The sequence below is a fragment of the Streptomyces sp. NBC_01591 genome (genome assembly GCF_035918155.1).
Taxonomy (GTDB): domain Bacteria; phylum Actinomycetota; class Actinomycetes; order Streptomycetales; family Streptomycetaceae; genus Streptomyces.
In genome coordinates, this window is sequence record NZ_CP109328.1 from 794,226 (window position 1) to 907,088 (window position 112,863).

Sequence of the window (112,863 nt, forward strand, 5' to 3'; positions counted from 1 at the left end):
GCCGGTGGCCACGACCAGTCGACCCTTGTCGTCCACTGCGCCGAAGGATGTACAGGGGGGTCGTCCGCGCGCACGACGCCCCTGACCGGTGGTCGGGCGAGCCTGGGAAGCACACGGGGTTGTCGATAGGAGTCGGCCCCACCGTCACCAGGAGCGCTATGACCGAGCTGCACATACGACAACCCACTCCCGCACCCTCACCCGCGCCCACGGCCGCCGGGGCCATGGGCCGCGCGTTGGCCGGCGGCCTGATCATGGCGGTGGCGCTCGGTGTCGGCAACGGCCTCGGACCCGTACTGGCGGACGCCACCGGAGCCAGTGGCCTGGCCGCCCGGCTGATCGCTGCGGCCCTCGTCACCGTCGTGGCCGTGCCGTTCGTCCTGCGCCTGTCACACCCCCGGACGGTCGGCTTCGGCAATCCGGGCGCGAGCCTACGGGCGTTCCTCACCGGCGTTGGGGTGACGGCCGCGGGAGCGGCGCTGGTCCTGGGCGCGGGTACGGCCATGGGGTTACTCGTCTGGCAGCAGTTGGACCTCGTCACTCTGGTCGGCTTTCTCGTCACCAACGCCGTCGTCGCGTTCCTGCTCGAAGCCCTGCCCGAGGAGACGACGCTGCGCGGCTACACGTGGACATCGCTGCGCAGACGGTTTGGGCCCGCACTGGCGGCGCTCGGCACCACGGCGGTCTTCCTGCTCGTACCGGGCACCTCGACGCTGGTGACGGTTGGCATCGCGCGGCTGGCCGGTGACGAGCCGGGCCACATCGGCATCGTCCCGGAGGGGCAGCCCCCGGTCGACTACCTCATCCTCCTGACGGTCTTCGGCCTGACCCTGATCGCCGCCCGTGCGGCCGTGGGTCACGCCCCGCTGTGGGCGGCGATCGGCACGCACCTGACCGTCCTGACCGTGAACCGCATCATGCTGCAGGGCGAGGACCGCGACGCGGGCGTGACGGTGGAGCAGGCGTCCGGTGACGCGGTGCTGCTCGTACCGCTGTACTTGGTGGTCGTCGCGATCGCATTCCTGACGTGCCGCCGGGTCACGCGTCGGCACACGCCCGGCGAAAAGCAGCAGCGGTGATGTCTTTTGTGCTGGACGCCCATGATCATTCGGGGCGACCGAGGATCGCAACGCGCCGCCGGTCGCGTGTCGTCTGCCACGAGAACGTCAGTGGATCCGGCGGCGTACCGCTGGGCCAATCCGCGCGACGTGAGGTCGCGCCGCCACGGTTCCAGGGTCCTGGCCAGCGCATCGAGGCTGCCAGCGTCGCGGAGTTCTCCGAGGACGGTGGAGATGGTACCCAGGGGCTGGCCTCCCCGGCGCAGCAGGTGCGCCAGTTCGGCGTCGCGCACGTCCTGCGCAAGGTACTGGCGGTGTGCGGGTCACGTGGTGGGGTGAGGGTTCCGGCGCGTTCCGAGGTGCGCAAGGGTGGCCGGGTTGAGCGCGAGGTGGCGGGCGAGTTCACCGATGCTGTACGGCGCCCGAGTGCCGGCCGCCGCATCCGGGGTGACGGCTCCGAGGTGTGAGAGCGCCGCTTCGACGGTTCGTAGTGTGCTGCGGTCGCGAGCCAGGAGTGAGTGCCCGTCGTCGACGTACTCCAGTGCTTCATCGAGCTGGCCGCCGGTGACGGCCTGCATGATGCGTCGGCTCGTCGAGTAGCCGAAGGCAGGGACGAGCGCCAGGTAGGCCGCGAGGCCGGCAGCATGCGTGGCGGTGTAGTCCCGGTACCCCGTCGGGCTGCGGTGGGCCGGCGGGATGATGCTGGCGCCCTCGTAGTTGCGGACCGCCTGTGTGGAGAGGCCATGGTGACGGGCCAGGTCCACGGGCCGCATGTGACCTCCGATTGAGGGTTCCGACGCAGGTGAGCGGAGGATTCGTCGCAAAGTCTCCATCGAGCGTTCAAGGATACGATTCAGAGGCATGACACAGAGCACGCACACCGTGTCCGGAGACTTCGATCTGACGATGGACGAGCTGCGCGTCGTGGCGCGTTACGTGGTTCGGCACGCAGAGGATGTCCTGTCGGTCTTTGAGCAGGCTGTTCCCGATGATCCGCGCCCCCGCGCGGCGATCGACGCCGCCTGGGCCTTCATCAACGGTGCCAACAGGACGAAATTGCAGCGCGTCACTTCCCTCGACGCTCATCGAGCCGCCCGGTCCGCGCCCTCCGAAGCCGCACGACTGGCCGCGCGATCCGCCGGTGACGCCGCATCGGCCGCATACCTGCACCCCATCGCCCAGGCCGGTCAGGTCGGCCACATCCTGCGGGCCTGCGCGAGCGCTGCGCACATCGGGGAGGTGGAGGCGGGCGGTGATACCGCGATCGGGGATGCCCTACTGGAACGGTCGCGGCAGCGTGCGACACCGTTGCTCATCGATGTGCTGCGCCGCTACCCGCTCGTGACAGGTGGCAGCAGTCGTGTCGCCCGGCTGATGAGCACTCTGGACCATTCCCTGCGTCGGGCGGCTGACCGGCCGCCAGGGCACACCGCAGCGAGCGGCGCCGAGGTGCGCAGGAGGGAGTGCACGTCGTGATCCTCCCGAAGGTCCGCGACCCTCGCCTCGTGACGATCCGCCGTGGTGGGACTCTCACTGATGCGGATCACCGTCTCCTTGCTCTATGGGCTGCCGCCTGTGCAGAGCACGTCCTTGGCCTCTTCGAGTCGGCCAAGCCCGCGGACCCGCGACCTCGCCAGGCGATCGAGCATGCCCGGGCCTGGGTGCGCGGCGAGGTCAAGATGATGCAGGCCCGCGCGGCGGGCGGTCATGCGATGGGGGCAGCCAGAGACCTGCGTGGGGCAGCACGGCATGCCGCGTACGCCGCCGGCCAGGCCGGAGCCGTCGCCCACGTCGCCGCGCACGAGCTCGGCGCGGCCGCCTACGCGATCAAGGCCGCACGTGCAGCGGCACCGGAAGGCGAGAGCGAGACCGCAGGACGACTCGAGTGCAAATGGCAGCGCAATCAGCTCCCGGAGGCGATCTGCGAGCTTGTACTTGATGACCAGCGCCTACGCAACGACATCTGCTGGTCGGTGTTCGACTGCTGAAGCCGAACCCCGTACAGGGCCCCTCATGGTTGGCCCAGCGGGGAGCACCGGGCACCTCCGTCCAGCTGTGTGGGAACGCGGAGACGCGGAGCTGTTTGAGGTCGGGGATGTGGTCAAGGGTGACTCCCGTGCCCCGACCTGCCCGAGGGGGCCCTCGGGCCCGCACGGCCGTGTCCGTGGTGGCACGAGGTCAACACCTACGCGTTCCACGGACACCGCTGGTACGCGTCCGTGCTCTGCAAGGTCACCACCGACCTGCCCGACAAACCGACCCACCATCAGCAGGCCCGCGGCACAGTCGGCGTCGACCTCGGCGTAAAACACCTCGTCGCCCTCTCCCAGCCCCTCACCCCCGACGACCCCACAACCTTCTTCCTCACCAACCCCCGCCACGTACGCCGAGCCGAGAAGCGACTGGCCAAAGCCCAGCGGGCACTGTCACGGACGCAGAAGGGCTCCGCACGCCGGGTCAAGGCGCGTCACCCGTGTGGCCCGCCTCCACCACGAAGTCTCCGTACGCCGCGACACCACACTCCTCACGAAACAGCTCACGACCCGGTTCGCCGTCGTCGCGATCGAGGACCTCAACGTCGCGGGCATGACCAGCTCCGCTCGTGGCACCACAGCGGCACCCGGGAAGAAAGTGAGGCAGAAGGCCGACCTCAACCGGTCCATCCTGGACACCGCCCCCCGGCGAGCTGCGCCGCCAGCTCACCTACAAGACGGCCTGGTACGGCTCCCAACTCGCGGTCCTGGACCGCTGGTGGCCGTCCAGCAAGACCTGCTCGGCCTGCTCATGGCAAAACCCACGCCTGACGCTGGTCGACAGGACGTTCCACTGCGACGCATGCGGACTGCGGATCGACCGCGACACCAACGCCGCCCACAACATCGCAGCCCACGCCGTCCTCAGCGGCACTCAACCAGCAGGAACGGTCGCCCCCGGTAGCGGGGAGACCCAAAACGCCCGCGGAGCATCCGTCAGACTTCCCGGACCTCGGGCCGGGAAGCAGGACGCGAAGAAACGGGGGAGACGCCAGGCCCACCAGCCCGGCGCCACCTCGGTGGAGCAATCCACCGACGTCCCCCAACCCACGCCAAGAACAGGCAAAGCTGTTCTGAACGATCAGGCAACGGCCCTGGGTACGCGTGGGAGCCAGGCGCAAGCAAGTTGGACGGACATTCCGGACGCGAGGGCGTCGCGCGGTGCTGCGGGCCAGGACGAGGCCGCCGAGTCCGGCGCCGATGATCGTGACAGGAGTGTGCATGAAGCTCCTTGCGTGTCGCACAGCTGCCGGGTGGGTCTGGGCAGGATCGCTGGAAGGAAGGCGGCTTGCCGGGCCGTGCCATCGGGCAGGAAACGGCTCAGGCGACGATGACCCGGCGCCCGCGCGTGTGACCGGCCTGGCTGTCGGTGTGCGCGGCCGCGGCCTCGGCGAGCGGGTACGACTTCTCGACCGGGATGTGGAGCTTTCCCCGCGCGATGAGGCCGACGGCCTCGGCGAGGGCTTCCGGTACGTTCCCGGTCACGCCGGAGTACCGGACACCGTGTTCCGGCGCGCCGAGATCGGCGATGGAGATCACCTTCTGCGGGTTCCCGGTCAGTTCGACGAGTTCGCGGATCACGCCGGAGCCGGCCAGATCGAGCGCTGCGTCGACATGGCCGAGCTGCCGCACCCGCTCGACCCAGCCCTCGCCGTACGTCGTGGCGAGGGCACCCAGGCTGCGCAGGTAGTCCTGGTTCGCGGCCCCGGCCGTGCCGATCGCTGTGATGCCGCGGTCGCGGGCGATCTGCAGCACCGCCGATCCGACTCCGCCGGACGCTCCGCTGACCAGCAGCGTCTGGCCGGGCTGCACACCGGCCTGGCGGATGATGCGCAGCGCGGTCTCCACCACGGAGGGGTATCCGGCCGCCTCTTCGAAGGTCGGCCCCTCGGGCATTCGGGCCCAGGCCGACAGCACGGCGAACTCGGCATAGGTGCTCGAGCCTCGCCCGAACACGTGGTCGCCGACCTCGACTCCTTCGACGCCCTCGCCGACCTCGTCCACCACTCCGGAGGCGTCCTGCCCGACTCCGGCGGGCAGGACGACCGGGCGGACCTTCTGGAACTGGCCTTCACGGATTCTCCAGTCGACGGGGTTCACGCCCGCCGCCCGCACGGCGATGCGTATCTGGCCGGGGCCTGCGTGGGGCTCCTCGGCGCCTTCGAGGTGGAGAACGTCGGGACCGCCGAACTCGGCGAAGCTCACTCTCTTCATGCAAGCGACCGTAACACTAACGGTTGTTGTTTAGAAACAGTTACTCCTTTGGATTTGATAGTGTCAGCGACATGACCGAGCCGCCCGGACGCCGTGAGCGCAAGAAGGCCGCGACCCGACAGAAGATCGCCGACACCGCCCTGCGGCTCTTCCTGGATCGCGGGTACGACGCGGTGGGCATCCGCGATGTGGCCGCCGAGGCCGACGTGGCCGTCACCACGCTCTTCTCCCACTTCGCCTCGAAAGAGGCCCTGGTATTCGAGCAGGACGACAACTTCGAGCAACGCCTCACGCAGGTGGTCACCAACCGCGCACCGCACGAACCGCTCATCCCCGCACTGCGCCGCGAGATCCAGGAGATGGTCCGGCACTGCACGGCGGACGGCACCGTCCCGATCTACCGCATGATCGACGAGTCACGTGCCCTGCGGGAGTACGAGGAGTCGATGCGGCTGCGTCATGCAGAGTCGCTGGCAACGGCCATCGCTGCCGATCCCGGCCTGTCACAGACCACAACGGCCTGCCGGACGATCGCGAGGTTCGTGATCGACGCCTATTCGCTGGCCCGTGAGACGGACGATCCGCAGGCCGCGGTGGACGAGATCTTCCAGATGATCGAGGCGGCCTGGGAAGTCACCTGACCTACCACTCTGCGAGCATCGCCCGCGAGGTCGGGCCCACCCTGGCGGCAGGCTCAAGGACGTCAGGATCTCCTGCAGAGCAACTACTTCGGCGGGGCTGGCGCAGGGTGCCCGGCCAGCTGCCTGGGGAACGGCACAGCCAAGGACCTACTGGCCGAAGGCCGGCAGCAGCCATCCGGTGAGGCTGCCAGCGAGCAGTGAATCCAGATCCGGACGGGGCCTCAGCACGAACGGTTCCGCACGAGCCAACTCGTCCGGGAATGACATCCGATCCCGTCTCCAAACCGCCTGGCAACCGCACAGGTTGGGAGCCCTGCCGACTGCTAACTCAGAAGGTGCGGGACAGCGGCTTGCACCTCGTGGCCGTTCCGAGGATTTGGACACGATCGTGAGACTGAGCGGCTGGACACGGCGTGAGACACCGCTAGAAGACGCAGGTCACAGCGCCGCAGTAGGACACGGGCTGCGAGACCTTACACGAGCCTGTCCCGACGCGATCAAGAGCCCCTCCAAGGCGCTTGGTCGCCCCCCTCGCCGCCTGTCTCCCGCTGCGGGCCCATCTTCCCTGGGCCGCACCGGGATCGCCCCGCAGTCGCCAATCTGGGCGATCAATGTCGATGACCACCACACGAAAGGGCCCCATGTACGACTGCTCTGTCTGCCTCGAACCCCTCGAACCGGACGCCAACGGGGCGATTGCCGCCGTCGGCTTCACCAAGGACCGCCCGGAGAACTGGGTTTGGGGCCCCTACCCCGTCCACGACGAACCCTGCCGGACATGGATCGCCGACCCCGCCTTCTCCAACCGAGTCGGCACCGACGGATACGAGAAGACCACGATACGACTGACCGTGCAGGCGCCGGAGACACGGCAACTGCTCGATCACTGGGCACAGATCATGAACTCGCCCTACGTCGCCCGTGACTCCGTGAAGTTCTGGTCGGACACGATCTCAGGCACCGACGAACCCGACGGCAAGGAGATGACGCCCTGGCCCGAGATGGATGAAGCCCTCGACCTGGCCAGCGCGCACTTCAGCTGCCTCGGCACCCGCTCACGCAGCAGGGAAGCCCAGGCCGGATACGACATTGCTGTCCACAACGCCGCCCAGGGCAGGCGGGTAGCGATGTTCGCCCCCGACCTCACCCCCCGCAACCCCGTCCCCAACCTGACGATCGACCGCGTCAGGCCGCTGACCACGGAGCACATCGAACACGTCCTGCGCGACATGACCGAACGCGGCGAACGCGCCCCCCCCTCGTCGTCATCGACCGCCTTCAGCTGATGAGCTGGCACGACGAGAACGGCCCCTCCCGAATTGCTTCCCGGGACGACATCGACATGGTGTCCAGGGAGCTCAAGTCCATCGCCATGACCGAATCCCTGGGCACACCCTCGATCCTGCTCATCGCCCGACTGGAACGTCCGCGCCGTGAGGGCCGGCCCCTGGACCTCGACGACCTCGGCGCGGCCGCCGAACTCGAATACCATGCCGACCTCGTCACACTCGTCGACCGCACCGCCCCAGCAACGGTCGACGTCCTGGTAGCCAAGGACCGCTCGGGCCCGGCGCCACGCCGCTTCACCGCCAGCTGGTAGCCGGGGCCCGACGACGAGGAAGCGAGGAAGGGACTCATGCCGGAGAGGACCATCGACTTCGGGAAGTTCGGGGCGCGGGGCATCAAGGGCAGCGACGCCGTCGCACGCAAGCTCGACGAGCTGGCGGACGGCATCGTCACCCCCGTCACCGTGAAGCGCGGCCTCATGGCCCGCCTGCACTACCTCACGAAGACGGACCACAGCCGCAGGGCGGCCAGGGACGCCGGACTCACGGTGACCGACCGGACGCTGAAGGCGTGGCTGGAGGAGCGGCGCCGGCCGTCGAACGCCAACCTGGAGCGCATCGATGCCGCCTACCGCCAGGTGCGCCGTCAGAACGTCGCCCGGCACCTCCTGCGACGCCTGAACGCCGACGGCGGGACACGGGTTGAGATCCACCCGCTCAACCAGTCGCAGATGCCGCGCCCGCTCCAGCGGCTGGTGGAGTACCGCACGATGAACGTCCGCCGCTGGGACCGCATCGTCGAGGCCTGGGCGTCCGGCGACCATCAGGGCCTGGACGATGCCTGGGAGGACGTCATCGTCGACCTGGGATCGCAGTGGGGCCAGCACGAGTACGTCACCAACATCGGCTTCGCCGCGTAGATCATCGCCGTAGACCGCCCTGCGCCCCCTGAGCGCCTGTCAGCCGCCCCGGGCCTCCTGGCCCAGGGCGACTGATCTTCGCGCTTCAGAGGGGCGCACAGTGAGCGGCTCGATTCGCGCCCACTGCGCGTCAGTCAACGGCACACACGAACAACGACCGGCGGGGCTGATTGGAACGGCGCTGCCCGTCAGGCGGTCGGCTCGGTGCGGAGCCGTCGTACGTCCCGCACGAGCGTGTACAAAGCCTGAGAAAGATCACAGCTCCAGCCCCGATCCAGAGGGCCGACGCCCCGGAGCGGTACTCACGAACGGCAAGAACGAGCAGCATCATGCTGGCAAGGACGCCGAAGGCCGAGATCAGAGCGCTGATGCGGTGAGTCACACGGACATCATCAACAACAACCTCGGCCAGCGGAAGTGATCCAAACGAACCGGCCTAGGGCGTGTATCGAGTCGTGATCACCGGATGGTCGGGGTGAGGTCTTTGATCCAGATCATCGAGGCGCGCAGGTGGAGTCCGGCGAGGTAGCTGTCCGGGGTCTTGTCGTATCGGGTGGCGATGCCACGCCAGGCCTTGAGCTTGTTGATCAGGCGTTCGACGGTGTTCCGTTCTTTGTAGAGGTCCGCGTCGTGACTGGCGGGCCGGCCGCCCCTGCTGCCCTTCTTCTTCCGATTGGCGGCTTGGTCCTTCTTCTCCGGGATGACTGCCTTGATGTGACGTTTCCGCAGGTGGGCCCGGTTACCGCGGGACGAGTAGGCCTTGTCCCCGGCGACCGCGTCCGGCCGGGTACGGGGGCGGCCGACGGGCCCGCGGACTCGTATCTTCCCCAGCACGGGGATGAACTGCGGGCTGTCGGCGGCCTGTCCCGCGGTCAGAACGAACGCCGGCGGGCGGCACTCGCGGTCGGCGGCAAGGTGGACCTTGCTGGTCTGCCCACCTCTGGAGCGTCCCAGGAGGGCGGCCTTCAGCCGGAGTTTTCGGCGACGCCGGATGCGTCGTCGCTCTTCCCGCTCGGGATCGTTTTCGGCGTCCTGCCCGGTTTGTTCTTCGAGGCCGCCCCCTTTGACCTGGCCTTCTCCTCCTCGGCGGCGGCCTCCTCCAGCGCGGCGACGACGCCCTGGTCCAGATGCATCCCGGCGGCGTCGTGGTGAGCCCGCGCGGTGGTGGAGTCGACGCCGACCAGGGACAGGTCCACCTCGCCCCGCTTCGCGGCCTCCGCGATCAGCCCCTCCAGCAGGGCCTCGAAGACGCCGGCGTCACGCCACTGCCGGAAGCGGTTGTGGACGGTCGACCAGGCACCGAACTCCTGCGGCATCTCCCGCCACTGCCCGCCCGTCTTGAACCGCCAGATCACCCCCTCGAACTGCTGCCGCAGCCGCTCGGGGTACGGGCCGTACTCGCCGATCGGCAGGTACGGTCGTCGCGTAGGTCCGTCCGCGTCGCACGGCGAACTCGTCGACGCCGAGAAGCGGGACCGGGCCCGAGGACGGGAGCGGCAGCGCGCGGATCAGCCGGAGCAGAGTGTCCTTGCAGGTGCCGATAGCCATGCGTTCGGAGAGGCGTGCTCCTGCCCGGCCGCCCAGGAACAGGGCCATGTCGGTGAGCTGGGCAGTGAGAGCGTCCGTGCGGCGTGCGTGGCGCCGGGTCAGGTTCGGTATCTGCTCGGCGAACGTCCGCCGGTCGCATTGATCGTTCCCGCACACGAGCCGGCGGGCCCGTAGTTCTAGTCGTACACGCTTGCCTGCGACCGGACGATCCGCCAGAGCCCGCGGGTAGTAGCAGTGCACTTTTGAGGATCTTCGTCCGCAGTCGGGACATGCGGCCGACGCGGCTTGCGACCGCACAGCCAGTCGAACCTCCGTATCCGTGAGTGCCACTTCCTCGACCTGAACCCCGACACCTGGCAACAGAACGTCCGCGACGCGAACCCCACCCATCACACAAGATCGATGCCCAACTACCCCCAAAATAGCGACAGAGCCAAGTTCTGTGACTGTGGGTCACCGGCTTAGATGTCGAAGAGGGCTTCCTCTTGTGGCGGGATCGGAGGGTCAAGGACATCGCGGAGGCGGGTGATGTCCTGGCGCCATTTCGGGCCGTCTGCGGCTTCGCCCCACAGCTCGGCGAGTTCAGACAGCTCGGCGACCACTTGGTCCAGTGCGTCGACGGCGAGCGTTCGGAGGTCTGCGGGGAACTCCGGTAGCGGCTCCGATGGACCGTAGATCGAACACGCCGGCTCGCCGTCAGGGTGCTGTGCGACAACCAGGGCTGCCGCGGCCACGGCTCGCTCGGCGTCGGGGGCGTCCAAGTAGTCCGCAGGGTCGGCGGCGCGTTTGAGTACGCTGCGGATCACGGACTCGCGTTCTTCCGCGGCTGCCTCGTCCAGGTCGCCGGCGAAATCGGCGGCGGTGTCGTTGTCGAAGGGGCTGATGTCCCAGGTGCCCATATGATCTCCTCGCGTGGCCGTCCGGGGATCCTCGCATTGGCCACCGACAGTGAGGTCACGAGGCAAGCAGTACCCGCTTGCGCAGGAGCTTGAAGCCAGAGCGTCCATACATCTGCCGCTTGATCATTTTGATGCGGTTGACGTGGCCTTCCACGACACCTGAGCTCCAGGGAAGGGTCAGGCCGGCAGTGACGGCTGCGAGGTAGCGTTCGAGGCCGTTGGTGAAGGTGTGCAGGCTGGGCAGGTCGTCGGCTCGGACCGCCTCTATCCACTCGGAGAGCCGTTCTCCCTGGAGCTGGGTGAGCATCTGCCCGAAGGAGCGGACGTGCCCGGGCCGCCGCGAACCTCGACCAGCTCGCCGCCGCCGTGAAACGCAGTCTCAAGAAGACCCAGTACCGACCGCGCCTCATCGATGGCTGCCTCATGGGCACCGGCCTGACCCTGACCAGCTGACACGATCAGGCCGAAATCACACATTCAAGTTCAGTAGTCCCCGTGATTTCCCGCACTGTCGGGCATGCGAGGGGCACACAACGACCTCGTTGGTGGGGCGTGGGCGCACCCGACGGACAAGGACACGGCAGACTGCCGCTAGGTGGATACCAGTGGCAGTGACAACGCTGCTCTTCGTGCTCGCGTCGGTCTCTGCGATCTTCCAAGCTCGCAAGGGCCAGTGGTGGACCGCGGCCGCGGTCTTTCTGCCTTCCCTCGGCGTGGCCGCGCTGCCAGCCGACCCTCTCCAGCAGCCCGAGTGCCCCGCGCGCTTGTCGGGCGAGCGCACTTCGGTGCCGGGCCACCGGTGTCAGGGTTCGGTCGTCGGTGACGCCCCAGTGAGGAATAGCCTCGATCGGATCGCCCGGATAGCGGTTGCGGAGCGCGCCTGCGGGTGCGCTGGTACGCGCCGCGTGTTTCGATCGGGTCGATGGGGGTCCCGTTCGTCAGAAAGGCTGGAATCCCATGTCAAAGTCGACCGACCGCATGGCGGCGCTCTCGGAAAAGGCGCACGAAGCGCAGGAGAAGGTGCAGCACGCGATCTCCGAGGACAGGAAGCAACTGTCGGACTCGGTCACCAAGGCCAAGCAGGACTCGATACAGAGGGCGGACAAGCTCCAGCGCGAGGTGTCGGCGAAAAAGGCCGAGGCCTCTGCCTCGCTGGCGGATGTGGGCACCAAGTGGCAGGAGCACGTCCAGTCCGTGAAGTCCCGCATCGATGACCGGAAGGCGGAAGTCGATATGAAGCGTGCCGACCGTGCGGCGGACGATGCGGAGTCCTACGCGTTGGACGCGATCGGCTTCGCCACCGCCGCGGTCGAGGAGGCCGAGTACGCCACGCTCGACGCGACGCTGGCCCGTACGGATGCCGATGCCAAACACACGAGGTAATCCGAAACATCAAGAACGCCCCCTCCAAGAATTGGCGAATTCCAGGGGTCGTTGCAACACAGGTGATCAACTGGCTGTTGCCAGGAGCTTTCGAGTTCCCCCGCGATTGATCGGGGCGGGGCCGTGACATGACGAGGGCCGCGCGGGTTCTTCGAGTGTGGTCAGAGCCGCCAGCCCCGTCGATAGCACGAGGCCCTGGGAGTCAGCGACATCCCCGGGGTCTCTGTGCACTTCGCTTGACCTAGGCCCAACGAACGACCACAGCCTGCGTCACGCCCACTCCATGCCCACCTCGCGCAGCGCGTCCAAGTTGCTCTGCCGGTGTCCCACCTCGCGCGTGCGTTCGAGCACCACACCCCCAGTTTCACGACCACCGGCTCCGTAGCGCCGTCGACCGCGATCTCCTCGGCGTGGCCGCGCGGTACAGGCCGGTGGGCGCCTTCCCGTTCCACCAGGGGCATTGCATGATCGCGATCTGTCCGGGTTGATCACGTGAGGCCGAGGGCTGACAGCGGGCGGTGGTAGTCGCGGCTGGTTTGGCGGAGGGCAGCGGCGATGTTGGTCTTGCCGTTCTGGCGGAAGACGCTGATGGCGAGGTTGCGCAGGCTGGCCATGGTGCGGGGCAGGTGGCCGGTGCGGACCTTGGAGTCGTCCTCGCGGAAGGTGCGGTCACGGACGTGGTGCAGGAGGTTCTCGATGCCCCAGTGACCTCTGATCCAGGCGGCGAGCTGGGGTGGCGTCGTAGATGTCCAGGCTGGTGATCACGTAGACCCGCTCGATGGTGAGCTTGCCCGTACTCAACTCCCGTCGCCATCGGACGACTTGGATGGCCTGGCGGGCGCCGGGATAGTCGAGGTGGCGGAAGGCTGCGACCTTGAGCCGGCGGATCTCGTCACGGTGATGGGCCTTGTCGCGGGTGCGGTGCTCCAGCGGGATGTCGGCCCACGGCAGCTTCCTGACCTGCGCATACAGACCGGGATGAAGGATGTGCCCGGTGCCGCGCACGAGGCGGAACATCTCGGAGATGTGCACGGTGTCGCCCGGCCGCGCGTACGAGACCAGTCGGACGCGTCGACGAACTTCCGGCAGGACGGGCACGCGTAGAACCGGTCGCCGGAGTACCAATCAGCCGTTGGAGCCGCCACGCGATACTCGGTGACGTCGTAGTACACAACGGCTCCTGGCCGACCGCAGAAATCGCACATCGGCGCCCTTGAGTTCTCCTGACACGAAACCGGCCACGGCAGCGCAATCCGGTCAACGGCCCCTGGTGCCCTGCGCGCGTGCCGCGCAGGCGCTGATAGCCGCCGGGGCCAGCATCCAAGACAACACGGGAGCCACCGTGCGCCTACGCACCGCTGTGACAGCACTGACCGGGGCCGCAGTCCTCACCGTTGCCCTGGCCGGATCCGCCCAGGCGGCTGACGGCTCGATCTTCGGAAGACATCAAGGTGGGGGACCTGAACGACGGCGACGGCTGGGGCTCCAGCCTCGTCGTGCACAGCGACCAGGGCGTTCTCCGGGAGTACCGCGTCCACGACAGTCAGTCCTATTCGTTCGGCGACGAACCCTTCTACCGCGTCAGCGGGGTGTGGTTCTCCATCTGCAACTGGAACGAGGCCACCGACGCCCTGAACTCCTGCGCGCGCCTGACCAAGGGCGGCTGACAGGAACGGCCATCGCGCCAACGGCCGCGCCCCCTTCACGCGGGCGCGGCCGTGCCCGGGGTGGCGAGCATCGGAGCGATCCGCGGCAGACCCACCATGACCATCCCGTTTCGCGCCCGCTCAGGACGCGCTGCGCTTCCTCGCGGCCGCGGTCTTCTTCGTGGTGGTCTTCTTCTCCGTGTTCTTCTTCGCGGCAATGGTCTTCTTCGCCGTGGTCTTCCTGGCCGGGGCGGCCTTCTTGGCCGTGGTCGTCTTGCGTGGCTGCATCGTGTGCACGGTGGCGTCCTGGCCGTGCTCGCCGCGTGATTCCCTGGCCGCCTTGACGGAGGCGTTCAGGGCGGCCATCAGGTCGACGACCTTCCCGGATTCCCGTTCCTCGCCCTCGGCCGGCTCCGGGAGCTCCTTGCCCTCGGTCTTCGCCTCGATCAGCTCCTCCAGGGCGTCGCGGTACTGGTCCCAGAAGCCGGAGATGTCGTCGAGGGCCATGGTGTCGGTGAGCTGGACGGCCCGCTCGATCTCGTCGTCGTCCAGGTCGACGTCCTTGGGTGCGAGGGACTCGGGGCTGCGGATCTCGTCGGGCCACCGCATCGCGTGCAGCACGATCGCGTCCTCCCGCACCCGGAGCAGCCCCAGCCGCTCGCGGTTGTGCCACGCGAACTTCGCGACGGCGACCTTGTCGGACCGCTCCAGCGCCTTGCGAAGCAACGTGTAGGGCCTGGCCGCGACCTGCCCGTCGATCGCGAGGAAGTAGCTGTCGCTGATCCGGATCGGGTCGATGCTGTCGGCGTCGACGAACGCCACGATCTCGATGGCCTTCACGGTGGGCAGCGGCATCTCGTCGAGCTCTTCATCAGTGACCGGGACGACCTCGTCCTTCGCGACCTCGTAGCCCTTGCCGATCTCCTCCTGCGGCACGACCTCGTCTTCGATCGAGCAGATCTTGCGGGTACGGACCCGGCCCATGTCCTCCAGATGCACCTGGTGGAAATGAACCGAACGGTCCTCAGTTGCACTGACCACCTTGATCGGGATGCTGACCAGGCCAAAACTCACCGCTCCGGTCCACAAGGGCCTCGGCATCCGTACCTCCAGGCCCCCCCTGGCGGGCATGGGCCGGGAAGCGGACCGGAGCGCCGGGAAGGGGGCCGTCCCCGCTCAAGGCGGGGGCAGTCGCGGCCGGGCCGCGTGGGGCGGGCGGACTGCGACTGGCCAGGACGATGGTGCTGCCGGTGCGGCGTCTGGGCGAGGAGGAGTTCCGCGGCGAAGGCGGCAGGCTCCTGCTCGCGGGCAACGCCCTGCACGCCGACCTCGCACCGGAGACAGCGGGCAGCGGCGGCTTCGGCTGGCTCATGTCCATGCTCGGCCAGACCTACGGTTTTCCCGTCCCCACCGGCGGCGCCGGGGCGCTCACCGCCGCTCTCGTCCGCCGACTGGCGCGGCGTGGCGGGGCCGTCCGCTGCGGGGAACGGGTCACCGAGGTCGTCGTCCGCGGCGGACGGGCCGTCGGCGTCCGCACCGCGGCGGCGAGGCGGTAGCGGCTCGCAGGGCAGTCCTGGCCGATGTGTTCGCGCCGGCTCTCTACAGCTCCCTGGTGGCTGAACGGCACCTCCCCGGCAGGCTCCTCGCCGACCTGAAGCGCTTCCAGTGGGACTTCGCCACGTTCAAGGTCGACTGGGCACTGAACGGCCCGGTCACCTGGACCTGCCCGGAGGCCGCGCGGGCGGGAACCGTCCACCTCGCAGAGGGCGTCGACGGACTCACCCGCTACGCCGCGCAGATCGCCAGGGGCCGCGTCCCCGACGAGCCTCGCCCTCTTCGGCCAGACGACCACCGCCGACCCCAGCCGCTCGCCCCGGGGCACCGAGTCCGCCTGGGCCTACACGCACGTACCGCACCGCGTGCGGGGCGACGCCGGTGACGACCGGCTGACCGGTTCGTGGGACGTCCGGGAGCAGAAGGCGATGGCGGACCGTGTCGAGGCACAGGTCGAGCGCTATGCCCCTGGTTTCCGCAGCCTCATCAGGGCCCGGCGTATCCTCGCCCCGCCCACGCTGGAGAGTATGGACGCCAACCTTCACGGCGGCGCGATCAACGGCGGCACCACGGCCATGCACCAGCAGCTGGTCTTCCGCCCCACCCCGGGCACCGGCCGCCCGGAGACACCCGTCCCCCGGCTCTACCTCGCTTCCGCCTCCGCCCACCCCGGCGGGGGAGTCCATGGCGCCCCCGGAGCCAACGCCGCCCGAGCTGCTCTGCGCGGGCAACGCATCGGCGTCCTCTCCCACCTCCAGAGCAGTTTGACCCACCGCGACCGCAAGGGGCAGCGCTGACGGCGGCGTCCCCGCCCACCCCGCGTTCTCCCGTCTGTGGCCGGGCGCAGGGGCAGGCGACAGCGAATGACTGCCCCCTTGACACACCGGCGCCCCGCGCCACGTCCCTCCGCCCATGGGGTGACATCCTGCACATGTCGGTCCGGGAGCCCGGAAGACGCGGCCCTTCCTGGTAACAGCAGGGAATGCCCAGGCCCTCGCACCCGCAGCCCGGCAACACGGACCCCGGCGTTCCGTCCGAAGGACGACGGCACCGGACCCGCGCCGCGTCACGTCGGGCGCTGCGCGGCGTGACCGGTCCCGCGGCCCGGAACCCAGGCGTGCGGCAGGCGCCGCCCCGCCCGCGGTACACGCCACGCGTGAACCCCACGCTCCAGACGGCCGCCGCCTACGCCTGGCGGATTCTCGCGGTGGGAGCCGCCGTGTACGTGGTCTTCTCGGCGCTGGGGCGATTCCACGAAATGGCGGTAGCCGTCTTCCTCGGCCTGGTCGTGACTGCGGTGCTGCGTCCGGTCGGGGATCTGCTGGTCCGCCTGATGCCGCGGCCGGTCGCCGTCGCCGTGGCACTGCTCGGCAGTATCGTCCTCGTCCTCGGTGTCCTAACGCTCGTCGGCGAGGCGGTCGCCGGAGAGCGCAACGGGCTGGAACGGAGTTCGGCGACGGGCTGGGCAGGATCGAGCACTGGCTGGAGGGGCCGCCGTTCCGGCTGAACCCGAGGACGCTCGACGGCCTCCAGTCCCGGATCGGGCAGTACCTGTCCAGTCATCGCTCCGCCCTCATCAGCACGGCCGTCAGCAGTGTGGGCCGACTGGTCGAGGTCGTGACGGTATTCGTCCTGGCGTTGTTCTGCTCAGTTTTCTTCATGCACTCGGGCGACCGGCAGTGGGACTGGTTCTGCGATCAACTCCTGCAGAAGGCCCGGGCCCGGGTGGCGATCGCAGGCCGGGCCGCCTGGCGCACGTTCACCGGATACACCCACGGCATCATCCTGGTGGCAGGGACCAACGCCGTATTCGTAGGACTGGCCCTGTTCGCACTCGGAGTACCACTGGCCCTGCCACTGGCGCTGCTCGAGTTCTTCGCCGCCTTCATCCCGTTGATCGGCTCACCGATCGCCCTCGCCGTCGCGGCCGTGGTGGCTCTGGCGGCCAAGGGCCCGATCGTGGCGGCCGTCGTCCTCACCCTGATCGTGGTCATCGGCCAGATCGAGGGCCATCTGCTGCACCCGCTGGTGATGGGCTGGGCCGTCCGCCTGCACCCAGTCGTGGTCGCGCTCTTGGTGATCGGCGGCGCCATCGCGGCGGGCGTGCTCGGAGCGGTGGTGGCGATGCCGCTGGTGTCAGTCCTCTGGTCGGTCCGTCAGACGCTGGCCCGCGCAAGTGAGTCCACGCCCGCGAAGGGTTGAGCGGTGTGCACCGGGAAGGGTGCGCCGAGGCGGAAGCGGGACCGGCCTCCTTGGCCGGCCTGCCCACGCGCTTGGGCCGGAAGCCGAACCGCTTGCCTCCGGGGACGTCGTCCTCGTCGGCCACGACCAGGGACGCGAGCAGCTCACGGGCCTTGACCGCGTCGGGAGGTTCGGGGAGTACTGGCCGGGAACCCCGCCCGGTAGGCCGCCGGAGTACCGGACGAATCCGTCCGCGCCCCGACTCGCCGCGGGGGAGGAGCAGGACCCCCGCCCCCGCCTCTTCCTCCGCGGCGACCTCACCAACGCGGAAGCGGGCCACCCACCGGTGCGCGCACTGTCGTGAGACTTCCCAGCTCCCTGGCCACATGCGCCACGGGACGCAGGCCCTGCACGACACGGCGCACCAGAAGGCATCTGCCGTGAAAGGTCAGCCGGGCATTAGCGTGGGCCATCAAGACCTCCGGTTGTGGTGAAGACAGGCGTCTCCACTACTCCCGGAAGTCTCCTCTTGATCAACTACCGACGCGAGTAACCAACCTCATGGCCGAGTACACCTAGCGGTCCCCCGTACGCTCCCCGCCGTAGACTTATCAGGGAGCTTGAGCCTTGCCAGACGTCCAGTTCAGGCGGGCCCCGCGAGATTGATCCCGCCAAGGGCGGCGGGATTGGAGTTTCCCACGGCTCTGGCCATCGCGGGCTCTCTCTCCAATGAGCGGAAGCCTCTGCCTCGCTTTGTGAGTGGTGGAATCCCCTCAGAAAGGACGTGGGCCAGATGAGCCACCTTGTGAGCCAGGCGCCCATCAGTGACATCACACTGGCCGCTTCGGCTGTGCGCTGGATTTTCCCCCTCGGTATAGCAGTGGTCGTAGTCGCTGTTCTGCTTGGCCTCGTCTGGTGGGACGCGCGCCGTCGGTCTCGGGCACGACAGCAGGGACCACGGGCCGAACGTTCCTCCCGAAGCAGCGAAAACTTGAGGGCTGCAGATGATTTCGGGGAAGGTCTCAGCCCATATGAGATCAACCGCCCCTCTTCGCCAAGGGACGTACCCAAGGATGACAACGGTGGGGCTTTTGGCAGTGGAGGACCCGGCGGCTGACGGGTCGGCGACATCGGCGGCACTTGCCAAGATCACCGCGGACCGGATGTGCGCGGAGACGGCCGGCTGAGAAGGAAGTCGCCGACGTTCAGGGTTCCGCCAACTGTCTGTGGAGACCGCCGGTTGTGCGAACGGAGTCATACCGTCGAGGGCGACGCGGCGACGCGCATCAGTCCTTGCGGCGGCGAGGCCCCGCATATCGCTCGCGGGGTGGGGCCGACGCACCCGCGCGGCGCCACCCGGCACGTCAGGGCCAGGTCGGCCGATCAGGTGCCGATACCGCGATTCTGCGTAGTCCCTTCGAGTAATGCGCTACCCATAAAGAGCGAACCGTAACAATAAGGGGCGGGGGGGTGGAAGGAAGATCGACGGGAGAGTGGTGCATGCCCCTGCGGAGGCGTAAGGCGCAGCTGAAGGCCCGGGCCGGGAAGACGGCGGTCAGTGGTTACGGTGCGGTGGATGGGCGCCTGCCCGTCAGCGAGCTGGCCCGGCAGTTGCTGCGCAAGGCCTTTCCCGACCATTGGTCCTTTCTCCTCGGTGAGATCGCCCTCTACTCCTTTGTGGTCCTGCTCCTCACCGGCGTGTACCTCACTCTGTTCTTCGACCCGAGCATGATGGAGAGCGTCTACACCGGTTCCTATGTGCCCCTTCAGGGGGTGAGGATGACGCAGGCCTACACCACCACCCTCGACATCAGCTTCGCCGTGCGCGGAGGCCTGCTGATCCGTCAGATCCACCACTGGGCGGCACTCGTGTTCGTCGCCGCGATCGCCGTCCATATGCTGCGGATCTTCTTCACCGGCGCCTTCCGTAAACCGCGGGAGGCCAACTGGATCGTGGGCGTGACACTGTTCGTACTCGCGCTTCTCGAAGGATTCGCGGGCTACTCGCTGCCCGACGACCTGCTGTCCGGTACGGGCCTGAGGACGGCGGCCACCATTGTGGGGTCGATCCCTGTCGTCGGAACGTACCTGGAGCTGTTTGTCTTCGACGGACAGTTCCCGGGCGATGCCGTGATCCCCCGTCTGTACCCCGTGCATGTCCTGCTCGTGCCCGGCCTGATCGTGGCGCTGATCACCGCTCATCTCATCCTGGTGGTCTATCTCAAACACACCCACTGGGCGGGTCAGGGGAAGACCAACGAAAACGCCGTCGGCTCACCGGCGTTTCCTCACTTCACCGCGAAGACCACAGGTTTTTTCCTCATGGTGTTCGGCGTACTGACGTTGCTGGGCGCGCTCGCCCAGATCAACCCCGTATGGAACTACGGCCCCTACCGCGCCAACCAGGTCTCGGGTAACGCACAGCCGGACTGGTATGTCGGGTTCCTGGAGGGCGCGCTCCGGCTGATGCCGCCATGGGAGACCGACATTGCGGGCCACACCGTCATGTGGAATGTGTTCATTCCGGCGATCGTGCTGCCAGGCGTGGTCTTCACAGTGCTGTTCCTCTATCCCTTTTTCGAGAAATGGGTGACGGGCGACCGCAGGGAACACCATCTGTGCGACCGGCCGCGCAATCGGCCGACCCGTACGGGGCTCGGCGTGGCGGCCATCGTCTTCTACGCCGTTCTCCTGGTCGCCGGCGGCAACGACGTCGTAGCCTTCTCGTTCAGGGTTTCGGTCGAGGCCATGACCTGGATCCTCAGAACCGCGCTGATCGCCGCCCCACTCCTGGCCTTCGCGCTGACCAAACGCCTCTGCCTCGCCCTTCAGATGCGGGACCTCCATCGGCTGACCGAAGGTGAGGAGACCGGCCAGGTGACACAGTCGGTGAACGGCGGTCTCTCGGAGAGCCGCCGTGGCCTGAGCCCGACAGCCCGCTACCGCATCCTGATGCGTGATGTCCCGACGCCCCTGGAGCTCCCCGCGGAGGGCCCGATCTCGAGTCGGCGACGGCTTCGGACCGTACTGAGCGGCTGGTACTACGGGGACCTCGTGGAACTGCCCGTCACGGAGGAGCAACGGTCCCGGATCGCGGAGCGGACGACACGGCCGGAGCCGGTCCGCGAACGCGAGGACTGAGAACCACCCTCAGTCCTGGACACGCACGTACTGGAAGACCATTCCGAACACCCCCGCCAGGACCAAGCCCAGCCCGATCAGGAACAGCCACAGACCGAACACCACACCGATGGCGAGCACGGCCATCCCCGCGGCTGTCAGTGACGGCCAGATGCTGTGCGGAGGAAAGAAGTCCACCGGACCGGACCGCTCGTGGATGTACCCGTCCCCGCGGTCCTCGGGGCGCAGGCCCTTCCTCCGGTAGTTGGTGGCGAAGAAGAACGTGACCAGCAACGCCATGAGGAACGAGACGGTGAGAGCCGCCGTGCCTGTCGGATCACGGGACCACACGGCGTAGAGAACATCGGTCACGAGGAAGAACCCCGCGACCCCGGCGAAGACAATGGCCTCGGTCTTCATTCGCCCGACTCCTCTTCAGCGCCCGATGCAGAGCGGGACCCGCCTCGGCCGAGGCCCGGCTTCTCCGGCGTGAGGGGATGGTGCAGGTCGAAGGCCGGCGAGTCGGAACGCACGCGGGGCAAAGCCCGGAAATTGTGCCTCGGGGGCGGACAGGAGGTCGCCCACTCCAGGGAACGACCGAACCCCCACGGGTCGTCCACCTCGACCTTGGGCGCGTAACGGCTGGTGCGCCACACGTTGTACAGGAACGGCAGTGTCGACAGGCCCAGCAGAAAGGAGCCGACGGACGAGATCGTATTGAGCAAGGTGAAGCCGTCCGCCGCGAGATAGTCGGCGTAACGCCGGGGCATTCCGGCCTCACCCAGCCAGTGCTGGACCAGGAAGGTCAGCTGAAAGCCGATGAACAAGGTCCAGAAATGGATACGTCCGATGCGTTCATCCAGCATGCGTCCGGTTAACTTGGGCCACCAGAAGTAGAAGCCGCCGAACATCGCGAAGACTACTGTTCCGAAGAGCACGTAATGGAGGTGGGCGACGATGAAGTACGAATCGGTGAGATGGAAGTCCAGCGGGGGTGAGGCGATCAGCACTCCACTGAGGCCGCCGAGGAGAAAAGTCACGAGGAAGCCGATCGCCCAGAGCATGGGTGCCTCGAACGAGATACTGCCGAGCCACATGGTGCCGATCCAGTTGAAGAACTTGACACCGGTGGGCACGGCGATGACGAACGACATGGCGGAGAAGAAGGGCAGGAGAACGGCTCCTGTCGCGAACATGTGGTGGGCCCAGACAACCGCCGAGAGCATGGTGATGCTGATCGTGGCCATCACCATTCCGAAATACCCGAACATCGGCTTCCGGCTGAACGCGGGAATGATCTCGCTCACCACTCCGAAGAAGGGCAGTGCGACAATGTAGACCTCGGGATGGCCGAAGAACCAGAACAGGTGCTGCCACAGCAGCGCCCCGCCGTTCGCGGCGTCGTAAACATGGGCCCCGAACTTCCGGTCGGCTTCTAGGGCGAGCAGGGTGGCGGCGAGCACCGGAAACGCGAGCAGCGCGAGGATCGAGGTGAACAGTACGTTCCAGGTGAAGATCGGCATCCGGAACATGGTCATACCCGGCGCACGCAGACAGACGATCGTAGTGATGAAATTGACGGATGCTAGGGTCGTACTGATCCCCGACAGCACGAGGCCCATAGTCCAGAGGTCTCCGCCGGCGCCGGGCGAGAAGACGGCACTGTTCAGCGGTGCGTAGGCGAACCAGCCGAAGTGGGCCGCGCCGCCGGGCACCACGAATCCGGACACCACGATGATTCCGCCGAAGAGGAAGAGCCAGTAGGTGAGCGCGTTGAGGCGGGGAAAGGCGACGTCGGGCGCGCCGATCTGAAGCGGCATGATGGCGTTCGCGAAGCCGCCGAACATCGGCGTGGCGAACAGCAGCATCATGATGGTGCCGTGGACAGTGAACAGCTGGTTGTACTGTTCCGCGCTGACGATCTGCAGCCCTGGCCGGGCCAGCTCCGCGCGCATGAGCATGGCCAGCACTCCGGCCAGCAGGAAGAACCCGAACGCGGTGACTATGTAGAGATTGCCGATGACCTTGTGGTCGGTGGTCGTCAGCCATCCCATGAGTCTCACACCGGCATTGATGCGCTTGTTGGCCACCGGCGCGGCCGACGCGGCTTCCTGCAGGTCCTGCGCCATCAGTTCTCCGTCCCTCCCGGTTGACTCGATGGTGGAGCCTGCCACCGTGGACGGCCCGTACGACTGGCGGTGACACCTCGAATTTCACCAATTCACCGGTGTTCCGATCGGGTGTCCCAGGAGCCCGCATCGTCCAGGATGCCGGGCGGTCATGAGCCGGACCGTCGTCACGTCCGGTGCGAGCGCCGGGGGTCGGCTGGTTGACGGCGCGTCTGTTCGGGCGGGCATGCGCGACTGTGCTCTGGCAGTGGACCAGCTGTTCCGGCCCCGCAGCCGCCCACCGGCTCAAACGCTCAGGACCTGAAGTGGGATGCCGAAGGCCACCTCGCGACCCTCACTGAGGCCGACAAGACCAGCAGCTACGTCTACGACGCCGACGGCAACCGACTCATCGCCAAGAACGCCGACGGCTCCAGCACACTTACCCTGCTCCAGGGCAACGTAACTCACCGTCGCCGCCAACGGCACCAAGACCGCCACCCGTTACTACACGCACAACGGCGAAACCGTGGCCGTCCGCACAGGTGCGACCACCTCGTACCTCATCAGCGACCACCAGGGCACGGCGATGACCGCCATCACGGTCGGAACTCTCGCCCTCACCCCCCGCGGCAAGCAACTCCCCTTCGGACAGCTCCGCACCACTCAGTCGACAGCCTTCGGAACCAACCGTGCCGGTGGCCGGTGCGCCCTGCTGGGTGAGCCTGATGGCACGGGACCTGCGCGCGGCACAGTTCTTCTACTCCGGTGTCATGGGCTGGACGTTCAGGCCCAGCATGCTTGGCAGCGAGTTCTCGGTGGCTCTGGCCCATGGTGAACCGGTTGCCGGGATCGGATGCTGCCCGGGCGGTGGCCATCTGGCCGTCTGGACCCCGTACTTCGCCGTCGGGGACGCGGACGAGACGGCGGCCCGGATCAGTGAGCGCGGCGCCACGCTTGCCGTCGGCCCTCTGGTCCTGGGTGAGGGCCGTGCCGGGATCGCCGCGGACCGGGACGGGGCCGTGTTCGGATTCTGGGAAGGCCCGGCCCTGACCTGGCCGGTGGGACGGGGCGGAGCCCCGGTCCGGCTGGACCTCCAGACCCGTGACGCGTTCGACGCCGCCATCTTCTACGCGGAGGTCTTCGGCTGGGCCCAGCCTCCCGGCGGCTGCACGGTCGACTACGCCCAGGACCACATCATCGTCCAGGCCGGGGGACGCACCGTCGCCACCCTGCGCGGCGGAGGCGACGAAACCGGCCCGGACCCAAGAGTTCGGCCCCGGTGGAACGCCCACTTCCGAGTGAGGGACGGCGAGCAGGCTGCGGCGGCCGCCGTCACGGCCGGAGGCGAATCCTCACCGGTTCCCACACCGGCCGGTACCCCGGACAGCGCGTTCATCATCCGCGACCCCGACGGCGCCCTCTTCACCCCGTCCGGCGCCTGACGATGGCCACCCCTGCCAGGTACTCACGCCGACCGAGTCGGCGCCCAACCCGGGCGTCGAACATCTGGGGAGCCAGAACAACCCGTTGACCGGGCGGACACCGGCGCTAGCCGTGCCGGGTGAAGACTTCGCGGACGCCGGGCAGGTCCGCTTCCTTCTCCTTCTCGGCCTCGTACCGACCGTTCTCGTCCCGGATCGCCACGACGGTCTCCGGGGTGAAGTCCTGGCCGAAGCGGTAGACGTCCAGGCAGTAGTCGAAGCCGGACTCGCCGAAGAGGTCCGCGTCCTCGCGGCGGCAGTACTCCGCCAGGCCGTTGGACACGTGCCAGCGCGTGCCGTCGTACCAGAAGACACCGCCTGCGTAGTGAATCGTCCGGCCCGTCGCGGAGTCCGTGAGGTTCAGCGACTCGTAGTTCTCGGGACGGTCGCGGATCAGGGCGACGAGGGATTCGGGGAGGCCCTCGTAGAAGGACTCCTGAAGGGCGAAATCCTCCTCGGCGTACAGATTCAGCGCCGACTCGTGGTCGAACGTCAGCAGCAGCACGCGGCCGTCCTCCGCGAAGTACCAGACCGCGGACTGGCCGCCGCGGTCGTTCCAGGCCAGACGGCGTGCGCCGGTCACCGTCACCGGTTCGACCTCGGCGAGGTCGTCCATGATGGCCGCGCGGCGCCGCACTTCCGGGAGGGGTGTCGCTGCCAGGGCATCCCACATCGCGTTACTCATTCCCGCAGGGTATCCACCGCCTACGACAAGGCCGTCACTAACTAGCTCGCCGCCCTCCACGTCGCCGCACCGATGCCACGCCAGGCCTTGAGCTTGTTGATCAGGCGTTCGACGGTGTTCCGTTCTTTGTAGAGGTCCGCGTCGTGACTGGCGGGCCGGCCGCCCCTGCTGCCCTTCTTCTTCCGATTGGCGGCTTGGTCCTTCTTCTCCGGGATGACTGCCTTGATGTGACGTTTCCGCAGGTGGGCCCGGTTACCGCGGGACGAGTGGGCCTTGTCCCCGGCGACCGCGTCCGGCCGGGTAGGGCGGCCGACGGGCCCGCGGACTCGTATCTTCCCCAGCACGGGGATGAACTGCGGGCTGTCGGCGGCCTGTCCCGCGGTCAGAACGAACGCCGGCGGGCGGCACTTGCGGTCGGCGGCAAGGTGGACCTTGCTGGTCTGCCCACCTCTGGAGCGTCCCAGGAGGGCGGCCTTCAGTCGGAGTTTTCGGCGACGCCGGATGCGTCGTCGCTCTTCCCGCTCGGGATCGTTTTCGGCGTCCTGCCCGGTTTGTTCTTCGAGGCCGCCCCCTTTGACCTGGCCTTCTCCTCCTTGGTGGCGGCCTCCTCCAGCGCGGCGACGACGTCCTGGTCCAGATGCATCCCGGCGGCGTCGTGGTGAGCCCGCGCGGTGGTGGAGTCGACGCCGACCAGGGACAAGTCCACCTCGCCCCGCTTCGCGGCCTCTTCGCCCCGGCGGCCTGCTCGCCGGCCAGGTTCCGGGGCGGGCCCCCGGTGCTGGCCCCCGGCAAGCCCTGGAGTCCGGGCGGACCGTGCCGACACGGTCGGTGACCTGCTGCGGGAGGAGGCATGGAAGACCGAACTCGCCGCTCTGGCCGCCGCGGCACATCGCCGCTCAGCGGCCAAAGCCGCCCTGCGCCGCCTTGGCCATCGCGTCCTGGCCCTGACCGAGGAGATCGACGGGCTGGAAGCCGAGCTCACGGCCTTGACCACCCAGGCCGCCCCCGAACTGCCGGCACTCAAAGGCGTCGGCTCGGATGTGGCCGGTCAGCTGCTGGCCACCGCCGGTGACAACCCTGGCCGGCTGAATTCCGAGGCGGCCTTCGCTCACCTCTGTGGCGTCGCTCTCATACCGGCCTCGTCCGACGCAGGGACCGCCACCGGCTCAACCGCGGCGGCGACATCGCCGCCAATCACGCTCTGCACACCATCGTGCTCAGCCGCATGCGCTGGGACGAACGCACCCGCGCCTACGTCGAGCGACGCACCACCGAAGGCCTCGCGAAGAAGGACATCAGGCGCTGCCTGAAACGACACGTCGCCCGCGAGGTCTACCGCGTCCTCATGCGCTCGATCCGCACCACAGACACCAACACACAAACCACTCAAAGCGACCTCACTGAAGCCGCTTGACATCCATAAGCGCATCCTGGGCGTTCTCGACCTGGCCGGTGACACCCGTGTACTGGCGGGCCGCCCCGGCGCTCTTGGTGCCCTTCTTGATGTCACCGGTCTCGTCCGCGATCAGCACCGCGTCCTCGGCCCGCAGCGAGTCCACCACGAAATCCCGTGCCCTACACGATCCCGCAGTTCATCCGCGTCCCAGCACCAGACCTCGTCCGCGGTCAACTCATCACGCCGGACCAGACCCGGCGGCAGCTTCAGCCCCATGCACCGCCAACGACTCCGATCACACCACGTCACGTGAACGACCGGCTGCAGTACCGGGATGAAACAGGCGCCGAGGAGCCGTGCACATGGGCGGCGTCGCTGTCGGACCCTCCACTGTCCTGCTCATGGCTGCGCGCTCGGCTGCTCCGTCTCGCGCAGCGTGAACGCCGCCTCCGTCGTACGGCACAGCGCCTGCACCGCATGACGCAGCGAGCGCCAGGAGGCCAGGCCGAGGAGGATACCGAAGGGGGCCGCGGGCCACCACCAGGCGCCGAGCACCGTGAACGCCGCGCTCCAGGCGAGGGCCTCGCAGGCCGCGTCATAGGCGTCGCGGGCCTCGGCCAGCGCGGCGCGGGGCTGGTCGGCCGCACCGAGCAAGAGGGTGGTCCAGCTGCTGACGACATCGCCGCCGGTCTCCCGTCCGACGTTCTCCTCGGTGAGGCGGAGGCGGTCGCCGGACCAGGTCGGTGACTGCGGCCGCCCGCCCGTTCTGGCCCGGGCGGCCCGCGCGTCGAGCCGGTCGGCGCGCAGCGCGTGGCCGTCGGCGCGGGCCCGCACGGACCGCCGGGCCAGCACGTCCGGTTCGACCCAGCGCCGTACCCGCCACTTGGTCACCCGTCGGCCCACCGACATCAGCCACCACGGCCAGGCCCCGGAGGCAAGAGAGCCGATCGCGGCCGCCGCGTAGGGGACCGCGAACGCGGTCCCCACCACCGGCACCGCGACGAGCACGAGCGAGGCGACGGCGTCCGCGGACAGGCCGCCGCTCGTCCGCAGCGCGTCGGCGATCCGCTCGCGCGCGAGGGCGATGTCGTTCCAGTGGGCATGGCCCAACTCCCCGCCGCCGACGACCGTGACGACGACGAACAGCGCGGCGGGCAGCAGCCGCCGCAGGAACCAGCCGTCGGGTATGCGCTTCTGCAGCTCGATGAGCAGGCCCACCGCGGTCAGCCGTCCACCAGCCGCATCGGCCCTCCGGCCAGCTCACAGGTCGGTGTGGCGGTCGCCGCCCCGTCGCGCAGTTCGACCCGGGCGCAGCGGCTCGTGGGGCAGACCCAGCCCACCGACTGCGGGGTGGGGGCGCCGGGCCAGTCGCCGACGCCCATGGTGGCGGGCAGTCCGAGCCCGTTTGGGACGCCGGCCGACTCGACCGCGTCGTGCAGCGCGCGTACGGCGTCCCGCCACTCGGCACCGGCCGGATCGGCGTCCCGTACGACCGGGAAAGCCGACTCCCAGACGGCGGAGGAGACGAGCGGGCGCAGTTCCTCGACGTTGCGGCACAGGTATTCCACGGCGTCCTCGTACACACCGCGCGCCTTCGCCCCGTCTCCCACCTCGGCCTCCCTCGAAGTCCTGATAACCACTGCTTCCTGACAACCGATCAGAGTAATGTAAGCGGCGATGTCAGAGCTTCGGGAACGAGTGGTCGAACGCCTGACCAGGGCTCACAGCACCGGCGACGCCGCGCCTCTGCGCGACCAGGAGGCGGTGACCGATGCGCTGGCTCTGCTGGGTGAGGCGGCACCGTCGCCCGAGGCTTCGATCGGTCTCGAAGCGGTGGCCGCCGTGTTCTGGACGTTCTGGGGCCGTCACCAGGGCGCCGAGGACCCGGAGGCCGCCCAGAACACGGGGGTCGGGGTCGCCGTCTTCGGCTTCCTATGCCCGCGCCTCCCCGAGGAGGCCGGACTCCCCGAGTCCTTGAAGGAGAACTTCGACCCCGCCGACCCGTCCCACGAGGCGCGGTTCGCGCACCTGGTGTGCTCGGTGCATGCCGACGTCGCGGTGAATGGAGCACCTCAGGAGCGGGCGGCGGCGCTCGATCGCGCGCTCGCCTGGTCGGACGCCGCTCTTGAATCCGTACGCGCCGACGACCACGTGGGTTTCGTCGAACTGGCCATCTATGCACACGACTTGTGGATGCATCGATTCCAGACGAAGGCCGACCCGGACGGGCTGGTCGCCGCCGCCCGTTACGGACGGGAGGTGTGCACGCGGCTGGCCGTCGAGCCGGGCCTGTTCGACCCCGACGGGGCGCGGGCCGCAGCTGCGGCCTGTTTGCGCACGGTGGTGGACTCCGCCCGGCTGCTCGGCACCCCCCGGCTTGCGCAGGTCGAACGGCTGGTCGCGGCCGTACCGGACGACGCCCTCACCCCGGAGACCGCGGACGGGCTGCGGTTCCTGCGGAGGCTGGACGCCCAGCCCGTCACCTGGCCCGGTGAACGCGACCTGCGCGTCGGCGCGGTGATCGCCGACGCGGGCGTCGCCGAGCAGGACGCGGGTCGTGTCGCGTGCGGCGTACGCCGGCTGCGGGCGGCCCTAGCCGACACCCCGGCCGGTCACCCCGAACGTACCGCGGTCACCGTCGCCCTCGGCCGGGCGCTCGCCGCGCTCACGCGGGCGTGCGACGACGCCGACGCGGCCCTGGAGGCGACCGAACTGCTCGCCTCGGCCGGAGCCTTGAGCGACGAGCACAGCGAGATGCTCGCCGCGTACCGGGAGTTCGAGTCGTTGAGCGAGAGCGACGACCCGGACGCCCTGGGACGGGCCGCACCGCTGCTCGGTCGCTTCGCTGCGTGGGACAGGGAGCGTGCCGCCCGTGAGGGCCGACAGATCGACCTCGACCTCGAGGTCCTCTCCCTGACCGCCGGATTCGAGCCCGACGACAGCGCCGACGAACGCATCGGCCGCTATCGCTCCGCCCTCGCCGTCCTCCCGGCCGATCACCCGAACCGGCATGCTCACGTCGCGGTCCTGGCAGCCCTCACCGGGCTGCGAGCCGAAGCCCTGCGCTCCAGCGCGCCCGCCCGCGCCGGACTGCTGGACGTCGAATCCCGCGAGCTGACCGAGGAGACGCTCACCGCAGCCCCGCCCGACTTCCCGGCGACGGACCTGCTGCGCCGCGGACTCTTCGAGGCCGCGCTGTCCGTCGCCGCCCTCGCCATCACGGCGGACGTCACGCGGGACGAGGACATGCCCGACGAACTCCGCCGGACACTCACCCAGTTGTCCCGGATGGCCGACGTCCGCCTCGACAGTCCCGAGCACCTCGACTCCGACATCGCGACCCTCCGGGAACTCCTCGACGCCACGGACGAGGACGACCCCCAGCTGCGCCGGCACCTGGCCGGAGTCCTCGGCAGCGCCCTGTCCGCCAGCGTTGCGGAACGGCCCGATCCCGCCGTCCTCGAAGAGGTCGTACAACTGCTGCGCTACGCCGGCGCCGACTCCGGCGACGCGCCCGGCAGGTTCGACCGGAATCTCGCCGACGCCCTCACCGCCCTGTCGGCGGGCTCCTTCGACGCGGAAGGCGCGCGTGAGGCGGCGGCCCTGCTCGCCTCGGCGCCCGGCCCCGCCCCGCTGACTCCCGAAGAGGCGACCCTTCACGACGGCGCGGCGGTGACCCGGACCGACCGGGAGGTGCTGGCAGCACGCACGGAGTTCCACAACGCCCTGCAGAACTACCTGTTCGGCCATGAGCCCGCGCAGTTGGAACGGGCCCGGCGGATCGCCCACCGGTTGCGGAAGATCACCCGTGCCTGGGCGGCCGACGGGGAGGACCCGCCCTGGTACGACCTGATGGGCGACGCCTACGTCGACCTGGTCGAAACCGTGGGGCCGGGCGGCCCGCGGCCCGACCTCGACGACACGGTCGTCGAACAGTGCCGCAGGACGTTCGAGGCATGCCCCGCCGGACATCCGATGCGGCCCATGGTGACGATGACGCTCGCCAGGGTCCTGATGCAGCGTGCCGCCACCCTGCGCACCAGCGAACCGGAGCGGTCCCGGGCGCTGCTTGCCGAGGCGCAGGGCCTGGAGGGCGTCCGGAGAGAGGCGAGGCCGGACGGGTCGCCGATCGACATGGCCGGCATGATCAGCTCGGTCGTCGACCTCATCGGCCGGGACCGCCTCCCGGAAGTGTCCACCACGGACGCCCTCGGTCCCGCACGCCGCCCGGAGGTCTCCGGGACGGACGACGCCCCCGGACCGGCACCGGCAAACAGCAGCTCGTTCCGTCCGCTCGCAGCCGTCCTCGACCTCCTCCGTTCCCGCCTCGCCGGCCACGCGGCCCCCGATGGCTGGAACAACCCCGCCCTTCCCGTGTGGATGCGCGCCCACGGCGAGATCGCCGCGGCGGCCGGCGTGCTCGGCCGCGGGGAGCCGCGGATCGACCTGGCACTGGCGCATCTCGAAGCGGCCGTCGAGGCGATGGCCGGGATCACCGACCGGGGCAGCGACCAGACGTCCGCCGAGCATGGTCTGTCGACCTTCGAGGGCGACATCAGGTCGATCGTCGAGCTGATCCTGTCCTCCCTCGAACTGCGCGAGTCCGCCGTACAGGTCGCCGAGCGGGTGCAGATCCTGGAACAGGGCGTGCGAGCGCTGGAGGCGGGACAGATGCCCGACCTCGATGGCCTCCCCGCCCTGGACCACACGGTCCGGGGCCCCGACGTGGTCCGTACCGCCGAACTGCTGGAACGCGGCCGGGGCCTGCTGCTGGCGCGCCGCATCGAGGCCCGCGCAGACATCGGCGATCTGCAGGGCGCGCACCCCGAACTGGCCGAAGAGTTCGAGCAGTTGACCGACCGAATCGACACGCGGCCCGAGTCAGCCGCCGCCGGAGCCGCCGAGTGGGCCCGGCTCGCAGGCCTGCGCGCGTCCAACGAACTGGACGATCTCGTACGGCGCATCCGCACGCGGCCGGGCTTCGAGGGCTTCCTGCGGCCGCTGACCGCAGAGGAGTCCAAGGCGCTCGCGGCCGAAGGCCCCGTCGTCGTCCTCAACCACGGCAAGCGCTACTGCCACGCCCTCGTCATCACCCAGCGGTCGGTCACCGCACTGCGCCTCGACCCCGAGGCCAACGAGATCACCGACGCGGCGCGCCGGCTGCGCGACGCCGTCGATGCCATCAACGCGCAGGGCACGTCCCGTCCTTCGCCGCTTCAACTCGTCGCCGCAGGCAAGGAGGTCCGCGAGACGCTGGCGTGGACCTGGCACAGGATCGTGCGCCCGGTCCTGGAGTCCGTCGGGGCGGTGGAACCCGTCCCGCGCCACGGCGCGTGGCCGTGCATCTGGTGGGTGCCGACCGGCCCATTCAGCGCCCTGCCACTGCACGCGGCCGAGTGCGCGGCGCCCGACTGCGCCGAGGACGGCTGCGGTGCCGCCCTCGACGCCGTGGTGTCGTCGTACGCGCCTGGCCTGCAGACCCTTGCGTACGCACGAGCACGCGCCCGGCAGCGCGACACGGCCGACCACGGCAGCGCCCTGCTGGTCGCCGCGCCCGAGGACGATCTCCCCGGTGTTGCGTCGGCAGCCGCCCACGCGGCCGAACTCCTAGGCGCACAGGCGCCGTTGATCGGCCCGGCCGCCACCCGCGAGGCCGTGCTCGCCGCGCTGCACGACGCCTCGTGGGCCCATTTCGGCTGCCACGCGACGACGGACCCGGCGGAGCCCTCCGGCGCCCTGCTGCATCTGCCCAGCGGCGAGCCGGTCTCGGTCCTGGAGATCTGCCGGGTCCGCCCGCGTTCGGCACGGCTCGCCTTCCTCGCGGCCTGCGGCACCGCACGCACCGCCGAACGCCTCGCGGACGAGGCCATTCACATCACGAGTTCGTTCCTGCTGGCGGGCTTCCCGACGGCAGTCGGCACGCTGTGGAAGATCGACAGCACGCACGCGGACCACATGACGCGCAACTTCTATCGCCGAACGACTGCTCCCGACAGCCCCGGTGTCGCGCACGCCCTGCACGACACCGTCCGCCAGTTGCGGCGCCGCATCCCGGAGAGGCCGCATATCTGGGCGGCGTACATCCACGCGGGGGCGTAGGAACCCCTGGCAGGAACAGGGTCAGGGCAGGGGAGAACAGTGCAGGTTCACCAGCAGACGCCAGACCCGCAGCACGATCTCGTCGGGAGTGGCCTCGATCAGTCCCAGCCCTGGTACTCGGTGCGTGACGCTGTCTGCGCGACGGAGACCGCGTGTTCCTCACCCACTCCACGACGGGCCGTGGCAACGAGCAGGCCGATGGACCCGTTGACCTGCTCGACATGACGCCGTACGGCCGCGGCGGGGCGGGGAAGGACAACCAGGGGCAGTTCACCGGTCCCCGAGCTGCCGGAGCACCCCGCCTACCATCGCTGAACTCCATCGCCGCTTCGCGATGCAGGCGCCCCTGAGAGACACCAGCCGCACATGGCTCAGCACCACCATTGAGACCACAGCCAGACAGATCGAAGCCCTCTTGCCTCCCAATGCCTCCGACGAGGCAGAACTGAGACTGGCTCTGTATGCGACACGGAGCAGCGTTTTGACAGCAGTTTCGGCAGCGCTGTGACTGTCGGGGCGCATCGAATGTTCACGACGGCGGGCAGCAGTACGGGGCACTTCATGGGGGCAGCGGAGTTCGAGGTGCCCTGCTGCTTGTGCAGGGACAAGACAAAAGCGCTGGCTACGGGGTAGGCCGCCGGTAGTGGCCGCGCCGTCGCCGTGTGACCGTCTTCGGACCGAGCTGCTGCCCATCGTCGTGAACATCGACCCCGCCGCGCTGCGAGCGCCTTCCGCAGCCGTGAACAATCGCTGCCGAGAATCGTGGACAAAGCCAGGCCTTCATTGTCGACACCAGAGGCGCCCCGCCCGGGCCTTTGACGAAGTGTCCCGTCAGAGAGGGCGGCGTCCGGTCAGGTCCTGCCACTCCTGCCGGGCATCGTCGAGAGCCTCTGGCGCTCGCGGGAGCTTGAGTATCTGCACTGTGGCGCGCGCGTGTCTTCTCCAGCCGCTCCTGTGCCACATCCACCAGCTCTGTCGCCTCCTGGGCCTTGCGCAACTCGGCTTCGAGCGTGCGGATGTCTCCGGCGCGCCTCTCACTCAGGCGCTGCGCCGCAACGGCCGCGTTCTGGATCTGCACGCTGAACCGGCGCACCGCATCCTCGGGAAACTCCTGGCCCTCGTAGCGTTCCATGTACTGGCGTCCGTCCGGCTGCGTCAGGTACACGTACGAGACGTGCGTGGGCTGGGCGAGATCGAACCGGACTTGCATTCCCGCCAGTTGCATTTCTTCGTCGCCGATGAGGACCGAGTTCTCGTGCAGGGCGATCTTGCCGAGCTGCTTGACGAGTGCTCCTCGATGCGGTGTGCGCAGTTGCTGCAGCTCGGACTCCACCTGCCGGATCCGGCGCCGGTAGGCCCACTCGGCCCGCTTCACCTCGGTCCGTGCCTGCCACGTCTCGCGACGGGCTGTGCCCCGCAGCTCGCGCACCGCGCCGCGGGCATCGGCCAGAGTCTGCCGGTGCTCCTGGTGCTCCTCGTGGAACGCGTACGCCCACCCACCCGGATACCGGATGAGCCGGCAGGCCGTCCACCACACGCCCAGGGAACCCAGTACGACCACCCACCAGATTGCCCAGTGAAAGGACCCGGCGCCCCGCGACGCCGGTCCCGCCGCCGCGCGACTCCGAGGACCTCGGCTGACCCGGCACAGGATCGCGAGCGGCTTCCGGCTGCCGGTGCGGGTCGCGGCCAAGAGCGGCAGCCTGGTCGGCGTGGTCCGCAACGAGATCGGTCTGATCTCCAATCCCGACGGCCGCCGATACGCCGCCGCCGTCTTCACCCGATCCCTGCCGGGCTCGGACGACGTCGCGATCAGCGGAGCCATCGGTACTGCCACCGCACTGGCCGTCACCGCGCTTCGGGAGGAAGGCTCGTGAGGAGCCTCCTGGCGCCGGATACCAACCCCCAGCACCTCACGAACTGAGCACGTTCACTCGTACGCAGCTGAGCATGTAGGAGTCAGCCGCCGTCGACAGGCTGGTGTCTTGAGGCGGGCGAGAACGTCGTCGGGCCTTCGGGTGATGACGAGTGCATTACTTCCTGCGCTGGTTTTCTAACCGTCCACATCGATTCTGAGTAGAGCGAGAGCCTTGTCCAGAGTCGCCTCGACCTCCCCCGGGTGGCCCCCGTGCGCGATCACCGATCCCAGTCGGTCGTACGCGCTCTGCGCGGGGCGCAGGCGTCTGCCAGGGGTTCCGGTGACCGTTACACGCTCCACGTCGGGCAGGGCGGCGGCCTGCGTGGTGCCCGTGATTCGGCGGAGGGTGCCCGTGGTCGTCGGGAGGAGGAAGGCGACTCCCGCGTGGCCGCGGCGGCGCGGTCGCAGGTCCGGTGTGCCGCCGCTGGCGGCGTGAATCTGCTGGTCCAGGAGGTCCACGCCCTCGGCGAGGCGGATCAGTTCCGGGATCATGCCGCCGGCCAAGCGCGGGTTGAGTTCGATCAGGGTGGCGTCGGCGTCGGTCAGTTTGACCTCGATGTGGCACGGGCCGTTCTGTATGTCGAGCACCCGGAGGGCGTCGATCGCGGCCCGGCGCAGCGCCGTCTGCTGCTCGTCGTCGAGCGGGGCCGGGTAGATGTGGCGTGTTTCCACGAAGTGCGGCCCGCTCGTCACCGACTTCTGGGTGATGCCCACGCAGGTGTGCTCGCCTGCCACGGAGAACGTCTCGACGCTGTACTCGGGCGCGTCGAGGAATTCCTCCAGCAGCACGGCGCCCGCCGCTTCCTGGCCACGCACGTTCGTGCGCACGGCCAGGACCCGGTCGGTGTGCTCGTTCAACTCGGCGCGGGTGAGGCACCGGCGTACGAGCTGCGAGCCGGAGTCGTCGACGGGCTTGACGACGCAGGGCAGGCCCACCCGGGAGACGGCGTCGTCCAGCTCGTCCGGCGTGCGTGCCACGGCGAACCGGGGCTGGGGCACCCCGGCGGCCACGAGCGCGGCCCGGACCTGTGCCTTGTCGCGGGCGCGGCGGACCGCGTCGGGCGGGTTGCCGGGGAGGTCGAGCTCGCGGGCCATCTGCGCGACGGCGGGCACGTAGAACTCGCTGGTGGTGGTGATGCCCGCGAGGCTGCCGGCCGGGAGGGAGTCCAGGGCGGCGCGCAGCGCGGCAGGGGTGTTGGTGTCGCAGAGGACGACCTCGGCGCCCGTCTCGTCGAGACCGGCGTAGCGGGTGGCGTCCGAGGTGAGGAAGACGGGGACGAAGCCGGCTTCGCGCGCCGTGCGCAGCGCGATCATTCCCGTACCGGTCGTGTTGGCCTCGACGAAGGCCGGGTGCTGGGGCATGGTGCTCGTTTCTGCCGGGCCGAGGGGGCGGGAGGGAGCGGGAGGGCGGACGGGGTCTGTCACCGGTCGTCGCCCCCTGTGAGCCCGAGCAGACGGTCGACCAGACGGACCGCCGCCTCCGGGGCCTCCTGCCGCCGCTGCCAGTCGGCCGTCAGGGCGGAGATGCGGTCGAACTGCTCGGCGAGCAGGGCCGCGCTGGCGGAGGGCGCGGCGGAACCGGTGCCGGCCCTGCGTTCGAGCTCGCCGTCCGCCGAGAGCAGCGACCCCAGGCCGACGGCGCTGTTTCCGGCCTGGTGGCCGTGCTCCGAGGCGATGCGGTGCAGTGCCTCCGGGTCCGGCTCGGTGGCCGGCCGCCAGGACTCCGCCGCGTCGAGGACGTACCGTCCGGCGATGACCTGGGCCTCCCGCCACGGGACCCCGTCCGCGAGGGTCAGTTCGTTCGCGAGCGAGAACGCACTGAGGTACTCGCGCTCGCACGCCACGCGCAGACGCCGGGTGTCGAACCGGAGATTGCGGAAGACGGCGGTCGCGATCCGCAGCATCGACCGCAGGTCGCCCAGCTGCCGCGTCATCTGGGCCGAGCCCTCCTTGGAGACCTCGACCGTGTTGCTGAAAGGCGTGCCGCGCTGGGTGGTCGCGGCGTCCACGTACCAGGACAGGGCGTGACTGCTCTTGCCCCGCAGGCGCTCCAGGACCGGGTAGTTCTTCTTCTGCGGCATCGCGGAGGAGATCGCGGCCATCTCGTCGGGCAGTTCGACGAAGGCGTACTGGCCGCCGGCCCAGTTCATGAGATCCGTGAAGAACCGGCTCATGCCGATGCCGAACGTGGCGCACTCCGCTGCGAGTTCGAGCTGCCAGCCGCGGGAGGCGACGGACACCAGCGCGTGCGGGTTCGGCTTGGCGAAGCCGAGGAGGTGCGCGAGCCGCTCGCGGTCCCAGTCGAGCTGCTGGCCGGCCATGGCTCCGGCACCGAGCGGCGAGGACTCCGTGCCGTCGTACCAGGCGAGCAGGCGCTCGGCGGTGTGCAGCAGGTGGTCGCAGAGAGCGGTGAGGAAGAAGGCGGGGGTGATCACCTGGCCCAGCTGGAGCTGTGCGCACGCCTGGAAGTCGTTCCGGCTGCGGTCGACGCGCCAGGCGGGGACGGGGGCGGACAGCCGGTGGCCGACGGAGACCTCGATGGCGAAGGAGAGGTCGGAGAAGTTGGCCTGGGGGTCGGCCGTGAGGGAGGCGGCGGTGAGCCCGTCGAGGGCCGTGGCGATGTCGTGGGCCTGCCGTTCGGTCAGCACGCCGAGCCGTGTGTACTGCCAGGAGCAGTGCCTTCTCCGTACGCAGGTAGAAGGGCAGCAGGTGGGCCACGTCGTACGCGAACTGAGGTTCGAGCACCTCGTCGTGGAGCAGGGCGGCAGGGGCCTGTGTGATCCGTCCGGTCAAGGACGGTGTTCCGGGAGCGGTCATGCCTGCCTCCTGAGGGGTCGTGGTCGCGTGGTGGGTCATGCCGGCGTCATCCGGTCCGGCGTCGGGATGTCCGCGGAGGCGGGGGCAGGGGCAGGGGACGACTCGCTTTCGGCGGCGATCCGGTGGCAGAGTGCGGCGAGGTGGGCCGCGTTGCCCGGCGCCACCATGGACATGTGGTCGTCGGCTGTCGTGGACCCGCATCGCGCCGTCGATCAGCCGCTCCCAGCCGCGCAGGCACCGCTCGGCCGAGTCGTGCAGCACCGGGGAGCGGTTCTCCGGGCCCGCGTTGCGGCCCTCCGCGGAGACGACCAGGTGGGCGTCGCCCTCGTACGGCTCCGGACGGTACTCCGTGAGGGGCGTCTGCGGGCCGCCGCGAGGGGTGGTGGCGACGAGGCAGGGACACGCCACCCAGCTCATGGCAGAGGCCGAGCGCCTGGAGAAGCAAGCAGTCTCCGAGATCGTCCCCGAACCGCTCGCCGATCGCCTTCGCCAACGCGCGGAAAACCTTCGCCACCTCGTAGTCCAGCACCACCACAACCGCATCGCCGACCAGGAGAAGACCACGGCATGAGTCCGGCCCCCGACGAACGCGACCGCATTCGAGCCGCCATGGAGCGCATCCTGGCTGGAGCCGCCGAGCGTTCGAATGGCGCTCTGACCGTCGTTGCCCTGGCCGCCGAGGCGGATGTCCCCCGCAACGCGCTTACCCAGCGCCACCGGGACCTGAAGAACAAGTTCTACGCCAAGGTCAAAGAGAGGGGCCAGCCGACCGACGCCGAAGTGCGGCTGAGGCAGATCGTGAAACTCAAGGAACTCCGCGCCGCGGACCATGAGGAACTCGCCGAACTACGCGCCGACCGCGAGACCCTGGTCCGCGTCGTCAACCAGCTGACCCTGGAAATCCGGCAGCTTCGCCAGCAGCTCGCGGCCCCCGATCCCGTCGTACGGGCGCTGCCCACCCAACCTCGTCCACCCGCAGGGTGAGGCAATCATCCGGCCGCCGCCTCAGTGAGGCGGCGGCAGGATGAGGTTCTCGCCTCTTGCGGGTGGCCTCAGCGGCGTTGGAACCACCACAGAGCTCCTGTGACGATCAGTCCCCCTGCGGTGGTTGCTGCACCACGCAGCATGGCAAACGTGATCATGCGGCGGATCCGGCGCTTGTCCCGTGAGCCCTTCATCTTCTACCTCCCCGGTTCGCCGGTCGGCGTGTCCGACCGGGTCGGATACCGAAGGTGCCTTCTGGTGTCGGCCATGGCCACGAAGTAGGGGAAGTCTGCAGGTCGCTCGCGGATAATGGGGGTTTTCCGCGGAAAATAGGAGGTCGCATTGGCGGGACGCCCGAGGCAGATGAAGGGCCCAGAGGAGTGCAAGCGACTGGCTCTCTTCGTAGGGCAGGTGACTGGTGAGCTGACGTCTCACGCCTTGGCGCAGCGATTCGGTGGCGGGCAGAAGACCACGTGGGCCAACTATCGCAACGGCAGTAAAGACATTCCGCTCGATCTGCTTAGAACGGCCATCAAGGAACTGCAGCCCGTCGGTGACCGGGGGAGACTGTTCAAGCGAGCCAAGGAGTTGGTACAGGCGGCTCGCAACGCCCGTGAGGGACGGGGCGTGGCGCTGGAACCGGAGCCGAACAGTGCGTACCCGGCAGCGGTGCACGCGCTTACGCAGGTCATCTGGGTAGCCGAGCAATCTGCATTCGTGCGGGATACGAGTAACGCGCTACGAACAGGCGAGCTGCGGCGCGAGGATCTCAGCTACGAGGAGCCCTTCCCGAAGGACTTCCCCAAACGACTCGCCGAACGCGGCACACTTATCGGGCATTTCGTCACGGACGAGAATGGAACGCGTTTTTCGCAACGCTACGGACAGGCCAATCCGTGGCCGCAACGCTTGCTGGACTACAAACCAGGACGCATTGTCGGAGCAACGGTGGTGGCGAACGCTCTTGGCGGCCTTCACCTGCAACTGGAGTCTGGCGGAATATCCTACATCGAACACGGAGACGGGAGCGCAGACCTGACCGTCGGCTCGCAACTGCAGGTGAGCATCACAGGAGTCCACCCGAGAGAACAGCGCATCAGCGTGGTCAGAGCCAGCCCACCCAGACCGCCGCTGCCTTGGGAGGCGTATCCCAGGATGGGGGAGCAACTGTGGGCCACGATGGCCGCCATCAATACAGAGAAGGGGTACGCCCTGGTGAGGTTGGACGACTACCCCGATCTTCAGGCCGGCCTCCTGCATCGGTCAGACATGACGGAGCACCTTGAACGCCGCTTGCAGTTGGGCGAAGTATCTGTGGCAGAAAAGGTTCTGGTCGAGCCAGCAACCATGCGCCGCAGCCCGAGGAATCCGGCGCACTTGGAATTCAGGGTTCGCGAGGTGCCAGCAGAACTGGCCTTCCGCCTTGAAGTGGACTGAACGGCTGGGGCCACGCCCGACCACTGCCCTGGCACCTGGCTGGTCTGTGGCGCGAGCCTCAACACGCTGAACTTGACAGAGAAGGCAGTTGGGAGGCGTACTGCGACGCGGAGTTCGGCATCTCCCGTGCGCAGGCGTACCGGTTGCTCGACGTCGCCCGTTCCCTGGCCGCGATCCACGAAGCGGTCACCGCCGGCACTGAGGTGTCTCGCACGTGGGAGACACCGGCCCGGCCGCCGCGGCCGCGCTCGACTACGGCCTGTCCCAGCGCGCCCTGATCGCCGTCTCCGGCCGTACGGACGGCGTCGCGGAGCTGATCACACGCCGCCCTGCCACTCTCGCCCACAGCGGCCTGAAGGCCCTCGACGCGGCCACGGTGCGCGCGGTGGTCCGCCAGGCCGTCCGTGACGTCCGCACCGGACCGCCGCCACCGCCCGCCGATCCGCCGACGGACCCGACAGCCGCCGCGCTGCGCCGCGTCGTCGACGACCTCGCCGCCAGCACCCACGCAATCGGCGAGCTGATGCTCGAAGTCGCCCCGGCCTACCTCTCCGACACCGACGCCGCCGACGTCCTCGCCCCACTGTGCGAGGAGATCGGCGAAACCCTCGACCACGGCCTCGCCGCCCGCCGCTACGCGATGTCCGGCGACCGCCGCGCCCTGCACGGCACCGTCCTGTAGGTCACCCCTCCCGGCTGCTCCTGTGTGGCACACAGCCCGTTTCCCCAGGCGGGCGGGGGTCCTGTGAGGTGTGAGGCGAGGGCCCGCGGCGCGGGGTGCTGCTGCTCCTGTGCGTCAGCCCGAACGGCAGGTCGTACGTGGTCGACTGGCACCGCACCAGCCTCCTCGCGGGCCTCACCACGGCCAAGGTCATCGCCCAGGACGGCCGGGAGTTCCCGCTGCCGAGACGCTCCGACGCGGACCTTCGCAGACGTCGCATGGGCGCGGTGGCGGGGGCGGTGATGGAAGTGGTGCGCGACAGGGGTCTGGCACCGACTGATCACCGTGCATAGGGTTCCCCCCCATGAACGACGAGATCACGACCATGGTCGGCAGAGAGTTCTACTCGTTCGACGGTCGGATACTGGAGATCTTCGGCGGCGACCCTATCCGCTTCCACATACGGCACATGCACCTACGCGTCACCGGCCCCGACCGGAAGGGGAAGCGGATTGTGGAGATCACGCATGGCCGGCCGGAATTCCCGGGCGGGAGCCACATCTGGCGCTACACGGCCGCGGAATGGGAGCAGGCCCATGGCCTGGCCGCGCTGCTGGAAGCGGTGCAGGCGGCCATCAACTCCACCTCGGGACACGGGCCCGTGTGACCCGCGCTGCCTACCGGAACGCCCCCGAGACCTGGGGACCCGGACGTTGCCGATGAACTGGAGGCGGACCAGTGCGGTGCCTTCGGGAGTGATCAGGGTGTACGAGGTCCGGCCGTGCTTGTCGGGTTCGACGTCGACGGCGCGGATGGTGGCCTGTTCGCTCGCCAGATCGCCTGAGACAGCGTCCGCCATCCGCAATCCTGGGGCCGGCTTGCTTGAGATTTCCGGCACCGCAGCGTCTCACTTGATCTGGTCGGCGCTGGTCACAGCCTCGACTTCGAACCAGATCATCTGAGACGGGACACCGCCTGACTCGGGCGGTCAAACTCACATGGCAAACGGTCAAGATCACTTGTCAGAGGTCAGTGGCCTGGCTGACCTCTGACACGAGATCTTGACCGTTTTGGATCCATCCGTGCTTCTGTGCGCCCCGGCATGTGGCGTCACTGCGCGCCCGTCCTGGGGAAGTGGTGGAGGCAGCGGGGCCGATCGGCCGGGTCGGCCCGACGGCGCCGGCCCACCTGGTGGGCCCCCGGAAGCAAGGAGTTGGACATGAGCAATCCATCGGCCCGGGAGGTCGGCGAATGGTACGACCGCTTCGGGGGCCTGTACGGCCTGACCATGGGCGACAGCATGCACCTGGGCATGTGGACCGACGGCGTGCGGACGGAGAGGGGGGAGCTGACGGCCGACGAGATGTGGGAGGAACTCACCCGGGCCCAGGACTCCTGGACCGGCACCCTCATCGACGTGGTCGGGCTGCTGCCGGGACAGCGGATGCTGGACGTCGGCTGCGGCACAGGCCGGCCCACCGTGCGGATCGGCACCGAGTCGGGCGCGAGCGTGCTCGGCGTGACGGTCAGCGCCGCGCAGGTCCGGGCCGGCCGCGACCGCGCCTTGAAGGCCGGACTGTCCGACCGCGTCACCTTCGAACAGGCGGACGCCATGGCCCTGCCCCAGGAGTCCGAGACCTTCGACGCCGCGTGGGCCATCGAGTCGTTCGCTCACGTCTCCGACCGCCCCGCCGCGATCCGCGAGGTTCGGCGGGTGCTGCGGTCCGGGGGCCGCTTCGTCCTCGCGGACTGCTACGAAGCCGTGCCCTTCACACCCGAGGAAGTCCAGCTCTTCCAGGCCGCGTTCGCCCTCTCCCGCCTCCCCGCCGGACCCGAGGACTACTCCCGCATGCTCGGCGAGGCCGGCTTCGCCATCCAAGGCACGCGCGACATGTCCCGGGAGTTCAAGCCCACCTACGAGCTGATCCCGCGCCTGTTCGCCGCAAGGCGCGCCCAGATCGCGGAGCTGGTGGGCACCGACGCGATGGCGCAGCTCGACACCGTCTACCCGCGCATCCTTGCCCTGTGCCGGGAGAAGATGGGATACACCGTGGTCAACGCCGTGAAGTCCCCCTGACGGCGGCCAGTCCCGCCCCGACTCCCGGGTTTCCGTCGCCCTGGCCGTCTTCGGTCCGGTCGTCGTAGCACGTGAGGCGTTCTCGCAGGACGGCGCGGTGTCGGCCCACGACGCGTTCGACTGCTTCGGTCAAATTGTGCAGCAGGTGCCAGGCGTCGGCCACCTGCCGGGCCTGCGGAGCACCCGCTTGGGCTCCGTCGCGGAAGGAGCCGGCGCGGTCGCGGCAGATCATCCGCACCTCGGGATGATCTCGCAGTCAGGACGCGAAGGTGCTCGCGGCGCGATCGGCAAGAACGTCGACCGGACGGTGGGTGGACATGTCGATGAGGATCGTCGCGTAGGTCCGTCCGCGTCGCACGGCGAACTCGTCGACGCCGAGAAGCGGGACCGGGCCCGAGGACGGGAGCGGCAGCGCGCGGATCAGCCGGAGCAGAGTGTCCTTGCAGGTGCCGATAGCCATGCGTTCGGAGAGGCGTGCTCCTGCCCGGCCGCCCAGGAACAGGGCCATGTCGGTGAGCTGGGCAGTGAGAGCGTCCGTGCGGCGTGCGTGGCGCCGGGTCAGGTTCGGTATCTGCTCGGCGAACGTCCGCCGGTCGCATTGATCGTTCCCGCACACGAGCCGGCGGGCCCGTAGTTCTAGTCGTACACGCTTGCCTGCGACCGGACGATCCGCCAGAGCCCGCGGGTAGTAGCAGTGCACTTTTGAGGATCTTCGTCCGCAGTCGGGACATGCGGCCGACGCGGCTTGCGACCGCACAGCCAGTCGAACCTCCGTATCCGTGAGTGCCACTTCCTCGACCTGAACCCCGACACCTGGCAACAGAACGTCCGCGACGCGAACCCCACCCATCACACAAGATCGATGCCCAACTACCCCCAAAATAGCGACAGAGCCCAGAAGTTGTGCCAGGACCCGCGAAATGACGGCGCTGTCGCTCCGCGGCAGTCAAATTGCCGTGCGGAGGTCTGGGCCAGGTCTCACACTGCGGGCATGGATGAAGTCAGCGTTCCCGCGGCCGTCGTGTCTTCGGAGCAGTCGAGTGAGTTACTGGGGTATCCGCCTGATGCTCGGCTGCTGATCGTCAACTGCGATGACTTCGGGATGTATCCAGCGATCAACGCCGCGGTGATCGAGTCGGTCGAAGAGGGGATCGCCAGCTCGTGCAGCCTGATGGTCCCGTGTCCTGGGGCGCCGCAGGCCATGAAACTGCTCAGCCGACGGCCGCAGATCCCGTTCGGAATCCACCTCACTCTGGTATGCGAGATGCCCGACATCCCGTGGGGGCCGCTGATCGCCAAAGAACGAGTTCCCTCGCTGCTGGACCCTGCAGGCGAGCTGTTCTCGCCGACACCTGTCGGACGGGCGGCTTTGCTCGGCCAGGCTCGGCTCGATGAGATCGAACTTGAGTTCCGCGCCCAGGTCGATGCTGTCGCCGACGCTGGGCTCACGCCGACCCATCTGGACTTCCATTGCCTGGCTGATGGCGGCCGCGACGACGTCCTCGACCTCACTGTAGTGCTGGCAGCGGAGTACGGCCTCGCGGTCCGGGTCTGGCTCGAACCCGGGCGCCAGGCGATGCGGAGACGCGGCCTGCCGGTCACCGACAACGAATTCCTGGACAGCTTCTCCCTCAACATTGAAGGCAAGGCGGCCCGATGTGCTCAGATGCTGCGTGACCTGCCTGCCGGGCTCAATGAATGGGCGATGCATCCCAGTCTGGGCGACAAGGAGTCGCAGGCCGTCGACGGTGGCTGGCCCGTGCGTCGGACGGACTACGAGTTCCTGACATCGCCGCAGGCCCGTGAGGTTCTCCAGCAGGAGGACATAGCCGTGATCGACTACCGAACGATACAGCGAGTCTGGTCCCAGAGCCTGAGCCCTCGATGACTGATCGGGACCGTCGTCCCTGCGGAAGACGGGCTGCTGAGCTGACTGTGGAGGTCAGCCTGCGACGGCCGGTTGTTCGGCCCGTGCGCGGGTGGTTGCCAGGCGGTAGGAGTCGGTGCCGGTCTCGATGAGACCTTCACCGACCCCCGACTTTGCGAGGCCATCGTCGACCGCCTCACCTTCAACGGGCCAGGCGTACTGTCACGTCGCCGAAGTCGTCCTGGACGACCTCGCCGACCCGGCCGACCTACGGGGCCCTTGTGGCCCCCCACCAGCCCCTCGGGCCGAACCCTCGTCACCACCCGCCGACGCGACGCCACCCTCACCGGTCCCGACCGGCGACCGGTCACCGTCGGCCTGTTCACCCCCGACCACGAGTTGATTAGAGCTGTCGTGGCCCACAACAGCCAGAAAGCCCCAGCCCGGTTCGGGCTGGGGCTCGAAGGGCTCACGGGAGCTCACCGGTGCGGGTTCCGGTTCGGTGGACACCGTCGTTTTCGGGCGGTGTCAGCAGCCGCTGCCGATGCGAAGAGAGGTCATCTTGTCGTTGAAGTGCGAGGCCACGGCCGCTTCGGACTTGCCCGGCCCGATCATGAACATGCACCCGACGTAGTTGGAGTGCTCGTAGACGCTGACCGTTTTACCAGTGCGGTTCCAATACGAGGTCATGCGGTCGTTCATGTAGTCGCCGACGTTGGGGTTCGACGAGGTGTAGTGCCGGAAGTCGCCCCGGTAGCTGGATTGCTCCCATACGCAGAAAGATCCGGACGGGCACTGGTCGGAGTCGGCTGCCGCCGGGTTCGCGGTCATGGAGGCGGTGCTCGCGGTGAACGCCAGGACGGCCGCGGCGGCCCACAGGTGTGAGGAGAAGATTCTGAATCGGACCATGTTTTTCTCCGTTTCGTTTTCCGTGGTCGACCGCATAAAGTCAACCGTGGGCAGCGTAGGAATGCCGTAGACCGGCTGGCAATACTCACTCGGGGCGGGCCATTCTACGGATAAAGGTTTCTCCTCTTGATTTCAGGGCTTCTCGGGATTTCAAGAGGTGGCGCCGGTCAACACGAACAGGTGATATTCCGGTGCCTCTTCAGGGGCGCCCCTGGTCCGTCCGGCGGACCGCCGCCGTCCTCGGCGGCGAGTTCACCGAGACCCGACAGACCGCGTTCACCGCTGCGGTGGGCGAGGTCCAGGTCCTCAACTAAGAAGTCATCTCAATTGGTTAGCCTCGCGCTTTCATGAGCGTGCTCGTCCATGCCTTGATCAAATAAGCAGAGAGTGCTTCTGACCTGCAACGATGGGACTTGTCTAGGGTCCTGTTGGCTGCACGGAAAGAAGCACTCTCCAGGTGAGTAAGCGTATCGGGTTGTACCCACGTGTCCGCGTCGAGGGCGGCGGCAGCGGGGCGGTCTCGCAGGCCGGGGCGGTGCTGCTGGTCGAGACGGTCCGCACGTTGGGCCTGGACGATGCGATATCGGCGGCGCTGGCGCCCTGGCGCAAGCCGCGGACGATGCATGATCCGGGCAAGGTCCTGCTGGATATCGCACTCGCGACGGCTCTGGGCGGGGACTGCCTCGCTGATGTCGCCATGCTGCGGGCCGAGGCCGACGTGTTCGGTCCAGTGGCATCGGACCCCACGGTCTCCCGGCTCATCGACGCGCTCGCCGCGGCCGGGCCGAAGGCGCTCACCGCGATCCGCGCGGCACGAGCCGAAGTGCGCACGCGAGTATGGGAGTTGGCCGGTGAAGACAATCCGGCCGCCGGTGGCAGCGTGATCGTGGACATCGACGGCGTGCTGGTGCTTGCGCACTCCGAGAAGCAGGACGCCACCGCGACCTGGAAGAAGACCTTCGGTCACCATCCGCTCGTTGCGTTCGTCGACCACGGCCAGGCCGGTTCCGGGGAACCGGTGGCCGCGCTGCTGCGGCCTGGCAACGCAGGCTCCAACACCGCGAGCGATCACATCGAAACCACCCGCCTCGCCCTGGCCCAACTGCCCAAACACCTGCGGCGGGGACGGCAGACGCTGGTCCGCACCGACTCCGCCGGCGGCACCCACGCCTTCCTCGACTGGCTCTCCCGCCGCGGCCGGTGGCTGTCCTACTCGGTCGGAATGACCATCACCGACGCCATCCACCAGGCTGTGCTGAAGATCCCGAAACGGGCCTGGACACCGGCCTACGACTCCGACGGCACCGAACGGCCCGGCGCCTGGGTCGCAGAGATCACCGACATGCCCGACCTGAGCACCTGGCCCAAGGGCATGCGGCTGATCGTCCGCAAGGAACGGCCACACCCCGGCGCCCAGTTGCGCTTCACCGACGTTGACGGGCTGCGACTGACCTGCTTCGCGACCAACACAAAGGGCGGCCAGCTCGCCGACCTCGAACTGCGTCACCGCAGGCGGGCCCGCTGCGAGGACCGCATCCGAAACGCCCGCGATACCGGCCTGCGCAACCTGCCCCTGCACGACACAGCCCAGAACCGGATCTGGCTGGAGATCGTCTCCATCGCGCTCGACCTCCTCGCCTGGATGCCGATGCTCGCCCTGACAGGCGAAACCCGCCGTTGGGAGCCGAAGCGCCTCCGCCTCCGCTTGTTTTCCGCCGCCGCCCAGCTCGTGAACACCGGCCGCCGCCGCTGGCTCCGCCTGGCCGCCCGATGGCCCTGGACATCCGTGATCACCAGCGCCATGGACCGGCTCCAGGCCCTACCGAACCCCGGCTGACCAGTAAATTCACCCGTCCCAACAACCTGCACGACCACCCCGGGAGTGGAACCCGGCGCCCACCCGACGCGACAACCGGGCCACCAACATGCCCTCGCACATCCGCAACAGCAAAACGGCCCGACGGAAGAACCGACGGACCGTCATGCAAGATCGAGGTTAGTGCGCCTCGACGAGTGAGAGCCAGGTGCTGTTCGGTCCAGGCGCAATGGCTTGACCGTGATGTGAGACTTGCAGCGTCTGGCAGCCGGTCATGATCTCACCTATTACCACGGCTTGGAGCTGGTCTTCGGTGATCCGGCGTTCGTTAGTTGCCCGGCGATGTTTCACGATCCGGTCTTCCGGGTGCCGACGAGCGAGGAGCTGATGCGAGTTGCTCGCCAGCTTGGTGAGGAACCACCGGTTCTCGTCGCTTTCGAAGCGGACGCGGGCGGTCGGGAGCCCGCCTCCTGTCTCATTGCCGCAGAACGGTTCGAGGTCGTGCACGAGACCGTTCTGAGGTACTGGTGGGACGACGCAGCCCCTGGTCAGCGCTTCGCTCCGTGGGTGCAGCCTCTGGTATAGCCAGTGAGGTGAGCTATGCGGCCACCACCCCGACAGAGGGGAACGGGAAGGCAACGGCCTCATCGAAGCGCTGGCCGTGCTGGAGGCAGTGGTAGAGCTGTCCGATCATGCGGTTGAAGAGGTTGCGTTGGGCGGCGGCGTGCCAATCGCCGTGCTCGTCGCGTCGGCGTCGGTAGTGGGTCTTGGCGCCAGGTGAGGCGGTGATTGCGGAGAAGGACCAGAGGTAGCCAGCGTGGTTGAGGCGGTCATTCTTTACCCAACGGCGGGTGACTGCGGACTTCTTGCCTGAAGCTCTGGTGATAGGCGAGGAGCCGGCGTATGCCTTCAGGCCGCGGGCGTCCGCGAATCGGTTGCGGTCGTCGCCGATCTCGGCAAGCACCCGGGCACCAAGCTGTATGCCGAGACCAGGGAAGCTGAGGATGGTCTCGGCGTCCGGGTGCTGAGGGAAAGCCTCCCCGACCGCCTCAGCCAGGTCATCGGCAGCCGCGCAGGCGGCTTCGAGCTGGACGAGGAGGGCGAGCATCTGTTTGCCGAGCGCGTCCTCGACGAGCAGCGGCTGATGAGCCCAGTCAGCCCGGAAGATGTCCCGGAGCTGTTCGGCGTCAGCCTTGATGCCGCGCTGTCGGCCGGCCCGCTTGAGTGCGGTCTGCAGCTGGGTGCGGGTCAGCTGGGCTGCGCGGGTCGGGGTTGGGGCCGCCCGGAGGATCTCGCGAACCTCAGGCCGGCACAGACCGTTCTTCCAGACGTCGGCCGCTGCCAGGGCGGAAGGGTAGTACTCGCGCAGCAGGGAGCGGAGCTGGTTGGCGATCTGCTGCCGGTTCCAGGTGGCGTCCTGCTGAGCGCGGGCGAGGACCGCGATGGCCCGGGCGAGGTCACTGTCGTCAGGGAGCGACCGGTGGGCGTGCATGTCGGTACGGAGAATATTCGCCAGAACCAGGGCGTCACCGGGATCGGACTTCTTGCGCGAGACCGAGTGCCGGTCTCGGTAGCGGGCGGCTGCCATCGGGTTGATCGCGAACACCTTTCGCTTCCCGGCGCGCAGCAGGCCGCGGGAGGTTTCGATCGCGACAGGGATGGGGGTCTCCTCGGTGTCGCCGTACTCGGCGAGCAGGTCCAGCAGGATCTTGTAGCCGGCGGCATCGTCAGTGATGTGCCGCTTGGCCAGGAGCTGGCCGGTGTCGTCGACCAGGGCCACGTCGTGCGTCTTTTCCGCCCAGTCGATTCCGCAGTAGATCAAGATTTCCCTCCCCATGGACTGTTTCCGCTGGTCACGAGCTCATGCGGAACCACGCAGCGACCTAATCCCAGGACTCGACACGGGGCCGGTCCGCCACCTCAGTAGCTGTTCGTGGCACCAGCTCACCCCACGGGCCCCGGTCTGCGTTGGAGCTGAAGCGGCTCGGGCATCACGAGGGGTCACCGTGCGGCGGGCTCGCACCACAGACACCAACGAGTGATCAAGCAGGAAGTGTTGACGATGGTGGCGATCGCGAGGGCGCCGGGCAGCGCCGCTCTGGATAGAGGCGTCAAGTGCCCGGACGGCTCAAGGCGTCAGCCCGGCACCCACGTGACCGCCACCGAAGCCATCATTCACTGCTCGAACAGCCCCGTTGAGGCGCACATCCCTCGTGACTGTGGCTAACACCGGATTAGGACGACTCCGACGCCGCGATCACACCAGCCACGCGAAGATCATCCCAGGACGGTTAGGGTGCGCTTCATCGAGCCGATGGACTGGAGACGGATGATGGAGCAGGACGAAGCCCTGCAACTTGCGGTGACGTTCAGGTTCAACGTCTGACTCGACCATGACGAGCCTGCTCGCTCCGGGCGGCGTGGGTGTACACGAAAGCGGCCGGTCAGATCGGTGCAGGCAGGACTCGCTAGTCTCGTCCGATGGGGAAGACTGAGTCCATGAGAGACATCGTTTTCACGCGCAAGAGCGGCTGGATCCCGAACGTGATCCGCGAGGACGGTGAGCTGAAGCTGATGCTCGGTGCCGGGGCCGACGCCAACCACGCGCCTCGCACGTTCGCGTTCTCGATCAGGGAAGCCCATCTTGCGGTGATCCGGGAGGACCTGGCCAGACACCTGCTGCTGTGGAGTGCGGTCCTTCCGCTGTGCGACGCCGCCGGAACCCGGGGCCGGCTCGACGAGAACGCTGCCGTCGCGCTCCTGGACCCGATCCTCCTCTCCGCGCCCGCGGACGTCGACGCGCTCTTCCAGCGCATCCGGTGGGACAGGGGCCGGCTCATCGCCCATGGGGCTGACATCGATCTCCTCGAGCGCGGTCAGGTCTGCGCGGCGATGCGCGCGGCGACAGAGACGTCCAACGGGAAACGAGCTCAGGAGTACCACGCGGACCGCCGTCGCGCCGAGCGCGGAGCAGTACTCGGTCCACTCGACGCCGCGATTCTGAGGTACACGGGCCAGTACCTGCACGGCGCGACGGTTCCGAGGCGGATGCCCGATGCCGTCGCCCCCGCGCTGCTGCCCGAGGTCATGCGTGTGATCGCCACCGCGGAGCAGGCGTGCGCCGGGATGCGGATCGGCCGCGATCCGCGACGGGGAAAGCGCGCCACGGACAAGCGCGACTGGGATCGGATGGCGACGACGGTCGACGCGGCCGTGCGCCGTGCACACCCTGAGCTCGCCGATGACGCGGTGCGTACCGTGAGCTTCCTGATGTGCTCGGAGGCCGCGGACCGCTCCAGGAGCACGCCCCTGGAGGATGACGAGGAGGCTGCCGGCGACCGCGCCGACTTCGGCGAGAGTGCGAGGAAGACGATCCTGTCGTTCACCGACGACAAGGGCGTCGAGAAGAAGTGGTTCCCGGACAATCCCCGCACTGCCACCGCGGAGTTCTGGGAGTTCGTCGGCGATCGCTCTTCCGCGGACAACGAAGTGTTCACCATCGAGGACGAGGAGATGGGCGAAGGGATCCAGCTCCACTTCTACGCGGACTCCATCGCCCGGATCACGACGGTGCACGAGGGTAAAGGCGGGTCGGATCCGCAGTACCGGGTCGAGTACAGCCTGGTCGACGGGATCGGCGGGTACCGGAACCTGGTGAGCGCCTTCGTCCGCGGCGGCTGCGCCGCACTCGAACAGCACGGCTCTTGGATGTCGGATGCCGCTGAGCTCGAGCGCGCGCGCCGGCGGCGCGACGCCGGGTAGTCCCAGCGGGAGCCCGCGCACGCGCCGTCGGAAGGACCTGCGAAAGAGCGGGTACAGGAGTCCGCGCACTGGCCGACGCAGCCAGCTGACTCGGCCGCATCGCTCGACTGAGCGGTTGGGGGTGCCGTCGCTTCACCTGCCCGTCGAGGAAGTCATGAGGCAGGTGGTGATCAGTTTCAACAACGGCGGTCGCCGCGGGCCCGGTACCGGGAAGAGGGCACGTCTTGGTCCGTCCGGGCAGTGCCACCAGGTGCGGGGTCGATGTCAGTGCCCAGTTCTACACTGACCGCATGATCACCTTCAGTGACTTCAACTTCAAGCTGCTTGTTATCGAAAAGCTCATGTACTGGGACGAGGTGCTGACGCCGCAGTTCAGCCTTGGGGGGCACATGCGCGAGCAGAGCGGGATCACCGACCTCTACCAGTACGTGGTCGACAACGACCTGGCCTACAAGGTCCTCCCCGAGGCGCGCGCCTACTTCGAGGGACTGGATATACCGGATGAACTGCTCCTCACGGTCGACGAACTGACCATCGACGGCGGTCACCAGGTGTACCAGGAGTGCGCGCCGGTCTGGGACGGCGAGGACGAGCTCTTCGATGTCCGCTCACTCGCAGATCTCGCCCTCGTACCGAATCTCCAACGCATCGTCGGCGCGGACGAGGCCCTGCTCGCGGTCCCGGACAAGTTGGACGTCCTCGCGGCCCGCGGCGTCACCGCCCACTGACCAAAATCAAAATCGGGCCTGTTTAGAGGTCGTTTTCTCTCGGTGTTTCATCCTGTTATGCGGGCTTTGTTGGGTAATGCTGGGTCGCGCCAGGAGATGGTGGTCTCTCCGGTGAGACGGCGGGCCATCAGGTCGGTCGTGGCTATCGATGACCTGCGGCTTCGTTGATGGGCGCGGACGGGAACCGGACCCGCGCCGGGTAAGGGTGCGGGTCCGGTTCCACTTGGGAGGCTGTGCCCCTTACCGGTTGAGGATCTGCTCGACCTTGTCGGCCACCTGCTCAGCCTGGATGTTGCGGCCCTTCTCGTTGGGGTGCGCGTACCAGGGGATCCACTGGTCGTTCTCGCCGATCTGGGAGTTCTCCAGCAGGCCGCCGATGCCCCGGTTGCGGCCGTCGCACGCCGTGTTGCTGCCGGTGTGGGCGTAGAGGTCGACGAAGTCGGCGCCGGCGTCCGCGACGGCCTTCTTCATCGTGTCGTCCAGCCGCTTCTGGATCTGGTCCAGGACCGGCAGGGCGTCCTTGGGGATGTCGGCGAGCGGCAGCTCGGTCTGGCCGGGCGCCGGGGTCAGGCACTTGTTCGTGTCCTCGGGCACGAGCCTGGGGTAGCCGTCCTTTCCTGAATGGTCGTACGCCGGCGTTGTCACGTTGTTGGGTGTGTGGGTGTCTGACGGTGCGTCGAGGCACAGCGCACTGCGGCTGACACCTGACGAGTGGATGATTCCGCTGTTCGGCGAGCCGGAGGCAGATGGGAAGCGCGATGTCCTGGAAGGACGGCTGCTCTCGCTTGCTCTGGAGGCACTGAGGCTCGGAACCAACGTGGTCCTGGATTTCGGATGCTGGTCTCGTGACGAGAGGTCCGCGATCCGCTGGTTGGTGAATTCTGTGGGCGCGTCCTGTCACCTCGTTTACGTGCCGGTGGACCATGAGACCCAACGCGCTCGGATCGCCCATCGCCGATCGACCACTCCGGATCAGACCTTCCCGATGAGCGAGGCGGACCTCTTGCACTGGAGGACACTGTTCGAGGAGCCCGACGCCGGAGAACTCGATGGTCATGAGGTTGGCGGCCCGCCTCCTGGGTGGTCGGGTTGGCTGGAGTGGGCCACCGAGCGGTGGCCGTCTTTCACGTGACTGTCCGGCTCACCCCTGGTGCGGTCCCACCGCGGCAGCTCGGATGCCTGGACTCAACAGAGACGGACACAAGCTGAACCGTCTCGCTGATCTCCGGGCACCACAGGTCATCGACTCGCACCACCCGGACTTACCTGAGACAGGACATCTGATGTCGTGGTCATCTCAGCCGCGTCGGCAAGCGCAAGTGCCCCTCTTGTACTTTGTGACCTGGTCGACGTCACTGACGTGGGTGCCTGTGGGGCTCGTAAAGTCATCGCTGCTGGTCAGCACCCACCTCTCGGTGGGGACTTGTCATGCTGCCCTGATGATCGTGTCCCTGCTCTACCGCACCGCCCGCGCGCTGCTGTCCGTCCCCGCGGTCCTACTGTGCCGAGACACCTGCTGCGGCACGAGAATGCCATCCTGCGCAGGCATGTGAAGGGCAGGGTGCGCTATGAGCCGGCCGACCGATTCTGGCTCGCAGCCCTCAGCTCGCTGATACCGTGTGGCCGCTGGGCCGCCGTCTTCCCCGTTACCCCCCGGCACTTTGCTGGCCTGGCACCGCAAACTGATCGCCAGAAGGCGGGACTACCGCGGCTCTCGCACCGGACGGCCGCCGACGGCGGCGCGCTCAAGAGTCCCGTGCTGCGCCTGGCCGATGAGAATCCCCGCTGGGGTCACCGCCGCATCCAGGGCGAACCGGCCCGACTCGGGCACCCCCTCGCGGCCTCCACGGCCTGGGAGATCCTGCACGCAGGCATCGACCCAGCCCCGCGCCGCTCCGGCCCCACCTGGCGCGACTGTCGACACGGCGCAGGCTCAGGGGATCCCTGCCGCGGACTTCTTCCACATCGACACGGCCCGGGGCAAGCGCCTGTACGCGATGGCGTTCAGCGAGCACGGCACCCGGAGACTGCACATCACCGCGGTGACCACGCACCCCACCGCGCAGTGGGCGGTACAACAGGCCCGGAACATCGCTGCCGACCTCGGCGAGCGGGGGCGCCGTGCCACGGTTCCTGCTACGCGACCGCGACAGCAAGTACACCGACGCCTTCGATGCCGTCATCACCGCCCAGGACACTCAGGTGCTGCTCAGCGCGCCCCGGGCACCGCGCATGAACGCGCATTGCGCACGCGTGACCGGCATCATCCGCCGCAAGGCCCTCGACCACGTCCTGATCCTGGGCGGGAACCACGCCAGGAAGGTCCTGACTGACCACCAGGACCACTACAACGGACACCGGCCGCACCGATCCCGGCAACAGCTACCGCCCAGCGCGACCGAGCAGCCCGCAATCGCGCACGACCTCCACGACCGAAGCCTGCTAAGCACCAGGGTCCTCGGCGGCATCAACAACGAGTATCGATATGCCGCGTGACCTGCAACGACGACTTTTCGAGCCCCACAAGCCCGGCAGGCGGCCGACACACGGCTTGCCGTCCTGATTCGCACTGTCCACCGAGCCTCGGACGCACCTGCGGTATCCCGAGGATCACTGCCGGGCTTCGCGATGGGGGTGAGGTGGTGAACCACAAACGCGTCGCCCGGGTCATGAAGGCCATCGACCCGGCCGGGCTCCGCCTGCGCCGCCGGCACCGCACCACCGTCCCCGACCTCGAGGCCGCGAAGGTCCCGGACCTGATCGGCCGCGACTTCACCGCCACCGAGGTCGACACCAAGTACGTCGGCGACATCACTTGTCTGCCGCTGAGCGGCGGGACGTTCCGCTACCTGGCGACCGTGACCGACCTCGCCTCGCGGCGCCTGGCGGAGCGGGCGATCGCCGACCGCATGCGGACCGACCTCGTCATCGACGCCCTGCATGCGGCCGAACGGACCCGCGGCAATCTCACCGGCGCCATTTTCCACAGCGATCGCGGGCCCAGTACTGCAGCCGGGCTTTCGCCGACGCCTGCCGTGAAGCCGGCGTCACCCAGTCCATGAGCGCGGTCCGCTCCAGCGCGGACAACGCACTCGCCGAGTCGTTCAACGCGACCTGCAAATGGGAGACCCTCCAAGGTCGCCGGGCCCGGGACACCGAGCGCGAGGCCCACCTGAACCTCTTCCACCGACTGCACCGCTCAACACCGTCCGACGCCACTCCCGCCTCGGACATCGCAGCCCCATCGCCTACGAGCGAACACCCCGAACAACAACAACCGCGCTGGCCGAAGCCGCATAACCCGTGTTCAGCGGGAGTTGTCAGCCGGGACGTCGAAGACTCCGTCGGGTTGGTTGGCCAGCGAGCGACGGGGGCGGGCCGAGCCGGTGGTGTGCCGACCCGCCTCCATTCGCTCGAACAGGCAGTAGAAGGTCGCCCGCGACGGCATCACCACCGGCGGACCCTCCAGTTTCCTGGCCTCCTGGCCGACGCGCGTGAAGTCGAGCCGTCCCTGGCCTGGCCCATCAGCGTCCGCAGGATCTGCACCACCCGCGCATCCACCTGGCCCTGGACGGGACGTCACGGTCCTTGAGACCGTCCGCACTGGTGAACCGCTGCCAGTTCGTTGAGGATCACCAGCGCCGTTTCGGCGTCAAGCGGCTCTGCGACATCGGGCCCTGACCCCTGATCTTGACGTCGCCTTGAGGCAGAGGGATGTGATGTTCCTGCCGATTCATCCGCGCTGAGCGCGGATGAGGTCGCGGTACCACGCGAAGGACGCCTTCGGGGTGCGGACCTGGGTGTCGTGGTCGACGTGGACGAGACCGAAGCGCTGGTGGAAGCCCTCGGCCCATTCGAAGTTGTCCATCAGGGTCCAGGTGAAGTAGCCGCGCACGTCCACGCCCTGGGCCACGGAGGCGTCGACGGCCTGGAGGTGGGTGTCCAGGTAGTCGATGCGGTCGAGGTCGAGGACGGCGCCGTCCGCGTTGACGACGTCCTCGACCGAGCAGCCGTTCTCCGTGATGTAAACCGGCGGGAGTGCCGGGTATCGCTCCTTGAGGTCGACGAGCAGTTCCCGTAGGCCGTCGGGGACGACGGGCCAGTCGAACGCGGTGCGGCGGTAGCCCTCGATGGGGGCCTCTTCGAACGGCAGCCCCTCGGATGCCGGCGCCTGGATCCGGGTCGGGTTGTAGTAGTTGATGCCGAGCGCGCTCAAGGGGGCCGAGATCAGTTCGAGATCGCCGTCCCGGACGGAGCCGCCGAGGGTCGCGTCCGCGCCGAAGGCCGACAGGTCCGGGTAGGTGCCCGTGAGGATCGGGTCGTTGAACAGGCGGTTGTGCAGGTTGTCGTAGGCTCGCGCGGCGGCGCGGTCGGCGGGGGAGTCCGAAGCGGGCCAGACCGGGGTGCAGTTGTTGGCGATCAGCACCTGGAGGCCGCGCGCCCGCAGCTCCCTCAGCGCCAGGCCATGGCCGAGCAGTTGATGGTGGGCGACCGGCAAGCAGTCCAGGAACAGGGTGCGGCCCGGCGCATGAGTGCCGAGACCGTAGCCCCAGACCATGTGGATGAACGGTTCGTTGAGTGTGATCCACTTCTGGACGCGGTCGCCCAGCCTGTCGGCCATGATAGCGGCGTACTCGGCGAAGCGGTGCGCGGTGTCGCGGTTCAGCCAGCCGCCGCTGTCCTCGAGGCCCTGCGGGAGGTCCCAGTGGAACAGGGTCGGGACAGGTTCGATGCCGCGGGCGAGCAGGCCGTCGACCAGCCGGTCATAGAAGTCCAGACCCCGAGTATTGACCTCACCTGTGCCGGTCGGCTGGATCCGGGGCCAGGCGATGGAGAAGCGGTAGCCGGTGAGGCCCGCCTCGGCCATCAGCGCGACGTCCTCCTCGTACCGGTGGTAGTGGTCGCAGGCCACGTCACCGGTGTGCCCGTCGCGGACTGTGCCGGGCCGGGCGGTGAAGGTGTCCCATACCGAGGGGCCGCGGCCGTCCTCCTTGGTGGCGCCCTCGATCTGATACGACGCCGTCGAGGCGCCCCAGATGAAGTCCGCGGGGAGATGGTTCAGTGTCACGCCTAACCTCCTGAAACATGAGCCGGGCTCACGTTAACCTGTTCGATGGGATGATGGAAGCGTGAATCAAGATCGCACCGCAGGGTCGCTGCGCCGAATGCCGGTCCAGAAGCGCAGCGCCGAACGCTTCGAACGGCTGCTGGACGCCTGCGCCGAACTCCTGGACGAGGTCGGCTATGCAGGGCTGACCACCAAGGAGGTGGCCCGCAGGGCCGAGGTGCCCATCGGCACCCTTTACCAGTTCTTCTCCGACAGGGAGGGGCTGATCGGTGCGCTCGCCGCCCGCAATCTGGAGTCCTTCTTGGGGCGGGTCGCGGACCGGCTGGAGCGAGAGGAGCCCGAAGGCATCTCGGGCATCGTGGATGTGACCGTCGACGAGTTCGTCACCATGCGCCGGACGATCGCCGGTTTCGGCGTGGTCGACTTCGGCGCGGCGGGACAGGACCACATCCTGGAGCCGACCCTGGACAACAACACCGCGGTCGCCGGAAGGCTGCGCTCACTGACCGCCTCTCTGACCGGGACCCAGGACAACGCCGAATTCGAGGTCGCGGTGCGGGTGGCTCTGGAGTGCGCGGACAGCGTGCTGAAACTCGCCTTCCGCATCGATCCGCAGGGCGACGCCCAGCTGATCGCTGAGTGCAAACGAGTCCTCAACAGCTATCTGAACGATCGACGCCGGTGACTGGCAACTAGTAGTGGTCAAGGGGTGCTTCGCGGCCGGAGGCGCGAATGGCTGGAGCCGCCCGGGTGCTGTTGCACGCCACGTCGGGTGATGCCCTGGATCTGCCGGAGGACGCCGCCGTCCTCCTGAGTGCTAGCGGACGGCCTTGACCTTCCAGACCAATACCGCGCCCAGCGCGGACATGGCCGCGGAGCAGAGGAACAGCGAGCGGTAGCCCCCCGGACTGCCGAGCACGACCGAGGCGATCGGGGGAACGAGAACGTAGGGCAGGGAGGTCATCAGGTTGGCCAGGGCCATGTCCTTGCCGCGGTCCGCCGAGGCGGGGAGCACCTCGGTGACCAGGGCGGTGTCGACGGCCAGGTACACGCCGTAGCCCAGGCCCAGGATGACGGCTGCGACCAGCGTCATGGTCCACGTGGGCGACAGCGCGAGTGGGATTGCGGCGACGGCCATCGTGACGCCGCCGAGGAAGACCAGCATGCGTCGCTTGCCCAGCATGTCGGAGAGCCAGCCGCTGAGGACGACCGTCGAGATCGTGGCCAGGCAGTTGACGCCGATCACGATGAGCAGGCCGTCCTCGGTCGACTGGCCGGGGAACAACTGCTCGTAGTGCAGTACGTCGTCCAGGAAGTACGGCAGGTAGAGCGTGCCCATCCCGTAGCCCAGCCCCATGATGAACCGGGAGCTCATCGCCCAGACGAAGTCGGGGTGTTCGCGCGGGTTGATTCGGTAGCCGTCCAGGAAAGTACGCAGAGAGAACGGATCGCGGTGCCGGCGGGGAAGCGGTGGATCCTTCATGGTGGCCGCGAACAGCAGTATCAGCAGCGGCAAAGCGGCCATCAGCATGTACTGCGCGGAGAAGCCCGTGACCAGCCCGAGCAGTAGCCCGCCCGCGATCATGCTGCCGGCCTGCGGGACCATGGCCCAGCCCAGCACCACACCGCGCTGGGCGACCGGGACCTGGTCGGGCACCACGGGGGAGAGTCCGGCACCGATGATCATGAAGCTGGCGGACAGCACGAGGGAGCCGAGCGCGACCCCGGCGACGGTCGTCTGGATGCCGATGCAGACCAGTGCCACCATGCAGACCAGCGAGCCCGCGATCATCCACGGCCGGCGGCGGCCGAACCGGCTGGTGGTGCGGTCGCTGAGGGCACCGGCCAGCGGCGCGAGGACGATTCCCGAGATTGCGCCCATCATGCTGACCCAGGCGTAGCTGCCGACCTTCCCCGCCGGGTCGATCTGGGCGATCTGCTCGGGCATCAGGAATGTGGTCGGCGCCTGAAGCGGGATGAACATCCCGATGTTGGCCAGGACGTACAGGGCGACCCAGCCGGAGCCGACCCTACGGGTCGGCTCGGCGAGGGCCTCGGGCCGCTCGGGGGCGAGGCTCATCGGGGCACCTTCTTGAGGTGGACGAGCTCGCTCGTCCAGTCGAAGGACAGCAGCGGCGGGAGACCGTGGCTGAGCAGGACGGCGCCCTCGTGGACGGCGTCGGTGGTCTCATCCCGGTAGCGGGCGTCGGGGTCGAGGCCCTTCAGCCGGGTGCGGGCGACCGGGCGGGCCGGCGCGGACGGCTGGAACTGGAAGACGACGACTTCGTCCTCGGTGAGGTACTGCACGGCGTCGTGCCCCAGGCGGTACTGGACGCCACCGTGTACCACGGGCCGGATCCGCTTGTACTGCTCGACCAGCATCCGGGCCCAGGCCAGATCCTCCTCGCTCCAGTTCCGCAGATTGCCGCCGATGCCCATCGCCCCGGCCATCGAGACATGGAAGCGGTACCGGACCGAGGTCGGGCGGGCGGTGAAGCTGTGCGGGCTGTCGGTGACCCAGGCGCCCATGGTCCGGGCGGGCAGCAGCTGGCAGTGGCCGTGCTGGATCGCGACCCGGTCGGCGGCGTCGGTGTTGTCCGACGTCCAGATCTGGTCGGCGCGGGCCAGCACGCCCAGGTCGGCCCGGCCGCCGCCGCCCGCGCACGATTCCAGGTACAGGCCGGGACGGGCGGCGCGCAGCCGGTCCATCACCTCGTAGACCCCGCGCGTGTGCTCGATCCAGACCCGGTCGGGGTCGGCGGCCCCAGGCTGCCCTGCCTCGCTGAAGGGCCGGTTCATGTCCCATTTGAGGAAGGCCACGTCCAGCTCGGTGACGGTCCTGACCAGCCAATCGACCGCCCATTCCCGGACGTCGCGGCGGGCGAAGTTCAGCACGTGCTGGTGGCGGCGCTGGGTGCGGTTACGGCCGTCCTGGCAGAGGATCCAGTCGGGGTGCGCACGGAAGAGGTCGCTGTCGGGGTTGACCGCCTCGGGCTCGACCCACAGGCCGAAGCCCATGCCCAGCGCGCGGACGTGGTCGGCGAGCGGGCCCAGACCGTTCGGGAAGCGGTCGGGGTTGGGCCACCAGTCGCCGAGCCCGGCCATGTCGCTGGTGCGGGCGCCGAACCAGGCGTCGTCCACGACGAAGACCTCGACGCCGAGACCCGCGGCCAGGTCGGCCAGCTCGGTCTGCTGCTTCTCGCTGATGTCGAACTCGGTCGCCTCCCACGAGTTGAAGATCAAAGGGCGTTCGGCAGGACGGGCGGGCAGCACCTCGCGTTCGACGTAGGCGTGCCAGCGGCGGCTGGTGCCGCCGAAGCCGTCGGGGGCATACAGCCCGGTGAAGACGGGGGTCTCCAGACGCTCGCCGGCGGCCAGCTTCCAGACCAGGCCCTCGTGGCCGAACCCCCCCGTCCAGGAGGTGCGGCCGTAGGCGTCGCGGCGCAGGGTGATCCGGCGACTGCCGCTCCAGGACAGGGCCGCGCTCCAGACCTCGCCGTGTTCCTCGGCGGCGTCCTGCGCGTCGAGCATCAGCCACGGCCCGGCGTGCTGTCCCGTGATGCCGAGGCGGCTGGTGAACACGGTCTCCCCGACGGGCACCCGGTCGCGCCGGAGTTGGAACTCCCGACCCCATTCCCCCACCACATGACTGACCTGGTAGTCGTCGCGGGCGGGCAGCGTCCAGGCGGCGGAGTCGAACCGCAGGACGTCAACCGGCTCGTCCGCGGTGAGGACGGCCCAGCGCTCGATCTGGTCATGGCCGTCCCGGAGCCGGTAGTGCAGGTCGAGACCGAGGGAGCGGACACGGTCGGTGAAGGAGAGCGTGAGCAGGTCGTCCTCGACCGTGTGCGAGAGGAACCGCCACTCGAAGCCGCGGACACCGTCGTCGAACCGTACGGTCAGCGACGGCGCCCCGAACCGCAGGCCGCCCTCGACCGCGTACTCCTCACCCCCCGGGTCGTCGCTGTCGGGGTCCTCGTCGGGCAGGTCGGCCGCGATCACGGCGGCCTGCTCCAGGGTCAGCGGCCGCCCCCAGTGCACGTGCCGGGGGACGTCGTCGGCGTCCAGCTGGAAGGCGTAAGAGGTGCCGGGAGTGCTCAGAAGCCAGAGGCGGGCTTTGGAGTGGTTAGTGATCACGCAAATCCTCAAACGTGAGTAGGGCTCATGTTCTGCCTCATACGTTAGGCACACGAGCCCGCAACGCCAAGCCCCTGACGGGGGCTGTCGAATTTCGCGGCGTGTGGGTCCGGCGGGCCGGGCCGCGCAGGGGCGTGGCGCGGCCGGGAGGAGGAGGGTGCGGGATGGTGCGGTGGCGGCTGCCCCCGCGCCGGTGGCCCGGGGGCGGGGCGGGGATCAGATGAAGGTGATGTCCCAGTGGACGCCGCCGCTGCGGGGGATTTCGTAGACGTACTCGGCGGAGATGCCGCGGGTTGGGAGGTACGGCGTGGGCGGGGTGTGGCGCACGGGCCAGGTCGTCGACGGGCGGTACGAGGTTGTCGAGGTACACGAGGACGGCGGCATGGGCCTGGTGTACCGGGTGCGTCACCTGGCATGGGGCACAGACCTCGCCGTCAAGTCTCCACGGCCGGAGCTGTTCCGGGCAGCGGCGGATCAGGACCGGTTTACCGCCGAGGCGGAGATCTGGGTGTCGCTCGGCCTGCATCCGAACGTGTGCGGCTGCCACTATGTTCGCGTTCTCGACGGGCTGCCACGGGTGTTCGCCGAGTACGTGACGGGAGGCAGCCTGCGTGACTGGATCGGCGATCGACGCCTGTACGCCGGCGGCCGTACGACTGCGCTGGGACGCATCCTGGATGTGGCGGTGCAGTGCGCCCGGGGGTTGCAGCACGCGCACGACCAGGGCGTCGTTCATCAGGACGTCAAGCCCGCCAACATACTGCTGGATGTCAGTGCGAACGATCTCGTTGCGAAGGTGACCGACTTCGGGCTCGCCCGTGCTTGCGCCACAGCCGCAGCCACGGACACTGTCCCGGTGACGGCGTTCGCGCACCCCGAGGCGAGTGCTCTGGTGTCCAACGCGGGACTGACGCCTGCCTACGCCTCGCCCGAGCAGATGACGGGGCAGCCGCTCGGTCGGCGTACCGACGTCTACAGCTTCGGGGCGTCCGTGCTGGAGATGTTCGCCGGCGGGATCACTTGGGTGTTCGGCGCGGTGGCCGGTGAGGCGCTGGCCGCCCTGCGCGAGCAGCCGACGCCGGGTCTGCCCGAGCTTCCACCGGCGCTCGCCGCCCTGCTGGAGCGTTGCCTGCGCCTGGATCCGGCGGCCCGGCCGGCGTCGATGGCCGAGGTCGCCGCTGAACTCACCGAGATCCACCGGCGCCTGACCGGAACGCCGTACCGGCGTGTGCTCCCGGCTCCGGCGGATCTGCGGGCCGACGAGCTGAACAACCGTGGCATCTCCATGCTCGACCTCGGCCGCCCGGCAGAGGCGGGCGAGATGTTCGCCGCAGCTCTGGGTGCCGATCCGCAGCATCTGAACGCCACCTACAACGCGGGCCTGCTGGCGTGGCGCCGTGGCGAGCGCACCGACGAGGACGTCCTCGTGACGCTGGACGCGGCGGCCTCGGCGGGCGCTGATGCCGGCGAGGCCCGTCGACTGCTCGCCGAGGTGCACCGGGAGCGCCGCGACCAGGACCAGGCGGACGCGCTGCTTCACCGGGAGATCACGTCCGGGACCGGGCAGCCGAGCGGTACGCGCCGCATTCCTTGGTACGACGTCCGACAGCGCGACGGCGAGTACGACCCGTCGTTCGGCATGTGGGTCAGGCCGGCTGATCCGTCGCTGCGGATCCGCTTCACTGAGGACGGCACCCGCGCGGTGTCCGTGTGCGACGGGTTGCTTCGGGTGTGGAACGTCCGCGAAGGACGGCTCCTGCGGGAGTCGGCGGTGCCCATCGGCCCGCACGACGGGATCGTCCAACTCGGCATCAGCGCCGACGGCCGGTTCGTGGTCACCGCCGCGTTCTGCACGGTGCGTTTCTGGGACCTGGAAGAAGGGCGCTGCCTCCGCGTGTTCGACGCGGTCTTCGGCCGTCACCACACGGGGCTGGACCGGATTCTGCACTGGCCGAATTCGGTCCACCTCAGCGGCGACGGACGGGTTGCCGTCGTTGCGTATCACGGCGGCGTCGTTCTCGTCTGGGACTTCCCCAGCGGTTCGCTCCGGCAGGTCATCGACGGGCACGACAACCATGCGACGGCGGCGGTCAGCAACGACGGGCGGCTGGTGCTCGCCGCGGACCGCTACGACGCAACGGCCCGTCTGTGGGACGTCGACAAAGGCCGCCTCGTCCAGGTCCTCGACGACTGCGGACGCTCCACCTCGGCCTTTCTCAGCGCCGACGCGGATCTAGCAGCCGTTGCTTCCAACGGCCGGATCCGGGTCTGGGAGTTGACCGAGGGCCGTGACCGGACGCTGGACGGCGTGGGTAGACTGCCCCAGGTATCGGTGACCGGCGGCTATGTGGTGTCCACCGACGTGGACGACACCGTCCGGCTGTGGCCGCTCGCCGAAGGACGGTGCCTGCGCACCCTGCGCGCGGACGGCGCCCGGGTACTCGCGGTCCACCTCGACGCGGAGTCGGGAGTCCTGCAAACCGCGTGGCAGGACGGCCTTTTGCGCTGGTGGACGATGACGACGCCGTACGCCGCCCCGTCCCGGCTGAGCAGGCCGCGTGAGCACGGGGAACTGGCCCTCCGGGCCGCCGAGGCGGCCGGCCTGCTCAACCGGGCCCTGCGGGCCGATCACCCCCGTGCAGCCCTGGACCTTCTCGCGGAGGCAAGGGCGGTGCCCGGACACGAGCGCGAGCCCCGGCTGCTCGCGGCGTGGCGGGAACTCGGGCAGTCCGTGGTACGGGTCGGGCTGCGTGCGGCCTGGGCCGCAACGGTCTACGACACCGGCACGCTGGTGGACTCGCTGGACATGAGCGCGGACGGCCGGTTCGCCGCGTCGAGCGTGCGCGATGGCACCGTCCGGGTGTGGGACCTGGACAAGGGGACCTGCCGGCAGGTGGCGGCCGCGCAGCCGCACCACGCTGTCGGCCCGGTCGGCATCAGTGACGACGGAGCACACGTGATGTACCGGACAAGCAAGGCCCTGACCACATGGTCGGTCGAAACCGGTGACCGCACCACACTGCTCGGCGGACCACCGGTTCTGGGGGCGTTGGCGTTCGACTGTGACCGGAGGCTGGCTCTGATCGCCCAGCACGACGCGATCAGGTTGTGGAACTTGGAGACGGGCGCCTGCGAGCGGCAGCTGCCGCTCCGCCAGGAAGCCAGGGCGGTCTGGCTGGGCCGGGACCTGGCCGTGTCCGCCGGGCGGGACGGCGTGGTGCGTCTGTGGGACCTCGAGACCGGGCGATGCCGGCACACGCTCCGCGGCCACACCCACTGGGTACTGTCGGTCTGCCTGAGCCCGGACGGCCGCCAGGCCCTGTCCTCGGGCGGATACTCCGACCGTACGATCCGCCTGTGGGACACCGCCACGGGCGAGTGCCTGCGCGTCTTCGGTGACGAACCCGACAGCCCGCGCGGCGTCAACTCGGTGCCCCAGGTGCAGTCCAAGCAGATCCGGTTCACCCCCGACGGCCGGTTCGTCGTCTCCGGCGGATCCGACACCACCGTAAGGATCTGGGATCCGGCTACCGGACGGTGCCTGCCAGTCCTGGAAGGCCATCGGGGTGCGGTGTCGGCTCTCGGGGGGTTGACGCAGAGTGGGACCTATGCGGGGCCTTGACCACATCTGAACGCCCACGGACAGACAGGGCGCCTACCGGGTATAGGTGTACGAGAAACCGGCCTCGGGATTGGGGGCCGGATCGGGCAGCGTGATACCCCGGCGGAAGGGTGCGTGACCCGCGAGTGTGACAGCGTTCAATCGCGTAGATATACACGGTTCATGCTGAGCCGAGCAGGCTTGCCCCGCTTGCCACGTCAGTGGCGCGGTCCGGTGCGACGAGCCGCGCCATCGTCGCGTCGACCTCCAGGCCAAGCCACTGCGGCAGGCTGGTGCCGAGCAGGTCCGCGTAGCCCTCGTAGTCGTCGCCGGCCCGGAAGATGAGCGACTCGCCGTGGTCGTCGCACCAGTCGCTGACAAGTTCGACCCACTCGCCGTGGTCGGAGGCGATCTGAATCAGGGAGCGGGCGACGGTCGGGTCGAGCATCACGCTGTCACCGACCCGAAAATTCCGCCAGGTGGTGGCCGTGGCGCGTTCGGCCTCTGCGGCGTCGTCGAACCACTCCACGTATTCGTAGTCCAAGGACTCGTGGACCGGGCGAATCGAGTTGTCCACCCGTGCCACCGACAGCCGGTACTCGGGGCCGTAGCCATGACCGTCGAGATAAGCGGATGGGGCGAATATCTCCGGGCTCATCAGCGTGTCGAACAGTGTGCGCCAGTGCAGGCTTCGCGCCCGTAGCTCCCAAAATCCGATCAGCGAGGGTGGGAGCGGGGCGCCGAGGCGCAGCTGCAACCTGGTCAGCAGCGTCGTAAAGTCCGCCGACGGCGCGTTGGGCTCCATGCTTGCCTGTAGTGCCGGTTCGACCAGCGTCAGGAGCGCCCCGAACCGCGGCGGTTCGTGGAAATGCATATCCACAGCCTCAAAGGCTTCATCGAAAGCCCGTTCCAGGCCCGAGGCGTCCACGGCTCGAAGCCATCGACAGACCCGGTCGGTCACCTCACCGAACGTCGGCTCCGGTGCACGCCGGCCATGATCTCGCGTCAGAGCCTCGAAACTAACGTCAGCCACCGGTGCACCCTATTGCAAGTCGGCTCCGGAAATCCTTCGGGGGGCTGATATCGGAGCGGTGCCGTGGGTGGCTTCTCTCAGATGTCGGGGAGGGTGAGGTAGAGGCCGAAGCCGCAGGTGCTGGCGGCTCCTCCGCGGCTCAGACGCATCAGCTTGTTGCTTTCGCCGTCGGCCAGTTCGCCGCCGACATGAGCGAACTGGCCGCGGCAGCGGACGTCCAGGCCGGCGAGCTGCCGCCAGGCGGCTCAGGCCGCGCGGGCAGCTTCTGAGCAGGGGAGGTCTTGGCCGACTCCGGCAGGATGGGCAAGGGGTCATCGTGTCTGGCCGCCTGCGTCAGGCGGTGCGGCAGGCTCCAGCCGGTAAGATCCACTTCTGCTGATCGGCCTGCCTGCCTTGCCCGTTGCCACCGCCCGCCCGATATCGCTGACCGCCTCGCAGAGGCACCGGCTGAAGAAGATGGCCTACGGGCACAGGACTCCCCACCAGGCCCGGGTCCGAGCGCACGTCGTGCTCCACGCGGCACGGGGCCGTTCCAACGCCTGCATCGCCCGCGAGACGGGCCTGCATGTGGACACCGTGCGGACCTGGCGAGGCCGCTTCGCCGACGAGGGCATGCCCGGGCCGGCCGACCGCCAGCGCCCCGGCCGGCCACCCTCGTTCACCGCCCTGCAGACCGCCCATGGCCTGCCAACTACCCGCCGAGACCGGCACGCCGCCGGCCCGCTGGTCGTGCCCGGAACTGGCCCGCGAGGCCACGGCACGAGGCATCGCCCCGGCCCTGTCGGACTCCACCGTGCGCCGCTGGCTGGCCCAGGACGTGCTCAAGCCCCGGCAGCACCGCTCCTGGCCAGAACCGGCATCGACCCGTTCATGAACCTGGTCACCCAGGTCATGAGCCAAGAGCCCTACGTCAGCGCCAAAAGGGTGTTCTGGATCGTCGACAACGGCTCCTCCCACCGCGGGCAGAAGGCCGCCGACCGCTCGACCAGTGCATTCCCGAACGCGCTCATGGTCCACACCCCCGTCCACGCCTCCTGGCTCAACCAGGTGGAGATCTACTTCTCCGTCGTGCAGCGCAAGGTCGTCTCGCCCAACGACTTCACCGACCTGGCCCAGGTCAGGGACCGGCTCCGAGCATTCGAAGACCGCTACAACGCCACAGCACAGCCATTCCGGTGGAAGTTCACCACCCCCGACCTGGACGACCTGCTGGCCAGGCTCGACCGGCACGCCGCCGATCACCAGGAAGAATCCTCCGCGCAGCCAACTACATGATCAACCCCCGAAGGACTTCCGACGTTGACCACTAAGCAACGCCTTGCCCGCAGAGGTGATCGCCGCGTTCGCCGAGGCCGCCGAAGTCCCCGAGGCAGGCGCCGCCGATACCCTGGCCAAGGCTCTGCCCGGCATGGTCGATGCGGTGACGCCGACCGCCGAGCTCTCCAGTGAGAACGAGATCGAGGACCTGTACAGGGCCTGGCTGAAGACCGCGGTCGCTGCCGTTTAGAGCACAGCAGGACAGGCTTCCTACAGCCCAGCAGTGCCGCAACGACGGTACACGGCCACCGAAGATCACGTCCGTCGACGATCTGACCGGAAGACGGTGGAGCGTCCGCCCCGCCCCGCTCCGGTGGAGCACCGCAGGGACCATGTGCGTCGGCGCTCCCGACCATCACGGTCGGGAGCGCCGCTCTCCTGAAGAGGTGGGCGGGAAGCGGTGGGCTGTCTGTTGTCAGCCCACGCTCGTCCATGCATCTGGGCGGGGCGCCAGCACCGCGGAGACGACCGCGCCGGACGAGGCCGCGACATCAGCCACGAATCGCAGGCGTCCGATGCCGAGTCGTCGCAGCGCCGGACCGTGGTCGGCGGCGACGACGAGGGAGACCGCGAGCAGAAAAAGTCGCCACAGGGCCATCACCGGGCGGCGCATTGCGCGGGGCAGCTCCGCCAGGGAGGCGTGCAGTCGCTCGCAATGGAACGGGACGTGGCGCTGCTCGTCAGACAGGATCCGCCCCGCCACATCCGAAGTGAGTGAGTCCTCGGTGCCATCGCGCAGGGCCCGGTAATATCGCAGTGCCACCACTTCCGCGATCATCAGCGCCAGCAGTTCCATGCGCAGGCACATGAGACCCCGCAGCCGTACGAAGACCGTGTCGCTCCAGTGGCCAGTCAACGTCGGTACACCACCCGCAGCCAGCAGCCGAGCGAGTAGACGGGCATGGTTCTGCTCCTCGGCGACGAAGAGCCGGACTGCCTGCGCGTAGTCGCCGTCGCCAGCCTCATCCGCTTTGCCGACGAGGTTGGCGCCGTCACCGTCCTCGCCGACCTGGAAGCGCTGAATGCTGGCCCACACCGCTGGATGCAGCGTCGCGCTTTGCCCCCAGTCCGGGTCGCCCTGGACGCGCCTGCGCTCGCGCTCGTCCTCGAACCGCCTTGTCCACTTGGCGAAGCCGCCCGTACGCACCCGGTCTCCCCTCTCCGGGGCACAGCCACTGTGCCCCGGAGAGGGGAGACGCCGGCGGACACCAAACCGTTCCGTTGCTGCCCGGCGCTGCGAACTTCACAAGTTCACACGTGCGCACTGTGCGAGAGACCTGTAGGTCATCTCATGAACAGCCACTTTTCCAACGCAGGTTGACATCACCAGCTGACATCAACGTCGTCGGACAGTCATGGATCCGGGTAGTCAGAGGTGGATCAGCAGCCCCCCGAAGCCCCAGTAGGAGCATCCCACGTGCTCCGCTGACCGAACTCCTGATGCGAGTGGCAGTCAGTGAGTGGCTGTGGCCTTGTCGAGATGCCGGTCCACCAGCAGCCCGGTGAACCGCGCCTGCGTCATCGAGCCCCCCGCTGAGCTGGCGGCCGTCGAGGCCGCCCGCGAACAGAAGCTCTACGCCAGCCTGCTGGACTACCACGCCGACGTGGCCCTGGGAGAGGCGGTGCCGGCCGCCCGCGCCGCCGGACACGGCGCGAACCGGGTGACGGAGCTCGTGGCGCCGGCCATCTCCCGGCCGGTCGCCCTCAAGCTGGCCAAGCGCTACCCGGACTACCTCAGCATCGGTCACCAGGTCTCGGTGCCGGAGTACAGCGTCCCGGAGGGCTGGGCGCGCAAGGGGGAGATCGTCGCCGTCAACAAGCAGGCCGCCGTCGTCGAGCTCAATGACGGCCACCGCCAGGAGCTCCCGCTCGATGAGCTCACTCCCGCCTGATCCAGGCATTGAACCCACGCGCGCCTGGAACTGACACCTTGACCACCACCCAAAAGCCCGTACAGCTCGCCGTGACCGGAGAGGCCATCACCTGATGAGCCCGCGCAAAGCCGCACCCTTCACCCTCAGCAGCGCGCGCAGGTCCTGCGCGCGCTCGCCCGGGGCGAGTCGGTCTACAAGGCCACGCAGCAGGCCGGCGTGAAGCACTCCCAGTTCTACGCCCTGCGCCGCACCGACCCGCAATTCGAGGCCGCCGTCATCGCCGCCGCAAAACGCTCGGAGCGGCGGCCGGAGTGTGGCGTCTGGTGCGGGTGCGGCGATCGTGTTCGTGGCAACCTCTGGGTGCACGTGGCAGCAGCTGCGCGCCGCGTCGTTCGGGCCGTCCGGGGCTACGGCGCACCGCCGGTTCACTGAGTGGTCGAAGGCCAGGGTATGGGCGAAAGCTGCATCGTCTGGTCCTCGACGAACTCGGCTCCCGCGGTGAGCTGGACTGGTCGAGGTGCGCGATCGACTCGGTGAACATGCGGGCTCTGAAAAGGGGGATCTGACGGGTCCGAATCCTAATGGCCCTCGTTTGACGACAGCGCCTAGGGGAGGGGGCAGGTGAGAGGCAGGATGTGTTCGGTCAGCCGTCCGGTGAGGTGGGTGTCGGTGACGGCGGCTTCGGTGATCCAGTCCGCTGCGGTCAGCTGGTCGACCAGGCGCTGCAGTTCGCCGGGACCCACTGGGCACAAGGCGGCGAGGGAGTCCAGGGCGACGCCCGTTCCGCCGGGGCCGAGCCGTCCCGATGCGCTGGTCTGGGTGGCCAGGGTCAGGGCGAGCAGCCGGGTGCCTGCGGTGGTCCTGGCCTTGCGGAGCTTCTTGTCCGAGACGACTCTCTGGGCCCATCCGCTGAGTTTGGGCCGCATCTTCCTGCCGAACGTGAACGGGGCCGGGCCGTCCTCGTGGGGCACGAGGGACGGGACAGTGACCGGGGTGGGATTCTCGGGCCGGGAGGCGAGCAGGTCACCGGCGGTGCCGGGGATGCTCAGCCACCCGCAGCCGGTCAACTGCTCGACCAGGCCCTCCGGATCGGTCAGGCCCAGCGAGGTGAGGTCCTGGCCCACGAGGTTGCCGGTGCCGGTGTGCGCGGTGCGCAGCGTCAGCATCACCACCAGCAGCCGCGCCTCGGGGCCGGGCAGCGGGCTGTGGTCGGCCACGTACGCGAGGACGGACCGGGCGTGATTCCACTGCGTTGCCGCGGTCAGCAGCCGGGCCACCGCCGGCCCATCGCTGTCCGCTCCGCCACCGGTGCGCTGCTGGTGCCGCAGACGGGCGGTGGCGGCGGCCTGCTCGGCGCGCCGGGCGTCCAGCCGCAGGCCCGTGTCGCAGGTGACATCGGCCCAGGTAGCGAAGGCGCGTGCCTTGCGTTCGTGGAGGTCGGCGAGGAGCGCCAGATCGGGCTCGGTACGCTGCTGGTAGGCCCGGAAGAGCTGGCCGAGTTCGGCGAGTTCATCCCGCAGGGCGACGGGCCGCAGGTCCTGGGGGACAGTCCGCTGCGCGATCCTTCCATACGGATGGCGGCGCCGGACCGGAGCGGAACGCGGCGCAGGCACTTCCCGCGGCCGGACCGCGGGCACGGAGCGGTCGGAGAACCGCGGAGCGCCGACAGGGGTGGTGGACGGGCGGTCGGCAGCGTCCGGGGTATCGGGAACAGGACCGGAGGCGGTCTGTGCGGTGGTGACGACCTGCGCGCCGGGCGTGGCCGCCGCGCAGCGAGAACAGCACTCCATGGCCTGCCACCAGCGCCGCTCCCGGTCGGTGATCACGGCCCAGACGACCGCCCCGCCGCACCGCCAGGGCTGGGTCCGCGCCTGCCGGTCGTCGGAACGAATGTGCGTGCGGCAGCTCTCGGCCCGGCACGCGCAGTACACGCCGTCCCGGGGCCCGGCCGCGGCCCGCAAGTGGGCCTTGAGGTGGGCGACCGCAGCCGCACGACCGACGGTCGCCGACGGCAGGCGCTGCTCAACGCAGGTGGGCCGGCTGCACGAGACACGTACCGCCGCACTGCCCCGGCCGGCGGCGTCCAGACGCACTGTCCACCTGCGCCCCACCACCCGCTCGTCCAACTCGTTCGCAGTGGCCTGCGTCATCCTGCTCTTCCTCCCGTTCTCTGCCGCCCGCACCGCCATCACGGACGGGACGTGTCAGCAGGGCCCACCGTACGCGGCAAGCGGCCCGATAGCGGTGAACTCGCCTGGCCAACAGCGCCAGTGGCTGTACGGGGCCGGGCGGTGCGAGGAGGGCGGGTTCCGGAGGGGCCGGCAGCTGGACCACGGCGAGCTGCACGCGCCCGAACACGAGCCCCGCGCCCGCGCCCGGCGACGTCGCCCCGGCCGCACCCTCCGCCACCGATCGGGCGTCTTCCGCCTCGGGCGCGGTGCGGGGGCCGGGCACCGCCGCGGCGACGAGGTCGAGGTGGGAGTTCATGTCCAGCTCGAACCGGCCGTAGGTTCACGTGTGTCCAGAACAGCGGGGACAACGCCCGCCGGTCGGCGTCGGTGAGCCGCTTCTGCCACTTCTCCTCGCTCAGGATGTCCTGAAGCAGCAGGGTGTTGACGTGCACCAACGCCGACTGGAGCAGGTGCAGGGCGAGCATGGAGACCTCCTGGGACTCCTTGTCGGAGCCGGCCAGATCGCCGTCCTTGCCGTAGAACAGGTCGTGGTTGGCGGAGTTCCAGCTCTCCACGACCTGGAGCCCGTCGTTGATCTCGCGGCGCAGGTCCGCGTCGGCGAGGTAGTCACAGATGAACGCCGTACGCACCGCCCGCCCGAGTTCCTCGGTCGCCCGGTAGGTGGGGTGCTTGGGCCTGCCGCGGGTGAAGCGCTATAGAAACAACCTCTTGAACGTCACTCCGTCACCGCCTACCCAGCGCTGCTGGACGCTGTGAGGGGCTCACCACCAGGACTGCTCGGCGGAAGCGTCGGGAGGTTCTCGTACGGGGCAACAGTAGTGCTGCTCGGCTCCGCCGGGGCGCTGGAGGTGTTCGCGCTGTGGGTCGGCACGTGCTCGCGTCGGCCATCGACGTGGACCACATAGAGCCGCTCGCGATGGGCGGGACGGCCACGGACGGGAACGTGCAACCGCTCTGCCGTCCGTGCCATCGACGCAAGACCCGCGAGGATTTCGGGGCCGCTGGTCCGCCGTTCTGAGGGTCGTCCTACTGGTGTGCCCACCACGTGGCGGCGGTTCCTGCGGCTGTGGCTACCAGCGACACGAGCCACACGGGCACGCGCTGAACGGTCAAGTACAGCCCGCCGCAGCGTAGTTCAAGAGCTGGTGGTGGTGTGGTGTCCGCGCTGTGGTTCATGTCGGAGTCCTCACGTCGGGCTTTGCTCGGCTTGGGCTGCATGTCCTGTGGCTCCTGTCGCGCGCCGTTGCGTGACGTAGGTGAAAGAAAGGAATGACACAGCGCCGCGAGGCGTGCTTGATCGCCACTGACGCTATGGAGGGCTGAGGAATGCCTGGGGCGGACTCTCTTCCCAGGTCACGCGTTCAGGCTAGGGCCCCAGGCCCCTCCCACGCCGTTGTCGTCATCTGTACAAATCCGCGCGCGACATTTGACACTCCGTACATTCCGCGCGCTGTACCCCTCGCTGACCGGGGATCGGGCGCGGGCGGTGTGCAGGTAGTAGGGGCCGTCCGTGGTGGGTGCACCGTCGTCGTACAAGGGGCGCCGACACCCGGTCGAGGTCATCTCGCACTGCGTGTGGCTGTACTTCCGGTTCCCGCTCAGTTTCCGTGAGGTGGAGGAGCTGATGTTCCAGCGCGGCGTGACCGTCTCCCACGAGACCGTGCGCCGCTGGTGTCTGAAGTTCGGCCAGGCGTACGCCGGCGCGCTGCGCCGCCGGCGGCCCCGCCCCGGGGACAAGTGGCATCCGGACGAGGTCTTCATCAAGATCAACAGCGAGCAGAAGTACCTGTGGCGGGCGGTCGACCAGGACGGCAATGTCCTGGACATTCTCGTTCAGAACCGGCGGGACAAGGCCGCAGCCAGGCGATTCTTCCGCAGGCTGATGACGAAGACGGGCAGGGTGCCGCGGGTGGTCGTCACCGACAAGCTGCGTTCCTGCGGCGCCGCTCACCGCGAGGTCATGCCCTCGGTGGAGCATCGCTCGCACAAGGGCCTGAACAACCGGGCCGAGAACAGCCACCAGCCGACGAGGCAACGCGAACGGGCGATGAAGGGCTTCCGCAGCGTGGGCGGGGCCCAGCGGTTCCTGTCCGCGTTCAGCGGTATCTCACCCCACTTCCGGCCCCGACGCCACCTGATGACCGCATCCGAACACCGAGCCGAAATGACCATCCGCTTCACCATCTGGGAACAGATCACCGGCGTCACCGGCCGACCTACCGCGGCCTGAGCCCAGGCCGGCACCCGGCCCCACCACACCTCGACGCACCGTCAGACACCCACGCACCCAACAACGTGACAACGCCGGCGTACGACCATTCAGGAAAGGACGGCCCCGCCTGTGCCGGACCTGGTGATGCGTGACTTCACGGCGGACATGCTCAACACCAAGTGGTGCGGCGACATAACGTACGTCGCCGTCGGCTGGACCTGGCTGTATCTCGCCACGGTCATCGACATCTGCTCGCGGCGCGTGATCGGCTGGTCGATCGCGGACCACATGCGCACCTTGCTGGTCACCGACGCGATCGAGATGGCCGTGACCGCCCGTAGCGGGCAGGTCCACGGCGTCGTCTTTCACACGGACAGGGGCGCGCAATATGGATCGGCCGCCTTCGCAGAGGTCTGCCGTCGGCACGGCATCCGCCGCAGCGTGGGCCGCGTCGGCTCAAGTTATGACAACGCCCTCGCCGAATCGTTCTTCCAGGGCCTCAAGCGCGAGTTGCTGCACGGAAGGCGCTGGACCTCGAAGGCGCAGACACGGCTGGAGCTGTTCAGGTGGCTGTCGTACTACAACCGGCGCCGCCGCCACTCAGCCCTCGGCTACCTCTCGCCAGCCGAGTACGAACAGCGATTGATCACGTCACGTACGCTGTCACTCGTCGCGTGAAACCCGGTGTCCACCCCTGGGGATCAACCTCAATGTGGTCCCGGACCGCGGGGCGACCGCTGTCCGGGACCAGTGAGCTGACCGACTCCGGTGTCACCCGGTGTAGGTGAACTCGTCGGCTGGACTGGTGGGGGACGAGTAGCCGTTCACGGTCACGGTGATGTCCACGGTCGTGCTCGTAGCCTTGCCCGACGGGGGTGCTTTGGCGACGATCTTGTCCGAGTCGACCTGGACGGATGGCGAGGCGTTCTTCCCGAAATACACGGAGGCGCCTTTCGCGAAGCCCGCGCCGGAGATAGTGACCGAGTCGTTGGCCTTGCCCCTGTCCGGTGTGATGCCGGTGACCACCACGGGTTCGGGCCCGCCGTAGGCGAACTGCCCGAGCGGGACTGCCGGGGAGGTGCCCAGGGGGTTGGTGACATACACGTTGACGATGCCGGTCCCGTCGGGCACCTCGGCAGTGATGGTGCCGTCAGGGTTGAACGTGGGTGGTTTCTGGCACGGGACGGGGCCGAAGTCGACGTTGCAATCCTTGCTGAAGTCGCGGCCCTTGATAGTGACCTGTGTGCCCGATGCGCCGAAGCTGGGGATCACACCGGTCACCACCGGCGGCCCGGAGAGGACGGGCGCGTCCAGCAGTCTGAGGTAGGTGGAGTTGGCATGCTGAAATGCGACCTGGCCCAGGAAATCCTCAACCGAGGCCTTGACCAAATTGTCGTCGCGGACCATGTAGTCGGTGTTCTTGCTGACGGCAGTGCCCGGCTGGACGTAGACGTTGTTCCCGCGCAGAGCTGCGATCGACCCGAGGAGCACCTTCACCTCGAGAGTTGCCGCTGGTCCGGGATCCGGGTACCAGCTCTCCGCGGTGGGGAGATCGGCCCAGGCCAGCGGCACCACGTCGTAGGCGTTGACGTAGCGCTGGTTCATGCTCCCGAACTGGGAGGTGAGGTAGTCGGCGAAGCTCTGCAGACCGGCGGTGGGTGCCGCGAAGGTGACCACCCCGAGCTGAGGCTGGCTTTGCTGCCAGGTCTGCGCCTTCAGGTACAGCGCGACCATGTTCGCGATGCAACCACCCAGGCTGTGACCGATTACGTAGACCGTCGGCTGCGGAATCCCCGTCAAGAGGCCGGCGAGCGCCTGCACGAGATTGGAGCTGGCGCTGAGCGAACGCATGTCGACGACCTGAGTGAAGGCGTCCATCGCCCCCTTCGACACGGAGATGGGGGACGTCGACCCGCTGGCGGTGAACGGCACCACCGTGCCGACGTCGAGGTCTTCGAGAATGTCGGTCACGCTGGCGATTGTCCCGCGGACGACCACGGCAAACTGGTTCGAGCCGTCGTTGTTCTTGGCGATGTACGCCATGTTCGCGTTGTCCGGGCTCAGCGCGAGCCACGTCGGTGTCCAGTTTTTCGTCAGGGGGGAGTTGGAGAACTGCCGGGAGATGCCGAGCTTGATCCGTTCGGTCTGGGCTTGCAGGGTCTCCCCCGACGGACGCGGAGTCGCTCCAGTTGCCGCGATGGCGGCCAGGGTCATGGCCACCTGAGGCGTGATCGGAGTGGCCTGTTGTGCTGCCGCCATGCTCGCTCCTTAAGTCTTCACTCATCGTCATACATCTCCATTTCAATGTATTCGCATACTCAGTACCCTGACGGATGTCAGGCCATTTGTGTTCTCTAGTTCACTGGAATGGGGTCCGACTAAAGCGGAACCGTAGTGAACGGCTTCAAGGATCTGTTTTCTCTACAACCTCGTCGTCGCGGTTGTAGATGCCCGTCGGCAACGTCCAGGAACTCGGTCAATTTCTCAACAGCGAAGGCATGGTCCATCGCAGGAATCTACGCCCAGTGGTATCCGAGGTTGGCGTGAACCGCCCCGGGTTCGGTAGAGATCTCAGCTTGTTGTTGTGACCTGGAGTTTCGTGGTGGCGAGGTAGTGGTTGGTCTCGTATTCGACGGGTGGAATGTGCCCTATTTCACCGTGGAGTCGGCGGTGGCAGTACCAGTCGACCCACTCGGCCGTCGCGAGTTCGACTTGGGAGAGTGTCTTCCAGGATCGGCCGGGTTTGATCAGCTCGGTTTTGAAGAGTCCGATCGCGGACTCCATGAGGGCGTTGACGCTCCTATAGCTGTCAACTCGTTGCGGGGGTCGTCTGTGGAGCGGGTCGAATCAGGTGGTAGACCTCGCGGATGACGTAGCGCTTGAGGCAGCGGATGATCTCGCGTTTCGTCTTGCCTTCGGCGGTGCGGCGGGCGACGTAGTCGATCGTAGGCTGATGGAACCGCATGCGGACGATGACGGTGCGATAGATCGCGGCGTTGAGCTGCCGGTGGCCGCCGCGGTTGATGCGGTGCCTGCCGCTGGTCATGCCGGAGCCGGTGGGTACGGGAGCGATGCCTGCGAGCTTGGCGAGGGCGGCTTCGGACTTGATGCGTTCGGGGTTGTCGCCGGCCACGACGAGGATCTCCGCGGCTGTGTCCACGCCGATGCCGAAGGGTTCGAGCAGTTGCGGGGCGGCGCGGTGAACCAGATCAGCGATCATTTTCGTCAGGTCCTTGGCCTCGGCGTCGAGGTACTGCCACCGCTTGGCCAGCGTGCGCAGAGCATGACGCAGTGCGTCCTCGGGGCCCTCCAGTTGCCGAGGACGCAGGCCCGCCAGATGCCGGGCCAGGGCGATCTGCGTTTTGCCTGCGGTCTCGTTCCGCAAGGGATCTGGGGCGTGGACAAGCATCGCCTTCATGGTGACCATCGCCGCTGTGCGCTGTTCGACGGCCTGGTCGTGGGCGATCTTGAGCTGACGGATCGTCTGGGCTTCACCGTCGGCGCTCTTGGGGGTGGCCGTCGCGAACCCGGCCAGGACGGCTCGGGCGGCGTTTTCGGCATCCAGGGTGTCGGACTTGCCGTTCATCCGCCGTAGCCGTCGGTCCGGGCGGCCTGCCTCGACCACCTTGTGCCCGGCCCGGCGAAGGAACGAAGCCAAGGTGGCGCCGTAGGAGCCGGTCCCCTCGGCCCCGAACGCCAGGACGCTGCCGAATGAGGTTGCCCAGTCCAGTAGTTGCTGGAACCCGCCGGTGTCGGTGGGAATCGTCAGGCTCGCCAGGATCCCACCGATCGTGTCCATCACTGCTGCGACGTGCACGTGCTTGTGTGTATCGACGCCGATCACGACGTGCCCGGACCTGTGCTGCTTGTTGGTGTTCACCAGGTTCCTCCCGGTCGCTAGCGTGGGGTTCACGCTGTCGCCGGTCGGACGGACAGGACTGTCACGGGGACGCTTTGACGAGTTGGCTCCAGGCTCCCGACTTGTTGAATCGACCCCAGATGCTCGGTCTGCAGCCGTAGCGTCCAGGGTGTCGGTCGGCATGGGCCCGCAGTGCTCCTTGCCGTCCTCGGGCTGGCTCACTGATAGCGTGCCGCCGCCGGCCGACACCCGCGCGGTGTGGCTCGACAGAGGCATGAAGGTATCTGGGTGTGGTGATCGGCCCGGCGTTCGTGGTCGCGGTTGAGGCGGCGTGATCGCGAGAGCCAGCTCAGCGTTCTTTCCACCACCCACCTGCGGGCCAGTACGACAAATCCGCGTTGTCCGTCGGATCGGCGCACGACCTCGATCCGGACCCCGTGGCGGGCGAACGCCTTCGCCAGGGCCGGGCCCTGGTAGGCGCTGTCGACCCACACCAATTTCAGCAGCCGACCCGGATCGGTCATGAACGTCTCCAGCAGCGCGGGGGCGGCCTTTGAGTCGTGGACATCGGCCGTGGTCACGGTCACCTCCAGGAGCAGGCCCTCGGTGTCGGTCAGGATGTGGCGCTTACGCCCGTCACGTGATTTCCCGCCGTCGTATCCGCGACTGTCCTCGCTGACGGTTTCGGAGGCGTCCACCGACTGACTGTCGATGATCCCGGCACTGGGCTCGGTGTTTCGGCCCTTGCGTTCCCTGGCCGTGCGACGCAGGCGTTCGTGCAGCTCACGCACGTAGTCGTAGGTCCGCCAGCGGCGAAAGAAGTCGTAGACGGCCCGCCAGTACGGAAAGTCGACCGGCAGGGCCAACCACTTGACGCCGTTGTCGACGAGGTAGCGCACCGCGTCGAGCATCTCGCGGTGGCAGTACGCCTCGGGGCGCCCACCCTGCCTGCGGAGCCAGGCCGGCACCGGCATCGCGGAGCGGACCTCGGCCCACTCCGCATCCGTCATGTCACTCGGACAGCACCGCGCCCGCCGCCCCGGAGCGATCGAACCGAACCGGTGCACGTAGCAGTCACACCCAGGGGTGACCGCGGTGGACGCGGCCACAGAGATACTGCTCAACTGGTCGGACAACGGGCTTCCTTGGTCGTGCTGGGTGTCGTAACCGCGTCACTACCAAGGGGCCCGTTCTTTCATGCCCGCGGCCGCACCCGTAACTCTGTCCAGATGGCCACCCGCGCCGCACACCTCGAACGAGATCCGGTTTGCCACAACGCACTAAAGGCCCAGGTGTGTTTTCCCTGGTCACAGCCTTCTGCGTCGACCGCAGGCAAAAAAAGGGGGCTACCGGCGGGGTGCGCGGGACCCGTTCATGGCGGGGCGGTGGTCGGTCTCGGCGAGGTGATCGATACGGACCTGTTCGAGGCTGGTTTTGGTGATCCGTTCGCTGCCGTCGAGGATGCTCGTGATCGCGGCTTGGCGGATCAGTCGGGTGAGGCTCCCGATCCTGCCTGCAGTCCGTTGGTCCCTCTCTGTCAGCCTTGGGTGAGACATCCCGTTCTGCGGGGTTAGCCTGAGAGGGCACGACAGGAGAACCGTCCCTTATGCCCAGTACAGAGCCCGTCGGGTCCGAGCCGGCGCCGAGGCCGAAGCGCCGCACTTTCACCTCGGAGTACAAGCTGCGAATCGTCGCCGAGTACGACGCCGCGCCCAGGAACGAGAAGGGTGCGGTCCTGCGCAGGGAACGGCTCTACCACTCGCATGTCAAGGAGTGGCGGGCCGCCCGGGATGCCGGGGCCCTGGAAAACCTGGTCGACCGCCGGACCAGCCCGGCCCGTGCGAAGAAGTCCGCCGCGGAGGTGGAGAACGAAAAGCTGCGGCAGCAGGTGGAGCGGTTGCAGAGGGACCTGGCACGGAACAAGGCCGCACTCGAGGTGATGGGAAAAGCTTCCGCGCTCTTGGAAATGATCTCCGAGAGCGCGGACTGAAGCCTGCCGCCGACCCTGTCGTGGACGAGGCGTTCACCAGCGTCGAGGTTCAGCTGGGCATCACGGCCGCCTGTCGGCTGACCGGCCGCTCCCGCGCCACGCATTACCGTCGGCTCCGGCCCCCACCACCACGCAGAACACGTGCCCCACAGATGCAGCCGTCGGCCCTGACGGCCGAAGAGCGTTCTGCGGTACTCGAGTTGATGAACGGCGACGAGTACGCCGAGCTGGCGCCCGCGCAGATCTGGGCCCGCGAGCTGGATGCCGGGCGCTATCACTGCTCCGTCTCGACGATGTACCGGATCCTGCGCGAGCAGGATCAGTCCGGTGAGCGCCGACGGCAGGCCACCCATCCCGCCAAGGCGGTGCCCGAGCTGGTCGCCACCGGGCCCTCGCAGGTGTTCACCTGGGACATCACCAAGGCGGCCGGGCCGGCCAAGGGCGTCTGGTATCACGCCTACGTGATCATCGACATCTTCAGCCGGTATATCGTCGGCCACACCGTCGAGCGAGCCGAATCAGCTGTGCGGGCCGAGGAGCTGATCCGCGAGACCATCGCCCGCAACGGCATCGTGCCCCAGACCGTGCACGCGGACCGCGGCACCTCGATGACGTCGAAGAAGGTCTCCCAACTACTGATCGATCTGGGCGTGACGCGGTCGCACTCGAGGCCGAAGGTCTCCAACGACAACCCTTACAGCGAGGCCCAGTTCAAGACCACGAAGTACATGTCGGATTATCCTGAACGGTTCGATTCGCTGGCCCACGCCCGCGAGTGGTTCGACGCGTTCATCGCGTATTACAACCATGAGCACCGGCACTCGGGTATCGGCTGGCACACACCAGCCTCCGTCCACTTCGGGACCGCCGAGGAAGTCCGCGACCAGCGCGCGGTCACCCTCGCCGAGGCATACGCCCGCCACCCCGAACGCTTCGGCCGCCGCCCCAGACCACCCGAGATACCCCAGACGGCCTGGATCAACGACCCGGCCAAACGCAGGGAACCCGCACCACAAACCTCATAGCGTCACGACCGTCTCACTGGACTTGAAATCTTCCGGGTGGAGGTAGGCGGTGTGGCGGGGGAGTGTCCCGGCCCGGTGCGCACGGAGATCGAGTGCGGCTTCTACCCCCGCGATCAGTTCGCGGAAAGGCTCGTGTTTCCCGAGAAGTGTCGGGAACGCTCCGCATTCCACGAGGGAGGCGCGTGCGGCGAGCTGGGCCCCGCGCACACCGCTGAACAACGCGGTGGTGGTGACGTCGATGCCCGCGTACACGAATGTCGCTTTGATGCGTTCGGTGAGGTCTTTGAGCAGGTCGGCGGTTTCCGCGCCGGTGGTGGTGCGGGGGTTGAGCCGGTGGATCTCGTCGATCACCAGACGCACGCCCGCACGGTTGTAGGTGTGGCAGACGGCGTCGGTGATCTGAGCCTGCGTCATCCGGCCGGTGACGGGGATACCGAGGTAGCGGGCGAACTCGGTCGCGAGGGCTTTCGCGGTCGCCCCGGGCGGGACCAGTGCATAGGCGACCGGCACCGGTGGCTTTATTCACGAGTAGCGGTTCTGGCTCAGCTTCCGGAACCTGAGCCAGAACCCCTGGAAGTGAACGAAGCCACCCGCCCGGCCTCACACCGAGACACCCCGGAACTCGTGCGCCGACCCACGCACGCCGAGCCACGGGCCATTCGGTCCGGGGCTGCCGGTGCGACGAGGCGGGCGACTCCGCAGTGCTGACCGGTCCTCGACGAACTCCGCGTCCGGGCCGTACACCGCGACCTCGACGAGCAGCTGCTGCCCGCCGGTGCGGGCAACGCCACGGCGTAGGGAAGACTGGCCGGGCGCCGCGGCAGCGCGTGCCCGCGTCCGGCCGATGCTGCCCGCTGCCGGGGCCTGGCCCGACTCCGCCGCGACCTCACTGCCGCCGCCGACGACCACGACCAGGCCGTCACCCCGCTGACCTATGTCTGCGCACGTCCCGGTGATATCGGCTTTGACCACCGCGTACACGTTCGCGATGAGGTCGAATTTCATCGGCTGACCATCCACGTTCGGTCGTGCGGTGGCCGGGTGCGCCCGCCCGTCGGCGAACTCGGCACTGTCCCGGTGCACCGCAACGAACGGGGTCGCCTGGTGGGGGAGGCTCTCGTGCTCCGGGCCGTGCCGGCGGGCTCAGTCGGTCGCGTTCGGGCGGTCGGCGGCGGCGACGAGGTCGGCGAAGGTGAGCGGTTCGCCCGGGGCAGGGGCGGGCGTCGGTGCGGCCTGCGTGGTCAGGCCGTCGAGGGCAAGGTCGAGATGGCGGTGCAGCAGCGTGCCGTCCGCGTCGAGTCGGGAGAGACCACCGGGCAGGGGGCGGGACAGCCGGATCGACAGGAGGATCAGGTCTCCCGCCCCCACCTCGGGGCGCAGCCGGCCGGATTCGTGCGCCGCGCGGATCAGGTGGTCGAGCGCCCTCGATGTGCGGGTCCGGCTTTCGATCAACTCCTGGTCGACAACGAGCCGTTCGAGCAGCACCGGGATTACCGCGCCCATCCGGAGGTCGGCTGCCGCGTGGACGAAGCGCCGCACCGCGTCGTACGCGTCACCCTCCTCCCGCGCCGCCTGGTGGGCCGCGGCCTCAAGGCGTGAGAGCAGGTCACCGGTGAGATCACGCACGAGTGCCTCGCGGTCGGCGTAGCGACGGTAGAGCGTGGCCGGCCCCACACCCGCCCGGCGCACGATCAGGTCCAGCGGGGCGTCCAGGCCCCGCTCCAGGAACACATCGCGGGCGGCATCCAGGATCCGTCGTCTGCTGCGTTCGGCGTCCGCCCGCATGAGATCCACCTTCCATCAATGAAGCGGAGAACTTCTCTCCGTCTATGCTAGCGTGCCGTAGGCGGAGAAAATTTCTCCGCTTCGCTCGAAAGGGGCTTCGCCATGAACGTTGGCGCGTTGAATGTCCGCACTGTCATCGACGGTGTCGAGTACGGGGACGATGCCGTTCGGCAGTGGGAGCTGGACCGTTCACGGGCGGCGCTCACCCTGCTGAAGCAGCGGATCGGGGACGAGCGGATGCGGGAACTCCTCGCCCCCGATCTCGCCGCGTCAGACGCGGTGATGGCACCGCTTCCGAACGGGTCCGGAGGAGCCTGGCGGTCGGCCGTCACCGAAATGACAGTCGCCGGGATCGACGCGGACCGGTTCCTCACCTGGTGGCAGGGCCGACTCGCGGGCGGTGACCGGTCCGCGCTGCTCTCCGCCAACCCCGAGCACTACCTCGCCGACTCCAGCGGCGGAGTGGTCGAGATCATCGAGACCATAGGATCCGGCCCCCTCCGGTTCTTCCTCACCTTCCACGACGGCGTCGAAATCGCGGACGAGGGCCACGAGGAGTACCCCGTACGCATCGGCGGCACCGGACGCCTCGGTGACGGCACGGAGATCGCCCGCGTCATGCATGAATTCGGCGACGGCCCCGACGGCTTGCGCATCCGTCTGACCATCCAGTTCCCGGCCAACGCCCCTGAGCACGTCTTCGTCGGACATCAGTGGCACTTCGCCTGCGAGTTCACCAACTGGCTGGAAGGCGCGCACGCCCAGGCGTGAGCTCCTTCCGCACGCAGGCGGGGATCCCCTGGCGATCAGGGGATCCCCGCCGCCAAGAGGGAGACCCCGCGCCCCGGGCTCTCCTCGGCGCGGCCCGGCGAACAGCGATCCTCGATAGGACCATTTCCATGACGACCACAACCCCGGCCGTGCCGGCGCAGGCCGACCCGCCCACCACCGCAGAATCCGGCATCCTGCGTCGCGCAGCCTGCGAATTCGGCCTCACCGGCCTTCTGCTGTTCTTCGTCGTCACCGGCGTGCGCTGGCTTATCGCACCCGACTCACCGATCTCCGCCCATGACATCCACTACGCTCTCGCCATCCTTGGCGTCACCATCGGGGTGCTTCTCATGGTATTCATGACGTCCCCACCCGGCCGGCGGTCCGGCGGACACCTCAACCCCGCCGTCACCATCGCGCTGTGGCGGCTCGGCGCCTTCCCGGCCCGCGCCGTCGTCCCGTACGTCACGGCCCAACTGGCCGGTTCCGTCGCGGGAACGGCGCTCGGCCGACTTGTCTGGGGACCGGCAGTCTCCCGCGTCCCCGTCGGCTACGCGACCGTCCACGCCGACCCGGCATGGGACGCCACCGCGATCCTCACGGCGGAGACCGGAGTCCTCGTCCTGCTGACCATGATGCTCTCCGTGCTCCTGGCACACCCGGCCGGCCGCAGACTGCTCCCCTGCGCGGTGGGGCTCGCCACCGCGGTCATCATCGCGACGTTCGGTCCCCTCAGCGGCGGATCGGCCAACCCGGCACGACAGTTCGGTCCGGCGCTCCTGGCCCAGGACACCACCCACCTGTGGATCTACCTGCTCGCTCCGGTGCTCGGCGCGGTGCTGGGAGCAGCCCTCGTGGCTCTGGCCAAACCCCTGACCGCACAGCGGCCCCGGTGCTGACAGAGAGGGAAATCACCAATCGGCTATCGCGGCGGACCGGAACGCCGGCCCACGCCGGTGTCCAGATCTCGCCGTCGGGGCGGCCGGGGCAGACGCATCTCGTCTGGTCCCGCCTTGGCTTCGAGCATGCTGACGGCGGGCGGGCGGGAGACGAGCGACGTCTATGCCGCGAGCCCCGCCGCGTTATCTGCCCGGCCGGGCAACCTCCTCAGGTACCCCAAACCGTTCATGGAGTTCTTCGGCAAAACGCGTCCGGTAGATGCCGTGGACGATGGTCCAGGGAGACTGGTAGCCCCTGTGCTCCGGGTCCGAGACATCCTCGTCCCACGGCACTACGCAGTCTGGAAGCAGCCGCGCACGGCCCAGATACATCTGCGCGGCCTCTTCCAACTGCACTTCTCCTGCGATCACCGAGCTCCATAGCCTGCAGCCCTGCCCGACCACCCACATGCACAGATCTTCGGTGCTGTCTTCGGACCAGACGTCCCCATCCACGCTCACGCCTTCCGAGAAGTCGGCCAGCGAATCAGCCGCGGACTCGTACGCGAGCGCGAAGGCTTCAAGGACTTCCCGCGGCTGGGACTCCAACCACAATTCAAGGGCAGACAGGCGCGGTCGTGTCGCTTCCAGGACTTCCCAGAACCAATCAGGAACATGATCCGGTCCCATTTCGGCTCCCGTGTCGATGGCTGCAGTACCCGCCCGACCGTACAACGGGATGGAGTCCCCTGGACACTCCCAGACTTCACCGTCGGCGAATGGCGCTCTCCATCTGAGGTTCCCCCGTTGTGTGGGGGTGGCTGACTAGCTGGTCAGAGCGGTTTGACGTGGTTTCAGGTTCACTTGTTCGGTCGTTGCCTGGTTGGCGTAGTGCTTCTCCTCGTACTCGATGGGGCTGTGGTAGCCGAGTCGTTTCTGGATGCGGCGGGGGTTGCAGAAGCCGTCGATGACCCTGTTGCCCAATTGGTCTCATGCTGCGAGGTCGAGGGCCGCCAGTCGGGACGTGCGTGTGCGGGCGAGGGGTGTTTCGTTCCACCAGGCGTCGAGGCGGATCAGATTGATGGCGGTGGCTGTAAGGATGTGCGCGAGACGCGTCTTGGCTCGGCCGATGTAGCGGGTGCGCCGGGCTCCGGCGGTCGCGACGGCCTGATGGATGGTGCCTTCCACGCCGGCGCGGGCCGCATAGCGGTCCTTCCACTCATCCGTGGACTGCTCAGCGCGGACGCGTTCCAGCACCGCATTCCGTTGCCCGGGAGCTCGGCATCAGCTCGGAGTCCCTGCGCGGCTGGTACCGCCAGGCCAAGGCGGACCGGGGCGAGGGAGCCCCGGGTGAGCTCACCACCGCGGCTTTCGCTCACGGGCCGTGGCAGCAGGGCCGGTTGTCACCAGATGGTGAGGTCGACCGCGTGGGCGCAGTGCGGGTCGGTGTCGGGTGTCCAGCGCTCCTTCTCGTGTACGAGCGCGGGAAGTGCGGCGAGCAGGGCGGTCAGTGCGCCGGTGAGGCGTACATCGACCGCGACCGGCCCGTCGGCTTCCTCGACCGCGATGTAGAGCCGCATGCCGTCCTGCTGGTCGAGGAGGAAGCCGCACAGCGGGGGGCTCGGCGGTGTCTCGGTGAACGGCCAGGCCAGTGTCCGCAGCACACGCAGTACCCGGTCCGTGCTTGTCGGCGGGGCGGGCTCGACAGCGGAGGTGTCCACTTGGACCAGGGCCATGCCCATCACGGACGCGTCCGGATGCGGGGGGCCGCCGGCTGCGAGCGTGCGTGTCAAGCCCAGCACCAGCGGGGCGGTGACCGGTTCGTCATCGTCGTCCATCAGCGGCACCTCGTAGGCGACCAGCGCATCCGGCGCCACGGCGTCGCCGGCACCGGTCACGATCCGGACCGCGTCCCGCGTCGGCAGTACCCCGCGCAGGAAAGTCTGGTCGACGAGGGGTACCGCCGTGTAGTCGAGAAGGTAGCGCGTGAGGTACGCCTGCTGCTCGACCGTCTCTCCGCACGGCCCGCTCACTCGTTGATCCAGGCCGGGCACTTGGTGACGCCCTTGCAGTAGGCCGTGACGACGCCGATCTTCTTGCCCTTGCCCGCGTCGTACTCACCGTCGGCCGTGCGGCGGGCGTACTGCACGATGACCACGACCTCGACGAACCGGGCACCATTGCGGGCGACCCCGTAGTACTCCAGGCGCCCCCCGCTCTTCGCGTCCACCTTCCCGGCCAGAGCCGCGTCGACGACCCGGCACTTCCTGATGTTGTGCTTGCCGGAGAAGTGATTCCAGCCAAGATCGCCGTTGCCGTACCGAGTGGGGATCACCCGGCCCTCGGGATCGGTCTCTTCGCACTTCGTTTTCTTGTTCCAGTACCGCTGCGCCGCCGACGCGTCGGGCACCGGCCCGGCAACGAGTACGGCACCCACGGCTGCTGCGGCCATGACGCTGATCAGCTTCATGATCCGGACCGTGCCACGCCCCGGCCGGGCATACGCCCTCTTCGCCGGCAGGATCGTTTCCCTACCCCCGGACGGGTGACTCGGGCCCAGCACACGAATTGACCGGCCAGGAACGGCGATCGCCGCAGCGCCACACCCCGCTGCCCTGATCACCGGCGTCACCGCACCCGCCCGTTCGCCCGCTGGGGCACGGGCTCTTCTCTCCCGTACCGCCTCCCACCCAGCCCGTTGGGCCGCCGGCCGGACCCGTGAGTCCGCCGCCGCGCTCTTCCGGTCGTGCCCCGGTTGTCTGCCCGGCCTCTCGGCTCCGGCTCCGTGCCCGCCTCTTTCGTCCTGCCGCCGTCCGATGTCCGCGCCGCTGCGCCCGCCGTCGCGTCCCTCGTTCTCCGTTGTCCGGCGCTCGTCGTCCGGGGCCCCCGCTGTCTGCCCCGTCCCGTCCTCGTCGCCCGTCCGTGCGCCCGTCGGCGCCGACCAGGTCAACGGCGGGGGCGAGCGCTCGCGTCCTGATGGGCAAGGCCGCCGCGCGCAGGGCCCGCGCTCACCTGTCCTCCTGCGGCCCTTGCCGGAAGCCGGGACGAACACCATTGCCGGGGCATCGGTGATCAGGTGGGGCTGATAAGGGTGGACCAGGTGTCCGGGCCCACGATGCCGTCGCTTGTGAGCTGGTGTTCGGCCTGGAAGTCGGTCACGGCCCGGGTGGTCTCCTGGTCGAAGACTCCGTTCACGCTCACGGGGTGGCTGTGTGCGGTGAGGAGGCGTTGGAGAGCCTGGACCGCGGGGCCTTTGTCACCGTCACGAGCGTTGACGATCAAGGCGTGCCAGGTGTCCGGGCCCACGATGCCGTCGCCGGCGAGGGAGCGGTCGCGCTGGTAGGAGGTCACGTGCGCGGTTGTCGAGGGGCCGAATTCGGCGTCGACGTCGGTGCGGTACCCGTGAGCCGTGAGCAGGAGCTGGATCGCGGCGACGGTCTCGCCTTCTGCGCCGGACTTGACGAGGGGCCAGGTGCGCGATGCGGTGCCGGGCCGGTGTGCTGGTGTGTGTGCCGGGGGAGTGGCGCCTTCGATGTCGCCGGCGCCTTCTGTGTCCTCGGCTTCGCTGCCGGTGTCTTCGCTGGGCGCGGGGCAGGTGGTCGCCGCGCAGCCGTCGAGGGTCGGCGCGGTGACCGGTGGCGGTGTGCTGCCGGCGCGGCCTTGGGCGTTCTGGTAGGCCGAGGCCGTCAGGGTGACGACGGCGACGACGGCGACTCCCATCGCCAGTGGATGCCGGCGCAGCCGGCTGAGCAGCCGCCGGAGGGCTCCGGCGGGGCGGCGTGCCGGGGCGGCACGGTGCGAAGTCCGCGTGGTGGCCATGGTCTTCTCCAGGAGAGCTGAGGGGCGGTGCGGTCGGTGGGAAGGGGGTGGACGCCGGCCCGGCGTCCACCCCCTCAGTGCTGCCGGTTACTTCCAGGCGCAGTGGACGTGCGTCTTGTGGCCGGCCGAGGGCGGGCCGATGATCTCGGTGGCCCCGAGCTGCGAGCAGACCGTCATCAGCGACCGGTGCGGCGCGCCGCTGCCGACGTGCTTGCCGTTGATCACGTTCACGTCGAAGCTCAGCCCGCGGTAGTGGCGGGACGTCTTGCTGTGGACGCCTCCGACGAACTCACTGACGTTCATCCGGTAGCCGTACCTGTCGTGCAGGGTGAGCAGGCCCTGGAGCATGCGGGGGTCCAGCTGGACGCGCTTGGATCCGACGTGGCTTCCCGGACTGGTGAGCGCACCGCGGCCGGCGGCCATGTCGGCGATGTTGGCGTGAGCGGTGGAGGCGCTGTGGCGGGTCTCGGAGTGCTGTCGGGCGAAGGTGATCCCCGGCGTCCCAAGGAGCTGCTTGGCCAGGGCGACGGCGTTGCCCGCCGGGACGCCCCCGGAACCGCCGCTTTTGTCGGTGAGCAAGAGACTCCAGGTGCGCGGGTCGGCGATTCCGTCGGCGGGGAGCTTCTTGGCGTTCTGGAAGGAGCGGACGGCGGCCGTGGTGGCGGGGCCGAAGACCCCGTCCGCGTCGATCCGGACCCCGGAGGCATTGAGCTGATGCTGCAGGGCCCTGACGGCAGAGCCGCGACTGCCCTGCTTCACCGTGACGAGCAACGCACCCCAGGTACGGGAACCGATGATGCCGTCGGCCTCGAGCCCCTTGGCGTTCTGGAAGGAGCGGACGGCGGCCGTGGTGGCGGGGCCGAAGACCCCGTCCGCGTCGATCCGGGCGCCGGAGGCGTTCAGCAGTTCCTGCGCGGTGACGACATCAGTGCCGCTACTGTCCGCCTTGAGCACCGGCGCCCCGGCGACCGGGGGCACGGTCGGCTGCGGCGGCGCCGGCGTGGTTCCGCCCCCGGCCCCGAGGTGGGCGAGCTGCCGCAGCTCGGCGAGCGAGCCCCTGAAGACGTTCACGTCCACGCGGTTCTTCGACGGGATACCGGACACGGTGCCGGTCTCGGTGTACTGCCAGATCTTCCAGCCCTGCCCGGCACGCGGCACGGCGGCCGGCTCCTTCGAGCCGCTCTCGTACCGCGGCTGCCACAGGACGTGGCCGGTGAACATCGACCCGTTCCCGTTCATGCAGGTGTCGACGAACGACTTGGTGGTGTAGATGATCGGCTTCACGCCCATCTGCGCGGTGACGGCGTCGAGGAATGCCCTGACACCGGTCGTACTGAAGTTCCCCGGGCAGCGCCCGGCCTTGTCCAGCTCCAGGTCGAGCGTGGGCGGCAGTTCTCCCGCACGCGTGCCGGTGTAGCCGGCCGCCTTCATCGCGTTGACGAAGTTGCGGGCCTGCGCGGCCCCCGGGGTGCGGCCGTAGAAGTGGTATGCGCCGTGCATCAGCCCGGCCTGTTTGGCGCCCTGAAGGTCGCGGCTGAACCAGCGGTCGCTCCAGTCGGCGCCCTCGGTCGCCTTGGCGAACATGAACACGTGGCCGGAGGCGCGGACCTTGTTCCAGTCGATCGCCGCACCACCGGTGTGGTTGTAGTGGCTGGTGTCTACACCCTTGACGCTGAAGCTCGCGGGGGAACTCGCGTCTGCCGGCAGGATCGTCAAGCCCGCGAAGAGCATCCCTCCGCTCGCGAGCGCCGCGCCGGTCCAGCTGATGGCCTTCTTGGTTGTCTTCCTCACCGCTGTGTCCTCTCGGTCCTGCCCGTGCCGCGCCCCGCGTGGAAGCCGGGCCCGGCATGTGGCCTGGGGTGAGCGTTGTCGCTCGGAAGAGGACGCTGACCGTCCCGCCGTACCAGCGCTAGAGTCTGGGTGACAGTGAGTCATATCGGGATTACGCAAGGCGCTGAACAGCACGTTTCAAGGTCACTTGGGGGTTGTGTGGGACAGTTCGGGATGGACGAAGGCCGTGATGAGACGGCACAGGACAGCCCTGCCGAGGCGCGGGAGACACCGGAACTCGCCGCGCTGCTGAACCGGATCCGCCGGTCCATGGCCGAACTGGGCTGGTCCTACAACGTGATGGGACGCAGGACCGAGGTCTCCTCCAGCACCTGGAACCGCTGGTGCACGCAAGGAAAACTGCCCCGGCGGGAGGCGCTGATCAGCTTCGCCGACGCGGCCCCTCGCGTGGTCGACCGGACCGAGCTCCTGGGACTGTGGGACGCCGCGTGGGCGGCCCAGGAAGCACAGCAGATGCAGGCCGCGGCCCCTGAACCGGCGCAGGACCAGCGCCGTGACCCGGACGGGCACACGCAGCCGGCCCCGGCCACCGCGACGGCCCTACCGGACGGCCGCCGCCGGATGACGCGGGCCACCCTGGTGTCCCTCTTCGGGATCGCGGCCGCTGCCGTCGGGGGCGGCGCCTTCTTACTCTGGACACTCAACGGCAACGCGAACGCGCCCACCGGCACACAGGGCGCACCGCCGGCCACCTCCGCCACGGCGTCACCGTCCCCCACGGCCAGCTGCCACGGCTCCACGTGCGCCTCGCTGGAGCCGGCCCAGTCGATCTGCTCCAAGGACGCCGTCACGGCGTACACCGGCAGCCGGTACGGAGCGGTGATCGAGCTTCGCTACAGCGCCCGCTGCGCCGCTGCCTGGGCCAAAATGAGCAGGACCTCGCCCGGAGACCGTGTGGTCATCACACCCGCCCAAGGCCAAAGCGAGGAATACCGCCAGCAGACCGGGCACGACGCCCACACCCGCATGGTGCCCGCAGACAAACCCGAGAACGCCCGCGCCTGCGCGATCATCCAGGACCGCGGCACCATTTGCACCACCGAACCGCCCACCGCCCCCACAGCCACACCGAGTGTCGGCGGCGGCTGAACTTGGACCCACTCTGGCCGGTTGAAATCTGACCCAGGTGTCTTCGGTTTGGTTGGTTCAGTCGTTGTCGGTGGTGGCGCTGGGGACCCGTCCCAGTTCACGTCCTCGCATGCGGAACGAGTCGCCCTTGAGGGAGTGGACCTCGGCGTGGTGGACGAGGCGGTCGATCATGGCGGCGGCCACGGTCTCGTCTCCGAAGACTTCTCCCCAGCGTCCGAAGGGTTTGTTGCTGGTGACGATCACGGACGCGCGTTCGTATCTGTTCGAGATCAGCTGGAAGAACAGGTTCGCGGCTTCGGCTTCGAAGGGGATGTAGCCGACCTCGTCCACCACGATCAGCGGGTAGCGGCTGAGCTTGGTGAGCTCGGCCTGGAGGCGGCCGGTGTGGTGGGCGGCGGCCAGGCGGTCGACCCATTCGGCGGCGGTGGCGAACGCGACGCGGTGTCCGGCCTGGCAGGCGCGGACCGCGAGCCCGATCGCCAGGTGTGTCTTCCCGGTGCCCGGCGGTCCCAGGAAAACGGCGTTCTCTTTCCCGGCGATGAAGTCCAACGTTCCCAGATGTGCGAGCTGTTGGCGCGTCATCCCGCGCAGGTGGGTGACGTCCAGCTCCTCGATGGTCTTGATCGCGGGGAAGCGGGCGGACCGCACCCGTGCTTCACCGCCGTGGGACTCACGGGCGGACACTTCGCGCTGCAGGCAGGCGACGAGGTACTCGGCATGGGTCCAGGACTCCTTGTGGGCCCGCTCGGCGAGACGGTCAGCGGCATCCAGCAAGGCCGGAGCCTTCATTGCCCGCGCGAGGAAGGCGAGGTCCGCTGCGGTCTGGGAGCCGGTCCTGCGGCCGGTGGCCGATGTGGTGGCGGTGGCGTCGTCGAGGATGGTGGTGGTGCGGGGCATCAGCCGGCCTCCCTGCCCTTGCCGCCTTCGATGACCGTGAACAGCCGGTCATAGGTGCCCAGTTCGCGTTGCTCGACCTCGATAAGCGTGCCTGGGTCGGTCTGGGCTGTTCGGGCGGCTTTGGCGCGGGCGGCCTGCTGGTGGTGCACCTCACCTCGCATCACCTTGCCCGCGGCAGCGTGGTCGGGGTCGGTGATGGTCTGGTGGCGGGCCCAGCAGCGCGGGTGCTGGGCGACGATCTCGCCGCTGGGGGCGAGGACGGTGATCTCGTCGTTGTCACACAGCACGGTGACGGTGCGTCCGATCGCGGCGGGGTGCACGGAGTAGTCGCACGTGTCGACGCGGACGTAGTGGTCGCGGCCGATCCGTGTCTGCAGCCGCCACCAGGCGGGCGGGTCGACGGGCGGCAGGGCGAGCATTCCGGCCCGGTCGGCCTCCCACCGCTCGACGGGGCGGGTCTGCAGAGTGCGGTGGACACGCCGGTTGGCGATGGTCAGCCAGGCGGTCAGCTGGGTGTTGAAGTCGCCGGGGCCACTGAAGGTGCGGCCGGGGAGGAAACTCGTCTCCAGATAGCCGTTGGCCCGCTCGACCAGCCCTTTCGCTTCTGGATCACGGGGCCGGCACAGATGGATCTTCGTGGCGAGCAGGCCCGCGAACGCGGCGAACTCGGCGGTGAGCTTCCCGCGACCGACCCCGGATTCGTTGTCCCAGACGAGCGTCTTGGGCACCGCGCCCCAGGCCGAGAGCAGCCGCCAGTGCCCATCGATCAGATCGCCGGTCGTGCGCGAGGGCAGCATCCGCGCGGCGATCACCCGGGAGTAACCGGACACCATCACCAGCACCGGCGGCCGTCCGCTCTGGCCGTAGCCGAGCGGGATGTCCGCCTCGGGAAACCACAGGTCGCACTGGGCCAGCTCGCCGGGCCGATACGTCGTGCGCGAGACCGGATCGACTGGCACATAGGCAGGCCGCAGGTCCCGCACCCGGTCCTTGAGGACCGTCATCCCGCGTTCCCACCCGATCCGCTCGGCAATCACGGTGGCCGGCATCGTCGGAGTCTCCCGCAAAAGCTCACGGATCTGGACCTCGACCGCGTCCACGACCGACCCCTGAGACGGGCGCTCGTACTTCGGCGGCCGGTCCGTGGCCAGGGCACGCTTGACCGTGTTCTTCGAGATGCCCAGATGCCGCGCGATTGCCCGGATCGGCATCTGCTCAGCCCGGTGCAGCCTACGGATCTCTGCCCAGTCCTCCACGAGGATCACCCTCTCCCTCCTGACCTTCCATCAAGATCAGGTTCAGGCGAAGATCACCAAGTGGGTCACTTTTGATCCGCCGTCAGAGGGTCAGAATTCAAGCGACGCCGAGACCGAGATGAGCCGACGGGGGCCTGACGTGCACGGCGCGCTTCCATCGAGCCCGCTGCCGTCGAAGCCCACCATGGCCGTCGTCCAGGGCGTACGCGAGCCCCCGCAGCAAACGGACAGGACTCCGCATGCTCAACAGCGAGCCGGCCGACAGACCACCTCTGCCTCGACAGGTTCCGTCGCTGCTCCTGGTCGCAGCCGCACACAGCACCTCTGCTCACCGCCGGTAACGCGGCGGGGAGCAGAGGCCAGGCTGAGAAGTGCGCCCACCGCGGGTGTCCAGCTGTCATGCCCCATGCGACATGTGACCGTGATGGCTCGTCGGCCCGCTGGCCAGAACGACCGCTTCCAGCCGTGCCCGCCGGCTCCCGCGTACGCCGCCCGCCACCGGCAGTGGCGAGCGTCGTACGGGTTCGCACGTGCGGAACACGGTGTGGCTTTATCGAGCAGTAGCGGCTCTGGCACACATTCCGTGAAAGACCGTGCTGGCCGGCATCGGTCGGAGGAGCGGGGCACGCGACGCGCGCCGATTGGAGGCCGTACGAACTCGGTGAAGCCCGCCTCGAGATCGCTCACGGAATGTGTGCCAGAACCGCAGTAGCGACGTCACTTGTCGATGAGTTTGGGAGGCGCCCAGAACCACGGTCGGGTGATGTTGATGAGTTTGGGAGGCATGGCGGCTCTTGCCAGGGCAGCATCGGGATGCTCTTGGTGAAAGGTGCTGGTCATGCCGCAGATGTCGAAGGTCGAGCTGTACGCGGCGATCCGGCGTGACCATCGCGGCGGCATGTCGATACGGGAGCTTGAGCGCAAGCACGGCGTGACGTGGCGGACGGTACGGAAGGCGTTGGATTCGTGCTGGCCGGAGCCTCGTAAGAGGCTGCCGCCCCGAGCCACCACGCTGGACCCGTACAAGGCGGTGATTGATGAGATCCTGCGGGCGGATCTGGAAGCGCCGCGCAAGCAGCGGCACACGGTCACCCGGATCTTTCACCGGCTGGTCGAGGAGCACGGGGCGGACGTCTCCTACGGGGTGGTGCGCTATTACGTCGCCGGCCGGAAGCCCGAGATCCTGGTCGAGTCGGGCAAGGCACCGCTGGAGGCGTTCGTTCCGCAGACTCACTTGCCCGGCCATGAGGCGGAGGTCGACTTCGGTGACGTGACCGTGCGCCTGTCCGGCGAGCTGGTGACCTGCTACCTGTTCTCCTTCCGGCTGTCGTACTCGGGCAAGGCCGTCCACCGCGTGTTCGCCTCCTGCGGCCAGGAAGCCTTCTTCGAAGGCCACGTCCACGCGCTCCGCACTTTGGGCGGTGTCCCCCGGACCAAGATCCGCTACGACAACCTGAAGTCGGCCGTCGCCCAGGTGCTGGGGCTGAACCGGGCGAGGGTGGAGACCGACCGGTGGATCGCCTTCCGCTCGCACTTTGTCCATGTTCCCGTGGGTTCCCAGGGCCCTTGGGCTTCGCTGGTGACCTCGATGGCTTCCTGACCTGGCCTTCCCTCCGGCACGATACGACAGGGTAATTAGTGCTCGTTTCTCGGAAATCCTGAAGTATCCTCGGCTGTTGCAGCAGAGTCGCCGGATAGCTGAAGGGGAGGACCGGGATGGCATTGGCTGTCGTGCGCGATCTACGACCGGAACTCCGCTTGGAGGCAGCCGAGGAGGTCGCTGCCTTCGAGCAGGATCTGCTGGCCGAGTTCGTCCTCGCCCGAGCCTCCGCCGGCGTCCTGGACGGCACCATCCGCGGTGACGTCGGACCCGTCCTTGCCCTGCGTGAGTGGTTCGGCCGGCCTCTGTGGGAGATGGAGCCTCAGGATCTCGACCGCTACTTCGGTCGGCACCGCCGCGACTCGGCTTCGGGTACCAAGGTCCGCCAGGCGGCGGCCTTCGCGGTGTTCTTTGAGTTCCTCGAACTCCGCCACAAGGCAGCCATCCACGCCGCCACCGGCTTCGTCGTCGAATCCCCGCTGGACGAGGTCAACCGGCCCCGCGGGGGCACCTCGGGGAGACTGCGGATCCCGCCGCCGGAAACCGAGATCGCCACGCTCTTCGGCGGCTGGCGATCCGACATGGAAGAGGCTCGCAAGTACGCACCGGCCGCCAGGAACTACACCGCCTCGCGACTGGCCAGCCTGATCGGACCCCGAATATCGGAGTTGTGCCTGTTGCAGATCGGCGATGTCCGCTGGGACCTGGGCCGCTTCGGCAAAGTCCTACTCAAGGGCAAAGGCAGCCGGGGCCGGGGCAAGAAGGAACGGCTCGTCCCGCTGATCAACGGCTCCCGCGACCTGCTGGAATGGTGGATCACCGGGCCTCGCTGGGAGTTCGACGACAAGGTCAACGACCCTCGTGCCCCGCTGTTTCCATCCGAGCTTCGCTACGGCGACGGCTCCAGCAGACCCGTGACCGACGACGCCCTGAGAAGCGGGCTGGCCGATACGGTCGCCCGGTATTTACCTCATCAGGCCGGCCAGCTCACGCCGCATCTGCTGCGGCACTTCGCGGCCTCCGACCTCGACCGCAACGGCATGGACGTCGTTGCCATCCAAGAGATGCTCGGACACGAATGGCTCAACACGACCATGATCTACGTCCACGTCGAGAAGTCCCACGTCGAAGACGCCTGGATCCGCGCCGGCCAACGCGCCACCGAACGTTTTGGAGGGACAAACCGATGAAGTGGAATCTGCGGATGGTCGCCGCTCAGCGCGACATCTGGAAAGCCTCAGAGCTCCAACGCCTGCTTGCGGAAGCCGGATTGGCGATCTCGGCGGGCAAGATGTCCCATCTGTGGTCCGGACGACCGCTGACCGTCCGCCTCGACGACCTCGACATCATCTGCGACGTGCTGAACTGCACGCCAGCCGACCTCCTCATCCCAGAGAAAAGCACCGGCCGGCGGGAAACCACGACAGCGGAGACAGAGAAGCAGGTCGTCGGAGGCACCCCGATCACCCACCAACGTCGACAAGGTCGTTCGGGGCCGCCGCTGTGAGCACGCCCGTCCGGCGATCACGGCCCTGGGCCACCCGCAGCTGCCGGGACTGCATGGGCTGGGGCCGACTCGACCGCCCCCGCTGCAAGGCATGCTGGGGCTTCATCGCGAAAGCGACCGACCGCCACTGCGACGTCTGTCGACGCGAGGTCGCCGCGCTGGACGGGATCTGCCGCCTCTGCCGCCGCCAGGCCGGCCTGATCGCCGGCCCCGACAACAAGACGCGCGTCGACCTGACGGTCGCCGCCCGCACCGGACACCAGCTGTTCATCATCGGCACCCTGCGATCTCGCGGCGGACCACCACCGCGACCGGCCTCGTCAGGGCCATCGGAGGTGCGGCTGCACCGTGTTCCGCCGCACTGGACCGAGCTCACACTCTTCGAGATACCCCGCGACCTGCGCGGCGTCAGCAGCAAAGCACCACTTCTGGACCCGCAGCTGTCCGCGTTCTTGAGCACCCGGGCCGCCCGGATCGCGGAACTGCGCGGCTGGCCGCCCCGCACCCTCGGATCAGTGGGACGCGGCATCCGGATCCTCTGCGCGGTCCACCGGCCGGGGGAGCGGATCCGGGCCTCGACCATCGCCCAGCTCACCCACACCGCAGTGCCAGCCAGCCACGTCCTGGAAGTGTTCGAAGACCTGGAGATCTTCCTCGATGACCGGCCAGACGCCTTCGACGCCTGGTGCACAGAACACCTCGCATTCCTCGCCCCGGACATTCGGGCAGAGCTGGACACCTGGGTCAAGATCCTTCGGCACGGGACTCCTCGCCGCGGCCCCCGAGCCCAGGCCACGATCGGTACCTATCTGAGGAACATCCTGCCGTTCCTGACCGAGTACGCTGCAAAGTACGCAACGCTGCGTCAGGTCACGCGGGACGACATCACCAACTGGCTTGCCCACCGCCCCTATCGCGCCCACGACGCCAGTGCCCTGCGGTCGCTGTTTCGCACGCTCAAGGCCGAGCGGCTGGTCTTCGCCAACCCGATGCGCGGTATCAACGGCGGCAAGCCGGCGACCACGATCCCCACATCGCTCACCACGGACGAGGTGGAGTTCGTCGCCCAGGCCGCCCGGCAGGACCCGGCTCTTCGCGTGGTCGTCGCCCTGGCCGGCATCCATGCGCTGCCCGCCCGCCGGATCCGCTCGATGCTGCTGGAAGAGGTGGACCTGCCCGGACGCCGTCTCGACCCCGAGGGCCTGGACCGCCCTCTGGACGACTACACCGCCGAGGCGATCATCGACTACCTCGCCCACCGTCACCGCCGCTGGCCGAACAGCACCAACCCGCACCTGCTGATCAGCAGGAACACGGCCACCACCACAGCGGCGGTGGGCACATTCTGGATGGACCGGCTGGTCAAGGAACTGCCCGTGGGCGTCGACCGGCTGCGGCAGGACCGCATCCTCGAAGAAGCCCTGGCCAATGGTGCCGACCCCCTGCACCTCGCGCACGTCTTCTCTCTCGGCACCAGGACCAGCCTTCGCTACACGTCCGCCGTCGCCACCTCGGCCGCCGAACAGGGACCGCTCACCCCCTGAACCGCAGTGCCCATATGGGCCAAGCTCCGGTCAGCACCCGTGGATTCGCCCCGAGCACCCTTCAGAATTCGTGAACCCACGGGGGATCAACATCGAGAGCTTCTACTGCCGCCCCGGAATCGAAGGCGCCCACGAGAAGGGCGGCGTCGAAGGGATGATCGGCTACTTCCGCCGCAACCACTTCACCCCCGTCCCCGAGGTCGCCTCGCTCGCCGAGCTGAACGAGATGGTCGAACAGTGGGACCGGCAGGACGACGCCCGCCACATCGGGTCCAGGCCCAAGACGGTCGCGGAGTACTTCGCAGTCGAACAGCCGCTGCTGATGCCGTTGCCCGAGGAACCATTCGAGACGGGCCGGCTGTTCACCCCGCGAGTCGATCGCTACGGACAGATCCCGGTCCGCACCAACCGCTACTCGGTCCCCATCCGACAAACGCGTGCGGGTCGTGCTGCACGCTTCCCATCTGGTGGTTTACGACCAGAACGTGGAAGTGGCCCGGCACGAGCGGCTGATCGCGAAGGGTGCCGTCCGTCTGGATCTAGGGCGTGTATCGAGTCGTGATCACCGGATGGTCGGGGTGAGGTCTTTGATCCAGATCATCGAGGCGCGCAGGTGGAGTCCGGCGAGGTAGCTGTCCGGGGTCTTGTCGTATCGGGTGGCGATGCCACGCCAGGCCTTGAGCTTGTTGATCAGGCGTTCGACGGTGTTCCGTTCTTTGTAGAGGTCCGCGTCGTGACTGGCGGGCCGGCCGCCCCTGCTGCCCTTCTTCTTCCGATTGGCGGCTTGGTCCTTCTTCTCCGGGATGACTGCCTTGATGTGACGTTTCCGCAGGTGGGCCCGGTTACCGCGGGACGAGTGGGCCTTGTCCCCGGCGACCGCGTCCGGCCGGGTAGGGCGGCCGACGGGCCCGCGGACTCGTATCTTCCCCAGCACGGGGATGAACTGCGGGCTGTCGGCGGCCTGTCCCGCGGTCAGAACGAACGCCGGCGGGCGGCACTTGCGGTCGGCGGCAAGGTGGACCTTGCTGGTCTGCCCACCTCTGGAGCGTCCCAGGAGGGCGGCCTTCAGTCGGAGTTTTCGGCGACGCCGGATGCGTCGTCGCTCTTCCCGCTCGGGATCGTTTTCGGCGTCCTGCCCGGTTTGTTCTTCGAGGCCGCCCCCTTTGACCTGGCCTTCTCCTCCTTGGTGGCGGCCTCCTCCAGCGCGGCGACGACGTCCTGGTCCAGATGCATCCCGGCGGCGTCGTGGTGAGCCCGCGCGGTGGTGGAGTCGACGCTGACCAGGGACAGGTCCACCTCGCCCCGCTTCGCGGCCTCCGCGATCAGCCCCTCCAGCAGGGCCTCGAAGACGCCGGCGTCACGCCACTGCCGGAAGCGGTTGTGGACGGTCGACCAGGCACCGAACTCCTGCGGCATCTCCCGCCACTGCCCGCCCGTCTTGAACCGCCAGATCACCCCCTCGAACTGCTGCCGCAGCCGCTCGGGGTACGGGCCGTACTCGCCGATCGGCAGGTACGGCTCGATGAACTCCCAATCCCTGTCCGTCAGTTGCACTCGCGTCATGCAAGAACATCTACCGGTCCAGGCCCCGCCGCGAGGGCGAATCCCTCAGATTGATCACGACTCGATACATGCCCTAGCAGCGTTTGTCCGGCACTTTGGGCAGCAGCTGGAGGTCGATGGGCTCGGAAATGTTCAGGAGGGATGGACGTCAGTGCATGGGTGAGACTGAGCGGCCGAGTTGGCCTGCCTTTGATGGCGTCGAGATACTGACCCCTGTGAGTAGCGTCGCGTTCGTGGTCATCTCAGGTCTACCGGGCAGCGGGAAGAGCACCCTGGCACGGAGTCTGGCCAGGCGCCTCAGCCTTCCGGTGATCGATAAGGATGTGATCCTGGAGTCCCTCTACGACTCGCTCGGAGTCGGTGACCATGCCTGGCGAAACAGGCTGAGCAGAGCAAGTGACGACATCATGTTCGCCTTGGCAGCGGACGCCGGCCGGCGAAGGGACGAAAGGACAAGGTCATGACTGATCAGGAGAACAGGACGGCCGACCGCGCGTCGGCGTTGCCGGCGGTGGCCGACCGGGCCACCTTCCAGGCAGAACTGGACAAGCTGCGGGTGCGGGAGAAGGCGCACACCCGGGAAGGTGACGCGATCGCTGCGGCCCGACGGCGCCTGCCCATGGTCGAGGTGGCCGCCGATCTCGAGCTGACGGGGCCCGACGGGCCGATCACTCTGCTCGAAGCGTTCGAAGGGCGCGGCCAGCTCATCGCCTACTACTTCATGTGGCACCACGGCCACCCCGCGGCCGAGCAGTGCGAAGGCTGCACGTGGGTCACCACCCAGGTTGAGGAGCTGTCCTACCTTCACTCGCGCGACATCACCTACGCGGTCTTCTGTCAGGGCCCCTACGAGGCAAGCCGCCGCTACCGCGACTTCATGGGCTGGGACGTGCCGTGGTACTCGGCAGTCCCCTCCCAGGACGTGCTCCTGGTCGGACGCCATGTCGGCATGATGCACCTCGTGTGCTACCTACGGGACGGCGACCGCATCTTCGAGACCTACTGGACGACCCTGCGCGGCGTAGAGGCCATGGACTACAGCTATGCACTCATGGACCTCACCGTGTACGGACGTCAGGAGCTGTGGGAAGACTCGCCCTCCGGCTGGCCCCGCGTTCAGGGCACGCCCGCCGATCACGTCCGACTGCGGAGCAACGGACGCCCCATCCCTCAGTGGTCACGACTCGAGGCTGGCCGTTCCGACAACCTCACACCGAGGCCCTGACGCTCAAGCGGCCACGCAGGGCCGGAGGGGTCGGCGATGACCGTGCAGCCCGGGGCGATCTCCGTGTAGCCGCGCGTCGCGGACCACCGGGAGGCCCGCGGCCAGACATCGCGCGCCTGCAGCGGCCGCAATCCAGCGCTCACCCCCCAAGCAGGCGCAGGTCAGGGGCTACTTCGTTTGTCTTCTCGGCGAAACCTGCTGGGACCCCGACCTGCGCCGATGCCGAGGCCGCGTCTCCGACGAGCAACCGCGGCACCAAAGGATTGCGCACGCCCGGCCGACGGAACGAGTGCGCATCGAGCCTGGATTCCGGCGTTTCCGCAGGAAGCGGTGCGCACGAAGACGTGGGCCCTACAGCGTGGGAGCCGCGCGAGGCGACGCCCGGCCGACGGCCGGTCATGGAGATTGCCGGCATCGACCAGCGGCTCATCGGCTGGCAGTCGACCCGCCGTCAGCAGATCGCCGACGCGATGTCTGTCCTCGTGGCCGACTACGAGGAGAAGCAGGGGCACCCGCCGGGGGAGCGGGCCTCCTACGCGCTGGACTGCCAGGTCGGCGACCGGACGCGCCCGCCGAAGCGCACGGTGCTGTTGTCGCTGACCGAGCTGCGTGAGCGATGGCGGGCCTCGGCGATCCGGGCCTACGGTGCCGACGTCATCGACCGGTTGGCGGAGCGGGCGCGGGTGGCGGCCGCGGCAGTGTGGGCGCGGGCGCGAACCAGCCGTCGACGTCGCCCTGGCCGCCGTCGAAACCGTCGCCGTGGTGTACGTGATGCGCGGCGCGTTCAAGCGCCGGACCCCAGGAGGAGTTGCGTGAGCACACCGGAAGAACTCAGTTTCGATGACATCCTCGCCCGCGCACGCGAAGCCGCCCCGGAGCTGAATGCCGTGCTTGATGAGCCTGTGCTGTGGGAGCCGATCTGGAAACGGCCCCGGACACCGAAGTCGAAGGCGGAGAAGAAGCAGGAACTGCGCAAGCAGCGACGGCGGCTTCAGGACGCCGGACGCCGCCGCTTCATCACCGGGCAGTCGCGCCGGCCCCGGCCCCGACAGAACCGCATCGGCGGCACTGTCACGTTGGCTGACGGGTGGGATGATCTTCGGGTTGATCATGGTGGAGGGAGTTGTCCGTGGGCAGTACGCCGCCGTCGTACAAGGGGCACCGGTACCCGGTCGAGGTGATCTCCCACTGCGTGTGGCTGTACTTCCGCTTCCCGTTGTCATTCCGCGAGGTGGAGGAGCTGGTGCTGCAGCGCGGCATCAGCGTCTCCTACGAGACGGTCCGCCGCTGGTGTCTGAAGTTCGGACAGGCTTATGCCGACGGACTGCGCCGCCGTCGGCCACGGCCCGGGGACAAGTGGCACCTGGACGAGGTCTTCATCAAGGTCAACGGCGAGCTGAAGTATCTGTGGCGGGCCGTTGACCAGATTGGCAACATCCTCGACATCCTCGTCCAAAATCGGCGGGACAAGGCTGCGGCAAGGCGCTTCTTCCGCCGCCTGATAAAGAAGATCCGTACGGTGCCGAGGGTGGTCGTCACCGACAAGCTCCGCTCCTACAGCGCGGCGCACCGCGAGGTCATGCCCTCGGTGGAACACCGCTCCCACAAGGGCCTGAACAACCGGGCGGAGAACTCCCACCAGCCCACGCGGCAGCGTGAACGCGCGATAAGGGATTCCGTTCCGTAGGCGGGGCCCAGCGGTACCTGTCCGCGTTCAGCGGCATCTCGCCCCACTTCCGCCCTCACCGCCACCTGATAACAGCCTCCGACCACCGAGCCGAGATGACCGTCCGCTTCGCGATCTGGGACCAGATCACCCAAGCTGCCAGCCGGCCCACCACGGCCTGACCACAGGCCGCAAGCCCACCATGCCCCAACGCGCCGTCAGGCACCGACATACTCAACAACTTGACAGCGCCACGTGGACGGATCTGCTGGTGCCGGTCTCGCCGGATGCGGGGCAGGGGCCCTGGACCTGTCTGAGGTCTGGCTACGGTTCGAGAAATTCAAGTGCTCGCGGGACGAATCTGTCGTGGTGCTGGAAGATCCCGCCGTGTCCGGCGTCGCGGTAGAGGGGTTCGAGTTCGCCCTGGGGCAGCCGGTCCGCCAGGTCGAGTGTATTGACGCTCGGGACCATTCGATCGCTCTCGCCGTTGGCCACCAGGACCGGTTGGTGGATGCGCGACAGGTCGGCCGGTGCCTGGAGACCCCAGTGGTGGATGGCCTTCAGTTGGGCACGGAATGATGAGAGCGAGATGGCCTTGTCGCGGTCGTCTGTGCGCTCCTTCAGCCGGTCCAGGAAGGCGTGGGCCGCCCGGCGGCCGCCCGCGGTGTCGGTGAAGAAGAGGTACTGCTTCGGGTCCTTGCGGGTCAGGACGGCCTTGAGGGTGTCCTTGATAGTGAGGACGGTGACCTTGTCGATGCCGGGGCCTCCGGCGGGGCCCGTGCCCGCGAGGATGAGCTTGCGTACGAGATCGGGTTCCTCTGCCGCGATGACCTGGGCGATGAAGCCGCCCATCGACAGGCCGAGCAGGTCGACCTGGTCGTACCCGAGGGCCCGGATGAACAGCACGGTGTCGCGGGCCATCGCCTCGATGGTGTCGGGTGTGGAGCCGCTGGATGCGCCGACGCCGCGGTTGTCGAAGGTGATCACCGTGCGTCGGGCGGCGAGTCCGTCGACGACGCGTGGATCCCAATTGTCCAGGACTGCGGACAGGTGGTTGAGGAGGATCAGTGGTATGCCGTCGTCCGGGCCGAGCTGCCGGTAGGCGAAGGTCACGCCACGCACGGACACGGAGCGGTTCGGCGTGTTCTTGTACGACGTCGTGGCGGGGGTGGAGGGACTGGACGGTGCGCTCATGGCTGGGTCCTGGGGTGGTGTGTGGGGAGTGGGGTGCAGGATCTTCTCGTTGTCCGAGGTGACTGGTGCCCTGGGACTCGTTCCCGCCCTCACGTCATCGTGACGACGACTTTGCCGGCCTTTGCCCGTCCCTTTTCGACGTACTCCATCGCCTGGAGGGTTTCTTCGAACGGGAAGACGCGGTCGACGACGGGGCGGATCTTCCCGGCGTCGATGAGGGGGGTGAGTTCGCGCAGTTGGTCTCCACTGGCCTTCATGAACAGGAACGAGTACGTCACGCCGTGGCGCTTGGCGCTGCGCCGGGTCTTGAAGCTGAGGGCGGTCATGGCCAGGCGGAGGATCGGGTTCGCGCCGAGTTCGCGGGCGAAGGCCGGGTCGGGCGGGCCCGCGACGCTGATGGCCATGCCGCCGGGCTTGAGCACGCGCAGGGATTTGGCGAGGTTCTCGCCGCCGAGGCTGTCGAGGACGACGTCGTAGCCGTCGAGGACCTCTTCGAAGTCCTGCGTGCGGTAGTCGACGGCGATGTCCGCGCCGAGGTCCTTGACCAGGTCGACCTTGGCGGTGCTCACGGTGGTGGCCACGTGGGCGCCCAGCGCCTTGGCCAGCTGGACGGCGATGGAGCCGAGGCCGCCGGCGCCCGCGTGGATGAGGACCTTCTGACCCGGCTGCACATGTGCCCGCTCGACCAGTGCCTGCCATGCGGTCAGGGCGACCAGAGGAAGGGAGGCAGCCTCGGTCATGGTGAGAGTGGCGGGTTTGGATGCCAGGTCGTCCTGGTGGACGGCGATGAGTTCGGCGAAGGTGCCGATGCGGTCCTTGTCGGGCCGGGCGTAGACCTCGTCGCCCACCGCGAACCGGGTGACGGACGGGCCGACCCGGACGACCGTCCCGGCGAGGTCGTTACCCAGAACGAGCGGGAGACGGTAAGGCATGAACGCCTTGAAGTCCCCGTTGCGGATCCTGAGGTCCAGCGGGTTGACACCCGCCGCGTGGATCTTGACCAGGACGTCGTCGGCACCCACCTGGGGGTCGGGTACCTCGGCGGCGCGCATCCCGGCTTGGCCGCCGTACTTCTCGACCATGAAAGCCTTCATCGTCGTCTCCGTTCCGTTTCCCGTCCGTGAAAGGTCGGGGTCTCCGCTCGCCCCGGGCTTCTCCCAGTACGAGATAGTTTGTGTTGTTCTTCTGGCTGCGGCGCGGGCGCACCACGTCCTCAGTCGCGTTCACCCATCAGGCCACCGGCACGACCGGGGCGATGATCCGGTCGGCGGCGCCTCCCTGGAGGCGGTCCAGGGAGGCGGAGATCCCCTCGTGGGGCACGCCGAGCGGCACCGCGCTGACCTCGGTCAGGCGGGTGTGCTGCTCGTCGGTCAGCTGGACGTCGAGGGCGCCGAGGTAACTGTCGAGCTGGGGGAGGTTGCGCGGGCCGATGATCGGGACGAGCGTGGCCACGGAGCGGGCGGCGCGCTCGCGCACCCAGGCCACCGCCACCTGGGCGGGCGTCGCGCCGGTCTCCTCGGCGATGGCCAGGACGGTGTCGACGACGGCGGTCTTCTGGCCGGTGCTCTCGGTGTGGATGACCATGCCCAGATCGCTCAGGCGCCCCTCGGCGGAGCTGCGGTACTTGCCGGTGAGCAGTCCGCCGCCGAGCGGGGACCACAGGGCGGCGCCGAGCCCGAGGCTCTCGGCCATGGGCAGGAGCTCGCGGTCGGCGGTGCGCTCGACGAGGCTGTACTCGTGCTGGATGCCCACGATCGGGGCCCAGTTCTTCAGGTCCGCGAGGGTCACCGCACGCGAGACGCGCCAGGCGGGGAAGTTGGACAGCGCGGCATGGTGGATCTTGCCGGAGCTCACCAGGTCGTCGAGTCCGCGCAGGATCTCCTCCATCGGCGTGAGCTCGTCGGGGAAGTGCACCCACAGCAGGTCGATGTAGTCGGTGCCCAGGCGCTTCAGGCTGGCCTCCACCGAGGCGACCATGTTCTTGCGGCTGTTGCCCGTCTTGGAGATGTCCGGCTGCGGGGCGGCACCGAGGGCGAATTTGGTGGCCAGGACGAAGTGCTCGCGGTCGGCGGAGATCAGCTTTCCGGTCAGTTCCTCCGACTCGCCGAACTGGTAGCCGTCCGCGCTGTCGAGGAAGGTGCCGCCGGCCTCGGCGAACCGGTCGAAGATCCGGCGTGCCTCGTCCGGCTCGGCTCCGGCGCCCCAGCCGGTGCCGAAGTTCGCGGTGCCGAGCGCGTACTCGGAGACGCGCAGTCCGGTCCGGTGGCCGAAGGTCGTGTAACGCATGAGTTGTCCTTGCATGAGGGGTGGGAAGGCGGTCGCGCCGGGGTGGAGGGGTGAGCGTCAGCCCGCGTTCGGCTGGGGTGCCGCGGACAGGCTCTGCTTGACGTAGCGGCTGGTCTCGTCGGCGAGGATCTCGGGCAGGCCGGTCTCGATGCCGGACAGGGCCTGGGCCGCGACGTCGGCGGCGGCGACCTTCTGATCGGCGGGCACAGCGGCGGCCATGTCGGTGTCCATGTAGCCGACGTGCAGCGCCGAGACGGTGATCCCGCGCGGCGCCAGCTCCTCACGGGTCGCGTCGCTCAGCGCCCAGGCGGCGGCCTTAGAGGCCGCGTAGGAGCCGAGGCCAGCCGGGTGGAACCAGGACAGGGCGGACAGGACGTTGAGTACGGCGCCGCCGCCATTGCTCTCAATGACGGGGGCGAAGGATCGGGTCGCGGCGAGCGGGCCGAAGAAGTTGGTCTCCATCTCCCGGCGCACCTCAGCCACGTCGCCTCCGATCAGCGTCGCGCCGGTGGAGATGCCCGCGTTGTTGATCAGCAGTGTCGCGTCGGACGCCACGTGGGCAGCCTCTCGTATCGACGCCTCGTCCGTGACGTCCAGCCGCAGCGGGATGACGCCCGGCACGTCGACCGTCTCGGGGCGTCGAGCCGCGCCGTACACCTTCGCGCCACGCTCGACGAGCTGGGCGGCCAGGTGCCGCCCGAGCCCCCGGTTGGCGCCGGTGACGACCGCGACCGCGTTCTTCAGTTCCATGCTCGCTCCTGGTCCTGGCGGGCGCCGTCGGACGCCCGCAACAAATTAGATTATGCATCCAATCTAAACACGGGCCTATGATAGATGCCAGTCGACATCCAAATGGGAGGTGGCCATGGGCCGCGTATCGCAGGCACAGGCGGAGGAAAATCGCAGGCGGGTGGTGGACACCGCCTCCGCCCTGTTCCGGGAACAGGGCACACACGTCAGCGTCGCCGACCTGATGAAGGCGGCCGGTCTGACCCACGGCGCCTTCTACAAGCAGTTCGCCTCCAAGGAGGCGCTCGTCGACGAGGCCACCGCCCACGCCTTCATCGAGCTCGCCCGGCGCCACACCGCCGGGCTCGAGCGGTACGACGGGCAGCGCGACGCCGCCCAGCAGGCGCTGATCGACACCTACCTCTCCGTCCAACACCGCGACGACCCGGCGGACGGCTGCCCGGTCGCCGCGCTCGCCACCGACATTGCGCGCGAGGGCGGAGGGCGCGAGGCCCGTCGCGTCTACACCGAGGGGGTGGCCGACTTCGCCGCCTTCCTCGCCAGTGACGACCAGGACGGCATCGTCCGCCTCTGCACCCTGTTCGGTGCGCTGGTCCTGTCCCGGGCCACCAAGGGCTCCTCGCTCTCCGAGGAGATCCTCGCCGCGGCCCACGCAGCCTTGACGGAAACCGGCTGACCAGGGGCGCGGTGTGGGTGCACGTTGGTCGCACTCGTGGGCGGCGGAGCGCCCGTGGCCCGGCGGAGGTCGGCGGGAGAGGGGCGCCGGCGCCTGGCGCATCGGCTTCACCGGTGCGCCAGGCATCGGTCAGTTCCCCGGGTCGCATGCCCGAGAGGTGGAGAATTGCGCAGCCAACATCAACGCGACAACAGGACTGCGATCTGCCCCCGGATGTCGCGCATGATCTCGTCGACGCTCGCGGCGACGTTCACACTTGCCGCCATCGCGAGGAACATCACGGCGGACACGATGCGCGCCATCGCCGCCGCATCTGCCTCGCCGACCCGCGCGTCCCGGCACAGCACGGCGGCCACGGCCTCCTCGGTTTGCCCGGTGATGGCGAGGGCCTCGCGGTGGCGGGGCTCGGCGGGGTCGCCGAAGACCATCTCGCGCAGGTAGACGCGCCCGTTGTCGACCTGGGTCCGGTTGCATTCGACGACCGGCCGGACAATCGCCATCACCGCTTCCAGTGCGTCCGGGGTGTTCTCGGCATCCGCCCGGCCTCGTTCGAGGGCTTCGGCGTAGAGGGAGTTCTGGACGAGCAGGAGGAGTTCGCCCTTGGTCTTGGCGTAGAGGAAGAGCGTGCCGGTGCCGATGTCGGCCTTGTCGGCGATCTGCTGGGTGGTGACCTTGTCGATGCTGCGTTCGGCGAACAGCTCGTGGGCTGCGGCGGTGATGCGGTCGAGTTTGAGCTGCTTGTTCCGCTCGCGCCGACCGGCCGGCTGGGAAGACCGCGGTGACTGCCGGCTGAACCAGGTCGCGATCACCGTCCTGGACGAGGCCGATCAGATGGCCGACATGGGCTTCATGCCCCAGGTCACCGCGCTCCTGGACCAGGTCCGCCCCGAGGGGCAGCGGATGCTGTTCTCCGCCACCCTCGACCGCAACGTCGACCTCCTGGTCCGCCGTTACCTCACCGACCCGGTCGTCCACTCCGTCGACCCGTCCGCGGGTGCGGTCACCACGATGGAGCATCACGTGCTGTACGTCCACGGCGCCGACAAGCACCGGACGACGACGGAGACCGCGGCGCGCGAGGGCCGGGTGATCATGTTCCTGGACACCAAGCACGCCGTCGACCGGCTGACGCAGGACCTGCTGAACAGCGGTGTCCGGGCTGCCGCCCTGCATGGCGGGAAGTCGCAGCCGCAGCGCACCCGGACCCTGGCCCAGTTCAAGACCGGGCACGTCACGGTCCTCGTGGCGACGAACGTCGCGGCGCGCGGCATTCACGTCGACCACCTCGGCCTCGTCGTGAACGTGGACCCGCCGACCGACCACAAGGACTACCTCCACCGCGGCGGCCGTACCGCGCGGGCCGGCGAGTCCGGCAGTGTCGTCACCCTGGTCACCAACAACCAGCGCCGCGACATGACCCGCCTCATGACGGCCGCCGGCATCGTGCCCCAGACCACCCAGGTCCGCTCCGGCGAAGAGGCACTCAGCCGGATCACCGGCGCCCGGACCCCCTCCGGCATTCCCGTGACGATCACCGCGCCGGTACCCGAGCGGCGCAAGCGCGGCGCGGCCTCACCCGGCCGACGCAGCCCCGCTTCGGCTGCCCGGCGCGGGACCATGCGGCAGTCCACCTTCGATGCGGCGGCCTAGAACCTTCGTGATCAGGAAACTGACCCATCTCTGCAGGAGGCACGTTTTGACGCTGGTTCAGATGCAGCCCCGCTCGGCGAGTGCCACCCCCGTGCACAGGACGGCGGTCGACGCCATGGGCACAGGCGCACCGCAGGTCTGTGACGACATGAATGTCGAGGTGGCCCTGTCCGTCATGGCCAGCGCCCGCACCGGGCACCTGCTCGTCTGTGACAACGACGGCCTGTGCACCCAACTGGTCACCCAGGCCCAGCTCGCCGCAGTCCGCGACAGCCCCGCGTACACGGACCGGGTTCAGCTGCGCGACATCCTCGGCGACCGCGGGCCGTTCACCTCGCCCGTGACCTCGATGGCCGAGGCCGAGCACGCGATGCGCTGCCGCCGGCTCGATGCCCTGCCTGTCGTCGACGAACAAGGCAGCGCTCTGGGCATCCTCGCCCTTACCGGCTGAACCGCCTCACCGCGGCAGGACCATCCCCCTTCGTTCTTCTCCTGTGAGGCATCATGCGCTGTGTCATCGCCCGCTTCCCGTTCGACCTCACCAAGAGCGGCGTCCTGGAATCGATGAAGGGCATCAGGCCCGAGCAGGTCATCGGCGAGTCCGTGATCATCGGCCGCCGCACCTACCCCGTCAAGCAGGTCGGCCAGGTCATCACACGCCAGGACCGCCGCGATTTCAGCGCCGGCGAAGTCCTCCGGGCCATGACCCAGCTCGGCTTCACCTGCCGCGGCCTTCCCCACACCGCCGCGCCCACGGGCGCCCTCAGCCCGTTCCAACAGGCTTCCGTGATGCTCGGCGCCCCTGCGGCCGTCTGACCGACGGGCAGGCGCGAGCCGCCACCAGAACAGCGGTGAGGGTCCGACCGGCATGCGCCGGTCGGACCCTCACCGCGTACCGACGGGTTTCTCAGCGCGCAGCGGCGGGAGGAAGCCGCAGTCCAGGGCTGGCTTGCGGTATTCGGATGAGACGGTGCGATGGGCCTGTCCAGGTACGGGAGCACGTGCCCCTACCGGCGGAGTCCCGGAGGAACAACCCATCCGGCCCTTAGTGCTTTTGCTCCGCGATGGGTACCGGTGAAGCATGACCGGCACCTTCACCACCCGCACCATCAACATTGCAACCGGCGCCACTGAGACTATGCACGACCTGACGAACGCATGCTCCGCGTTCCTCCGGGAGGTCGCTCATGGGCGAAACGGACTGCTGAACGTTTTCACCCCCCACGAGACATCCGGCCTGGCCATCATCGAGACCGGCGCGGGCAGTGACGATGACCTGTTGGCAGCCCTCCGTGAAATTCTTCCCGCGGACGACCGTTGGCGAGCCCGCCACGGTCGTCCAGGCCACGGCAGTGACCACGTGCTCCCGGCACTGGTACCACCACACGCCACGCTGCCCGTAGTCAATGGTGAGCTGGAGCTGGGGGCCTCGCAGTCCGTTGTACTGGTGAACTCCAACCGGGAAAGCCCCGAACGCCAAGTCCGGCTGTCCTTCCTCGGCTGACCACACCACCCACGCGGTCCTGCGGCTGAGAGCCTGTCGGGTGGCCGATTATGCGTGAAGCGTGACGGTCGCGATCTGCCCTCCGGGCATGGCGACGGCCCCGGAATGATCACGTGGTGTGTGCCAGTGCGAAAACTCCGAGGCCGTCAGCGGCCCATGCTGTCCGTCCAGCCTGACCGATGAGATGTGGGAGATCATCCAGCTGCTTCTTCCCGTGCGTGACCTGCGAAGAGGCGGCGGCGTGCGCAAGTACGGGGACCGGTTGGTGCTCGACTCGCTCTTTTACGTGCTGCGGTCGGGCTGCCAGTGGCGGATGCTTCCGCGCGATCTGATGCCCTGGGACGCGGCCCACCGCTGGTTCACCAAGTGGCGGCGGGACGGCACCTGGGACCGCGTCCACGACGGGCTCCGCCGCCAGGTCCGGGTCGGGGCCGGACGCGATCCCGAGCCGTCGGCCGCCGTGATCGACGCCCAGTCGATCAAGACCAGCGAGGGCGGCGAGGCGCGTGGGTTCGATGCGGGCAAGCGAACGACAGGGCGGAAGAGACACGTGATCGTGGACACGATGGGCCTGCTGCTGGTCGTTGCCGTCACCTCCGCGTCCGTGCAGGACCGGGCCAAAGGCCGCATCGTCCTGGCCCGTCTCGCGAAGGGATTCCGCACGGTCAGTCTGGTGTGGGTCGACGGCGGATACGCCAACTCCGTTGATTCCACGCTGCTTTCATGGGCCCGCGACACGTTGGACATCGTTGTGGAGATCGTGAAGCGGACCGACGACGTCAAGGGCTTCAAGGTCCTGTCCCGCCGCTGGGTGGTGGAGCGAAGTTTCGGCTGGCTGGTCCGAAACCGTCGGCTGGCCCGCGACTACGAACGGCTTACCGCGACCTCCGAGGCCATGATCAAGGTGGCGATGATCCGCCTGATGCTCGTCCGGCTCGCCGGGCAGCCATCACGGTGGAGCCATGAATCCCACCGCAAGACCGCCCGAACCAAGACCATCGAGGACCTCATCGCAGCGTAATCAACCGGCCACCCGACAGGCTCTGAGGGTCTATCAGGAATCAGGTGTTTGGCCTACGGGTTCTTCGGTGGGCTGTTCGGTCTACGCTCGTGTGGCGGTAAGGCGACCGTCGAAGAGGACGTCGAACTCGTTGAGGGCGGTTTTCCAGCGGTTTCATCACGGAGACGTGGGCCGGGGAGGTGAGTACGGCGTGGTTCCCGCGCGCGTGGCGCGGGTTTTGCGTCCGGGGTGTGTTGTCTGTGTGCTGCCACCTCCCCGAGGGGTGATGAACCCGAGGAGAGGTGCTGTGTCGCGATGGGACCTGGTGGCGATGTGATCGCGGAGCTCGCGGCCGATCACCGTGAGCTGGAGGCGTTGTTCTCGCAGATCGAGTTGCAGCCCGTCGACCACCCCCGGCGGCGGGAACTCGCGGACCGGCTGACCGCAGAACTGGTGCGGCACACGGTCGCCGAGGAACTGCACCTCTACCCCGTGGTCCGCGAGCATGTACCGCACGGTGCGGCACTGGCGGACAAGGAACTCGCCGACCACGCCAGAGCCGAGCGCATGCTCAAGGACCTCGAAGACCTGAGCGTCGATGACCCGCAGTTCAACGACACGATCGCGAAGCTGAAGTTCGAGATCGCCTCCCACGTGCGCGAGGAAGAACACGAACTGTTCCCGAAACTCGCAGCCACCCTCCCGCCCGAGAAGCTGGACGAACTCGGCCGGCTGGTACGCCGGGCCAGGGAAACCGCCCCCACCCGCCCCCATCCCCCGCTCCCGAACACCCCGCCCGCCCACAGTGAACCGCCCCGGGTTCGGTAGAGATCTCAGATTCTGGTTGTGACCTGGGGTTTCGTGGATTCCATGTAGTGATTGGCCTCGTACTCGACGGGCGGGACGTGGCCTATCTCACCGTGGAGTCGGCGGTGGCAGTACCAGTCGATCCACTCGGCGGTGGCGAGCTCGACCTGGGAGAGTGTGACCTTCCCCTCGTAGCGTGGAGTCCGTGATTTCAGGGGAAGTTGAGGGTCATGGGGTCCAAGAAACGGGCGTACGACGCCGAGTTCCGTGAGGGTGCTGTACGCATCGTGATCGAGACGGGGAAGCCGATCCCGCAGGTCGCCGACGAGCTCGGAGTCCACGCGGGCACGCTGCACAGCTGGGTCTCGCGCTGGCGCCGAAACGGGTCGGCATCCTCCGATCGGCCCGCGCAGGAGGCCGCCGGCGGGCGGATGCGGGAGAGCGAGCGGGGCGAACTGGAGCGGCTGCGGCGGGAGATGAGCGAGAAGAACAAGCGGATACGCGAGCTGGAGATGGAGCGTGATGTCCTCAAGCGATGCATGGTCCTCTGGGTGAAGTGACCGAACAGGCACCGGCCGAGGTGGCCGCGTTCATCGGTAACCAGAGGACCGAACACCACGTCCCGCACCGTCTGGCCTGCCGCGTGCTGGGGATCTCGGAGTCCTGGTTCTACAAGTGGCGCCAAGATCCTTTCCCCTGGGCTGGGGCTGGTCGTTCGCGCCCGAGACTTCATCACCGGCCGAGGTGAATGACACCGCTGACGGACGATCAGAGCGGTCCCGGACCGACCGCGGGACATTGTCGAGCAGGTACGCGTAAGGATCCCGCGCATCGGGATTCGTCTTCCCGCACGATGGGCCGTCAGCGGCCGAGCGCCTCGCGCAGCTCCTGTTTGTTCATCGTTGAACGGCCCTCGACGTTCTTCTTCTTCGCCTCTTCGTAGAGCTGGTCCTTCGTGGGCCCCTGCGCTCCGCGGTGGGACCGCTCACCGCCACGCTGTGAGGCGGATTTCGGATCGCGCAGGGAGGTCCTGCTCGCCGTTTTTGCCTCTCCTGAGCGGGCCCGCTCCTTGTTGACCGTGCGCGCGGCAAGTTCCTTCGCGCGCCCCTCGGAGGCACCGCGCTTCTGGGCACTCTCCTTGATGTGCTCGTACTGCCGCTCCCGCTTACGACTCGAACCTGCCGGCATCACACTGCTCTTTGTCTCGTAGCCGACCCTGCGCGCACGGTTCCGCGCCCGGCGCGCTGTCCTTACCGGGGCCGCCGCATGCACTCCACCCCTACGCCCACACCGCCCCGCACGCCACCCGGGGCAGCACCCCGCGTTGCGATCTGCGGGCCGCGGAAAGACCGGTCACTGAAGCCCGGACCGAAATCCATCGGAAAGGAAGCGTGTGTGATGACCACCGCGCGAGACATCATGACCCCGGACGCCGAGTGCATCGGCGCGAACGAATCCGCTCTCCTCGCCGCTCACAAGATGGCCGAACTGGGCGTGGGTGCTCTGCCTATCTGCGGAGCGGACGAACGTCTCAAGGGCGTACTCACCGACCGCGACATCGTGGTCAAGGTTCTTGCGGCGGACAAGGACCCCGCCGAGATCAAGGCCGGCGATCTGGCGCAGGGCGAAGCCGTCACGATCGGCGCGGACGACGACGCGTCGGAGATTCTCCGCACGATGAGCGAACACAAGGTGCGCCGACTGCCGGTCATCGACGGCCACGTGCTGGTCGGAATGGTCGCCCAGGCCGATGTCGCCAGGGCACTGCCCGATCCGGCCGTGGGCGACCTCCTCGAAGCGCTGTCCACCGACTGACCGCCCGGGGCAGCAACCACCGCACGCAGAGAAGGGTGTCCCGCAAGGATCGGCGTGTTTCGCCAGGGTGGGGGCCAGCCCGTTCATTTTCCGTTGCCGCGTGAGCGCGACAGTGGGCTGCCGACAAACCTCGCCTCCGCTCCCGCCGTGATCCAAAGTTCGACACGGTCCCTTCTCGCATCCGACCCTGC

At 68.4% G+C, this 112,863-nt stretch carries 106 protein-coding genes and 25 pseudogenes; 69 read left to right on the forward strand and 62 right to left on the reverse strand.

All coding sequences use genetic code 11. The features are described from left to right. The first annotated feature begins 158 nt into the window (after window positions 1-158). Window positions 159-1,079: a CPBP family glutamic-type intramembrane protease gene (locus tag OG978_RS44860; RefSeq protein WP_326771073.1), complete on the forward strand. Its 921-nt coding sequence runs from the start codon at window positions 159-161 to the stop codon at window positions 1,077-1,079. Between the two features lie 302 nt (window positions 1,080-1,381). Here the strand turns inward: OG978_RS44860 and OG978_RS44865 are convergent, their stop codons facing one another. Continuing rightward, window positions 1,382-1,831: a MerR family DNA-binding transcriptional regulator gene (locus tag OG978_RS44865; protein ID WP_326770821.1), complete on the reverse strand. Its 450-nt coding sequence runs from the start codon at window positions 1,829-1,831 to the stop codon at window positions 1,382-1,384. A gap of 133 nt (window positions 1,832-1,964) precedes the next feature. Here OG978_RS44865 and OG978_RS44870 point away from each other — a divergent pair, with 133 nt between their 5' ends. From OG978_RS44870 to OG978_RS44885, 4 genes are all read left to right on the forward strand, one after another. Further along, window positions 1,965-2,534: a putative immunity protein gene (locus OG978_RS44870; RefSeq protein ID WP_326770822.1), complete on the forward strand. Its 570-nt coding sequence runs from the start codon at window positions 1,965-1,967 to the stop codon at window positions 2,532-2,534. Beyond that, on the forward strand, window positions 2,531-3,046 hold the full coding sequence (locus OG978_RS44875; RefSeq protein ID WP_326770823.1) for a putative immunity protein: 516 nt from the start codon (window positions 2,531-2,533) through the stop codon (window positions 3,044-3,046). Before OG978_RS44870 ends, OG978_RS44875 begins: the two co-directional genes overlap by 4 nt. A gap of 231 nt (window positions 3,047-3,277) precedes the next feature. Then, entirely contained in the window at window positions 3,278-3,862 is a 585-nt protein-coding gene (locus tag OG978_RS44880; protein WP_326770824.1) for a transposase, read from the forward strand. Next, window positions 3,799-4,425, forward strand: coding sequence for a zinc ribbon domain-containing protein (locus OG978_RS44885; RefSeq protein WP_326771074.1), 627 nt, complete (start codon window positions 3,799-3,801; stop codon window positions 4,423-4,425). The genes OG978_RS44880 and OG978_RS44885 overlap by 64 nt, the downstream gene beginning before the upstream one ends. Here OG978_RS44885 and OG978_RS44890 read toward each other — a convergent pair. Then, a complete protein-coding gene (locus tag OG978_RS44890) occupies window positions 4,412-5,305 on the reverse strand; it encodes an NADP-dependent oxidoreductase (protein ID WP_326770825.1) in 894 nt (297 codons plus the stop codon). The two genes, OG978_RS44885 and OG978_RS44890, sit on opposite strands and share 14 nt — an antisense overlap. A gap of 71 nt (window positions 5,306-5,376) precedes the next feature. Between OG978_RS44890 and OG978_RS44895 the strand changes: the two genes are divergently transcribed. The 4 genes from OG978_RS44895 to OG978_RS44910 all read left to right on the forward strand — a co-directional run bounded on the left by OG978_RS44895 (window position 5,377) and on the right by OG978_RS44910 (window position 8,152). After that, window positions 5,377-5,946, forward strand: a complete 570-nt coding sequence (locus OG978_RS44895; RefSeq protein WP_326770826.1) for a TetR/AcrR family transcriptional regulator — start codon at window positions 5,377-5,379, stop codon at window positions 5,944-5,946. Between the two features lie 617 nt (window positions 5,947-6,563). After that, a complete protein-coding gene (locus tag OG978_RS44900; protein ID WP_326770827.1) occupies window positions 6,564-7,232 on the forward strand; it encodes a hypothetical protein in 669 nt (222 codons plus the stop codon). Continuing rightward, window positions 7,232-7,546, forward strand: coding sequence for a hypothetical protein (locus tag OG978_RS44905; protein WP_326770828.1), 315 nt, complete (start codon window positions 7,232-7,234; stop codon window positions 7,544-7,546). The genes OG978_RS44900 and OG978_RS44905 overlap by 1 nt, the downstream gene beginning before the upstream one ends. A gap of 36 nt (window positions 7,547-7,582) precedes the next feature. Next, complete coding sequence (locus OG978_RS44910; protein WP_326770829.1) at window positions 7,583-8,152, forward strand: transcriptional regulator; 570 nt, start codon at window positions 7,583-7,585, stop codon at window positions 8,150-8,152. A gap of 459 nt (window positions 8,153-8,611) precedes the next feature. Here the strand turns inward: OG978_RS44910 and OG978_RS44915 are convergent. The 4 genes and pseudogenes from OG978_RS44915 to OG978_RS44925 form a co-directional block, all read right to left on the reverse strand. Next, window positions 8,612-9,564 (reverse strand): annotated as a pseudogene (locus OG978_RS44915) (IS5 family transposase). Between the two features lie 295 nt (window positions 9,565-9,859). Next, window positions 9,860-10,090 (reverse strand): annotated as a pseudogene (locus tag OG978_RS48695) (transposase family protein); the annotation flags it as partial. A 71-nt stretch (window positions 10,091-10,161) separates the two neighbouring features. Further along, window positions 10,162-10,599 (reverse strand): DUF4259 domain-containing protein, encoded by a 438-nt coding sequence (locus tag OG978_RS44920; RefSeq protein WP_326770830.1) that lies wholly within the window; start codon window positions 10,597-10,599, stop codon window positions 10,162-10,164. A 55-nt stretch (window positions 10,600-10,654) separates the two neighbouring features. Next, window positions 10,655-10,927: pseudogene (locus tag OG978_RS44925) on the reverse strand (transposase); the annotation flags it as partial. A 5-nt stretch (window positions 10,928-10,932) separates the two neighbouring features. Here OG978_RS44925 and OG978_RS48700 point away from each other — a divergent pair. Further along, window positions 10,933-11,052: pseudogene (locus OG978_RS48700) on the forward strand (IS630 family transposase); the annotation flags it as partial. 504 nt (window positions 11,053-11,556) lie between these two features. Beyond that, window positions 11,557-11,982 (forward strand): hypothetical protein, encoded by a 426-nt coding sequence (locus OG978_RS44930; protein WP_326770831.1) that lies wholly within the window; start codon window positions 11,557-11,559, stop codon window positions 11,980-11,982. Between the two features lie 488 nt (window positions 11,983-12,470). On the opposite strand, the gene OG978_RS48705 is transcribed toward OG978_RS44930, so the two are convergent. Continuing rightward, complete coding sequence (locus tag OG978_RS48705) at window positions 12,471-12,596, reverse strand: hypothetical protein (protein WP_442817892.1); 126 nt, start codon at window positions 12,594-12,596, stop codon at window positions 12,471-12,473. A 55-nt stretch (window positions 12,597-12,651) separates the two neighbouring features. Further along, window positions 12,652-13,080: a hypothetical protein gene (locus tag OG978_RS44940; protein WP_326770832.1), complete on the reverse strand. Its 429-nt coding sequence runs from the start codon at window positions 13,078-13,080 to the stop codon at window positions 12,652-12,654. Window positions 13,081-13,433: 353 nt separating this feature from the next. Between OG978_RS44940 and OG978_RS44945 the strand changes: the two genes are divergently transcribed. Next, complete coding sequence (locus tag OG978_RS44945; protein WP_326770833.1) at window positions 13,434-13,649, forward strand: hypothetical protein; 216 nt, start codon at window positions 13,434-13,436, stop codon at window positions 13,647-13,649. Window positions 13,650-13,769: 120 nt separating this feature from the next. Here the strand turns inward: OG978_RS44945 and ku are convergent, their stop codons facing one another. Further along, window positions 13,770-14,729 (reverse strand): non-homologous end joining protein Ku, encoded by a 960-nt coding sequence (ku, locus tag OG978_RS44950; RefSeq protein WP_326770834.1) that lies wholly within the window; start codon window positions 14,727-14,729, stop codon window positions 13,770-13,772. 92 nt (window positions 14,730-14,821) lie between these two features. On the opposite strand from ku, the pseudogene OG978_RS44955 reads away from it, so the two are divergent. Together OG978_RS44955 and OG978_RS44960 are read left to right on the forward strand one after the other, a co-directional pair. Further along, window positions 14,822-15,979 (forward strand): annotated as a pseudogene (locus OG978_RS44955) (phytoene desaturase family protein); the annotation flags it as partial. Between the two features lie 185 nt (window positions 15,980-16,164). Then, window positions 16,165-17,384 (forward strand): annotated as a pseudogene (locus OG978_RS44960) (AI-2E family transporter). A gap of 300 nt (window positions 17,385-17,684) precedes the next feature. Here OG978_RS44960 and OG978_RS44965 read toward each other — a convergent pair. Beyond that, a pseudogene (locus OG978_RS44965) lies at window positions 17,685-17,836 on the reverse strand (leucine zipper domain-containing protein); the annotation flags it as partial. A gap of 1,027 nt (window positions 17,837-18,863) precedes the next feature. On the opposite strand from OG978_RS44965, the gene qcrB reads away from it, so the two are divergent. Further along, entirely contained in the window at window positions 18,864-20,504 is a 1,641-nt protein-coding gene (gene qcrB, locus OG978_RS44970) for a cytochrome bc1 complex cytochrome b subunit (RefSeq protein WP_326770835.1), read from the forward strand. Between the two features lie 9 nt (window positions 20,505-20,513). On the opposite strand, the gene OG978_RS44975 is transcribed toward qcrB, so the two are convergent. Both OG978_RS44975 and ctaD read right to left on the reverse strand, forming a co-directional pair. Beyond that, window positions 20,514-20,903 (reverse strand): cytochrome c oxidase subunit 4, encoded by a 390-nt coding sequence (locus OG978_RS44975; protein ID WP_326770836.1) that lies wholly within the window; start codon window positions 20,901-20,903, stop codon window positions 20,514-20,516. Next, a complete protein-coding gene (gene ctaD / locus OG978_RS44980) occupies window positions 20,900-22,612 on the reverse strand; it encodes an aa3-type cytochrome oxidase subunit I (RefSeq protein WP_442817893.1) in 1,713 nt (570 codons plus the stop codon). Before ctaD ends, OG978_RS44975 begins: the two co-directional genes overlap by 4 nt. A 707-nt stretch (window positions 22,613-23,319) precedes the next feature. On the opposite strand from ctaD, the gene OG978_RS44990 reads away from it, so the two are divergent. Continuing rightward, entirely contained in the window at window positions 23,320-24,036 is a 717-nt protein-coding gene (locus tag OG978_RS44990) for a VOC family protein (protein WP_326770837.1), read from the forward strand. A 106-nt stretch (window positions 24,037-24,142) separates the two neighbouring features. Here the strand turns inward: OG978_RS44990 and OG978_RS44995 are convergent, their stop codons facing one another. Together OG978_RS44995 and OG978_RS45000 are read right to left on the reverse strand one after the other, a co-directional pair. After that, a complete protein-coding gene (locus OG978_RS44995) occupies window positions 24,143-24,760 on the reverse strand; it encodes a hypothetical protein (protein ID WP_326770838.1) in 618 nt (205 codons plus the stop codon). Window positions 24,761-24,831: 71 nt separating this feature from the next. Next, window positions 24,832-25,487, reverse strand: a pseudogene (locus OG978_RS45000) (transposase); the annotation flags it as partial. Between the two features lie 172 nt (window positions 25,488-25,659). Here OG978_RS45000 and OG978_RS45005 point away from each other — a divergent pair. Next, window positions 25,660-26,174: pseudogene (locus OG978_RS45005) on the forward strand (transposase); the annotation flags it as partial. 7 nt (window positions 26,175-26,181) lie between these two features. Here the strand turns inward: OG978_RS45005 and OG978_RS45010 are convergent. The 3 genes and pseudogenes from OG978_RS45010 to OG978_RS45020 all read right to left on the reverse strand — a co-directional run. Then, window positions 26,182-26,366 (reverse strand): annotated as a pseudogene (locus OG978_RS45010) (transposase); the annotation flags it as partial. 189 nt (window positions 26,367-26,555) lie between these two features. Then, the gene (locus OG978_RS45015) at window positions 26,556-27,374 is read right to left on the reverse strand and encodes a hypothetical protein (RefSeq protein WP_326770840.1); all 819 of its coding nucleotides are present in this window, start codon (window positions 27,372-27,374) and stop codon (window positions 26,556-26,558) included. A gap of 5 nt (window positions 27,375-27,379) precedes the next feature. Further along, the gene (locus OG978_RS45020; protein WP_326770841.1) at window positions 27,380-27,766 is read right to left on the reverse strand and encodes a hypothetical protein; all 387 of its coding nucleotides are present in this window, start codon (window positions 27,764-27,766) and stop codon (window positions 27,380-27,382) included. A 67-nt stretch (window positions 27,767-27,833) separates the two neighbouring features. Here OG978_RS45020 and OG978_RS45025 point away from each other — a divergent pair, with 67 nt between their 5' ends. Further along, entirely contained in the window at window positions 27,834-32,255 is a 4,422-nt protein-coding gene (locus tag OG978_RS45025; RefSeq protein ID WP_326770842.1) for a CHAT domain-containing protein, read from the forward strand. Between the two features lie 102 nt (window positions 32,256-32,357). Beyond that, window positions 32,358-32,515 (forward strand): annotated as a pseudogene (locus OG978_RS45030) (DUF899 family protein); the annotation flags it as partial. A gap of 362 nt (window positions 32,516-32,877) precedes the next feature. Here OG978_RS45030 and OG978_RS45035 read toward each other — a convergent pair. Continuing rightward, complete coding sequence (locus tag OG978_RS45035; protein ID WP_326770843.1) at window positions 32,878-33,588, reverse strand: hypothetical protein; 711 nt, start codon at window positions 33,586-33,588, stop codon at window positions 32,878-32,880. Window positions 33,589-33,907: 319 nt separating this feature from the next. Between OG978_RS45035 and OG978_RS45040 the strand changes: the two genes are divergently transcribed. Further along, window positions 33,908-34,132, forward strand: a complete 225-nt coding sequence (locus tag OG978_RS45040) for a serine hydrolase (RefSeq protein ID WP_326771077.1) — start codon at window positions 33,908-33,910, stop codon at window positions 34,130-34,132. Between the two features lie 176 nt (window positions 34,133-34,308). Here the strand turns inward: OG978_RS45040 and OG978_RS45045 are convergent, their stop codons facing one another. The 3 genes from OG978_RS45045 to OG978_RS45055 all read right to left on the reverse strand — a co-directional run bounded on the left by OG978_RS45045 (window position 34,309) and on the right by OG978_RS45055 (window position 37,157). Next, window positions 34,309-35,535 (reverse strand): ATP-grasp domain-containing protein, encoded by a 1,227-nt coding sequence (locus OG978_RS45045; RefSeq protein ID WP_326770844.1) that lies wholly within the window; start codon window positions 35,533-35,535, stop codon window positions 34,309-34,311. A gap of 59 nt (window positions 35,536-35,594) precedes the next feature. Beyond that, window positions 35,595-36,821: a lyase family protein gene (locus OG978_RS45050; RefSeq protein WP_326770845.1), complete on the reverse strand. Its 1,227-nt coding sequence runs from the start codon at window positions 36,819-36,821 to the stop codon at window positions 35,595-35,597. 204 nt (window positions 36,822-37,025) lie between these two features. Beyond that, window positions 37,026-37,157 (reverse strand): hypothetical protein, encoded by a 132-nt coding sequence (locus OG978_RS45055; protein WP_326770846.1) that lies wholly within the window; start codon window positions 37,155-37,157, stop codon window positions 37,026-37,028. Window positions 37,158-37,372: 215 nt separating this feature from the next. Between OG978_RS45055 and OG978_RS45060 the strand changes: the two genes are divergently transcribed. The 8 genes from OG978_RS45060 (at window position 37,373) to OG978_RS45095 (ending at window position 42,149) form a co-directional block, all read left to right on the forward strand. After that, a complete protein-coding gene (locus tag OG978_RS45060; RefSeq protein ID WP_326770847.1) occupies window positions 37,373-37,561 on the forward strand; it encodes a hypothetical protein in 189 nt (62 codons plus the stop codon). Then, window positions 37,558-37,974 carry a hypothetical protein gene (locus OG978_RS45065; RefSeq protein ID WP_326770848.1) on the forward strand — a complete coding sequence of 139 codons (417 nt, stop codon included), beginning with the start codon at window positions 37,558-37,560 and terminating at the stop codon, window positions 37,972-37,974. Before OG978_RS45060 ends, OG978_RS45065 begins: the two co-directional genes overlap by 4 nt. Window positions 37,975-38,385: 411 nt before the next feature. Beyond that, window positions 38,386-39,411 carry a hypothetical protein gene (locus tag OG978_RS45070; RefSeq protein ID WP_326770849.1) on the forward strand — a complete coding sequence of 342 codons (1,026 nt, stop codon included), beginning with the start codon at window positions 38,386-38,388 and terminating at the stop codon, window positions 39,409-39,411. A 143-nt stretch (window positions 39,412-39,554) separates the two neighbouring features. Then, complete coding sequence (locus OG978_RS45075) at window positions 39,555-39,689, forward strand: hypothetical protein (protein ID WP_326770850.1); 135 nt, start codon at window positions 39,555-39,557, stop codon at window positions 39,687-39,689. Then, window positions 39,626-40,093, forward strand: a complete 468-nt coding sequence (locus tag OG978_RS45080) for a hypothetical protein (RefSeq protein ID WP_326770851.1) — start codon at window positions 39,626-39,628, stop codon at window positions 40,091-40,093. The genes OG978_RS45075 and OG978_RS45080 overlap by 64 nt, the downstream gene beginning before the upstream one ends. A gap of 95 nt (window positions 40,094-40,188) precedes the next feature. Further along, a complete protein-coding gene (locus tag OG978_RS45085; protein ID WP_326770852.1) occupies window positions 40,189-40,425 on the forward strand; it encodes a hypothetical protein in 237 nt (78 codons plus the stop codon). An 11-nt stretch (window positions 40,426-40,436) separates the two neighbouring features. Next, window positions 40,437-40,739: a hypothetical protein gene (locus OG978_RS45090; RefSeq protein WP_326770853.1), complete on the forward strand. Its 303-nt coding sequence runs from the start codon at window positions 40,437-40,439 to the stop codon at window positions 40,737-40,739. A 552-nt stretch (window positions 40,740-41,291) separates the two neighbouring features. Next, window positions 41,292-42,149, forward strand: a complete 858-nt coding sequence (locus tag OG978_RS45095) for an SAM-dependent methyltransferase (RefSeq protein WP_326770854.1) — start codon at window positions 41,292-41,294, stop codon at window positions 42,147-42,149. Here the strand turns inward: OG978_RS45095 and OG978_RS48710 are convergent. From OG978_RS48710 to OG978_RS48715, 3 genes and pseudogenes are all read right to left on the reverse strand, one after another. After that, complete coding sequence (locus OG978_RS48710) at window positions 42,127-42,381, reverse strand: transposase (RefSeq protein ID WP_442817894.1); 255 nt, start codon at window positions 42,379-42,381, stop codon at window positions 42,127-42,129. The two genes, OG978_RS45095 and OG978_RS48710, sit on opposite strands and share 23 nt — an antisense overlap. A gap of 24 nt (window positions 42,382-42,405) precedes the next feature. Further along, window positions 42,406-42,765, reverse strand: a complete 360-nt coding sequence (locus OG978_RS45100) for a hypothetical protein (protein WP_326770855.1) — start codon at window positions 42,763-42,765, stop codon at window positions 42,406-42,408. 3 nt (window positions 42,766-42,768) lie between these two features. Next, window positions 42,769-42,999 (reverse strand): annotated as a pseudogene (locus tag OG978_RS48715) (transposase family protein); the annotation flags it as partial. Between the two features lie 141 nt (window positions 43,000-43,140). Between OG978_RS48715 and OG978_RS45105 the strand changes: the two are divergent. Further along, entirely contained in the window at window positions 43,141-44,037 is an 897-nt protein-coding gene (locus tag OG978_RS45105) for a polysaccharide deacetylase family protein (protein WP_326770856.1), read from the forward strand. Window positions 44,038-44,091: 54 nt separating this feature from the next. Here OG978_RS45105 and OG978_RS48720 read toward each other — a convergent pair. Both OG978_RS48720 and OG978_RS45110 read right to left on the reverse strand, forming a co-directional pair. Further along, window positions 44,092-44,178 (reverse strand): annotated as a pseudogene (locus OG978_RS48720) (IS21-like element helper ATPase IstB); the annotation flags it as partial. Between the two features lie 366 nt (window positions 44,179-44,544). Beyond that, on the reverse strand, window positions 44,545-44,925 hold the full coding sequence (locus OG978_RS45110; RefSeq protein WP_326770857.1) for a peptidase inhibitor family I36 protein: 381 nt from the start codon (window positions 44,923-44,925) through the stop codon (window positions 44,545-44,547). A 191-nt stretch (window positions 44,926-45,116) separates the two neighbouring features. Here OG978_RS45110 and OG978_RS45115 point away from each other — a divergent pair, with 191 nt between their 5' ends. Both OG978_RS45115 and OG978_RS45120 read left to right on the forward strand, forming a co-directional pair. Beyond that, window positions 45,117-45,239, forward strand: a complete 123-nt coding sequence (locus OG978_RS45115) for a hypothetical protein (RefSeq protein ID WP_326770858.1) — start codon at window positions 45,117-45,119, stop codon at window positions 45,237-45,239. 143 nt (window positions 45,240-45,382) lie between these two features. Further along, window positions 45,383-46,762 carry an IS1380 family transposase gene (locus OG978_RS45120; protein WP_326770859.1) on the forward strand — a complete coding sequence of 460 codons (1,380 nt, stop codon included), beginning with the start codon at window positions 45,383-45,385 and terminating at the stop codon, window positions 46,760-46,762. Between the two features lie 159 nt (window positions 46,763-46,921). On the opposite strand, the gene OG978_RS45125 is transcribed toward OG978_RS45120, so the two are convergent. Both OG978_RS45125 and OG978_RS45130 read right to left on the reverse strand, forming a co-directional pair. Beyond that, on the reverse strand, window positions 46,922-47,248 hold the full coding sequence (locus OG978_RS45125; protein WP_326770860.1) for a hypothetical protein: 327 nt from the start codon (window positions 47,246-47,248) through the stop codon (window positions 46,922-46,924). 91 nt (window positions 47,249-47,339) lie between these two features. After that, window positions 47,340-48,578, reverse strand: a complete 1,239-nt coding sequence (locus OG978_RS45130) for an IS110 family transposase (protein ID WP_326770861.1) — start codon at window positions 48,576-48,578, stop codon at window positions 47,340-47,342. A gap of 662 nt (window positions 48,579-49,240) precedes the next feature. Between OG978_RS45130 and OG978_RS45135 the strand changes: the two genes are divergently transcribed. Both OG978_RS45135 and OG978_RS45140 read left to right on the forward strand, forming a co-directional pair. Next, on the forward strand, window positions 49,241-50,503 hold the full coding sequence (locus OG978_RS45135) for a DUF6357 family protein (protein ID WP_326770862.1): 1,263 nt from the start codon (window positions 49,241-49,243) through the stop codon (window positions 50,501-50,503). A gap of 290 nt (window positions 50,504-50,793) precedes the next feature. Continuing rightward, window positions 50,794-51,231, forward strand: a complete 438-nt coding sequence (locus OG978_RS45140; protein WP_326770863.1) for a DUF6892 domain-containing protein — start codon at window positions 50,794-50,796, stop codon at window positions 51,229-51,231. Window positions 51,232-51,471: 240 nt separating this feature from the next. On the opposite strand, the gene OG978_RS45150 is transcribed toward OG978_RS45140, so the two are convergent. Then, on the reverse strand, window positions 51,472-51,876 hold the full coding sequence (locus tag OG978_RS45150; protein WP_326770864.1) for a hypothetical protein: 405 nt from the start codon (window positions 51,874-51,876) through the stop codon (window positions 51,472-51,474). A 1-nt stretch (window position 51,877) separates the two neighbouring features. On the opposite strand from OG978_RS45150, the gene OG978_RS45155 reads away from it, so the two are divergent. The 3 genes from OG978_RS45155 to OG978_RS45165 all read left to right on the forward strand — a co-directional run bounded on the left by OG978_RS45155 (window position 51,878) and on the right by OG978_RS45165 (window position 54,293). After that, a complete protein-coding gene (locus OG978_RS45155; RefSeq protein ID WP_326770865.1) occupies window positions 51,878-52,363 on the forward strand; it encodes an AAA family ATPase in 486 nt (161 codons plus the stop codon). Window positions 52,364-53,352: 989 nt separating this feature from the next. Continuing rightward, window positions 53,353-53,727 (forward strand): integrase core domain-containing protein, encoded by a 375-nt coding sequence (locus OG978_RS45160; RefSeq protein ID WP_326770866.1) that lies wholly within the window; start codon window positions 53,353-53,355, stop codon window positions 53,725-53,727. After that, a complete protein-coding gene (locus OG978_RS45165; protein ID WP_326770867.1) occupies window positions 53,724-54,293 on the forward strand; it encodes a DDE-type integrase/transposase/recombinase in 570 nt (189 codons plus the stop codon). The genes OG978_RS45160 and OG978_RS45165 overlap by 4 nt, the downstream gene beginning before the upstream one ends. Window positions 54,294-54,538: 245 nt before the next feature. Here the strand turns inward: OG978_RS45165 and OG978_RS45170 are convergent, their stop codons facing one another. Both OG978_RS45170 and OG978_RS45175 read right to left on the reverse strand, forming a co-directional pair. Continuing rightward, window positions 54,539-54,685: a hypothetical protein gene (locus OG978_RS45170; RefSeq protein WP_326770868.1), complete on the reverse strand. Its 147-nt coding sequence runs from the start codon at window positions 54,683-54,685 to the stop codon at window positions 54,539-54,541. 279 nt (window positions 54,686-54,964) lie between these two features. Continuing rightward, entirely contained in the window at window positions 54,965-56,299 is a 1,335-nt protein-coding gene (locus OG978_RS45175) for a GH1 family beta-glucosidase (RefSeq protein ID WP_326770869.1), read from the reverse strand. A 61-nt stretch (window positions 56,300-56,360) separates the two neighbouring features. Between OG978_RS45175 and OG978_RS45180 the strand changes: the two genes are divergently transcribed. Beyond that, complete coding sequence (locus OG978_RS45180; protein ID WP_177328107.1) at window positions 56,361-56,984, forward strand: TetR/AcrR family transcriptional regulator; 624 nt, start codon at window positions 56,361-56,363, stop codon at window positions 56,982-56,984. 132 nt (window positions 56,985-57,116) lie between these two features. Here OG978_RS45180 and OG978_RS45185 read toward each other — a convergent pair whose 3' ends face one another. Beyond that, window positions 57,117-58,379, reverse strand: a complete 1,263-nt coding sequence (locus OG978_RS45185) for an MFS transporter (protein WP_326770870.1) — start codon at window positions 58,377-58,379, stop codon at window positions 57,117-57,119. Beyond that, complete coding sequence (locus tag OG978_RS45190; RefSeq protein WP_442817912.1) at window positions 58,376-60,442, reverse strand: alpha-galactosidase; 2,067 nt, start codon at window positions 60,440-60,442, stop codon at window positions 58,376-58,378. The genes OG978_RS45185 and OG978_RS45190 overlap by 4 nt, the downstream gene beginning before the upstream one ends. Before the next feature lie 310 nt (window positions 60,443-60,752). Here OG978_RS45190 and OG978_RS45195 point away from each other — a divergent pair, with 310 nt between their 5' ends. After that, window positions 60,753-64,058 carry a protein kinase domain-containing protein gene (locus OG978_RS45195; protein WP_326770872.1) on the forward strand — a complete coding sequence of 1,102 codons (3,306 nt, stop codon included), beginning with the start codon at window positions 60,753-60,755 and terminating at the stop codon, window positions 64,056-64,058. Between the two features lie 160 nt (window positions 64,059-64,218). Here OG978_RS45195 and OG978_RS45200 read toward each other — a convergent pair whose 3' ends face one another. After that, the gene (locus tag OG978_RS45200) at window positions 64,219-64,998 is read right to left on the reverse strand and encodes a hypothetical protein (protein ID WP_326770873.1); all 780 of its coding nucleotides are present in this window, start codon (window positions 64,996-64,998) and stop codon (window positions 64,219-64,221) included. 465 nt (window positions 64,999-65,463) lie between these two features. On the opposite strand from OG978_RS45200, the gene OG978_RS45205 reads away from it, so the two are divergent. Together OG978_RS45205 and OG978_RS45210 are read left to right on the forward strand one after the other, a co-directional pair. Continuing rightward, window positions 65,464-66,345 (forward strand): helix-turn-helix domain-containing protein, encoded by an 882-nt coding sequence (locus tag OG978_RS45205; RefSeq protein WP_326770874.1) that lies wholly within the window; start codon window positions 65,464-65,466, stop codon window positions 66,343-66,345. A 43-nt stretch (window positions 66,346-66,388) separates the two neighbouring features. After that, window positions 66,389-66,577: a hypothetical protein gene (locus OG978_RS45210; protein ID WP_326770875.1), complete on the forward strand. Its 189-nt coding sequence runs from the start codon at window positions 66,389-66,391 to the stop codon at window positions 66,575-66,577. Window positions 66,578-66,802: 225 nt separating this feature from the next. Here OG978_RS45210 and OG978_RS45215 read toward each other — a convergent pair whose 3' ends face one another. After that, window positions 66,803-67,534 (reverse strand): ferritin-like domain-containing protein, encoded by a 732-nt coding sequence (locus OG978_RS45215; protein ID WP_326770876.1) that lies wholly within the window; start codon window positions 67,532-67,534, stop codon window positions 66,803-66,805. A 319-nt stretch (window positions 67,535-67,853) separates the two neighbouring features. Between OG978_RS45215 and OG978_RS45220 the strand changes: the two genes are divergently transcribed. Together OG978_RS45220 and OG978_RS45225 are read left to right on the forward strand one after the other, a co-directional pair. Beyond that, window positions 67,854-68,279: a hypothetical protein gene (locus OG978_RS45220; protein ID WP_326770877.1), complete on the forward strand. Its 426-nt coding sequence runs from the start codon at window positions 67,854-67,856 to the stop codon at window positions 68,277-68,279. A gap of 242 nt (window positions 68,280-68,521) precedes the next feature. Continuing rightward, window positions 68,522-68,841 (forward strand): annotated as a pseudogene (locus OG978_RS45225) (transposase); the annotation flags it as partial. A 25-nt stretch (window positions 68,842-68,866) separates the two neighbouring features. On the opposite strand, the gene OG978_RS45230 reads toward OG978_RS45225, so the two are convergent. Next, complete coding sequence (locus tag OG978_RS45230; protein ID WP_326770878.1) at window positions 68,867-70,411, reverse strand: hypothetical protein; 1,545 nt, start codon at window positions 70,409-70,411, stop codon at window positions 68,867-68,869. Between the two features lie 38 nt (window positions 70,412-70,449). Beyond that, window positions 70,450-71,085: pseudogene (locus OG978_RS45235) on the reverse strand (Tn3 family transposase); the annotation flags it as partial. A 239-nt stretch (window positions 71,086-71,324) separates the two neighbouring features. Between OG978_RS45235 and OG978_RS45240 the strand changes: the two are divergent. From OG978_RS45240 to OG978_RS45250, 3 genes and pseudogenes are all read left to right on the forward strand, one after another. Further along, window positions 71,325-71,471, forward strand: coding sequence for an HNH endonuclease (locus tag OG978_RS45240; protein WP_326771078.1), 147 nt, complete (start codon window positions 71,325-71,327; stop codon window positions 71,469-71,471). Between the two features lie 495 nt (window positions 71,472-71,966). Continuing rightward, entirely contained in the window at window positions 71,967-72,683 is a 717-nt protein-coding gene (locus OG978_RS45245) for an IS6 family transposase (RefSeq protein WP_326771079.1), read from the forward strand. Window positions 72,684-72,758: 75 nt separating this feature from the next. Next, window positions 72,759-73,343, forward strand: a pseudogene (locus tag OG978_RS45250) (IS3 family transposase); the annotation flags it as partial. A gap of 93 nt (window positions 73,344-73,436) precedes the next feature. Here the strand turns inward: OG978_RS45250 and OG978_RS45255 are convergent. From OG978_RS45255 to OG978_RS45270, 4 genes are all read right to left on the reverse strand, one after another. After that, on the reverse strand, window positions 73,437-74,924 hold the full coding sequence (locus OG978_RS45255) for a lipase family protein (RefSeq protein WP_326770879.1): 1,488 nt from the start codon (window positions 74,922-74,924) through the stop codon (window positions 73,437-73,439). A 312-nt stretch (window positions 74,925-75,236) separates the two neighbouring features. After that, the gene (locus OG978_RS45260; protein WP_326770880.1) at window positions 75,237-75,449 is read right to left on the reverse strand and encodes an integrase core domain-containing protein; all 213 of its coding nucleotides are present in this window, start codon (window positions 75,447-75,449) and stop codon (window positions 75,237-75,239) included. A gap of 25 nt (window positions 75,450-75,474) precedes the next feature. Then, window positions 75,475-76,548 (reverse strand): IS110 family transposase, encoded by a 1,074-nt coding sequence (locus OG978_RS45265; protein WP_442817913.1) that lies wholly within the window; start codon window positions 76,546-76,548, stop codon window positions 75,475-75,477. Window positions 76,549-76,742: 194 nt separating this feature from the next. Beyond that, the gene (locus OG978_RS45270) at window positions 76,743-77,534 is read right to left on the reverse strand and encodes an IS5 family transposase (protein ID WP_326770882.1); all 792 of its coding nucleotides are present in this window, start codon (window positions 77,532-77,534) and stop codon (window positions 76,743-76,745) included. A gap of 596 nt (window positions 77,535-78,130) precedes the next feature. On the opposite strand from OG978_RS45270, the gene OG978_RS45280 reads away from it, so the two are divergent. Both OG978_RS45280 and OG978_RS45285 read left to right on the forward strand, forming a co-directional pair. Beyond that, the gene (locus OG978_RS45280; protein ID WP_266726502.1) at window positions 78,131-78,514 is read left to right on the forward strand and encodes a hypothetical protein; all 384 of its coding nucleotides are present in this window, start codon (window positions 78,131-78,133) and stop codon (window positions 78,512-78,514) included. Window positions 78,515-78,534: 20 nt separating this feature from the next. Continuing rightward, window positions 78,535-79,539: an IS3 family transposase gene (locus tag OG978_RS45285; protein WP_326763270.1), complete on the forward strand. Its 1,005-nt coding sequence runs from the start codon at window positions 78,535-78,537 to the stop codon at window positions 79,537-79,539. A 36-nt stretch (window positions 79,540-79,575) separates the two neighbouring features. Here the strand turns inward: OG978_RS45285 and OG978_RS45290 are convergent. The 3 genes and pseudogenes from OG978_RS45290 to OG978_RS45300 all read right to left on the reverse strand — a co-directional run. Beyond that, window positions 79,576-80,049, reverse strand: a pseudogene (locus tag OG978_RS45290) (TniB family NTP-binding protein); the annotation flags it as partial. 90 nt (window positions 80,050-80,139) lie between these two features. Next, a complete protein-coding gene (locus OG978_RS45295) occupies window positions 80,140-80,544 on the reverse strand; it encodes a hypothetical protein (protein WP_326770883.1) in 405 nt (134 codons plus the stop codon). Between the two features lie 138 nt (window positions 80,545-80,682). Beyond that, window positions 80,683-81,324, reverse strand: coding sequence for a TetR/AcrR family transcriptional regulator (locus tag OG978_RS45300; RefSeq protein WP_326770884.1), 642 nt, complete (start codon window positions 81,322-81,324; stop codon window positions 80,683-80,685). 102 nt (window positions 81,325-81,426) lie between these two features. Here OG978_RS45300 and OG978_RS45305 point away from each other — a divergent pair, with 102 nt between their 5' ends. Both OG978_RS45305 and OG978_RS45310 read left to right on the forward strand, forming a co-directional pair. Further along, complete coding sequence (locus OG978_RS45305) at window positions 81,427-82,095, forward strand: hypothetical protein (RefSeq protein WP_326770885.1); 669 nt, start codon at window positions 81,427-81,429, stop codon at window positions 82,093-82,095. Window positions 82,096-82,223: 128 nt separating this feature from the next. Then, entirely contained in the window at window positions 82,224-82,994 is a 771-nt protein-coding gene (locus tag OG978_RS45310; protein ID WP_326770886.1) for an MIP/aquaporin family protein, read from the forward strand. A gap of 183 nt (window positions 82,995-83,177) precedes the next feature. On the opposite strand, the gene OG978_RS45315 is transcribed toward OG978_RS45310, so the two are convergent. The 7 genes and pseudogenes from OG978_RS45315 to OG978_RS45345 form a co-directional block, all read right to left on the reverse strand. Continuing rightward, a complete protein-coding gene (locus OG978_RS45315; protein ID WP_326770887.1) occupies window positions 83,178-83,663 on the reverse strand; it encodes a hypothetical protein in 486 nt (161 codons plus the stop codon). Between the two features lie 135 nt (window positions 83,664-83,798). Further along, entirely contained in the window at window positions 83,799-83,957 is a 159-nt protein-coding gene (locus OG978_RS45320) for a hypothetical protein (protein ID WP_326770888.1), read from the reverse strand. 6 nt (window positions 83,958-83,963) lie between these two features. Beyond that, window positions 83,964-84,224, reverse strand: a pseudogene (locus OG978_RS45325) (transposase); the annotation flags it as partial. Between the two features lie 152 nt (window positions 84,225-84,376). Further along, entirely contained in the window at window positions 84,377-85,006 is a 630-nt protein-coding gene (locus OG978_RS45330) for a hypothetical protein (RefSeq protein WP_326770889.1), read from the reverse strand. Continuing rightward, complete coding sequence (locus tag OG978_RS45335) at window positions 85,003-85,443, reverse strand: hypothetical protein (RefSeq protein WP_326770890.1); 441 nt, start codon at window positions 85,441-85,443, stop codon at window positions 85,003-85,005. Before OG978_RS45335 ends, OG978_RS45330 begins: the two co-directional genes overlap by 4 nt. 602 nt (window positions 85,444-86,045) lie before the next feature. Next, a complete protein-coding gene (locus tag OG978_RS45340) occupies window positions 86,046-86,792 on the reverse strand; it encodes a peptidoglycan-binding domain-containing protein (protein WP_326770891.1) in 747 nt (248 codons plus the stop codon). A gap of 87 nt (window positions 86,793-86,879) precedes the next feature. After that, window positions 86,880-88,583, reverse strand: a complete 1,704-nt coding sequence (locus tag OG978_RS45345; protein WP_326770892.1) for a peptidoglycan-binding protein — start codon at window positions 88,581-88,583, stop codon at window positions 86,880-86,882. 213 nt (window positions 88,584-88,796) lie between these two features. On the opposite strand from OG978_RS45345, the gene OG978_RS45350 reads away from it, so the two are divergent. After that, window positions 88,797-89,732 carry a helix-turn-helix domain-containing protein gene (locus tag OG978_RS45350; RefSeq protein WP_326770893.1) on the forward strand — a complete coding sequence of 312 codons (936 nt, stop codon included), beginning with the start codon at window positions 88,797-88,799 and terminating at the stop codon, window positions 89,730-89,732. A gap of 57 nt (window positions 89,733-89,789) precedes the next feature. Here the strand turns inward: OG978_RS45350 and istB are convergent, their stop codons facing one another. From istB to OG978_RS45365, 3 genes are all read right to left on the reverse strand, one after another. Next, window positions 89,790-90,629: an IS21-like element helper ATPase IstB gene (gene istB / locus OG978_RS45355; protein ID WP_326769808.1), complete on the reverse strand. Its 840-nt coding sequence runs from the start codon at window positions 90,627-90,629 to the stop codon at window positions 89,790-89,792. Further along, window positions 90,629-91,894, reverse strand: a complete 1,266-nt coding sequence (gene istA, locus OG978_RS45360) for an IS21 family transposase (RefSeq protein ID WP_326769809.1) — start codon at window positions 91,892-91,894, stop codon at window positions 90,629-90,631. Before istA (OG978_RS45360) ends, istB begins: the two co-directional genes overlap by 1 nt. A 708-nt stretch (window positions 91,895-92,602) precedes the next feature. Then, a complete protein-coding gene (locus tag OG978_RS45365; RefSeq protein ID WP_326770894.1) occupies window positions 92,603-92,725 on the reverse strand; it encodes a hypothetical protein in 123 nt (40 codons plus the stop codon). Between OG978_RS45365 and istA (OG978_RS45370) the strand changes: the two are divergent. From istA (OG978_RS45370) to OG978_RS45390, 5 genes and pseudogenes are all read left to right on the forward strand, one after another. Then, a pseudogene (istA, locus tag OG978_RS45370) lies at window positions 92,724-93,422 on the forward strand (IS21 family transposase); the annotation flags it as partial. The gene OG978_RS45365 and the pseudogene istA (OG978_RS45370) sit on opposite strands and share 2 nt — an antisense overlap. 179 nt (window positions 93,423-93,601) lie before the next feature. Then, window positions 93,602-94,675 (forward strand): tyrosine-type recombinase/integrase, encoded by a 1,074-nt coding sequence (locus OG978_RS45375; RefSeq protein WP_326770895.1) that lies wholly within the window; start codon window positions 93,602-93,604, stop codon window positions 94,673-94,675. Beyond that, window positions 94,672-94,992 carry a helix-turn-helix domain-containing protein gene (locus OG978_RS45380; RefSeq protein ID WP_326770896.1) on the forward strand — a complete coding sequence of 107 codons (321 nt, stop codon included), beginning with the start codon at window positions 94,672-94,674 and terminating at the stop codon, window positions 94,990-94,992. The genes OG978_RS45375 and OG978_RS45380 overlap by 4 nt, the downstream gene beginning before the upstream one ends. Next, entirely contained in the window at window positions 94,989-96,536 is a 1,548-nt protein-coding gene (locus OG978_RS45385) for a hypothetical protein (protein ID WP_326770897.1), read from the forward strand. Before OG978_RS45380 ends, OG978_RS45385 begins: the two co-directional genes overlap by 4 nt. Before the next feature lie 91 nt (window positions 96,537-96,627). After that, window positions 96,628-97,078, forward strand: a pseudogene (locus OG978_RS45390) (Mu transposase domain-containing protein); the annotation flags it as partial. Between the two features lie 20 nt (window positions 97,079-97,098). Here OG978_RS45390 and OG978_RS45395 read toward each other — a convergent pair. Next, a pseudogene (locus OG978_RS45395) lies at window positions 97,099-98,099 on the reverse strand (IS5 family transposase). A gap of 155 nt (window positions 98,100-98,254) precedes the next feature. On the opposite strand from OG978_RS45395, the gene OG978_RS48725 reads away from it, so the two are divergent. From OG978_RS48725 to OG978_RS45415, 5 genes and pseudogenes are all read left to right on the forward strand, one after another. Further along, the gene (locus tag OG978_RS48725) at window positions 98,255-98,563 is read left to right on the forward strand and encodes an AAA family ATPase (RefSeq protein WP_442817895.1); all 309 of its coding nucleotides are present in this window, start codon (window positions 98,255-98,257) and stop codon (window positions 98,561-98,563) included. Beyond that, the gene (locus tag OG978_RS45400; protein WP_326770898.1) at window positions 98,560-99,324 is read left to right on the forward strand and encodes a DUF899 family protein; all 765 of its coding nucleotides are present in this window, start codon (window positions 98,560-98,562) and stop codon (window positions 99,322-99,324) included. Before OG978_RS48725 ends, OG978_RS45400 begins: the two co-directional genes overlap by 4 nt. 356 nt (window positions 99,325-99,680) lie before the next feature. Further along, window positions 99,681-100,116, forward strand: a pseudogene (locus OG978_RS45405) (relaxase domain-containing protein); the annotation flags it as partial. A 20-nt stretch (window positions 100,117-100,136) separates the two neighbouring features. After that, window positions 100,137-100,505 carry a hypothetical protein gene (locus OG978_RS45410; RefSeq protein ID WP_326770899.1) on the forward strand — a complete coding sequence of 123 codons (369 nt, stop codon included), beginning with the start codon at window positions 100,137-100,139 and terminating at the stop codon, window positions 100,503-100,505. Further along, window positions 100,454-101,172 (forward strand): annotated as a pseudogene (locus tag OG978_RS45415) (IS6 family transposase). Before OG978_RS45410 ends, OG978_RS45415 begins: the two are co-directional and overlap by 52 nt. A gap of 142 nt (window positions 101,173-101,314) precedes the next feature. Here OG978_RS45415 and OG978_RS45420 read toward each other — a convergent pair. The 4 genes from OG978_RS45420 to OG978_RS45435 all read right to left on the reverse strand — a co-directional run bounded on the left by OG978_RS45420 (window position 101,315) and on the right by OG978_RS45435 (window position 105,220). Continuing rightward, window positions 101,315-102,184: an alpha/beta fold hydrolase gene (locus OG978_RS45420; protein ID WP_326770900.1), complete on the reverse strand. Its 870-nt coding sequence runs from the start codon at window positions 102,182-102,184 to the stop codon at window positions 101,315-101,317. A gap of 89 nt (window positions 102,185-102,273) precedes the next feature. Continuing rightward, the gene (locus OG978_RS45425) at window positions 102,274-103,278 is read right to left on the reverse strand and encodes an NADP-dependent oxidoreductase (protein ID WP_326770901.1); all 1,005 of its coding nucleotides are present in this window, start codon (window positions 103,276-103,278) and stop codon (window positions 102,274-102,276) included. A gap of 136 nt (window positions 103,279-103,414) precedes the next feature. Further along, window positions 103,415-104,470, reverse strand: a complete 1,056-nt coding sequence (locus OG978_RS45430; protein ID WP_326770902.1) for an aldo/keto reductase — start codon at window positions 104,468-104,470, stop codon at window positions 103,415-103,417. A gap of 57 nt (window positions 104,471-104,527) precedes the next feature. Next, window positions 104,528-105,220, reverse strand: coding sequence for an SDR family oxidoreductase (locus OG978_RS45435; RefSeq protein WP_326770903.1), 693 nt, complete (start codon window positions 105,218-105,220; stop codon window positions 104,528-104,530). Between the two features lie 115 nt (window positions 105,221-105,335). Between OG978_RS45435 and OG978_RS45440 the strand changes: the two genes are divergently transcribed. Beyond that, window positions 105,336-105,896, forward strand: a complete 561-nt coding sequence (locus OG978_RS45440; RefSeq protein ID WP_326770904.1) for a TetR/AcrR family transcriptional regulator — start codon at window positions 105,336-105,338, stop codon at window positions 105,894-105,896. A gap of 179 nt (window positions 105,897-106,075) precedes the next feature. Here OG978_RS45440 and OG978_RS45445 read toward each other — a convergent pair whose 3' ends face one another. Continuing rightward, complete coding sequence (locus tag OG978_RS45445; protein ID WP_326770905.1) at window positions 106,076-106,705, reverse strand: TetR/AcrR family transcriptional regulator; 630 nt, start codon at window positions 106,703-106,705, stop codon at window positions 106,076-106,078. Here OG978_RS45445 and OG978_RS45450 point away from each other — a divergent pair. From OG978_RS45450 to OG978_RS45475, 6 genes and pseudogenes are all read left to right on the forward strand, one after another. Next, a pseudogene (locus tag OG978_RS45450) lies at window positions 106,668-107,546 on the forward strand (helicase-related protein); the annotation flags it as partial. The gene OG978_RS45445 and the pseudogene OG978_RS45450 overlap by 38 nt on opposite strands. A 46-nt stretch (window positions 107,547-107,592) precedes the next feature. Further along, complete coding sequence (locus OG978_RS45455) at window positions 107,593-107,997, forward strand: CBS domain-containing protein (RefSeq protein WP_326770906.1); 405 nt, start codon at window positions 107,593-107,595, stop codon at window positions 107,995-107,997. Between the two features lie 53 nt (window positions 107,998-108,050). Then, entirely contained in the window at window positions 108,051-108,362 is a 312-nt protein-coding gene (locus OG978_RS45460; protein WP_326770907.1) for an SCO5918 family protein, read from the forward strand. Window positions 108,363-108,627: 265 nt separating this feature from the next. Then, window positions 108,628-109,050 carry a YjbQ family protein gene (locus OG978_RS45465; protein ID WP_326770908.1) on the forward strand — a complete coding sequence of 141 codons (423 nt, stop codon included), beginning with the start codon at window positions 108,628-108,630 and terminating at the stop codon, window positions 109,048-109,050. 118 nt (window positions 109,051-109,168) lie between these two features. Then, window positions 109,169-110,071, forward strand: a complete 903-nt coding sequence (locus OG978_RS45470) for an IS5 family transposase (protein ID WP_326770909.1) — start codon at window positions 109,169-109,171, stop codon at window positions 110,069-110,071. 294 nt (window positions 110,072-110,365) lie between these two features. Continuing rightward, window positions 110,366-110,878, forward strand: a complete 513-nt coding sequence (locus OG978_RS45475; protein WP_326770910.1) for a hemerythrin domain-containing protein — start codon at window positions 110,366-110,368, stop codon at window positions 110,876-110,878. A gap of 5 nt (window positions 110,879-110,883) precedes the next feature. Here the strand turns inward: OG978_RS45475 and OG978_RS45480 are convergent. Then, window positions 110,884-111,036, reverse strand: a pseudogene (locus OG978_RS45480) (IS3 family transposase); the annotation flags it as partial. Window positions 111,037-111,087: 51 nt separating this feature from the next. Between OG978_RS45480 and OG978_RS45485 the strand changes: the two are divergent. Then, window positions 111,088-111,417 carry a transposase gene (locus tag OG978_RS45485; protein ID WP_326770911.1) on the forward strand — a complete coding sequence of 110 codons (330 nt, stop codon included), beginning with the start codon at window positions 111,088-111,090 and terminating at the stop codon, window positions 111,415-111,417. Between the two features lie 301 nt (window positions 111,418-111,718). Here the strand turns inward: OG978_RS45485 and OG978_RS45490 are convergent, their stop codons facing one another. After that, window positions 111,719-112,045 carry a plasmid stabilization protein gene (locus tag OG978_RS45490; RefSeq protein WP_326770912.1) on the reverse strand — a complete coding sequence of 109 codons (327 nt, stop codon included), beginning with the start codon at window positions 112,043-112,045 and terminating at the stop codon, window positions 111,719-111,721. A gap of 210 nt (window positions 112,046-112,255) precedes the next feature. Between OG978_RS45490 and OG978_RS45495 the strand changes: the two genes are divergently transcribed. Next, a complete protein-coding gene (locus OG978_RS45495) occupies window positions 112,256-112,672 on the forward strand; it encodes a CBS domain-containing protein (protein ID WP_326770913.1) in 417 nt (138 codons plus the stop codon). The last annotated feature ends 191 nt before the right edge of the window (window positions 112,673-112,863 follow it).

Coding starts and splice junctions, on each gene's coding strand:
- OG978_RS44860 (WP_326771073.1), top strand. CDS start 159: ATGACCGAGCTGCACATACGACAACCCACTCCCGCACCCTCACCCGCG.
- OG978_RS44865 (WP_326770821.1), bottom strand. CDS start 1,831: ATGCGGCCCGTGGACCTGGCCCGTCACCATGGCCTCTCCACACAGGCG.
- OG978_RS44870 (WP_326770822.1), top strand. CDS start 1,965: ATGGACGAGCTGCGCGTCGTGGCGCGTTACGTGGTTCGGCACGCAGAG.
- OG978_RS44890 (WP_326770825.1), bottom strand. CDS start 5,305: ATGAAGAGAGTGAGCTTCGCCGAGTTCGGCGGTCCCGACGTTCTCCAC.
- OG978_RS44895 (WP_326770826.1), top strand. CDS start 5,377: ATGACCGAGCCGCCCGGACGCCGTGAGCGCAAGAAGGCCGCGACCCGA.
- OG978_RS44900 (WP_326770827.1), top strand. CDS start 6,564: ATGACCACCACACGAAAGGGCCCCATGTACGACTGCTCTGTCTGCCTC.
- OG978_RS44905 (WP_326770828.1), top strand. CDS start 7,232: ATGAGCTGGCACGACGAGAACGGCCCCTCCCGAATTGCTTCCCGGGAC.
- OG978_RS44910 (WP_326770829.1), top strand. CDS start 7,583: ATGCCGGAGAGGACCATCGACTTCGGGAAGTTCGGGGCGCGGGGCATC.
- OG978_RS44920 (WP_326770830.1), bottom strand. CDS start 10,599: ATGGGCACCTGGGACATCAGCCCCTTCGACAACGACACCGCCGCCGAT.
- OG978_RS44930 (WP_326770831.1), top strand. CDS start 11,557: ATGTCAAAGTCGACCGACCGCATGGCGGCGCTCTCGGAAAAGGCGCAC.
- OG978_RS48705 (WP_442817892.1), bottom strand. CDS start 12,596: ATGGCCAGCCTGCGCAACCTCGCCATCAGCGTCTTCCGCCAGAACGGC.
- ku (WP_326770834.1), bottom strand. CDS start 14,729: ATGCCGAGGCCCTTGTGGACCGGAGCGGTGAGTTTTGGCCTGGTCAGC.
- qcrB (WP_326770835.1), top strand. CDS start 18,864: ATGCCCCTGCGGAGGCGTAAGGCGCAGCTGAAGGCCCGGGCCGGGAAG.
- OG978_RS44975 (WP_326770836.1), bottom strand. CDS start 20,903: ATGAAGACCGAGGCCATTGTCTTCGCCGGGGTCGCGGGGTTCTTCCTC.
- ctaD (WP_442817893.1), bottom strand. CDS start 22,612: ATGGCGCAGGACCTGCAGGAAGCCGCGTCGGCCGCGCCGGTGGCCAAC.
- OG978_RS44990 (WP_326770837.1), top strand. CDS start 23,320: ATGGCACGGGACCTGCGCGCGGCACAGTTCTTCTACTCCGGTGTCATG.
- OG978_RS44995 (WP_326770838.1), bottom strand. CDS start 24,760: ATGAGTAACGCGATGTGGGATGCCCTGGCAGCGACACCCCTCCCGGAA.
- OG978_RS45025 (WP_326770842.1), top strand. CDS start 27,834: ATGTCAGAGCTTCGGGAACGAGTGGTCGAACGCCTGACCAGGGCTCAC.
- OG978_RS45045 (WP_326770844.1), bottom strand. CDS start 35,535: ATGCCCCAGCACCCGGCCTTCGTCGAGGCCAACACGACCGGTACGGGA.
- OG978_RS45055 (WP_326770846.1), bottom strand. CDS start 37,157: ATGGTGGCGCCGGGCAACGCGGCCCACCTCGCCGCACTCTGCCACCGG.
- OG978_RS45065 (WP_326770848.1), top strand. CDS start 37,558: ATGAGTCCGGCCCCCGACGAACGCGACCGCATTCGAGCCGCCATGGAG.
- OG978_RS45090 (WP_326770853.1), top strand. CDS start 40,437: ATGAACGACGAGATCACGACCATGGTCGGCAGAGAGTTCTACTCGTTC.
- OG978_RS45095 (WP_326770854.1), top strand. CDS start 41,292: ATGAGCAATCCATCGGCCCGGGAGGTCGGCGAATGGTACGACCGCTTC.
- OG978_RS48710 (WP_442817894.1), bottom strand. CDS start 42,381: ATGATCTGCCGCGACCGCGCCGGCTCCTTCCGCGACGGAGCCCAAGCG.
- OG978_RS45105 (WP_326770856.1), top strand. CDS start 43,141: ATGGATGAAGTCAGCGTTCCCGCGGCCGTCGTGTCTTCGGAGCAGTCG.
- OG978_RS45110 (WP_326770857.1), bottom strand. CDS start 44,925: ATGGTCCGATTCAGAATCTTCTCCTCACACCTGTGGGCCGCCGCGGCC.
- OG978_RS45130 (WP_326770861.1), bottom strand. CDS start 48,578: ATGGGGAGGGAAATCTTGATCTACTGCGGAATCGACTGGGCGGAAAAG.
- OG978_RS45135 (WP_326770862.1), top strand. CDS start 49,241: ATGAGAGACATCGTTTTCACGCGCAAGAGCGGCTGGATCCCGAACGTG.
- OG978_RS45140 (WP_326770863.1), top strand. CDS start 50,794: ATGATCACCTTCAGTGACTTCAACTTCAAGCTGCTTGTTATCGAAAAG.
- OG978_RS45185 (WP_326770870.1), bottom strand. CDS start 58,379: ATGAGCCTCGCCCCCGAGCGGCCCGAGGCCCTCGCCGAGCCGACCCGT.
- OG978_RS45230 (WP_326770878.1), bottom strand. CDS start 70,411: ATGACGCAGGCCACTGCGAACGAGTTGGACGAGCGGGTGGTGGGGCGC.
- OG978_RS45255 (WP_326770879.1), bottom strand. CDS start 74,924: ATGGCGGCAGCACAACAGGCCACTCCGATCACGCCTCAGGTGGCCATG.
- OG978_RS45260 (WP_326770880.1), bottom strand. CDS start 75,449: ATGGAGTCCGCGATCGGACTCTTCAAAACCGAGCTGATCAAACCCGGC.
- OG978_RS45270 (WP_326770882.1), bottom strand. CDS start 77,534: ATGACGGATGCGGAGTGGGCCGAGGTCCGCTCCGCGATGCCGGTGCCG.
- OG978_RS45280 (WP_266726502.1), top strand. CDS start 78,131: ATGCCCAGTACAGAGCCCGTCGGGTCCGAGCCGGCGCCGAGGCCGAAG.
- OG978_RS45295 (WP_326770883.1), bottom strand. CDS start 80,544: ATGAAATTCGACCTCATCGCGAACGTGTACGCGGTGGTCAAAGCCGAT.
- OG978_RS45300 (WP_326770884.1), bottom strand. CDS start 81,324: ATGCGGGCGGACGCCGAACGCAGCAGACGACGGATCCTGGATGCCGCC.
- OG978_RS45305 (WP_326770885.1), top strand. CDS start 81,427: ATGAACGTTGGCGCGTTGAATGTCCGCACTGTCATCGACGGTGTCGAG.
- OG978_RS45310 (WP_326770886.1), top strand. CDS start 82,224: ATGACGACCACAACCCCGGCCGTGCCGGCGCAGGCCGACCCGCCCACC.
- OG978_RS45315 (WP_326770887.1), bottom strand. CDS start 83,663: ATGGGACCGGATCATGTTCCTGATTGGTTCTGGGAAGTCCTGGAAGCG.
- OG978_RS45335 (WP_326770890.1), bottom strand. CDS start 85,443: ATGAAGCTGATCAGCGTCATGGCCGCAGCAGCCGTGGGTGCCGTACTC.
- OG978_RS45340 (WP_326770891.1), bottom strand. CDS start 86,792: ATGGCCACCACGCGGACTTCGCACCGTGCCGCCCCGGCACGCCGCCCC.
- OG978_RS45350 (WP_326770893.1), top strand. CDS start 88,797: ATGGACGAAGGCCGTGATGAGACGGCACAGGACAGCCCTGCCGAGGCG.
- istB (WP_326769808.1), bottom strand. CDS start 90,629: ATGCCCCGCACCACCACCATCCTCGACGACGCCACCGCCACCACATCG.
- OG978_RS45365 (WP_326770894.1), bottom strand. CDS start 92,725: ATGACCAGCACCTTTCACCAAGAGCATCCCGATGCTGCCCTGGCAAGA.
- OG978_RS45375 (WP_326770895.1), top strand. CDS start 93,602: ATGGCATTGGCTGTCGTGCGCGATCTACGACCGGAACTCCGCTTGGAG.
- OG978_RS45380 (WP_326770896.1), top strand. CDS start 94,672: ATGAAGTGGAATCTGCGGATGGTCGCCGCTCAGCGCGACATCTGGAAA.
- OG978_RS48725 (WP_442817895.1), top strand. CDS start 98,255: ATGGGTGAGACTGAGCGGCCGAGTTGGCCTGCCTTTGATGGCGTCGAG.
- OG978_RS45400 (WP_326770898.1), top strand. CDS start 98,560: ATGACTGATCAGGAGAACAGGACGGCCGACCGCGCGTCGGCGTTGCCG.
- OG978_RS45420 (WP_326770900.1), bottom strand. CDS start 102,184: ATGAGCGCACCGTCCAGTCCCTCCACCCCCGCCACGACGTCGTACAAG.
- OG978_RS45425 (WP_326770901.1), bottom strand. CDS start 103,278: ATGAAGGCTTTCATGGTCGAGAAGTACGGCGGCCAAGCCGGGATGCGC.
- OG978_RS45430 (WP_326770902.1), bottom strand. CDS start 104,470: ATGCGTTACACGACCTTCGGCCACCGGACCGGACTGCGCGTCTCCGAG.
- OG978_RS45435 (WP_326770903.1), bottom strand. CDS start 105,220: ATGGAACTGAAGAACGCGGTCGCGGTCGTCACCGGCGCCAACCGGGGG.
- OG978_RS45440 (WP_326770904.1), top strand. CDS start 105,336: ATGGGCCGCGTATCGCAGGCACAGGCGGAGGAAAATCGCAGGCGGGTG.
- OG978_RS45460 (WP_326770907.1), top strand. CDS start 108,051: ATGCGCTGTGTCATCGCCCGCTTCCCGTTCGACCTCACCAAGAGCGGC.
- OG978_RS45465 (WP_326770908.1), top strand. CDS start 108,628: ATGACCGGCACCTTCACCACCCGCACCATCAACATTGCAACCGGCGCC.
- OG978_RS45475 (WP_326770910.1), top strand. CDS start 110,366: ATGGGACCTGGTGGCGATGTGATCGCGGAGCTCGCGGCCGATCACCGT.
- OG978_RS45485 (WP_326770911.1), top strand. CDS start 111,088: ATGGGGTCCAAGAAACGGGCGTACGACGCCGAGTTCCGTGAGGGTGCT.
- OG978_RS45490 (WP_326770912.1), bottom strand. CDS start 112,045: ATGCCGGCAGGTTCGAGTCGTAAGCGGGAGCGGCAGTACGAGCACATC.
- OG978_RS45495 (WP_326770913.1), top strand. CDS start 112,256: ATGACCACCGCGCGAGACATCATGACCCCGGACGCCGAGTGCATCGGC.